Source organism: Agrobacterium sp. A3-95, assembly GCF_053521785.1.
Map to the genome: position 1 here is coordinate 507089 of NZ_JBNWDR010000002.1, position 114932 is coordinate 622020.

The window sequence follows — 114932 nt, forward strand, 5'->3', positions numbered from 1 at the left end:
ATCGTGCCCTTTCCATCTGCTGCAAGACGCGGTGCGATCGCCGCTGCAAGCCGGGTGACGGCAAGGATATTGAGATTGATCATCGTCGTGACATGGGCCGGGTCCAGTTCCGTGATAGCGCCGTCTCCGGCAATACCGGCATTGTTGACGAGACCGGTGATCCGCCGGTCCTCGCGCAGCCGTGCCTCTACCCTTTCGAGGTCTTCCGCCCGTGAAAGGTCTGCTGCCAGAACCTCGACAGCGATCTGGTGATCTTTCTCCAGCCGCTCGGCCAGCGCCTTCAGCTTTTCGGCGCGTCGCGCCACGAGGATAAGATCGTGGCCGCGTTTTGCCAGGCGCTCGGCATAAACAGCGCCAATGCCATCGGACGCGCCGGTGATGAGAAACGTATTCTGTGTCATGTCCCGTGTTTCCTTTGTCTGATGGTTTCAGGCGTTGATGAAAGCAAGAAGGTCGGCGTTGAACCGGTCCTGATGGGTCTGTGTCAGTCCATGGTCGGCGCCCTCATAGACCTTGAGGGTCGCATGTTTGACGATCTTGACCGTGGAGAGCGCCGAAGCGCCGATCGGCACGATCTGGTCGTCGTCGCCGTGCAGTACGAGCGTTGGCTTGTCGAAAGCCTTCAGGTCCTGATGGAAATCGCTTTCCGAAAAGGCGCGGATGCTGTCGAGCTGGCCCTTGAGGCCGCCCATCATGCCCTGCCGCCAGAACTCGTCGCGAATACCTTCAGAAATCACAGCACCTTCACGGTTATAGCCGTAGAAAGGAATGGTCAGATCCCTGAAGAACTGGCTGCGATTGTCGTAGGTACCCTTGCGGATGCCGTCGAAAACATCGATCGGCAGGCCGATGGCATTGCTTTCCGTCTTCAGCATCAGCGGCGGTACTGCGCCGATGAGGGCGATCCTGGCGACGCGGGCCGTACCATGGCGGCCGATATAGCGCGTTACCTCGCCGCCGCCGGTGGAATGGCCGACGAGAATGATGTCGTGAAGATCGAGCTGTTCGATCAGCTCGGCCAGATCGTCAGCATATTGATCCATGGTGTTGTTGTGCCAGACCTGGTCGGAGCGGCCGTGGCTGCGGCGATCATGGGCGATGGTGCGGAAACCGTTATTGGCAAAGAATACCATCTGCGCGTCCCATGCATCGGCACTGAGCGGCCAGCCGTGGGAAAAGATGATGGGCTGGCCGTCTTTCGAACCCCAGTCCTTGTAGAAGATGTGCGTTCCGTCTCTGGTGACTATCGTTGTCATGGCTCTCTCTCCTGTTGCGTGTGGTTTGCTTGCGTCCTGTGGGAATAGAGATACTCTGGAGACAGCCGGGGCTGGATTGGCGCTTCTGACAGAAAACGAGCCGAAACTGACAAAACGGGGATGTGGGGCATGGCGGGTGTTGCGGGAAGTGCGCTGGAAGTCGGTCTGGTTCTCTACCGGGACTGTCAGGTCGCCATGGTGCACGGCATCACCGATCTTTTTGCCATCGCGTCGGTCTTCTCAGAGGATCGTGGTGGGCCGAAACTGCGCGTCAGCCACTGGAGCATGGGTGAGGGCGGTGAGTTTTCCCGTTGTCATGACACCGAGCCGGGCAGGCCGGGGCATCCCGATATCTTCGTCGTACCCGGCCGGCTGACCGGGCCAGCCGAAATCGATGAGGCTGCGCCCTATGCCCGCTGGCTGCTGGACCGGCATGCACAGGGCGCGACGCTTGCCGCCAGTTGCGGCGGTTCCTTCATCGTCGCTGCGACAGGTCTTTTGGCCGGCCGCCCGGCCACTACCCACTGGCTGTTTGCGGAACGGTTTCGCGAGCGCTTTCCCGATATCCGCCTGGAGATAGACAAGATCGTCATCGAAGACGGCGATATCATCACGGCGGGTGGGCTGATGGCATGGACCGATCTTGGTCTGCGCATTGTTGACCGGCTGCTTGGGCCTTCGGTGATGATCGAGACCGGTAAATTCCTGCTGATCGACCCCTCCGGTCGGGAGCAGCGACATTACAGCAGTTTTGCGCCGCGGCTGACGCATGGCGACGAGCCGATCCTGAAGGTGCAGCACTGGCTGCAGGCGCGCGCCGGGCGGGCGACCAGTGTCTCCGATATGGCCGCACATGCCGGGCTGGAGGAGCGAACCTTCCTTCGCCGCTTCAAGGCCGCCACCGGTATGAAGCCTATCGAATATGTCCAGCATCTTCGTGTCGGCAAGGCGCGGGAACTGCTGGAATTCACCCGTCGTTCGGTGGACCAGATCGCCTGGTCGGTGGGATACGAGGATGCCGCTGCCTTCCGTCGTGTATTTCACCGTATTCTCGGCCTCTCGCCGGGCGAGTACAGAAACCGCTTTTCCAGCGGTTCGGCCATGGTGGCCGCCTGAGGGCAAATCCCGCTGTTGCGACATTGCCGCTTCGCAACGAGTTTGGTGCGAGAAGCGCGGCCCTTGCAATGTGGCGGGTGTTTGCTAACATGCCAGACAAGTTTAAAACAGGTGGGCCGGAATGGACGTTGAGAGCAGCACGAAGCCGGGAATATCGCTCGCGGCGAAAATCAGCTCCGCATTGCGGCGGGATTTGTCTGAAGGCGTGTTCCGTCCCGGCGACCGTCTCCCGAGTGAGAGCGCGCTGACACGCGAATATTCCGTCAGCCGCACCGTGGTGCGGGAGGCCATCGCCATTCTGCGCGCGGATGGTCTCGTTGAGGCCCGCAAGGGAGCAGGCGTTTTTGCCATTGAGGTGAAACCGGCCAAGGAAGTGCCTTTCAATGATCTCGCCGTGGGGCGGATCTCCTCGGTTATCGAACTACTGGAATTGCGCACCGTCTTCGAGGTCGAATCCGCAGGGCTTGCGGCATCGCGCCGATCCGCCGTGCAGGTGGAGTCGATTGTCGATGCGCATCGGCGCGTTGGCGACTGTCTCGCCGCCGGGTTGCCGACGCGGGATGCCGATTTCGAGTTCCATCTGGCCATTGCACAGGCGACGCAGAACAGGCGATTCCCCGAGTTTCTTCAACTCATCCGCTCCGGCATCATCCCGCGTGGCGAATTACAGGGGGCGGCGCCCGGTTCCCGTCCGAAGGACTACAATCTTCATCTCCAGGAGGAGCATGCGAAGATCGTTGACGCCATCATCGAAGGCGATGCCGATGCTGCCCGCCAATATATGGCGGCGCATCTGCGCGGTAGTCTTGAGCGCTACAAGGTGCTTTTGCGCTCCCGTACAGCCGCCGAATAACTCGGAAATTTCAGCTTTCTCAGCAGGTTAAGCGCTCGCCCGTCGGTAGAAGGCAAGAGAGGCGGCAAGCGTCAAAAGCGCGCCGCCGCAAATGCGGTCGAGCCATAACGCCCCTGACTTCCGCAACAGTCTGACGGCCTGCGAGCCCAGCAGGGCATATCCGAACATGACGATGAAATCGATGCCGGCAAAAACCAGCGCAAGCACCGCATATTGCTGGATCTGCGGTGCTGCCGGATCGATGAATTGCGGCAGGAAAGCCGAAAAGAACAGATATCCCTTTGGGTTGGTCACGGCCACAAGGAAGCTTTTGAGGAAAATCGAGCGGCCGGAAGTGGCCCCGGAAGTATCTGCCGATTGAAGAGCGCCATCGAGCGAGCCTCTCGAGCGCAAAAGCATGACGCCCAGGAAGGCAAGATAACAAACGCCGACCCATTTGACGACGCCGAACCAGAACTCCGAGGCGGCGAGCAATGCTCCCAATCCCAGTGCAACCGCGCCGATCAGGACGAAATCTGACAGCACCGCACCAGCCATGCCGGTCAAGGCACGGCGGACCCCGAAACGCGAGCCATTCGCAAGCGCCAGCAAAACCGTCGGGCCAGGTGTGGCAATACCGATAAAGGCAACTATCGCAAATGCCAGAAGTGTCATTTCCGCCATCTCTTCCTCCCCCTTGAAGCAGGAGATATGCCAGTGCCAGACCGGCATCTCCACAGGCAGTTCGAAGCGAAGAATACAGGCTTTTGTCATCGCGGCAATATGTGTGATTCCTTTCTCCGGCAAAGCAAAGAACCGCTGGATTTCGGATGAAATCTCGGTCTTGAAAGGCGGCGTTGTTGCCTGCTTCAATCATTTTCCAAGCCTGCCGCAGGACCAATTTTATCGGCATATGCTTGACAGCTCTCCACACCTGTGACAACTTGCGAATAGTTGTCAGACAGGATTGCGCCTTTGTTATTTTGTGCAATCGACTTCTGGCAAGGGAGGAACCATGCCAAAAAGACGCCTTTCGCTGTATGGCCTGTCCGGCCAGATCGGAAGTATTGCGGTCACGCTGCTCGGATTGCTGCTGCTGACCTTTTTCATCGGCCGCCTGATGCCCGCTGATCCGGTGCGGGCCATCGTCGGCGAGGACGCGACCCGCGAAACCTATGAGCAGGTTTACCATGCGCTCGGTTTCGACCGTCCGCTCTGGCAACAATTCATCTATTATCTCGGCGATGTGTTCACAGGCGATTTCGGAACCTCGATCCGCACGGGCCAGCCCGTCATCCAGGATATCATACGCGTCATGCCGGCGACGATGGAGCTCGCGACCTTCGCGATCCTGATCGGTGCCGGCCTCGGGATTCCCATGGGGGTTTATGCCGCCGTCAAGAAAGACCGCTGGCAGGACCATTTGGTGCGGGTGCTCAGCCTGTTCGGCCATTCCATGCCGATTTTCTGGACCGGTATGATTGCGCTGATCGTTTTTTACGCTCATCTCGGGCTTGTCGGCGGCGGTGGCCGCATGGACCAGTTCTATATCGGTCTCGTGGAGGAACGAACGGGCTTCCTGCTCATCGACAGCCTGCTGGCGGGCGATATGGAAGTCTTCTGGTCGGCCATTAATCACCTCATCCTGCCCGCCGCTCTGCTTGGTTATTCATCGTCGGCCTATATCACCCGTATGACGCGCAGCTTCATGCTCGACCAGCTGGGGCAGGAATATGTGACGACCGCGCGCGTCAAAGGCCTGTCGCAACGCCAGACGGTGTGGCTGCATGCCTTCGGCAATATTCGTGTGCAGCTCGTCACCATCATAGCCCTTGCTTACGGCTCACTGCTGGAAGGCGCTGTCCTTATCGAGACCGTCTTCGCCTGGCCGGGCTTCGGCCAATATCTCACCAGCAATCTTATCATCGGCGACATGAATGCCGTGATGACCTGCGTGCTTATCGTCGGCGTCATCTTCATCGGGCTCAATCTCCTGTCCGACATTCTGTACCGCTTTTTCGATCCGAGGACCCGCTGATGACGGCTCGTGCAGAAACTTCCTTGCGTCTTCCCGTGCCTTTGAACGCGCTGAAGAACATCATTGTCTTCCTGCTGAAAAGTCCGACATCGGCCTTCGGCCTGGTGATATTGCTGCTTCTCGTCATCGCGGCGATTTTCGCGCCCTGGCTTGCGACGCATGATCCTTACGTGCAGGATCTCGCCAAGACGCTGCAGCCGCCCGGTAACGGCCATTTCTTCGGCACGGACGAGCTTGGACGCGATATTTACAGTCGCCTTCTGTGGGGCGCGCGCATCACGCTGACCATCATCTCGCTGGTGTCGATCATCGTCGGTCCGGTCGGTCTGCTGGTCGGCACGGCCTCCGGTTATCTCGGCGGCAAGTTCGATACGGTGATGATGCGCATCACGGATATTTTCCTGTCGTTCCCGAGCCTCATCCTGTCGCTCGCCTTCGTGGCCGCGCTCGGACCCAGCCTCAACAATGCGATCATCGCGATCGCGCTCACCTCATGGCCGCCGATCGCGCGGCTCGCACGCGCCGAAGCGATGACATTCCGCAAGGCGGACTACATTGCCGCCGCAAGGCTTCAGGGTGCCTCGCCGCTGCGTATCATCATAAAATCGATCATGCCAATGTGCCTGCCTTCGGTCCTGATCCGTCTGACGCTGAATATGGCGACCGTCATTCTGACCGCCGCAGGCCTCGGCTTCCTAGGCCTTGGCGCGCAGCCGCCCCTGCCGGAATGGGGCGCGATGATCGCGACCGGACGCCGTTACATGCTCGACAGCTGGTGGCTCGTCACTTTCCCCGGCGTTGCGATCCTTTCCGTCAGCCTTGCCTTCAACCTTCTGGGTGACGGCCTGCGGGATGCGCTCGATCCGAAGCAGATGAACCGGAAATAGGGCCATGGAAAAACCAATCCTCGACGTCGAAAATCTTCGCATCCGTTATGGCGGTTCGCCCACCGAGGCCGTGCGCGGCATCTCCTTCACCCTTGGCCGGGAGCGTCTCGGCATTGTCGGCGAAAGCGGCTCGGGCAAGTCCACCGTCGGCCGGGCTTTGCTGCGCCTCCTGCCATCGGCGACGATAACGGCCGACAAGCTTGATTTTGATGGCGTCGATCTTCTGTCGCTCAGTGAGAAGGAGATGCTGAAGGTTCGCGGACGGCGCATGTCGATGATCCTTCAGGATCCAAAATTCTCTCTCAATCCCATCCGCCGTGTCGGCGATCAGGTGACGGAGACCTATCTGCGCCATTTCAAGGCGTCGAAATCGGAAGCCCGGGAAAAGGCGCTCGCCATGCTCGATGCGGTGAAAATCCGCGACGCCGTGCGCGTCTACGAGCAATATCCGCACGAAATTTCCGGTGGCATGGGCCAGCGCGTCATGATTGCGATGATGCTGCTTGCCGATCCTGATCTGGTCATTGCCGACGAGCCGACCTCCGCGCTGGATGTGACGGTGCGGCTGCAGGTTCTGAATATTCTCGATGGCCTCGTTCGGGATAGAGGCATCGGTCTCATCATGATCAGCCACGACCTCAATCTCGTGCGCAATTTCTGCGACCGGGTACTCATCATGTATGCCGGCCGGGTGGTGGAAACGCTTGCCGCGCGCGACCTCGATCAAGCGCAGCACCCCTACACGCGCGGCCTGCTCGCGGCGCAGCCGCGGATTGGCGGCACGCGTGCGCCACTTGCGGTGCTGGATCGCCGCCCCGAATGGCTGGAGGAGAAAGTATAATGGCCGTTTCCGTTGAAACCCGCGATCTCTCCATCACCTTCGGCAGCGGCCACACGGCGCTGAAAGTGCTGCCTTCGGTGTCCTTTCGCGTCGAGCCGGGCGAGTGTTTCGGTCTGGTCGGTGAAAGCGGTTCGGGCAAATCAACAGTGTTGCGCTGCGTGTCGATGCTGAATGATTTCTGGAGCGGCGAAATCCTCATCAATGGAAAGTCGGTTCGCGACATGCCGCTGATCGAGCGATGCCGCACGTTGCAGATGGTGTTTCAGGATCCCTATGGTTCGCTGCATCCGCGCCAGTCGGTGCGCACCGTTCTCGGAGAATCGCTTGCCATCCATAAACTGGGCGATCGTGAAGAGCGCATGCGCAAGGTAATTACGGATGTCGGTCTGCCCGTGTCGTTCCTGGACCGCTTCCCGCATCAGCTTTCCGGCGGCCAGCGGCAGCGCGTGGCGATTGCGCGTGCGCTGATCCTTGAACCGTCGCTGCTCCTGCTCGACGAGCCGACCTCGGCGCTCGATGTTTCGGTGCAGGCCGAAATCCTCAACCTGTTGCAGCGCCTGCGCGAAGAGCGCGGCTTCACCTATATCATGGTGACGCACGATCTCGCCGTGGTCGACCACATGTGCGATCGCTTCGCCGTGATGCTGCGCGGCGAAATCACCGAAATCCTGCCGCGTGAGGCCATCGCCGGCAATGGTGCGACCCATCCCTATGCGCGCGAACTGATCGGCGCCTCGCTGGAATATGAAGGCGCATGACACCTCCCAAAGCGTGATCGTCCTCCTCCGGGGCATCACGAATAATAAAATCCTCCTTCCTCGCCCGGCCTCCAGTGCCGGGCAATTTTTTTGGATGGCTACGGCGGGAGGGCGGGCCGCCAACTGCGCTTAGGCTGCTCACACAAGACCCCGGATCTCTTCCGGCGTGACAGAGTGCGGAGGCTTCGCTTGCGCCTAACACATTGGGTGAATGGAGCTTCATTACAGCAAAAAGGCGCGGGGTTAGCCGCGCCTTTTCCTACTCGCAGATATGGCAGCCGATCACCGCTCCTTGCTCACCTCTTCAAAGCGCGAGAGCCATGGGCTGACGATCATACCCTTGATGTCGCTGCGGAAAGCGGCGGTGTCGACGACTTCGGAGAATGGCTGAATGGACATGACGATCTCGTCCATATAGGCCTGAAGGTCCTCGTAGAGCTTCGTCTGTTTCGCCACGTCGCGCTCGACAAGGGCTTCCTCGATCATCCTGTTCAGCTTTTCATCGAAGAAGCTCGTGCGCCAGCTCTGATAGTTGGTGAGCTTGGCGTCGTCCGCATTGTTCGGATTATAGGCGATGGAGCGCAGGTTGTTGTCCGGATGCGGCTGCTGACCGCCGCCGCCGCGGCCGAGAAGCAGTTCGAAGTTGCGCTCGCGCATGGCGCCGTAAATCTGGTCGCCGGAACCGCTGATCAGTTCGGCCTGGATGCCGGCCTGGGCCAGTGTGTTCTGGATTGCCGTTGCCGCTTTCATGAAGGGGTCTTCCGAGAGCACGCGCAACGTCGTCTTGAAACCGTTTGGATAACCGGCTTCAGCCAGAAGCGCCTTGGCTTTTGCGATATCGAGCTTGTAGCCCTGATCCGGCAGCGCGCCCATCACACCGGTGCTGAGAGAGCGCTGATGCAGCTTGCCGTAATAGGGCATGACCGCCTTGTCGAGGCCGTCGTAGTCGATCAGGTAACGCAGGGCTTCGCGCACTTTCTTGTTCGCAAAGCGCTCGTCTTTCATCGAAACGCTGAGGTAATAAAAACCGGAGCCGGGTGTGGATTCGATGGCGATGGTCTTGTCGGCTTCGAGCGACTTCAGGTCCGGCGCCTGCAGGGAATAGGCGACATCGATATCGCCCTTTTCCAGCATCAGCCGCTGCGATTGCGATTCCGGCAGATGGCGCATCAGGACGCGCTTCATCTTGGCTTTTTCACCCCAGTAATCGTCGTTGCGGGTGAGGATGATATATTCGTTGGATTTCCACTGGGTCAGCTTGAACGGGCCGGAGCCCGCCGAATTGAGCGTCAGCCACGCGCCACCAAGATCGCCGTCCTTTTCGTTGGCAAGCGCCGTCTGGCTGTCGATGATCGAGCCGGGCCCATTCTGTGCAAGAATCATCAGCAGCAGGTTGGGATCATCAGGCTTCGGAATATTAAGCACGAAGGTCTGATCGTTTTCGGCGACGAAAAGCTTGTCGGCATCCTCCAGCTTGAAACCGCGAGTTTTGAGGAAAGACGATTGCGCCAGATTGCGGGCGAGCAGACGTTTCAGGCTCCATGCCACGTCCTTTGCCGTCACGGCGTTGCCGGACGCGAACTTGGCGTCGGCCCGCAGGTGGAAGCGGATCGATTTCCGATCCTCGCCGATTTCCCAACGTTCGGCAAGGCGGGGCTGGACGCTGCGATCTTTGGGCGAAAGCACGACCAGCGTGTCGTAGATATTATTCAGAACCTGCACCGTCTCGCGGCCGGTAATGGCGGCTGGATCAAGGGTCAGGATATTGCTCATGGTCGTGGCGACGATGAGCTGGTCCTTCGGCGTTTCGGCAAAGACGCTGAGCGGCACGGCGCCGATCAGCAGTGCACCGAGGGCTGCGGTTGCAAGAAAATGTCTCATTTTTCCTCCCATACGGCCGGTTCATACGGCCTTCCACGTTTCGATCCGCGCGCCTGTTCCTCCACAGGCTTCGTGTGATCAGCCAAGAATGTCTCTGACCGGAGCGGCGAGCGCCCGGCCGATTGCGGCCGTTGCCGGCGCTTCCAGATGCACGCCATCCACTGGCGAGGCGCTGGCGACCGATCCGGCATCAAAGAAGTGATGCCCAAGTTCGGCGGCGAGTCTGCGATAGAGCGGCGCAAGCTGTAGTGATTGTCCGATATCGCGGCCGCCTGCGGGCTCTCCACCCGGGCCGGCGACGCAGGGCGGTGGCGCGACGATCAGAAGCTTAGGCACTGCATCTCGCGGCTTGTAGATGAAGGTCTCGACGATCTGCGCCAGCCGCCGCATGCCCGAAACGGCGGCTTCCGCGCGACCGCCATGCACCGGCTTGATGTCGTTGGTGCCGAGCATGACGATGACGAGATCAAGCGGCATGTGGCACGAAAGCGCGACTTCAAGCGCTCGCGCGCCATTGCGGCAGGCCGGGCCGGCATGGTCGTCATAACAGGTGGTGCGTCCGCCTAGCCCTTCGGCATGAACCTTCGCCATTCCGGAAAGCTCTGCCTCCAGCACCTCCGGCCAGCGATGCTCAGGTCGGTGGCGGAGACCCGTTGCCGGGTCTGCGCCCCAGGTGAGGCTGTCTCCAAAGGCGAGCACGGTTTTCATAGCCTTATCTCACCCGGTTGTTGTCGATGAAATCGAAATCGATATCCTCGCCAAGGCCCGGCCGGTCGGGAACGTGAACGAACCCATCGCGGTCCATCGGGTCGGACAAAGACTTCAGATAGTCGTGGCCGTCATCATATTCGAGGAAGGGATGCAGGAGGCCGCGCTCGTACCAGCGGCAATTCTTGGTGGCGGCGACCACATGCAGGTTCATGGCCGTATTGCCATGCACCTCGCATTCCATGCCGAAGGCTTCGGCCAGATGCATGGTCTTGAGCGCCGGCGTGATGCCGCCGACATCGTTGACGCCGGTGCGAAGAATATCGCAGGCGCCGGCCTTGATCCATTCTGCGCGGTGCCAGTGCTTGCCAGCTGCACTTTCCGGGCCGACGACGGGAATATCGAGATTGTCGGCGAGCCACTTGTAGGAGGAGAGCGACTGCTCATCCATCGGCTCTTCGATCCAGTCGAAGCCGAGCTTTTCAAGGCCACGTCCCAATGCCAGCGCATCGGTGCGGGAATACCAGTGAAAGGCGTCGATCATCAGGCGGATATCGGGCCCGACCGCTTCGCGCACGGCCGCGCAGGCCTTGAGGTCCATCTTCACATCCGGCGCCCAACTGACGGGCGGCATCCAGGTGTGAAGCTTGATGCCCTTGTACCCGCGCTTCACCAGCGTTTCGGCGAACCGGCCATAGTCTTCAGGCGTTGCTAGGCCGCCTTCCAGCTCGTCCCCACACATGATCGAGCCATAGGCGAGCACCTTGTCGCGATAACCACCAATCAACTTGTATACAGGTTGTCCGAGGCTGCGACCGGCAAGGTCCCAGAGCGCGCAGTCCACCACCGCCAGCGTGCGGTCCGTCAGCTGCGCCGCCGAGCCGCGTTGCCAGTGAGCAAGGTCCTGCCAAAGGCGTTCCCGGTCGCGATGATCCTCGCCGATCAGCACCTTCTTGACGAATTTCTCGATGACATGCGGGCGAACGATTTCCGGCGCTGTGAAGGAATGGCCTTCTTGCCCGTCTTCCGTGCGGATGGTCAGCATGGCCTGTTCAACCTGATGCGCCGGACCCGGATGTGCGTGACCGGCACTGTCCGAGTGCCGACGGGTCGTCGTGCGGAAAACACGGACCTCGACGTCGGTGATGATCATAATTCCTCCCTCATGCAAGTATCGCAGCGTTCGTGGTGGCTGCAATGTCATACATGTATGCATTATTTGTCAACATGTATGATAATCTGTATTACATGTTGGGGAGGAAAATCAAGGGCATTCGCGCGGCGCTCGATACGTCGGCGTATTTAAAAGGATGGAGAGGGGACAAAGCGACCGCTCCTTGAGGATTAATCTATAATTTTAGTAGACTACTGAATCGCGCAACGATCTTTCAAAAATCGCCGGGACTATAAAAGACCATGCCGCGCCAGCGATGCCGGTCATCGTGCATTCTGCTTGGGTATGCGCGGTACAGGATGATGGCCGCACCTGCGCTGTCTGAGCTTCATCATGCCTCAACAAACATTCCCGGATGCACACCATGCCTATTTCCCATATCTCGCATTTTGCTTTTCTGGTTCCCGGCAACTATCACGATGATGATCCTGCGCAGGGGCTGGAGGAAACTCTGCAGCTTTTCGAAGCCGGCGAGGCGCTTGGTTATGATAGCGCCTGGGTCCGCCAGCGCCATCTGGAACGCGGCGTGTCCTCGGCCGCCACCTTTCTCGCGGCGGCGTCGCAGCGCACCAAGCGGATTGGCCTCGGCACCGCCGTCATTCAACTGGGTTATGAAAACCCTTTCAGGCTGGCGGAAGATCTCGCCACCGTGGATGTGCTGTCACACGGACGGTTGAATGTCGGCGTCTCTGTCGGCGCGCCGCCCTTCGCCCATCTGATTTCGGATTATGTCGATACGGCGCCCGATGCGGATTACAGCCATGCCCGTGCCGAGAAGCTCGCCAGGGCCTTGAGATCAGAACCGCTGTCCAGCGAAACGGAGGCGGGCAATGCAGCGGGCGCGCAGGTACCTCGCCTTCGGCCCTTCGCCAAGGGGTTGACCGACCGGCTGTGGTATGGCGGCGGATCGCAGAATTCCGCTCGCTGGGCGGGGAAGGCGGGATTCAATCTGCTGACCGGCAATATCGTCAGCGGTGAAAATACCGATGATTTTCTGACGGCGCAGGCGGCCCTCGTTGCTCGGTTCCGGCAGGAATGGGCGCATGAGCGCCAGCCGCGCGTCGCCCTTGGCCGCGTGATTTTGCCGACGGACAGTGCCAGCCCTTCGACACGTCGCCGTTATGCGGAGTTTGCGGCCGAGCGCGACAAGCGCACGCATACGCCGCATGGTGCGCGCCGCACGCTTTTTCTGCCTGATATTGTCGGGACGACGGATGAAATTCTGGAGAAGCTGTCGCGCGATCCTGTTCTGCCGCATGTCTCGGAATTCCGTCTGGAACTGCCCTATGAATTCCAGCCGGAAGACTATCGCCAGATCGTGACCGATTTCGCGTCCGTCGTGCCGCAGCTTTCCGGCGGACGACCGGTTTTGAAAGTGGCAACAGCTCAATAACGCGTTCACAACGCCGCCATTCCTGCGCCGAGCGTGGGAATGGCGAACGAGGCGAACAGCGTCAGTCCGGTTGAGGCAGGCCGTATCTCTCGCGTATGGTCGTGCCTTCGTATTCGCGCGGATAAACGCCGCGGTCTTGCAGCACCGGCACGACTTGTTCGACGAATTCGGCGATATCGTCAGGGGCACGAGGCGGCTGCAATGTGTAGCCGTCAACCGTTCCGTCCTGCCAGAGATCGATGATACCGTCCGCCACCTCTTCCGCTGTGCCGAGCAGTAGCCGGTGATGCCCCTCCGAGCGCCGCACGGCCTCGCGGGCGGTGAGCTTTTCATGGGTCAGCAGTTCGGAAAGGCCAAGCCCCATGCCGACAGCCCATTGGCGGTTCTGGTCGGGAATGAAGCGCTCGCCATCCAGTTTCGCGTCGGGATCGAAATCGCGGGGATCGATACCGTTTTCCTTGGCGAAGCGTGCCAGAAGACCGTCTTCCGAGCCGGTTCCGCTGTAGAGTTCGTGTTTGCGCAACGCTTCCTCGCGCGTCTCGCCGAGAATGACGACGAGGCCAGGAACGATGCGGATGCCGGAGGGATCGCGGCCGAAAGACACTGCGCGGTCACGGACCTTTTTGCCAAAGGCCTGGCCGGCGGGACGGGACAATATGTTGCAATAGATAATCTCGCCATGACGTGCCGCCAGATCGATGCCGCCCTCGGAAGCGCCCGCCTGGGCGATGACGGGGTGCCCCTGCGGTCCACGAGGGACGTTGAGCGGGCCTTTGACATGAAAATATTGCCCCTCGTGATCGATGGTCTCGGCCGTCGCCGCATCCCAGAAGCGGTCTTCCGATATCTCGCCTTCGCGGCGCGGATCCCAGCTCGACCAGAGCTTTTTCGCGACATCGAGAAATTCCGTGGCCTTGGCATATCGCTCATTGCGCGGCGGCAGCGGGTCGTTGCCGAAATTGGCGGCGACGTTCGGATTGAAGGAGGAGACGATGTTGACGATCAACCGGCCGCCCGTGACGATATCGATGGATTGCGTTCGTCTCGCAAAATTATAGGGCGAGTTATAGGTGGAGGACACGGTCGCCACGAACCCGATGTCCGGCACCTGTGCGGCAAGCGATGTGGAAAGGATGAGCGGATCGATGGTGTGAAATGGCCGGCTTGTCGGGTCGGTCAGCAATGCCGGGTGATCCGAAAGGAAAACGGCGTCGAACCGGCCTTTGTGAGCCAGTTCCGTCAGTCGCCGGTAATAGCCGATATCGTTGATATCGTGCCGGTCTCCGCTCCTGTATTTCCAGGCATTGGCGAGGTATCCGGTGGTATTGATGCCGACATTGAGATTGAGCCGGCGTTTGTTCGTGCTCATGCTGCCACTTTTTCTTTCAGGTCTGTTGGATTGCCGGCTTGCGGTTCCGACACAATTGCGGGGAAGCGTAACAGCCGGGGTTCCGGTCGCGAGTTAAAAATCCTTGCTGTCAGGAGAAGAAAAACTTCCCAGCCATGGCCGACGCTCCCAAGGAGAGGCTCACATCGCGTGCCGCTCTCCGCCGAAGTATCGCTCGAGAATGACGCCGTTTCCGAAAGGATATTTTACCGAAAGCACGAAGCCATGCTGATATGGAAACGAATTTCCTCAATGGCCTCTCAAATAGTACACTTTATCTATAGAAAATATTTTATGGCGTGTAGCGTGTCGTAGAGATCGCAATTGAGAGGACGAACGCCATGGCTGATGCGGCCCTTCGCCAGATAACCCACCCTGAAACTGTCTGGTACACGCGCTGCCCGGCACCCACGCCGCTTTCCATCGCGGCGCAGCTTGGCTGGATCGAGGAGAGTTTCGCCGGCCACGGCATTACTGTTTCCTCCATTCGCGATGCGGCGGATCCGGCCATTCGCCAAAGCCATTTCGATCACCGTCTGGACTGGTCATTCCGTCAGGGCGGTAATATTCCGCCTATCTGGGCAAAATCCGGCGGACGCCAGACGCGTCTTGTCGGGTTGACCAGGACCGACGAGTTTCAGGCGGTCATAGCGCTGCCAGCCAGTGGTATAACAAAGGGCGGCGAGCTGAAGGGCCGGCGCATCGGGCTGCCGAAACGACCGAAAGAAACCATCGACTTCCAGCGCGCCACATCGCTCAAGGGCATCGTGTCGGCACTGACCGTCTCCGGCCTTTCCGTGGCGGAGGTCGAGCTGGTCGATCTCACCGCAACCGAGCCGGTGCTCGGACCGGCTGACGACAGGTTCCATGGCCTGCGCCGACGGCTGCCCTATGGGGAGGAGATCGCGGCATTGCATCGCGGAAAGATCGATGCGTTTTTTGTCAAAGGGGCGGAGGGCGTTACCGTCGCCAATCTCATTGGCGCGCACGTCGTCGTGTCGACCGGGTTTCACCCCGATCCGAAAATCCGCATCAATAACGGCACGCCACGTCCTTTGACTGTAGATGCCACCTTTGCCGATGAAAGGCCCGATCTCGTCGCCGACCTCGTGGCCACGGTACAGCGGGTTGCCGGCTGGGCGAACGCCAATCCGGCGGAAGCGGTGCGTTTCATCGCCCGCGAGATCGGTGTCAGCGAGGAAGCGGTTATCGCCGCCAACGGGGCGGATGTGTACCGTAACCTGAGGCTCGATCTCGATCCGGCGGAGCTGGATGCGCTCAGCCACTTCAAGGATTTCCTGCTGGAATGGAAATTCATCCCTGACGATTTCGATGTGAACGACTGGGCCGATCCGCGCGCCCTTTCTTTACTGCAACAGGCTGCGGCGAAGTGAGGGCGTCATGACAGCAACCATTCTTGTAACGGGTGCAACCGGCAAGCTCGGCCAACGCGTCGTCAGCCGCCTTTTGCAGAAAGAGGCGAAGGTTAGGGTGCTGACCCGCCGGGGTGAGGACGCGCTCAAGCTTTGGGGCGACAGGGTGGATATTTCGGAGGGGAATTTCTCCGATCCGGCCAGCCTGAAAGAGGCCTCACGCGCAACAGACACTGTGTTCCTGCTTTCCCCAATCGGTGAAACGCTGGCGGCGGACCAGAAAGCGGTCATCGATGCCGCTCTCTCCGCCAGCGTATCGCGGATCGTGAAAATATCCGGCTCCGACTGGACCATCGCCAATGCCGCACGCTCCATCTCGGGTGCCGCCCATGCCGAGGTCGAAAAACATCTAGCCGGGAGCGGCATTGCGCATACGGTGCTGCGGCCGAATGCCTGGATGCAGGTGGCACTGGAACCCGTCGTCGCAGCACTACGCCACGGGGAGGATGTGACCACCCGTTTCGGCGATGCGGCCGTTTCCTTCATTGATGCCGACGATATAGCCGATGTGGCGGTTCACGCCTTGACTGCGAGCACGTCTGTTTCCGGCGCCTTGGTGCTAACCGGCGGTGAAGCCTTGACGGCACTGGAAATCGCCCGCATCGCGGCCCGTATCCTGCATCGGCCCGTTGGGATATCGCATCATTCCGCTTCCGTTTTTCCGCCGCATATCGGAGCTTTCGAACAGACGGCGATTGGTGAATTCGGCCAACTTATCCGCGAGGGCCTCGCGGCCTCCGTCAACGACAACATCGAGCGGATTACCGGTCGTCAGCCCCGCAGCGTGGAGGCCTATTTGCGCGCCCGGCTGGCAGCGACCACCCCACAGGGTAATCATTCCGAGGGAGGAAAGACATGGCGCTGACTGTTTCACTGCCTGAAGGTCCCGAACTGAAAAGCCCCACTGATTTCGAAGACAGCCCGCTCAGCCGCGCGGTGAAGCAGCCACTGATGCTGGGGCTGTTCCTCAATCTGCAGGACATCAACTTCTCCAGCCTGCCAACCAGCAATAGCTGGACCTTCGATTATAACGCGGAGCTGGTGAAGCGCGCGGAGGAGCTTGGTTTCGAAATCGCGTTCAGCCGCACGCAATGGCTGCCCAAGGGCGGTTATGACGGCGAATCCTCGCTCGACAGTTTCATCGCACTCGGCGCCATGGCGGCGGTCACCAAGAGCATTCTTCTGATCTCCACCATCCATGTGCTTTACGGTCCCCTGCATCCACTTCATCTCGCAAAATATGGCGCAACGCTGGATCATATCGCCAGGGGACGATGGGGCATCAACATCGTCACCGGCCATCGCGCCATAGAGCATGAAATGTTCGGCTGGCAGCGGATCGACCATGACAAGCGCTACGACATGGCGGGCGAGTTGTTCGATGTGCTTCATCGCCTGTGGGGAGAAACCGAAAACTTCTCCTACGAGGGCAAGCTTAACCCCTGGGCCATCAACAACGGCTGGATAACGCCGAAGCCCGCCTTTGGCCGCCCGCCGCTGGTGACGGCGACCGGCTCGCCAGCCGGTATCGATTTCGCCGCCCGCCATTCCGATCTGGTTTTCGTTACCTCGCCCGGCGGCGCGCATATCGACAGCGCGCTGGAAACGCTTCCCGATCATATCGCCACCATCAAGAACCGCGCCAAGGCCTATGGCCGTCAGGTGAAGACGCTCATCAATCCGATCATCGTCAGCCGCGATACGGAGAGGCAAGCGATCGCCTATGCCGACGCCATCGAGGCGGGAAAACCGCAGCCCGGCACCCGTGCCTTTGCGACCAACAATTACGACAGCGACGCCCATGCCTGGCGGGGTCGCGGCGATGCGCGCCACAAGCAGGGGCGCAATCTCGGCGGCAATATCGAAATCATCGGCTCGCCGGAGCAGGTCGTCGAGCAGCTTATCGGCTTGAAAAAGGCTGGCATCGATGGCGTGCAGCTGAATTTCTACGATTTCCGCGAAGATCTCGAATATTTCGCTGAGCGAATTCTGCCCTTGATGAAGGAGGCTGGCCTGAGGCTCTGACGCCTCTCCCGCCTCAGATTTCCAGTTCTGAAGCTTAGCACTTCGCAATCACAGAGATTGCGAGAACGATCTTTTTTGCCCTGAGGAGATACCGTGAATATTGCCATCGATCCCGTCAAAACGCCCGCGCCGAAAGTCATAGACCGGATCGGGACCTATGTTCCCGAACTCGTCTCCATCCGCCACGATCTGCACCAGCATCCTGAAATCGGTTTCGAAGAGGTGCGCACCTCCGGCATCGTCGCCGAGAAGCTCACCTCCTGGGGCATCGAGGTGCATCGCGGTTATGGCAAGACCGGCGTGGTCGGCGTGCTGCGTGGCCGTCATGCTGGCAACCGTTCAATCGGGTTGAGGGCGGATATGGATGCCCTGCCGATGCCGGAAGAAACAGGGCTGCCTTATGCATCGGTCTATCCCGGTAAGTTCCACGGCTGCGGGCATGATGTTCACACCACCATATTGCTTGGCACCGCCCGTTATCTGGCGGAAACCCGTGATTTTGCCGGCACGGTGATTTTCATTTTCCAGCCCGCCGAAGAAGGACTGGGTGGCGCACGCGCCATGATCGCCGATGGGTTGTTCAAGGATTTCCCCGTCGATGAAATTTACGGGCTGCACAATTCCTCCCATGCAGCACCCAACCATCTGAAGGTTTCGCCCGGTACCATTCTGGCAGGTGCCGATTTCTTCGATATCCGGCTGAAGGGCAGGGGCGCGCATGCGGCTCACCCGGATGTCTCGCGTGATCCGGTGCCGGCGACGGGTGAACTCATCCAGGCCTTGCAGACCATCGTCAGCCGCAATGTGCCGCCGACCGATCCGGCCGTCTTGTCGATCACCCGCATTGAGGCGGGATCTGCCTATAACGTCATCCCCGAAACGGCCTCGATTGCAGGCACGGTGCGGGCCTTCTCCGACAGCGTGCGCGAGACCATAAGGGGCCGAATCCGCACGATTTCCGATCACATTGCCGCCGCTTATGGGCTCACCGCCGAGGTGGATATTCGCGACATATTCTCGGTTCTGACCAATGACGACGCGTCGGTGGAGATTGTGGCCGGGGTGGCGCGCGAAGTTCTCGGAGACGAGCGCGTTTCCACTGAGCCCAGCCGCTTCATGGGCAGCGAGGATTTCGCCGACCTCCTGAAACATGCGCCCGGTGCGTTTTTCACCCTCGGTCATTCCGGCACCGTGCCGGCCCATAATCCCGGTTTCATTGTCGATGATGCCATCCTGCCGGTCGGCGCCACCTTGTTTGCCCGACTGGTCGAAACCCGGCTGAAGCCTGCCTGAAATTTGAAAACAAGCCTGCAAGAGGAAACATCCATGGATATTACAAGACGTAAGACATTGCTTTTGAGTGCTGCGCTAGGTGCGGCCATGCTGCTGCCATCCCTGCCGGTGCTGGCGGCGGAAACGCCGAAAAAGGGCGGTATTGTTACCCTTGCGGGTCTCGGTGAGCCGACGACGCTTGTGCCGCTTTCCGATTCCAATACGCGCACGCGCGCGATTTCCACCAAGATCCTGGAAGGGTTGGTGCGCTTCGACAGCGAGTTCAAGCCGCATCCGGTTCTCGCCGAAAGCTGGGAAACCTCCGCCGACGGGCTGCGCTACACCTTCAAGCTGCGCAAGGGCGTCAAATGGCATGATGGCAAGGATTTCACCGCACAGGATGTGAAATTTTCCCTGCTTGCCTTCAAGAAGGTGGGCCCACGCGGCCGTATCACTTTCGCCAATGTTGCCGATATCGAAACGCCCGATCCGCTGACGGCGGTAGTGGTGCTTTCCAAACCTGCGCCTTATCTTCTGCGGGCGCTGACCGGTGGCGAAACGCCCATTTTGCCGGCCCATGCCTATGCTTCGGAAAACTACAATGAGAGCCCGAACGGCAACGCGCCCGTTGGCACTGGCCCCTTTGTGTTTGAGGAATGGAAACGCGGCAGCTATGTGAAGCTCAGGAAGAACCCGAACTACTGGCAGGCCGATCTTCCCTATCTCGATGGCTTCGTGGCGCGGTTCGTCGCTGACGCGGCCTCCACCACCATCTCGGTGGAAACGGGCGAGGCGGATTATACCGCCGATGTCTCCTACAGCGATCTGGAGCGTTTGCGGCAGAATCCCAAGCTTTCGGTGGAGGTATATACCGACTCCTATCTCAATAACGCCGCCATATTCGAGTTCAATCTGGAGAACCCGATCCTCGCGAAAAAGGAGGTGCGGCACGCGCTGGCACATGCCATCGACCGCAATTTCATCAACGACGCGATCTTTTTCGGCACGGCGAAACCCGCCGGTTCGAACATTCCAGCGGTATTCACCGCCTATAATGACGAGAAGCCCTTTACCTATCCCTTCGATCTGGCCAAAGCGAATGAGCTGCTGGACAAGGCGGGGTATCCGAGGGGTGCGGATGGCACGCGTTTTTCGCTGCGGCTGGCCTTCCTGCCCTCCGACGTCTTCCGCAAAACCTCCGAATATCTACGCTCGTCCTTCGGCAAGCTCGGCGTGAAGGTGGATATCGTCGAAGGCGATCTCGCGACCTTCATCAAACGCGTCTATACGGAGCGCGGTTTTGACCTGACGGTGAACGGCATCAGCCGGTTGTTTGATCCGACAGCGGGCGTGCAGCGGCTCTACTGGTCCGATGGCATCAAGAAACCCGCGCCATACGTCAATGCCGCCCACTACAACAATCCCAGGGTGGATGATCTTTTCCGCGCCGCTGCGATTGAAGTGGATGAAACGAAACGGGCGGGGCAGTTCCACGATATCCAGAAAATCACCGGTGACGAATTGCCGAATTTCTCTATCGTCGCCCTGCCGACCGTCATTCTGCGCAACACCAGCCTGCAGTCTCTCGTCACCACCATCGACATTGCCTATGGCGATCTGTCGACGGCCTGGAAGAACGAGTGAGCGTTTTGCATATGGCAATAAAAAACCCGGCAATTTTGCCGGGTTTTTTATTGCTGAAAACGGCCCTCCGGCCTTTTTTCCACTATCGCGGGATAACGGCGTTTTCGGGAAAAACGTTGCCTTTGGAACAGGCCGGCAGGAACGGTGATGCCAATTATCGGAACTCTAAAAAAATCAATTTCTTCAATAATTTAGGGCGAAGGAATTCTTCGTTTTGCGGGAAGAATAGCTTTCTGGACCTCTGATTTCTCTGCCTGCACTGTGTCCATGAAATCTCACCCGCACACGATGGATGCCATGGCCAAGGATACGCTTTTTTTGATCGCCCCCGGTTTTGAAGACCCCAAGCACCCCGGTGTCCGGTTCGTCTGCCCGCATTGTAACCAGATCGAAGGCCTGCTTGCCGCCTTTCCGGACCTTGCCGCCGGGATCGATATCCACCGGGTCGGTTTTCAGCGTCCGCGCGAAGCGGTCATCGCCGTCGTGGGTGAGGAAAACCAGTCGTTGCCGCTGTTCGTCTTTACCGGCGATGCACCAGCCGATGCGACGACCAAAGGCGACACGCACTTCATTCAGGACACGAAACGCATTTTGCAAATCCTCGCCGAGCGTCACGGGTTCCCGCAACTGCACTGAGATGCCGCACCCCGCACATCGGATTTTTATCGGAGACAGACATGACCTTTTCCAGACGCCAGTTTCATAAAATTGCACTCGCCGCCGGCGCTTTCGTGGCCCTTCCCGGCGGTTCTTTCGCCGCTGCCGAAGAGCCGGTTTCGGGCGGCACGCTCAAGATCGTCTATTTTCCCGAGCCGACCCAGCTTGTGGCGATCAATACCAGCGCGGGCGGTCCGCAGTTCATTGGCTCGAAGATTTACGACGGGCTTTTGACGTACGATTACGAACTTTCGCCCAAGCCGAGCCTTGCCAAAGAATGGAGCGTTTCCGCCGACGGGCTGGAATATGTCTTTCATCTGCAGCCGAATGCGAAGTTCCATGACGGCAAGCCGGTGACATCGGCAGATGTGGAGTTCTCGATCCTGCGGCTGAAGGAAGCCCATCCGCGCGGCCGGGCGACTTTCTCGCATGTTGAAAGCGTCGATACTTCCGATCCGCTGGTCGCAAAGGTGAAGCTTTCCAAGCCGGCGCCGGGATTGATAACCGCGCTCGCCTCGTCGGAATCGCCTGTTGTGCCAAAGCACATCTTCGAGACCTTCAAGCCTACCGATAATCCAAAACCCGCCCAGATCATCGGCAGCGGTCCCTTCGTCCTGAAGGAATGGGTGCCGGGCAGCCATATTCTTCTGGAAAAGAATGCCGACTACTGGGACGCGTCAGGTCCTTATCTCGACCGCGTCATCATTCGCCTCATCAACGATGCGGGCGCTCGCGCGGCGGCGCTGGAAACCGGAGAGGGCGACATTGGCCCGAACCCTGTGGCGCTTGCCGATCTGGAACGACTGAAATCCATCCCGACGCTGAAGGTGGATGACCGCATCTACGCCTATGCCGGCCAGCAGAACCAGCTCGTCATCAACCTTGAGAACGAATATCTCAAGGAATTGAAGGTGAGGCAGGCCATTGCCCACGCGATCGACGTTCCGGCGCTGATCGATACCGTGCTTTACGGTTACGCCGTGCCATCGCCCACGCCGATCAGCCCCGGCCTTGCGAAGTTCCACAATCCGGATATCGGTTTTGCCAAATTCGACGTCGCGCTGGCGGAAAAGCTGCTGGATGAGGCGGGCTTTCCGCGCAAGGATGGCGGCAAGCGCTTCAAGCTCAGGGTCACCACCAACCCGTTCAACCCGCAGACCTATTCGGATTTCATAGCGCAGGCGCTTTCCAAGATCGGCATTGAGGCGGATATCCAGAAATTCGATTTCGGCACCTATGTGAAGGTCGTTTATACCGATCGCGCCTGGGACCTTTCGGTCGAATCCCTCTCCAATACCTTCGATCCGACGGCCGGCGTGCAGCGTGTCTACTGGAGCAAGAACTTCAAGATCGGCCTGCCGTTCTCAAACGCCAGCCACTACGCCAATCCGGAAGTGGACCGGTTGCTGGAAGCGGCCGCGGTGGAGCCGGATATCGAAAAGCGCGCAGCCTTCTTCAAGGAGTTTCAGGCCGTCGTCGCCAAGGATCTTCCCGTCATCAATCTCGTTTCGCCAATCCAGCCGGTCGTCGGCAGCGTCCGCATCAAGGATTACGCGACAGGGGCGGAGGGGCTCAGCGGCAATCTCGCCAAAGCGTGGGTGACGAAGGAGGCGTAAGCGCATCCTCACCTCTCGTTTAAAGCCGCGTCAAAGTTAAAAAGGGTTCATCGCCATGAGCAGAAAATCCGAGAAGCTGGTCCTCAATGCGTTCATCTATCCGGGTGGGCACCATGAAGCAGCCTGGCGCCACCCCGAGTCGGAGCCACTGCGCGTCACGGATATAAGGCTCTACCAGGATATCGCCCGCAAGGCCGAGGCGGCAAAGCTGGATGCCATTTTCTTTGCCGATGCGCCGGTGCTGGACGCCAATATCCGCTATGCCGCCCGGCACCGGCTGGAACCGATCACCATGCTGGCGGCCTTGGCGGCCGTCACCGAAAAGATCGGCTTCATTGCGACGGCCTCCACCACCTATTACGAGCCTTACAATCTAGCGCGGCTGTTCGCCTCGGTCGATCATATCAGCGGCGGCCGGGTCGGCTGGAACATCGTGACGACCTCGGCCGATGCGGCGGCCGGAAACTTCAATCTCCAGCAGCATCCGCCGCATGCCGACCGTTACCGGCAGGCGACTGAGTTCGTCGATGTGGTGACGAAGCTCTGGGACAGCTGGGAAGACGATGCCATCGTCGCCGACAAGGAGAGCGGTCTTTTCGCCGATACCGACCGCATCCATCCTGCCAATCACGAGGGCGAGTTCTACCGGGTGCGGGGCGCGCTTAACCTGCCACGCTCGCCGCAGGGCAGGCCGGTCTATGTGCAGGCCGGCTCTTCGGAGGACGGCCGTGGCTTTGCTGCCCGTTATGCCGAGGCAATCTTTACCGCGCATCAAACTCTGGAGAGTGCGCGGTCTTTTTATTCCGACATCAAGAGGCGCGTGGCGGCCACGGGGCGCAATCCCGCCCATGTGAAAATCCTGCCGGGAATCAGCCCCTTCATCGCCTCCACCGAAGAGGAGGCGCGAAAGCTCGAGGCGAGTTTCAACGATCTCATCCAGCCGGCCTTTTCGCTTGGGCAGTTGCAGCGCATTACAGGCATTGATCTCTCATCGACCGATCTCGATCAGCCGTTGCCGAAGGAGGCGGTGGAAGCGACGCGCGCGCAGGCGGATAGCAGCCGGCATCAATTGGTTCTCGATGTCATCGACCGGGAAAATCCGACGATCCGGCAATTGTTGCACCGGCTTGCCGGCGGGCGCGGCCACAAGGTGATTTCGGGAACGCCGGAACAGGTGGCAAACTGGATAGAGACCTGGTTCCGTGAAGGTGCTGCCGACGGCTTCAACATCATGCCGCCATGGCTGAATGGCGGGTTCGATATTTTCGTCGACGAGGTCGTGCCGATCCTCAAACAGCGCGGGCTGTTCCGCGAGGACTACGAGGGCGACACGCTGCGTGATCATTACGGCCTGCCCCGGCCGGAAAACATCCATACGACCAGGGAGTTGCAAAGGGAACGCGCCTGATGTGGGACGGGCGTGTTCAGGCGGCGGCTTCGAGTGAGCGTGTATCCTCGCGCAACAAGGCGAGTAGAGATGCGATTTCCGGCAGCCGCCGCCTGTCAGGACTGCTCAGAAGATGATACCGGCTGGCGGTCGGCTGAGGTGCGCCGAAAGGTGCAATCAGACGGCCGGTTCGAAGCTCTTCGGAAATGAGCGAGTGGCGCGCAAGGCCGATGCCGTGGCTGGACAAGAGTGCCTCTATCAGCGCGGTCTGACGCGAAAAGCGCGGTCCTGCTGCGGAAAGCCGAAGCGGAATGCGGCAGGCGCGCAGCCAGTTTGCCCATTCGAAGGCAGCATCGGTGCCGTTGCCGCGCAACATCGCAAAAGAGATATCCCGAAGCCGCTCGGGTTCACCACCAAGCTGGTAGCGGGTGGCAAAATCCGGGGTGCAGACGGCACTGACGGTGTCGGCAAAAAGCGGTTCGTGAATGAAACCGGGGATTTGTCCGTGGGTGGCGACGATCGCGCAATCGGCATCGAAATGCGTGAGGTCGATGGCGTCGCCCTCGAGAGATTCAATCGAGATATCTACGTCTCCAAGGGCTGGAACGATGGTTCCCAACCGCGGCGCCAGCCATCGGGCCGCAAAACAGCCTTCCGCCAGAACCTTCACCTGCCGCCGGCCGCCGGAGGCCATGAGATCGGAAAGGCTGCCGATCATCGTCTCGAAAGCGTCCGCAAGGCCGGGGTAAAGCGTGCTGCCGGCCTCGGTCAGCACCAGCTCGCCGCGCTGGCGGCTGAAGAGTGTTTGCCCGAGATGGGTTTCCAGAATGCGCACCTGCTGGCCGATTGCGGCAGTCGAGACATGCAGTTCTTCCGCCGCCCGCGAGAAGCTGGCGTGACGAGCGGCCACGACAAATGCGCGCAGGGCCGTCAGCGGCGGCAGCCGGGAAAGCGTCGGCAACCGGAAAGCCGCTCTTGCGACCGAAGGAGGGATGAATTCCGTTCTCATGGCCGTTTTCCCTTTATCGCTAGAATATCCGGCCTTCCCTGAGGTGCGTCGTGGTGCCGTTGAGATAATAGTCGCCGATGACACGCGCCTTGTGGGCAAGCGGATTGTGGTTGTAGACTGTGCGGATGTTGCGCCAGTGGCGGTCGAAATTCCGCTCGCTGGACGTCGCCGATCCGCCGCCGAGTTCGTAAAGGTTGGTGGCGACCGTTAGTGAAAGCTGCGATGCGATGATCTGGGTACGGGCGGTGGCGAGAGAACCTTCCAGCAAAGCCGCTTCTATCGCCTCTTCGTCGCCGCTGGAAAAGGCGGCGGCGGTCCTGTCGAGCGTTCTTGCCGCCTCGCGGATCAGCGTCTTGACGGCGAAGGCACCGGCGCTGATCTCGCCGAGCATCTTCTGCACAAAGGGGTCCTGATTGGCGGTTTCGGCGCTGCTGTGGAGCGTGGTGCGCGCCTGGCGCAGAACATAGTCGATGCCATCGTTGAGTGCACCCTGAACGGCACCGGCGGCAGAGGCAGCGAGGTGCAATTGTCGCATGGCCGAGCTGTGGCGCCCGATCTGGCTGCCGAGCTTGCGGGTCGTCAGTTCATGCGGGAGCACCTCGACATTTTCAAGCAAAACGCCGCCGCTTGCCGTCATGCGCTGGCCCATGCTGTCCCAGTCGTCGAGGATGGTGATCCCGGGCCGATCAAGCGGAATGAGGACGCCGATCGGCTGTTCGTCGTCGCCGACAGCGCTAAAGGTGCCGAAATCTGCGAAGGCGGTGCCGGTCGCATACCATTTGCGGCCGTTCAGACGATAACGGTCGCCATCGGCGCTGAGGCGCGTGGTGATTTCGCCGGGACGTTTGGTGCCCTGTTCCGTGCTGGCGCCCGCAAAGAGCTTGCCGGTGAGGACATTTTCGAGGTGCCGCCGATCCTCAAGCTCGATCGGTGTGAGAGCGAGGTTTTCTGTGAAATTGAAATGGCTGCGGAGTGCGTGCGGAATATTGCTGTCGGCTTCCCCGAGGATCATCAGGACTTCTATATAGTCCGCAATCGAGCCTCCCGGCCCGCCTTTGGCCTCGGGGATGCGCAGCGTGCCGATCTTGGCTTCTTTGATCAGGCCGAAGATTTCGAAGGGAAGTTCCCGCTGACGCTCACGGCGAGCGGCATCCTTGGCGGCAACAGCCGCAATGTCCCTGGCGCGGGCCAGAATGTCGTCTCGGCTCGGCACGCTGGAATTATCAGTGGTTGCGGTCTGTATTTTAGGATTGGACATTGCGGACTTTCCCTGAGCGGATGTGATGACCTGCGGCACGGTCGCGCCGCAGGCATTTTCTTCTGGACGATCAGGCGACCGCGCGCGGCTTGACGACCGGGCGGGGAGCCGGTTCGATATTGCGCGGCACGCGGCCTTCGACGGGATGGCTCGGATCGTTGAATCCGGGTGTCGAGGGATGGCCTGTCGTCACAAGGCTGTCGACCAGCGCCTCGTCTTCCGCATCGATCTTCACATCGAGGGCGCGGACGTAACCGTCCCAATGGTCTTCAGTGCGAGGGCCGGTAATCGCGGCGGTGACGAACTTGTTGTTCAGCACCCAGGCCAGCGCAAAATCCGCTGCCGAAACACCCTTTGATGCGGCGTGCGCCGCAACCTTCTGGGCGATTTCGACCGACTCGGGGCGCCATTCGGTTTCCAGAACCCGCTTGTCGCCACGGCCGACACGGGTATCTGCGCCCGGCTGCTCACCCGGCTGATATTTGCCGGTCAGCACGCCACGTGCCAGCGGCGAATAGGAAACGACGCCCAGCCCGTAATTATGTGCCGCGGGCAGCTGCTCGGCTTCGGCTGTGCGGTTGACGATGTTGTAGAGCGGCTGGCTGGCGATAGGCCGGTCGATGCCGAGCTGATCGGCCAAATGCGAAATTTCGGCGATGCGCCAGCCCCGGAAGTTGGAAACGCCGAAATAGCGCAGCTTGCCCGCACGGATGAGATCGGCAATGGCGCGTACCGGTTCTTCCAGCGGCGCGTCGAAGACGGCGCGGTGGAAATAGAGGATATCGATGTAGTCGGTGTTGAGACGGCGAAGCGAATTCTCGACGGTCTCGATCACCCATTTGCGCGAATGGCCGCCAAGGTTCGGACCCTTGGTGTGGGAATTGACGAATTTCGTTGCCAGAACCCAGTGATCGCGACTGGTCTTGATACCGCGACCAACGACTTCTTCCGACTTGCCGTCGTGATAGACATCGGCAGTGTCGATGAAGTTGATGCCCTGCTCGCGTGCCTTGTCGATGATGCGGAAGGCCACGTCATCCGGCGTCGGGCCTCCGAACATCATCGTGCCGAGGCTCAGCGGTGAAACTTTCAGCGCGCTGCGTCCGAGATAGCGATAGTCGACCATTATGGTTGCTCCTTCAGTTTATTGGGCATGGTGGCAAGCCACGGCGTGGTTCTTGCCGAAAAGGGTGTAATCCGGCGCTTTTTCGCGACAGAGATCGGTGGCGAGCGGGCAGCGGGTGTGAAACCGGCAGCCGGATGGCGGGTTGTGGGGGCTCGGCAGGTCGCCGGAAATGGGCGCTGCCTGCTTGCGGCGCGCGGGATCGGGAACGGCTGCGAGAAGCGCACGGGTATAGGGGTGTTTCGGCGAGGCCCAAAGCTCCGCGGTCGGCGCGCTTTCCACGATCTTGCCGAGATACATGACGAGAACGCGATCGGAAAAATAGCGTACGACCGAAAGGTCGTGGGATACGAAGAGATAGGACAACGAAAGCCGTTTCTTCATCTCCACCAGAAGGTTGAGGATCTGCGCCTGTATGGAAAGATCGAGCGCCGAGACAGGCTCGTCGCAAACGACCAGTTCCGGCTCGAGAACGAGCGCCCGGGCAATGCCGATGCGCTGGCGCTGGCCGCCGGAAAACTCGTGCGGATAGCGGTCGAGTGCATCCGGTGGCAGACCCACCTGCGCGACGATCGCCTCGACGATCTCCCGCTGTTGCGCCCTGTCGCCAATGCCGTGCACCTTCAACGGCCCGGTAAGGATGGTTCGCACCGTCTGGCGCGGATTGAGCGACGCGAATGGGTCCTGAAAGATCATCTGGATGCGGCGGCGGATGCCGCGCAGCTGCGACGACGACATCGCCGTGACATCGGCGCCCTTGAAGGTGATCCTGCCGGAAGTGGGCTCCACCAGCCGCATCAGCGACTTGCCGAGCGAGGATTTGCCGCAGCCTGATTCACCCACCAGCGCCACGGTCTCGCCCGCCTCGATGTCGAGCGACACATCGTCGACGGCGCGGACTGTTCCGCGTCCTCCCGAATAGTGGGTGGAGAGACTATGCACTGACAAGAGCGTCATCGGATACCTCTTGGGATGTGGGGGATACGAAGGGGCAGGCGGCGTAGCGACCTTCCGAGATCAGCCTCAGCGGCGGTACGAACTGCCCGCAGAAACCGCGGGCGCTCGGACAGCGTGGCCGGAAGGCGCAGCCGCGCTCGCCCGTAGCGGAAACGATTGAACCCGGAATTTCGATGAGTGGCCCGTCGCGATAATGCTGGCCGTCTTCGGCGCGCGGAGAGGCAGCCAGCAGGCCGCGCGTATAGGGGTGGTAAGGATTGGAGAAAACCGGTTCAGGCAATCCTTCTTCCACCTTGCGGCCGGCATACATGACCATCACCCGGTCGGCCCATTGCGCCACAATGCCAAGATCGTGGGTGATGAGGATGACGGCCATGTTGAGATCGCGGCGCAGATTGTCGAGCAGCTGCAGGATCTGCGCCTGTATCGTCACGTCGAGCGCGGTCGTCGCCTCGTCGGCGATCAGCAGTTTGGGATTGCAGGCAACGCCGATGGCGATCATGACGCGCTGGCGCATGCCGCCGGAAAGCTGGTGCGGATAATCGTCCACGCGGCGCCGGGCGTCGGGAATATTGACGAGGTCCAGAAGCTCGATGGCGCGTTTGCGCGCCTGGTGCCTGTCGATCCTTTCATGGATGCGCAGCACCTCGACGATCTGTTCGCCCACCGTCAGGACCGGGTTCAGCGACGTCATCGGTTCCTGAAAGATCATGCCGATATCGCGGCCGCGAATGCCGCGCCACTGCCGCTCGGAAAGCGGCAGCAGATCGCGGCCTTCGAGCAGAACACTCCCGCCGGTTTTTGCATGCGACGGCAACAGGCCGATCAGGCCGAGCGCAGTCAGCGATTTTCCCGAGCCGCTTTCGCCGACGATTGCAAGCATTTCGCCGGACTCCACATCGAAGCTGACGCCCTTGACCGGTTGGGCTGAGCCGAAGCTGACGGAAAGATCGTGGACTTCGATAAGTTTGCTCATCGGCGTTCCTCCGAAAAACGGGGGTTGAGCGCATCGTTGAGACCGTCGCTGATGAGGTTCAGCGAAATGACGGTGAAGACGATGGCGAGGCCGGGAAGGGCGGTCAGATACCAGGCGGTGCGAATGACGTCGCGTCCCGACCCGATCATCGAACCCCAGGAAACACGGTTGGGGTCGCCAAGTCCCATGAAGGAAAGGGCTGCTTCCATGAGGATCGCACCCGCCACCATGACGGAGGAGGTGACGATGATCGGCGGCAGGGCGTTGGGCAGGATTTCCTGAAACACGATACGCGCGTGGCCATAACCGAGGCTTCTTGCGGCAAGCACATAGTCCTTCTCGCGGATGGCGCGGAATTCGGCGCGGGTCAGGCGCGCAACAAGCGGCCAGGTAATGATGCCGATTGCCGAGGTTACCGTGGTGACCGAAGGCTGGGCAATGGCGACGAGCACCACCAGCAGCACGAAGTTCGGCAATGTCTGGAAGATTTCGATGATCTTCACGAGAATATCGTCGATGACGCCACCGAAATAACCGGCGAAAGCACCGATTGTTATGCCGATCGTCAGCCCGATCAGGGTGGCGACGACACCGACGGTGAGCGAGATGCGTGCGCCATGCACGATGCCTGCCAGCACATCACGACCCATGGAATCGGTGCCGAGCGGATAGGCTGGGTTCTGGCCGGGCCAGAGGAAGGGGCGGGCAACCATTTCCAGCGGATCGCCCGGATAGATCAGTGGGGCCGTGACAGCAGCGATGAGGACGGTGGCAAGAAACAGCAGCCCAACGATGGCGTTGGGATTGGTCAGGAAAATCTTCAGTTCCCGCCGCAAGCCGCGCCGCGGCACGGAGACGGAGCGGGCTGAAAGCGCGTCCGGCGCATGGATATAGGGCCAGACCTTTTCTTCAGGTTTTTTAGGTTTGGGATTGCTCTCTTCGGCACTGAGTTCGGCCGCGTCGAGAACTGCTGATGTCTGGGAGGAATTCATCGGCTTTCTCCGATGCGGGGGTCGAGCCATGCCTGCAACAGGTCCACGGCGGCATTGACAATGATGACGACAAGGGAAGAGAGAAGCAGAATGCCGAGTAGCACGCTGAAATCGCGGGCCATGACGGCCTCGAAAGCAAGACGGCCAAGGCCTGGCCAGCTGAAGACGGTCTCGACCACGACCGCACCGCCCAGCAGGCCACCAATATGCATACCGGCCATGGTGGTGATCGGGATAAGTGCGTTGCGCAGAATATGGCGTGTGGTGAGCCGGAAGGGTGAAACGCCTTTTGCCCGTGCCGTGCGCACATAGTCCTGGGATTTGACTTCCAGCATCGCCGCGCGGGTGAGGCGGGCATAAATCGCCAGAAAATAAAGCGCCAGCGAAAGGGCGGGGAGAACGATATAGCGCAGCCTGTCCAGAAAAGCGTCGAGGCCGGTGAGGCTGCTGCCGATGGTGCTGTCGCCGCCAGACGGAAGCCAGCCGAGCTTGACCGAGAACGTGAGGATAAGCATCAGGCCGATCCAGAAGCCCGGCACGGAATAAAAGATTAGCGAGCCAATCGAAATGATCCGGTCCGGCAGCTTGCCGGAAAAGAGCGCCATGATGGAGCCGAGGAAAACGCCGACGAAAATCGCAATGCCAAGTGCTGCTCCCATCAGCGCCAGCGTGCCGGGCAATCGCTGGCCGATAAGATCGGCGACCGGCATGCCGTAGCGGGGTGAAAAGCCGAGGCTGAACTGGGCCAGATTGCCGAGATAGTTCATGAGCTGATGGACGACCGGCAGGTCGAGCCCGAAGCGTGAGCGAATTTCGGCCATGGTCTCGACGGTCGCCGAACCCGCTTCCGCGGCCAGCACGTCAGCCGCATCACCAGGCGCCAGCTGCAGCAGGAAGAAGTTCAGGATGACGATACCGAGAACCGTCGGGACGGCCTGAATGGCCACCCGCCTTGCCTGCGATAAAATCCGTTTCGAATTCGACATCGGCTCCAGTCCATTCGCTTGAAAACATGAAATCGGCCCGTAAAGGCGTTGGTATTAGTTGACTAATTTTATGGAATTTGTCAAAGAGTAATAGAATTATTTTCTGATATTTACGGAAAAATGCGCCATAAAGAAAAGATAATTCCTATTTATGAGAATGGTTGGTGCTTCATGCCAATCTCACTCTCGTCTGCGGAACAAACTTCTTCCCAAGCGCGGCCGTTCAGTTTTGCCGGTTTTTCGCCGGTTCAATTAAGGAGAGGTATCGCATGACTGTTTTCAACCAGACGACGCGCCGCGGATTTCTGCTGGCGTCGGTGGCTCTTGGCGTGGTGTCGTTGCCGGGGCTGAAGCTCAACGCGGCGGAGCCGGCAAGCGGTGGCACAGCCACCCTACTCATCTCATCGGAGCCGCCGGTTCTGACGACGATCGCGCACACGGCCTATAATTCCGTCTACATATCGCCCAAGGTCACTGAAGGGCTGCTGACCTATGATTTCGACCTCAATCCCAAGCCGCTCCTGGCCAAATCGTGGGATGTCAGCGGCGATGGCCTGCGTTACACCTTCAATCTGAGACCCGGTGTAAAATGGCATGACGGCAAGCCTTTCACATCTGCCGATGTGGCGTTCTCCATCAACACCATCAAGGAAGTGCATCCGCGCGGGCGCAATACCTTCCTGAACCTCACCAGTGTCGAGACCCCGGATGATCTGACGGCCGTGCTGGTTCTTTCCAAGCCTGCGCCGTATCTGATAACGGCGCTTGCCGCTGCTGAAACGCCTATCGTGCCCAAGCATCTTTATGAAGGTACGAAAGTTACCGAAAATCCCATCAATCTCGCGCCTGTTGGTACCGGCCCGTTCAAGTTCAAGGAATGGGTGCGCGGCAGCCATATCGTTTTTGAGCGCAATGCCGATTACTGGGATGCGCCGCGCCCCTATCTCGACAAGCTGATTGTTCGCTTCATTCCAGATGCGTCGGCCCGTGCCATCGCAATCGAAACCGGTGAGATCGATCTCGCTCCGAGCACCCCGGTCGCCTATAGCGATCTCGACCGCCTGAAGGAGCTACCGAGCCTCGGCTTCGAGACCAATGGCTATCAATATACCAATTCGATCAGCCGCGTTGAGTTCAACCTCGAAAAGGATGTGTTCAAGGACGTCCGCGTCCGCCGTGCCTTCGCGCATGTGATCGACCGCAAAGTCATCTTCAACACGGTCAATTATGGCTATGGCGCGACAATCACCGGCCCGATCAATCCGAAGCTGACGAAATGGTTTGTCGAGGATCTGAAGACCTATCCGATCGATCTGAAGGCGGCCGAAGCGCTGCTGGACGAGGCGGGATACAAGCGCGGCGCGGATGGCATCCGTTTCAAGCTCAATCTGGACTATGTGCCGAGCACCGAGGCCTATCCGCGTGGCGCGGACTATATTCGCCAGGCGCTGGCGAAGGTCGGTGTGGATGTGACGGTGCGGACGCAGGATTTCGCCACCTATACCAAGCGCATCTACACGGATCGCGATTTCGATTTTGCCTATGAGGGCATGAGCAATCTCTTCGACCCGACCGTCGGTGTGCAGCGGCTATACTGGTCGAAAAACTTCAAGAAGGGCGTGCCCTTCTCAAATGGCGCCGCCTACAGCAACCCCAAGGTGGATGCGCTGCTGGAAGCTGCCGCTGTCGAGATCGATCCGGACAAGCGCGTCGCGCAATGGAAGGAAATACAGCAGATCCTCGTCGATGACGTTCCTGCCATCGATATCGTTGCTGCACCTGAAATCACCATCTTCAACAAGCGCATTGCCGATCACACTATCGGTGCAGAAGGCGTCGCGGGCAGCCTGGCCTTCGCGCATATCGCGGCATCCTGATCGTCTCGCCAGCCCCTGCCCGCCGTTTGCGGCGGGCAGGGACATCTCCCTTTCGTCGACGGGCACCGCAGCATCGCTTTCTGGTGTCATCGTTTTCATCGAGGCCAAAGCCATGAGCACGACACTTTCTGAAATCTGGTACACACGTTGCCCGGTGCCCACGCCCGTGGGGCTTGCGGCGCAGCTCGGTTATCTCGCACAGACCTTCGAGGATGTCGGCATATCGCTGAAATCCATCATCGATTCGCCGGATCGCTCCGTCCGGCAGAGCCATTTCAACCACACGCTGGAATGGTCCTTCCGCCACGGCGGTAATGTGCCCCCTATCCGCGCCCGCTCGGAAGGGCGCAATACGCGTCTTATCGGCATTACCTGGACCGATGAGTTCCAGGCGATCATCACCCTTCCGGAAACCGGTATCCGCTCGCTTGCCGATCTCGTCGGCCGCCGTTTCGGTGTGCCGCGCAGACCTGATGGGATTGTCGATTTCATGCGAGCGACAGCATTGAAGGGCATCGTTTCGGCGCTTTCGCTGGAGGGGCTGAGGGTCGAGGATATCGAGCTGAAGGATATCGTGATCAAGGATTCCGTGCTGGCGACACAGGAGGGACCATCCCTTTTCGGCCTGAAGCGGCGACAATCCTTCGGTGAGGAGATCATCGCGCTGTTGCGGGGTGAGGTCGATGCGATTTTCGTCAAGGGTACTGCCGGTATCGCCGCCGCGAACCTGATCGGCGCCGTGCAGGTGGCGGAATTCGGTTTTCACCCCGACCCGAAGATACGTATCAACTCCGGCTCTCCCCGCGTGCTGACCGTCGACGGTCGGCTTGCCGATGAGCGCCCCGATCTGGTGGAGCGGCTGGTTGCCGCCATTGCCAAAGCCTCGCTCTGGGCAGAGCAGCATCCGGAAGAGACCCGCCGTTTTATCGCGCGCGAGGCGGGTGCGACCGAAGAGCAGGTTCTGGCCGCCAACGGCCCGGATGTCCACCGCCATCTAGGTCTTGGCCTTGATGCAGACCTCGTCGCCGCCGTCGGCCATTACAAGAATTTCCTGCATCAATGGGGTTTCCTTGAAAACGACTTCGATCTCGCTGCGTGGATCGATGACCGTTTTGTCACGGCCAGTGAAAGGGCGGTGGCATGAGCGGCGCTTTATCCGCCGTTCCGAGCTCGGAGCAGCACTTGAATCCCGTCGCCATCGCAACCGCGCTAGCCGAAGATTTCAGCCTGACTGCGGCGGAGTATGACAAAAGCGGCGAATTCGCTGCCGGTAATTTCGAGGCGCTTTTCAAGTCTGGCCTGCTTGGTCTCGTGACGGCTGAAAAGGACGGTGGCTGGGGGGAGGGCATGGAAACCGCGCATGCCGTCATCGCCGCCATTGCCAAGGGTGATCCGTCAACCGCCCTCATCCTTGCCATGCATTACAGCGTTCATGCTGCCATCCGGCGCGGCAGGTGGCCGGCAGATCTCGCGGCAAAAGTGCTGGCCGCCAATAACAGGGAGCGGGCGCTTCTGAACAATGCGCAGGCAGAGCCGGGGATCGGTTCCCCGGCCCATGGCGGACTGCCGGAAACGACGGCGCGGATCGAGGGCGATTTCTGGGTGGTCAATGGCCGCAAGAGCTTCGTCACCGGCCTGCCGGGTCTGAAATGGGCGATTGTACTTGCCGTCACGACGGAAGAGGCGCCGCGTCTGATCCAGCTTCTGGTCCCGCTCGATGCGCCGGGCATCGGCCGGGAAAAGGCATGGGAAGCGACAGGAATGTATGCCACCGCCAGCGACGATCTCCTGCTTGAGAATGTGAGGGTGCCGCTCGCCGATATCGTTGCCGAACAGCCGGCGGACGAGCCGTTGCGGCGGGATGAGGCGGACGGTTACAATTTCTTCGTGCTGCTGGCCTCCGTCTATCACGGTGTCGCGCTTTCGGCGCGTGACGCCCTCTTGCGCCATCTGACAGGCCATGTTCCGGCAAGCCTCGGCGCGCCGCTGTCATCCATTCCGCGCATTCAGGAAGGTGTGGGCGAGATCGAGGTACTTCTTGCGGCCAACAGGCGTCTGCTCCGCTCCGTCGCGCGTGATATCGATGCGGGTGAGAGGGTAGGCACGGATGCGCTCGCCGTTCGTCATGTGGTGATCGACAATGCGCTGGCAGTGACGGATCTGGCGCTGGAGCTTGGCGGCAATCGCGGCCTTCGCCGGGACTATAATCTCGAGCGGCATCACCGCGACGCCATAACGGCAAGGGCGCATGCGCCGCAAAGCCACATGATCCGAACTATCCTCGGCCGTCAGAGCATCAAGGCTGTTGGCGGCTGACCGTAGAAGACATGGGCGGCTTTGTTTGGCAGGCCGCCCATGTTGACGCCGCCCGCATCAGTCCCGGAGTAGCGGCAACAGCTTGTTGCCCTGCCGTTCAATTTCCTGAAGATAGGGCGTGTCGGAAAGCACGAAATGGGTGATGCCAAGCGCGCGGTATTTGCGCAGCGACGCGGCGACGTCTTCCGCCGAACCGACGAGCCATGTCGTTGCGGCACCGCCTCCGCCAAATTTGCCGGGTGCGGTATAAAGATTGTCGTCCAGCACATCGCTCTGCGTGTGCAGATCCAGCAGGCGGCGCTGGCCGACCGCGACACCTTGCAGATGATCGTTCCAGCGCACGCCATTGTTCGCAGCCATCTCCGCCACCTTTGCTTCCGCATCGCGCCAAGCCTCAGCCGCGGTTTCGCGCACTAGCGTGGTGATCCGCAGACCGAATTGCAGCGGCGGCAGGTCACGGCCGAGGGTCTCACTGAAATGTCTGAGACGTTCGATCCTTTCGCGCACGCCGGCGAGCGGTTCGCCCCAGAAGAGCTGGACATCGGCTTCAGTTGCGGCAACCTGTTCGGCGGCCTCGGACGCGCCGCCGAAATAAAGTTTGGGATGTGGCCGGCCGGCACTCTCGCTGATGCGCGGCGAGACGGTGGAGTTCTTGACCCGGAAATGGTCGCCATTGAAAGTGACGTTTTCCTCAGTCCAGAGCCGCCGCACCAGCCGCATGAACTCCTTCGTGCGCGCATAACGCTGCGCCTGATCGCCTTCTTCGTCGCCATAGGCCGCAAGCTCGTCCCGGCCGGAAACGACATTGATTCGTACCCGGCCACCAGAAAGCTGATCGAGCGTGGCGGCGGCCGATGCGAGATTGGCCGGCTTCCAGTAGCCGGGGCGGATGGCGATCAGTGGCTCGAAAGTGGTGGTACGCGCGGTAAGCGACGCCGCAACCGTAAAGGTATCCGGACGCCCCCAGCCGGTGCCGATCAACGCGCCCTTCCAGCCATGGTTTTCCAGCGCCCTGGCATGGGTAGTTAAAGTATCGAGGCTGTTGTGGTTTTCGCTGACGGCGTCGCCCCGATGTCCGGGTTTGACGTCATTGGGGATGTACCAGAGAAATTCGCTCGTGCTGCTCACATTATCCGCCTGAATTTTCGCTTTATGTCGCGGTGGAATGGCCCTGCCGAGGCTCGGCATTTGCCATTTTGGGGTTCGGGAGGTTGAGGTCTCCGACAGTGCGAGAATGACAAACCGGCGGCGGCACGGCCAAGCAGCGGCGTTTCTTTTGGAATGCGGCAGAGGAAAAGCTTTCCGCGCGGTTTGCTCGATTAGAACATATTTTCTATGGAAAATATTTTAGGCAATGATTCCACATGCGCAGTGCCAAGGCTGCTGCCGAGAACGTATTTTTTGCCGCAACGGAATTGTCTGGATCGATTTTTCTCGAGTTCGGAAAAGCTGAGCAAGGCAATAGTCGACTAAAATTGCGAAATTCACCATTCTTGGCACACCCCGCCCGCAAACCACGGAGTAGGCATGTGTACCACCTTGATTGTCCCCGGCCTCAACGGTTCGGATGAGGGGCATTGGCAGCGGCACTGGCTGCTGGAAGATTCGGAGGCGCAGCTGGTCGATCAGCAGAATTGGGAATGCCCGGTTCTTGAAGACTGGCTTGAGCGTCTGGAAGCGGCGCTCGCCGCAACCGAAAGCGCCTATATTGTCGCCCACAGCCTGGGTTGCCTGCTCGTCGCCAATATGGCGACACGACCCGTGGCCAGCAAAATCAGGGGTGCGCTTCTGGTAGCGCCCGCCCATCTCGACAGAGTGGAGGCAATGCATCCATGCATCGTCCGCTTCGGCGCATTTCCTCGGTCGCCGCTCACCTTCCCCAGTCTCGTCGTAGGTAGCATGAACGACCCCTATATGAATCCAGACGAGTTAGCCCGCACCGCTGCTGACTGGGGAAGCGATATCGTCAATCTCGGCTCCGTTGGACACATCAATATTGCCGCCGGTTTCGGCCGGTGGTCCGAGGGCTATGCTCTTTTCGCACGCCTGAAAGCAGCGTCCGAAATCAAGGCCAGCAGATCGAGGAAGCGCGGATCACCCGTTCTGCACGGTGCGCTGCTGCAGGGTGATGCCGGCGCTCTATAGTCTTTTCGTCCCAAGTCCGTGCTTTGAGCGGCCATCGTGTCGACGCCATTGCGATGACCCCTTTATTGGTGGTTCGAAACGGAATTTTTCCCGCTGCCGCAACCTTAGTCCACGTTTGCCGGCAATCCGCCAATTATAGAATAGTAATTTTATGGAAAATATTGACCAATCTGGGCGCTCGCCGGAGGATAGAGCGAATTGACCAAAGGAGGCGCACATGCCGCAGGGACTTCATGCGTTTACTGTCGATCTGTTCGGTCTGGCCAGGCGTAGGCCGCGAGGGGATGATCAGGGCAGGCTCCAGCCGCTGGATCATTCCGGTCGTATCAAGCGGGAAAAGAGCGATCTCGACCTTGAGCGGGAAGAGATTTACGAAATGAATTTTGCGATGCTCGGACTTTATCCGGTCCTCTGACACAGGGAGGCGAAAGGTTTGTTTTCGCTTCCCAGACCCATTTCCCAGCGGAGATAAACTCTCCTTGCGGCACGGAAATTGGAACAAAATTTCTTAAACGCGGCGGGGAATTGGCTACCCTTTTAGTACCCAGCCGAATTGCCCGATGGGCGGATTGCAAAGGACCTGTCGATGAGCACAGCTGACAAACCACTCGATTTTCTGTGGTTCATACCCACCTCAGGCGACGGCAGCTATCTTGGCTCCGACGATCTGTCACGACCCGCCGATCCCGGCTATTTTCGGGAAATAGCGCAGGCTGCGGATCGGCTCGGTTATTCCGGGGTGCTTATTCCCACCGGCGTCGCGTGCGAGGAATCCTTCATCCTCGCGGCCAATCTCGCCGCCTATACCGAGAAACTGAAATTCCTCGTCGCCATCCGTCCGGGCGTTGCCTCGCCGGCCTATTATGCGCGGCTGGCCTCCACGCTGGACCGTGTTTCCCATGGTCGGCTGCTTCTCAACATCGTCGTTGGCGGCAGCGCGCAGGAGCTGGCTGGTGATGGCATCTTCCTGCCGCACGACGAGCGTTACGACCACGCTGACGAGTTCTTCCAGGTGTTCAATTCGTTGATCGAAACTGGCAAGGGAGATCTCGATGGCAAATATATCAAGGCACAGGGTGCCAGGCTCGGCCTGCCACCGGTGCAGGAACCGCGTCCGCCGCTTTATTTCGGCGGCTCCTCCGATGCCGGGATCGAGTTCTCGGCCGGTATCACCGACAAATATCTGACCTGGGGTGAGCCGCCGGCACAGGTGGCGGAAAAAATCGCCAAGGTTCGCGCCGCCGCAGCGAAAAAGGGGCGAGAAGTGACATTCGGCATTCGCCTGCATTTCATCGTGCGCGAAACCGATGAGGAGGCCTGGGCCGATGCGGACAAACTGATTTCCAAGCTTTCCGACGAAACCATCGCTTCCGCTCAGGAGGCCTTCTTAAAGGCGTCGGATTCGGTCGGTCAGGCAAGGATGCGGGCGCTGCATAATGGCCGGCGTGACCAGCTTGAAGTCTCTCCGAACTTGTGGGCGGGAATCGGTCTTGTCCGCTCTGGCGCCGGCACCGCGCTGGTGGGTTCGCCGAAGACAGTTGCGGCGCGGCTGCGGGAGTATCAGGCGCTGGGCATCGATACCGTCATCGCATCGGGCTATCCGCATCTGGAGGAAGCCTACCGTCTATCCGAATTGCTGTTTCCGGAAATCGGGCTTGATGGGCCACGTAATCAGATCCGTTCGTCTTTCGGCACGAAACAGGTTTTCGGCGGCGGCGGCCACGGCGGTAACGTCAAGCTGGTATCCGGCTCGTGATCAATCGCCGGAAGGCAGGCGGCCCTGTCTTCCGGTTAGCCTTTCCCATGGGCGTCATTCGGCGGAGCGTTCACGGGAGAGCGGCATATAAAACATTATTTCCATAGAATATAAGTATTATGGAAAACGATGTCTATTTCACGCCCCGCCGCCGCTGCTAACTATTGAGCAACAAGCTGTTTTCAGGAGCGATCGATGACATTGCAATATGCGGCCAAGGATCAACAATTCATCAATCTCCGCGATCCCGTCTCTGGCAAGGCGCCGGATGCCGATAGCCTTAAGGCGGCGCTCAGGACGCTGGGCGGCGGTGTCAGCGTCATTACGGCGGGCGAGGGTGATGCGCGCACGGGTGCTACGGTAACATCCGCCACCGCCCTGTCGGTCGATCCTCCAAGAATTCTGGTTGCGCTCAACCGCTCCTCCTCCACATGGCCTGTGGTGCAGCGCTTCGGCCATCTGGCGGTGAATATTATCGGCCCGAACCATCAGTTCATCGCCAACCAGTTTGCCGGTGTTGGCGGTCTGAAAGGTGTGGACCGTTATCGCGGCGCGGAATGGACCCGTCTGGCGAGCGGTGCGCCCATCCTCGAGGACGCCGTTGCCGCGATCGATTGCACCATCGAGGAGGCGATCGAGCGCCACAGCCACGTCATCATCATCGGCAAGGTGGAGGCGATCCGCATCGGATCGGGTCACTCGCTGGTCTATCAAAACGGCCGTTATCATTCGCTGGACTGAGCTCCGGCCTGTCCGGCGCTTTCACTGGGTCATTCTTTGAGGGAGTTGAGCATGGGATCTGTCACGCCGCTCGGCGAAAGAATTCGTTTCGTGTCCCCGCGTCTCGGCGCGGATGGGGATGTACTGACCGTTGCCCGGACGATTGCCGAAAAATGCGCGGTGGAAAGTGCCGCACAAATCCACGCGCGGATTGCCCGTTCCGGCCTTCTCGCCCTCTCCGTTCCAAACGATCTGGGCGGGGCGGACATCACAAACGACGTTCTCTCGCAAGCTCTCTCGATTATTTCCGCGGCGGATGCGGAGGCGGCGCATGCGCTTGCCGAACACTTCACGGCGCTTGAATTCATCAGGAACGCCGGTAGCGAAGAGCAGCGCAAGACCCTCTTCGCCCGCCTCGATCTTGGCGAGACTTTTGCGCTTGCCTCATCTGACGCCGGCGTGGATCAGGCGGTTCTGTTGACTGGCGACGACTATGGCTTGCGGCTACCCGCTGACATTGTCCGATCTGTTACCTCAGATGCAGACTGGATCGTTGTCCCGGCAGTCAACGCGGCAGGGCAGGCCGTGCTTGTCGTTCTGCGCAATCGCCCGGATACATCATGGGACGGCCTGCTGCGCGCCGATCAGGTCGCGTTTCTTGCGCAGGGCGCTGGAAATCTGGCAGCCTCCGTCTTCACCCTTCTGAAGGCCGCCGTGGCTCTGGGTGAGAAACAGCGTGAGCTTTCAGCGTTGCTGATTGACAGATTGGCCGAGGAAGGTGATGCGCGCCCCCTTATCGGCGAAATATTTCTCGCAATCGAATTGCTGAAGGCACAGATTTCCCGCCTCGCTGCCAATATCGATGCGGCGCAGGTGGGGGCGGAAAGCGTGACCTTTCGCTCTGTCCGCAACAATGCCATCACGCTGGAAATTCTAATGGCCCGTCTCGGCCTTATCGATGGCGCAAGCGAATCCGGGCTGATTGCGACCCTGGGAGACGATCTGCGCCGGCAGTAAACGGCGCTTATTCGCCTGCCGGAATAAATTGCGCGTCTTGTCCGCCTTTTGCCACGAATTGTGCGAGCGTCATATTGTCCAGGATTGTTGCGATGGCGTCCCGCACGTCCGTCATCGAAACCCTGACCTGACAGGTCTCGGGATCGTCGCAGTCGTCGCAGGCTTCAAAAGCGGTGCGGCTGGCACAGCGTATGGGGGCCAAGGGCCCGTCCAGCGTTCGGATGACCTGCCCGATCATGATTTCCGATGGCATTTTCGACAGCGAATAACCGCCATTCGGTCCCTTCTTGGAACGCAGAATGCCGCTGTTGCGCAGTTCCAGAAGAATAGTATCCAGAAATTTTTTCGGAATATTGTTGCGGGTTGCAATCTCGGTCACAAAGGCGGTCTCGCCCTGGGGCAACCGCGCCAGATCGACAAGAGCCTTCAGTCCGTATTTGCCTTTTTTGGTCAACATCGCATGATCCGCAAAGAGGGCCAGCACCTTCTGAGTGCCGGGTTATGGTGTTCTCAACTTACTAAGTAGTTTTTACCGAATTCCCGCGCAAGTCCGTTTCGTCCCGGCTCGATGCACAAAGCGGCTTTACACCATCGTTTTTCGCCCTGTTTCCTCATCGTTTCGGATTGCTTTGCCAAAGACGCCTGCCGAAACCATAGCGGGAAACAATATTTTCTCTGATCGCGTCGCAACGTGGAACGAACGTCCTTTATTACTATATAAAATCAGTAGACAAAGTATGCATCAAAAGACGTGCGAGGTGATGATGTATACTCTCAGTTTGCTGGACAAGAGCCCTGTTCCAACGGGTGAGAACGCGGCAAGCGCGTTCCGCGACACGATCAATCTCGCCAAACGCGCCGAAGAACTGGGCTATCGCCGATTCTGGGTGGCAGAACATCACAATTCGCCGGAGCTTGCCGGTTCCGCGCCGGAAGCGCTGGTTGCATGGATTCTGGCGAAGACCTCTCGTATCCGCGTCGGCTCGGGCGGCGTGATGCTGCAGCATTACAGCCCCTACAAGGTCGCCGAGGTTTTCAACGTGTTGTCGTCGCTCGCCCCCGGTCGGGTCGATCTCGGCGTCGGCAAGACACCGGGCGGGCTGCCGCTTGCGACGTCTGCCCTACAGCAGGCCTATGATCCCGCCCGCAAGCCGGATTTCGAAACGGCTTTTGGTGAGCTTACCACATTTCTCTCCGGTGCCGCGCCGCAGGGGCATGCGCAGGCCGGGTTGCAGGCAACACCGGTGCCGCCGGTTGCGGTGGAACGGTTTCTGCTCGGTGCCAGCCCGGAAAGCGCAAGGCTTGCAGCTTCCAGAGGATGGAATTTCGTCTTTGCCGGCCACCTCAATGGTGATCCGGAGGTTCTTCGCAGCAGCCTGTCGGCTTTCCGTGAGGAGAGCGGCGGCAGGGCGCCGATCCTTGCCCTCTCCGTCTTTGCCGCCAGTGATCCCGACCACGCGGCGCGGCAGGTGGAAGGTCAGCGCATCTACCGGGTGTTCCTGAGCGACGGCAAGGCGTTCAACCTTGGCCGCCGTGAACAGGCGGAAGAATTTGCCCGCCAGTCCGGCGATACCGATTATCGCATCGAGGAGCGTAAGCCCAACGTCCTGCATGGCGGGCCGGACGATATTCACAAGGCGCTGCGCGCGCTTTCCGATGAGCACGGTATCGAGGAATTCATCGTGGAACCGCCGCATGTGGGGGCCGATCAGAGGCTCGCCTCGATCGAATTGCTGGCCACACACCGCCTTTCCAGGGCCGCGTGAACTTGTCCTCAGGAGGAAATGACATGACGAAAAAGACAATCCGTTTCGGCATCATGCTCCAGGGCCCCGGCGGGCACATGAACGCCTGGCGGCACCCGAAAAGCCCTGTTGATGCCAGCGTCAACTTCGATTTCTTCAGGAAGAACGCGCTGAAGGCAGAAGCCGCCGGCATCGCCTTCGCCTTCGTTGCCGACGGGCTTTACATCAACGACAAGTCCATCCCGCACTTCCTCAACCGGTTCGAGCCTTTGACCATCCTTTCGGCGCTCGCCTCCGTCACCTCGAAGATCGGTCTTGCCGGCACGGTTTCGACCTCCTACAGCGAGCCCTTCACCATCGCGCGCCAGTTCGCCTCGCTCGATCTTCTGAGCGGTGGCAGGGCCGGCTGGAATGCAGTGACGACGCCACTCGAAGGTACGGCGAAAAACTACAGCCGCAACCATCCCGAACATGCGCTGCGCTACGAGATCGCCGATGAATATCTGGAGGTGATCAAGGGCCTGTGGGACAGCTGGGACGACGATGCCTTCGTGCGTAACCGCGAGACAGGACAGTTCTTCGACAGGCAAAAACTCCACACGCTCGGCCACAAGGGTCGCTTCTTCCAGGTGGAAGGTCCGCTGAACATCCAGCGTTCGCCGCAGGGGCAGCCGGTGATTTTCCAGGCGGGGTCTTCGGATGCCGGTATCGGGCTTGCGGGTAAACATGCCGACGCCGTTTTTACTAATTCTGCATCGCTCGAGGAAAACCAGACATTCCTCAAGCGCGTGAAGCAGAGTGCTGTCGCGCAGGGCAGGTCCGCTGCCGACGTGAAGATTTTCCCTGGCATCGGGCCGATTGTGGGCGAGACGCAGGAGGAGGCGGAAGCGAAATACAACATCATCCGCAACCTCATCACCATCGAGGATGCGCTCGCCTATCTCGGCCGTTTCTTCGACCACCACGACTTCAGTGTCTATCCGCTGGATGAGCCTTTCCCCGAACTTGGCGAGATCGGCAAGAACAGCTTCCGTTCGACGACCGACCGCATCAAGCGCCGTGCGAAGGAAAAGAGCCAGACGTTGCGCGAAGCGGCGCTGGAGGCGGCGACCCCGCGCGAAGGTTTCATCGGAACTCCGGACAAGGTGGCGGACGAGATCATCCGCTGGGTGGAGCACGATGCGGCCGACGGTTTCATTCTGGGCTTCCCGGTGATTGCCGAAGGGCTGGATGATTTCATCCGCCTCGTCATACCGGTGCTGCAACGGCGCGGATATTTCGAACCGCATCTGGAAGGCAGAACGCTGCGTGAGCATCTCGGCCTGCCTTTCAAGGAGAGCATCTATTCCCACGCTGAAAGCGGTTCCAGCAAGGCGATCGCATAAAAGCGGGGTCGGGCGGCAGCCATTGCCGCCCGGAGAGAATTTCAAGGTGCTGTGCGGGTAAAGCGCAGCGCAGGAGACCAGAACCATGAATATCCGCATTGACGGCGCGCGTCCGCAGGACGACGCCGAACGGGGAATCCTTGCCTTCATCGAGGAAAGCATCGCCATCCGGCACGATCTTCACCGACATCCGGAGCTTTCGCTTGGGGAAAAGCGCACGGCGGCGCTCGTTGCCCGTTATCTCCTCTCCTTCGGATATGAGGTGACCGAGGGTGTCGGGGGCCATGGCGTCGTTGCCACCTTGAAACGTGGTCATGGTGACAAGCGTCTGGGTATCCGCGCCGATATCGACGCCCTGCCCATCGTCGAGGAAACCGGTCTCGCCTATGCCAGCCAGACACAGGGTGTGATGCATGCCTGCGGTCATGACGGTCACACGACTATCCTGCTCGCCGCTGCCCGTTATCTAGCTGAAACATCGAGTTTTTCCGGCACACTGACGCTGATTTTCCAGCCAGCCGAGGAAATCGGTGCGGGTGCTAGAGCGATGATAAAGGACAGGCTTTTCGAGCGGTTTCCCGTCGATGCCGTGTTCGGACTGCACAATTGGCCGGGTGTCGAAACCGGACAATTCGGCTTTGTCGAAGGGCCTGCCATGGCCTCCGTCGACAAGGCGAAGGTTCGGATCATCGGCAAGGGCGGGCACGGGGCGGCGCCGCATGAAACGGTTGATCCGGTTCTTGCCTCGGCAAGCTTCGTCACCGCCTTGCAGAGCATCGTATCGCGCAATATCGACCCGCGAGACATGGCGGTGCTGACGGTAGGCTCCATCCATGGCGGAACTGCTTCCAACGTCATTCCCGAGAGTGTCGAACTGCAGATTACCGCGCGGGCCTTTTCGCCCGCCGTGCGCGACAGACTGGAGGAGCGGCTTCCCGCCCTTGCCAAAGCACAGGCGGAAAGCTTCGGTGCAAGCGCCGATGTCACCTACTCCCGTGGCTTCCCGCCCGTCATCAATCACATCAGGCAGACAGCTTTTGCCCGCGACGTCGCCAAACGGCATTTTCCAGCCGAACAGGTTGCAGAAGGCTTTCAGCCGCGAACGGCGAGCGAGGATTTCGCCTTCATGCTTCTGGAGCGGCCGGGCTCCTATCTCTTCGTCGGCAATGGCGACAGCGCGCCACTGCACAGCCCTCACTACGATTTCAACGATGCGATCATTGCGCCTGCGGCACGCTTCTGGGTGCGCCTGGCGGAAGCATACCTCTCCTGATGCAACGAGTTTAGGACAACGAGATGAGCGACAGTTTTCTCTACACATCGGTCAAGGATCCGCTCGCAACCCCGCTTCTGGAGGAGTTGCTGTTCGAATATGACAGCCGCTACGGCACATATTTCAACGCGGAAGGCGCCAAGGCGGAACTTAACAAATATCCGCCGGAGGCTTTCAGCCCGCCGTCGGGCAATTTCCTGCTGCTCTTGCGTGGCGGCAAGGCGATCGCCGGCGGTGCCTTCATGCGCTACGACGAGGAAACCGCCGAGTTCAAGCGGGTCTGGACGCATTCGGCCCACCGCCGGCAGGGGCTTGCCAAAATAGTGCTTCAGGAGCTTGAGCGGCAGGCGATCCGGCAGGGTTACGCCCGTGTCTATCTGACCACGGGCTTCCGCCAGCCGGAAGCGGTCGGCCTATATCTCACCAACGGTTATCGCGCGTTGTTCGATACGTCGGCAGATCCTGAAACGATCAGGTCGCTGCCTTTCGAAAAATGGCTTGCCGATAGCGCCTCCGCCTCCGTTGCGGAAGGCGCGTCGATACCGGCGGCCCGGCCGCATTCTTCCCCGGCCCACCCGTGAAAGGCTTTTTCCGATGACGATAGCCTCTGATTTTCCGCATGCTGCATTGAGCGACCAGAAGGGTGAACCGATCAAGGGTGGGTATTCCCATTTCCGCATCGTGCCGGCCCGCTACCCCTTGCGGACGGTGGGAACAGTCTTCTCCGTACTCATCATTGCGGCCGTTCTGCATTCCGTTTTCGGCAATCCGCGCTGGGGCTGGGATGTCTTTGCGGAATGGTTTTTCGCTGAACCGGTGTTGGTCGGCTTAGGACGGACGCTGCTGCTGACCGCGCTCGGTGCGGTGCTCGGCTTCGCACTGGGAACGCTGCTGGCGCTTGCCCGCGTTTCACGCTCGCCGCTGCTGGTTGCCGTATCCTGGACCTATATCTGGATTTTTCGATCCATTCCGCTGATCGTGCTTTTGCTGATCCTCAACAACCTCGGTTATCTCTATGAGACCGTGACGATCGGTGTGCCCTATACCGGCATCAACTTCTTCAGCTGGAACACCACGCAGCTGATGACGCCGTTTGCGGCCGCCGTTCTGGGGCTGACGCTCAATCAGGCCGCCTTCGCATCCGAAATCGTCCGTGGCGGCATTCTCTCGGTTGATCAGGGGCAGCTTGAGGCTGCCGCAGCACTCGGCCTTCCCCGGCGGCGGCAGGCGTCCCGCATTGTTCTGCCGCAGGCGATGCGCTCCATCTTGCCCACCGCCTTCAACGACATCATTGGCCTCGCCAAGGGGACTTCGCAGGTCTATATCCTTGCCCTGCCGGAGCTGTTCTACACGATCCAGATCATCTATCGCCGCAATCTGGAAGTGATCCCGCTGCTGATGGTCGCGACCGTCTGGTATCTGGTGATACTGACGGCGCTTTCGATCGTGCAGCACCATATCGAGCGGCATTTTTCACGCGGTGCGCTGCGCAATCCGCCGCCGTCATTGTTCGCCACGATTTACCGCACCTTCCTGCCGCGCAAACCCTTGCCTGAAGCCGTGGAAACGGTGGCCACGACAGCCGTAAGGCCCGAGCGTTCGGTGCCTGCCCGTGCCGTGAGCTTTCAGCTCGGAAATCGTGGCGGGTCGGTCAATATTCATGGCGTTTCGAAATCCTTCGGGTCGCTGAAGGTGCTTGATGATATCAGCCTTTCCATTCCGGCAGGCAGTGTCACCACCATTCTCGGCCAATCCGGCTCCGGCAAGTCCACATTGCTGCGCTCCATCAACCATCTCGAGCGCGTCGATGAAGGATTTATCGCCATAGACGGTGAACTGGTCGGTTATCGTCAAAAGGGCGATACGCTTTATGAGCTGAAGGAACGGGAAATCCTCAAGCGCCGCGCCGAAGTGGGCATGGTGTTTCAGAGCTTCAACCTGTTCCCGCATCTGACCGCGCTTGAAAACATCATCGAAGCACCCATCGCCGTTCGTGGCATATCGAAAGAGCAGGCGCAGACCGAGGCGCGCGATCTTCTGGCTCGCGTCGGCCTTGCCGAAAAAGCTGGCGCTTATCCCCGTCAGCTCTCCGGCGGTCAGCAGCAACGCGTGGCGATCGCCCGGGCGCTGGCGTTGCGGCCGAAGGTGTTACTGTTCGATGAGCCGACATCCGCGCTCGATCCTGAACTCGTCAACGAAGTGCTTGATGTCATCAAGGAGCTTTCCCGCTCCGGCGTCACGCTCATCATCGTTACCCATGAAATCGGTTTTGCCCGTGAAGTCTCCGACAGGGTCGTCTTCATGGAACAGGGCCGCATCATCGAAACAGGCACGCCGGACCAGGTGTTCAACAGCCCTGAACATCCCCGCACCGCCGAATTCCTCGCAAAAGTTCTCTAATCAAAACAACAAAGGAAACACTCGCATGGCTTTTTCATCGAAATTATTGTCGTTCCTTGCAGGCGGTCTTTTCACCGCTACCACCGCGCTGATACCGGCTGCGCATGCGCAGGAAATCGACCTGTCGCCGGAGCAGAAGGGGCGAGTGCGCGCCGAGAAGGTGGAAGAAGCGATCAAGCTTCTGCCCGCTGGCCACAAGTTCGTCGCGGATGGAAAGTTGACGGTCGCGACCGTGCCTTTCCGGCTGCCGCTAGTCGATTATGCCAGCGATACGAAAACGCCTATTGGCGTGGAGCCGGATATCGCCCAGCTGGTTGCTGACAGTCTTGGCCTTGAACTTCAGCTAGTTCCCATCGCCTGGGCCGATTGGCCGCTGGGCCTCACCTCCGGCAAATATGATGCCGTCACCTCCAACATCACGGTGACGGAAGCCCGTAAGGAAAAATTCGACTTCTCCAGCTACCGCAATGACCTGCTCGGCTTTTACGTGGGCAGCAACAGCAAGGTGACGAGCATCAGTAAGCCCGAGGATGTTGCCGGGTTGAAGGTTATCGTCGGCGCTGCCACCAATCAGGAGCAGATCCTGCTGAAATGGATCAAGGACAACAAGGCCAAGGGTCTGGCCGACACCGATGTGCAATATTACGACGATCAGGCCGTGCTCGATGTCGCCCTGCAATCCGGCCGCGCGGACGCCTATCTCGGCCCCAACGCGACGTCAGCCTTCCAGGCAGCAAGCCAGAAGAAGACCAAGCTCGTTGGTACCTTCTCCGGCGGTTGGCCGGAAGCGGCGGAAATCGCCGTTGCCTCCAAAAAGGATGCCGGAATTGCCGCAGCCATCACGGCGGCACTGAACGCCCAGATCAAGAACGGCAACTACGGCAAGGTTCTCGCCCGCTGGAACCTCGGTTCTGAAGCCATCACCGAATCCCGCACCAATCCACCCGGTCTGCCCAAGAGCTGAGTGCTGGTTTGCTCCCAGAAAGCTGAGTTTCCACAAAGCTGAGTTGAAGGTGGGACATCACTCAGCCGGTAGCGCGGGCCTCCTCCCGTCCGCGCTACCTCCGTCCCGCAATTCATTTTATCGGGGAGCCAGAATGGCACTCACCTCTCGTCTTGCCACAGTCACGTTCGGCGTTTTTCTCTCTGTCGCCGCTTTCGGGTCGGCTTTCGCAACTGATGTCTTCGATCTTTCGCCAGACCAGCCTGGCCGGATCAGGGTAGAAAAAGACCCCGCAGCCATCGCCGCCATCCCGAAAGATTTCAAGTTCATCACCCCGGGCAAACTCACGGTCGCGGTTGCACCTGGCGGACCACCGCTCGCGACCTATGCGACGGACGCCAAGACCGTGGTGGGTGCCGATCCGGACTATGCGCTTGCGGTGGCTGATAGTCTCGGCCTTGAGCTTGAGCTGGTTGCTGTCGCCTGGGCCGACTGGCCGCTGGGGCTTGCCTCCGGCAAATACGATGCTGTCATTTCCAATGTCGGGGTGACCGAGCAGCGCAAGGAGAAGTTCGACTTCTCCACCTATCGTCAGGGCCTGCACGGCTTTTTCGTGAAGTCCGACAGCGGCATCACCGCCATAAATGAGCCGAAGGATGCGGCGGGCCTGAAGATCATCGTCGGCGCTGGCACCAATCAGGAGCGTATTCTGCTGAAATGGAATGACGAGAATGTAGCCGCCGGGTTAAAGCCGCTCGAGCTGCAATATTATGACGACGAGGCCACCCGGCTTGTCGCGCTTTCTGCCGGGCGGGCGGATGTGATCGTCCAGCCGCATGCGCAGCTGGTCTTCATCGCCGCGCGTGACAAGACCATCAAGCGTGTCGGAACACTCTCCGCCGGCTGGCCGGAACGTTCGGATGTCGCCATCACCACCCGCAAGGGTTCGGGACTGGCCGATGCGCTGACGCTCGCCACCAACGATCTGATCAAGAGCGGCGCTTACGCGAAGATACTGGAACGCTGGCAGCTTTCGGAAGAGGCCTTGCCGGAATCGAGAACCAACCCACCTGGCCTGCCGAAAAGCTGACCGGTCGAATAAATGCGGTGGACGGCAGCACCCGCAGGTCATGCCTGCGGGTGCTGTTTTGATACGTCTGTTGGCCTGCGTAGAACAATCAGAAATCCGCGACCTTTCCCCATGACGAGTCAAGGAAACGGCTGGGATGATACGGGGCGGGGTCAACGATCGGGGTTGAACCCGTCACGATATCGGCGATCAGGTGGCCAGCGCCGGGGCCGATGCCGAAACCGTGGCCGCTGAAACCGGCGGCGAGGATGAAGCCGGGCAATTCGCTGGTCTCGCCGATGGCGGGCACACCATCCGGCGTGCTGTCGATGAAGCCGGCCCAGGCAGCGGATATCTGGGTTTTGCGGAGTGCAGGCAGAAGTTCCAGCGCCCTTTTGTGGGTCTCACGGATGGCGGCGGCATTCGGTTTCGGATCGAGAATACGAACCCGTTCCATCGGCGTCGGCGCATCGAGCCGCCAGTGCTTCAGCGTTTCGTGCCCACCGCGAACCCCTTCCAATCCACCCGGTCGCAGGCTGCGCCAGCGCTTGAGGAACATCGGAACGAATTCGCGTGCAAACCGCATTTGCTGCGCGGTCGGGTCGATTCGACCGAGGCCGCTGATGGCGAGCGTGTAACCGCCGTTGCTCCGGCGTGTTACAGAAACGGCTTTTGTATGCAGCGCATCCGGCAGTCCTTCCGCACCTGCTGTGACGGACAGGATTGAGGAGCGGACAGCGGCTTGCGGAAAACGAATTCCGAGCTGGCGGCAGAAGGACGAGGCCCAGGCGCCGCCGGACATGATGGCGGTTTTGGTGCGGATCGTGCCTTTTTCGGTAACGACGGCGCTAACGCGACCACCTTCCGTCTCCAGACCGCGCGCGGCGCAATTCTGGTGCACCGTTCCGCCCAGTTTTATGAGGGCACGCGCGACGGCCGGGGCCGCCATCGAGGGATCGGCGGTGCCGTCCGTTGGCGAAAAGACGCCACCTTTCCAGCGTTTCCCAGTCGCGCGTCCGCGGTTGCTCGCCTCATCCGCGCTCAACATATGCGTCGTCACGCCTGCGGTGATGGCAAAGTCGCGCCAGCGCGCCCAGCCGGCAATTTCAGCTTCGTTGTCGCTCAGGTAGAACAATCCGCAGCGGCGAAAACCGGTGTCTTCGCCGCTTTCTGCGGCAAACCGTTCCCAGAGCGTCAGGCTCTGCGTTGAAATCGGCAATTCGCGGGCGTCTCGGTTCTGCTGCCGGCACCAACCCCAGTTGCGGCTGGATTGCTCCGCGCCAACAAGACCTTTTTCGACAAGAGCCACTTTCAGGCCACGCCGGGCGAGGTAATAGGCTGCGAACACGCCGACGATACCGCCGCCAATAATGACGGCGTCCGCCGATTTCGGCAGTTCCGGTGATGTCGTGATCTGTTGCAGCGGCGCAGGCATGGTGGGGCTCCTTGTATTCGTCTTAATTTACCTTGGTCGCCGGGTAAACGCTGCCAGACTGCGCCGATTGCCGGAATCTCCTGCTGTTCGTAGCCATGTCTGCAACTCTTTATGCTGGATGAAAAAAACATCCCCGCGTCGACAGGGCACGCTCATGTGATAAGATTTCCATGGCCGCGTCAGAATTTTATGCCGCGTGCACGAAAAAATATAAAAGGGGTTCCGCACGTGATGAAACTTGACCGGATCGACATCAAGATCCTTTACGAACTCCAGAAAAATGGTCGCATCACCAATGTCGAGCTGGCGGAGCTTGTCAATCTCTCGCCAAGCCCCTGCCTGATGCGCGTCAAGAAGCTTCAGGCCGAGGGCTATATCGAAGGTTATTCGGCACAGATCAACATCAACAAGCTCGGCCAGACGCTGACGGTATTCACCGAGATCACGCTCAAGAACCACCGCCAGATCGACTTCGCCCGTTTTCTCGGCGTTATCGAAAAGATCGATCAGGTCGTGGAATGCCACCTCGTTTCAGGCGGTTACGATTACCTCCTGAAATTCGTCACCTCCGGCATCGTCGAATATCAGTCGATCATGGAGCGGCTGACGGACATGGATGTCGGTATCGACAAATATTTCAGCTTCGTTGTGCTGAAATCTCCGATCATCAAATCGCATATGCCGCTGACCAGCCTGTTTCCGCTTTGAGGTGGAAGACGTCCCTTTGCAGGGGCGCCAGAGTATCGAGATACGTCGCTTCGTACTCAACGTCATCCTGGGGACGAGCCCGAGGATGACGAAAGTGATGTTGTCACCTCTTGGAAAACGCCCGCACCAACTCTGCATCCTGCTGAAGATTGTCGAGCCATTTCGGGTCGAGCTTCGGTACCGAGGAGAACAGGAGCTTCGAATAGGGATGGGTCGGCGACTTGATCGCTTCCGTTGCCAGATGCTCCACTTTCTGCCCGCCATACATCACGACGATTTCGTCGCAGATGGTTTCCACCACAGAGAGATCGTGGCTGATGAAGATGTAGGAGAGGTTCAGCTCTCGCTGGAGTTCGCCGAGCAGGTCGATGATCGCGGCTGCGACGACCGTATCAAGCGCCGACGTAATTTCATCGCAAATGATGAGCGATGGTTCTGCTGCGAGTGCGCGGGCGAAGTTGACGCGTTGCTTCTGTCCGCCCGACAGACCGGAAGGATGGCGGTGGCGAACCGAGCGCGGCAGCTTCACCATATCCAGCAACTGGTCGATCCGGGCGTCGCGCGCCTTGCCTCTCATGCCGTGATAAAAGGTCAGCGGCCGGCCAAGAATATCCTCGATGGATTTGGCCGGGTTGAGCGCCGTATCGGCATATTGGAAGACGATCTGCATGCGGCGCAACTGATTGCTGGTGCGTCGGCGGGCATCGGCATCCAGCTGCCGACCTTCGAAGATGACATGACCGCTGGCGGCGGGCAGAATGCCGGCAATGGCGCGCGCCAGCGTCGATTTTCCGCAACCGGATTCGCCGATGATGCCGAGATTGCGTCCGGGATAGACTGCAAGGCTGACGGAATCGACCGCACGCACCAGCGGCATATGGTCATCGCCTTTCGTTCCATATCCGGCGATCAGCTTCTCGATATCCAGCAGCGGCTTCGCGTCACTTTGTTTTAGCGGCGCTACGGTGCGTACCTTGTCGTTAAAAGCGGTGAGCAACTCCCGCGTATAAGGATGCTGGGCATTCTCGAGAATATCCGTGGTCGTGCCGGTTTCCTGTATCTCGCCGCCTTTCAGCACCACGATCCGGTCGGCAATCTGGGCGACGACGGCGAGATCGTGCGAAACATAAACGCCGCCGATACCGCCCTTGCGCATCGCTGATTTGAAGGCGCGGAGAACCTCGATCTGTGTCGTTACGTCGAGTGCCGTAGTCGGTTCGTCGAAAATGACCAGGTCCGGGTTGCCGATCAGCGCCATGGCTGCGGAGAGACGCTGAAGCTGGCCGCCGGAAACCTGGTGCGGATAACGGTCGCCGATGGTTTCGGGATTGGGCAGCGACAATGCCTTGAACAGTTCCACCGCTCTTTGGCGCGCCTCCTGCGGCGGCATCAGATCGTGGATGCGGGTGACCTCTATGACCTGGTCGATGATCTTTTGCGCCGGATTGAAGGCGGCTGCGGCGCTTTGAGGGACGTAGGAGATTTTCGTACCGCGGATCTTTGCCCGTTCCATTTCGGAAAGCTGTACCATGTCGCGGCCTGCCACCGTGACGCTGCCGCCGGAAATACGGCAGCCTGGGCGGGCATATCCCATCAATGTCAGTGCAATGGTGGTCTTGCCGGAGCCGCTTTCGCCGATCAATGCGACGATCTCGCCATCGGCGATATCGATGTCTACACCCCTGATGATTTGGATGCGGCGGCCGGAATCGGTGGTCGCCTCGACTTTAAGTCCACGGATTTCAACAAGATTTGTCATTATTCGCTCCTGTCGCGGATTTTCTGCGGCAGATTGTCGATCAGCAGATTGACGCTGATCGTCAGGCTGGCAATCGCCAACGACGGAAAGATCACGGCTGGCGCGGCAAAGGGCAGGCCGCCGATGTTTTCACGCACCAGCGCACCCCAGTCTGCATTCGGCGGCTGCAGGCCAAGACCGAGAAAGGAAAGGCCCGACAGAAGCAGCACGATGAACACAAAGCGCACGCCGAGATCGGCCAGCACGGGACGGATGATGTTGGGCAGGATTTCGGAGCTGATAAGGTGCAAGAGGCTCTCGCCGCGCACGCGGGCCACGGTGACGAAATCCATGGTGTTGACATTGACGGCGAGCGCCCGGGCAAAGCGATAGGCGCCGGGCGTATAGATAACCGACAGGGTGACGATCAGCACAGGAATGGAGGAGCCAACGGCAGCGACAACCACAAGTCCGAAAAGCTTGCTTGGAATGGAGTTCACCGCATCGAGAAAACGGCTGAGGGCCGCATCGAACCAGCCGCCGACCACGGCAGCGCTCATGCCGAGAACGACGCCCGACACGCAGGCGATCGTGACGGCCGCAAGTGAAATGCCGACCGTGAAACGCGCGCCCATGAGAATGCGGGAAAACACGTCGCGGCCGAGATAGTCGGAGCCGAGCCAGAGATCGGAGGTCATCGGACCGAAATAATCCAGATCGACGATTTCACCGACGGGATGCGGGATGAGATAGGGCGCAAAGATCGCAACCATGGCCCAGAGAAAAATGACGAGAAAGCCGAAAACGCCGACGACATTGATTTTGTAACCCAAGCGCGAGGTCCCCGAAGTTGTTTTGATATTGTCGGTCATCAGCGCAGCCTCGGATTGGACATGATGGCGATGATATCGGCGGTTGTGATGAGGAGGAGATAACCGACGCAGAAAATCATTGCGCAGCTCTGGATCAGCGGCAGATCACGGGTCGCGACGCCATCAACCATCAGCTTGGCGATGCCTGGATAATTGAAGATAGTCTCGACGATGATGACGCCGCCGACGAGATAGGAGAGCGAAAGGGCCACCGCATTGACGATGGGGCCAAGCGCATTGGGAAGTGCGTGGCGCAGGACGATGCGCATGCGCGGTGCGCCCTTCAGGAGCGCCATTTCCACATAGGGCGTATCGAGCGTCTCGATGACGGCGGCGCGGCTCATGCGGATCATCTGTGCCGACACGACGAAGGTGAGCGTGATGACCGGCATGGCGTAAACCCGCAGCACATCGAACACGGTATGCACCTCGCTGACCAGCGACAGGGCTGGCAGCCACTTCAGATATACGGCGAACAGCAGAACCGCGAGCGTCGCGATCATGAATTCCGGCACCGAAATGACACCGATGGTCAGGATGGTGACGGCGCGATCATAAAGCGTTCCACGCAGCATGGCGGAGCTGATGCCGAGCGTCAGGGCCAGCGGCACGGCGATAACAGTGGTGATGCCGGCAAGCTTCATGGAGTTGACGAAACGTGGGCCTATGAGGTCGGCGATCGCCATATTGTTGGCGTAGGACGTGCCGAGTTCGCCGTGCAGCAGGCCAAAAAGCCAGCGGACAAAACGCAGAAGGGCCGGGTCGTCGAGATGCATGGCGGTGCGCAGACCAGCCACGGCCTCCGGCGTTGCCGACTGGCCAAGAAGGATCGTTGCCGTGTCGCCGGGCAGCAGGCTGGTGGCGGAAAAGACGATAAACGATACGATAAGCAGCGTCGTCAGCATGACGACCAGCCGCCTGGCGATAAGGGAGAGTATCCGGCTGTTCATTTACATGCTCCTGCGACCTGCCTGGATCATGATGATTTCAGGCCCGATCGACCTGACATCATCATGATCCAAATTATATGGCTGGAGCGAGATATCAGGCGAAAACCGCTTGTTTTTCAAAGTGTCGCTCCAGCTGTGGAGGCTTCCCCCACCGGCGGAAAGGTTGCCGGGCGCATCGGCGCCCGGCCCCTCGGTCTATCAGGCTTCGAGCCAGACGTATTCAGCAAACGCGTAACCCATCATGCCGCCGAGCGGATTGGCTTCCAGACCCTTCAGCTTGGAGGTGATGGCGTCGACATTGGTGATATAGGCGGGAATGATGGTGCCGGCTTCGTCGGCGATCATCTTTTCCATTTCGAAGTAGATCTGCTTGCGCTTGTCCATGTCCAGCATGCCGCGTGCTTCGAGCATCATCTTGTCGAATTTCGGCGACTTGTACTGGCTTTCGTTCCACGGCGCGTCGGAGGCGTAAAGCAGCGAGAACAGAATATCCGGGGTCGGGCGCGGGTTGATATTGCCGAAGTGAATAGGCGCCTTGAGCCAGTAATTGCTCCAGTAACCGTCCGAGGGAACGCGCTGCACATCCAGCTTTACACCGATTTCTGCGGCCGACGCCTGGATGATCATCGCCATGTCCACGGCAGAGTTTGCAGCATCCGAGGTGATGACGGGGATAGACTGACCGATAAGACCCGCTTTTTCAAAGTGGAACTTCGCCTTATCAGGATCGAAGGCCTTCGGCTTGAGGTCCGGATTGTGGTAGGGACTCATGGGCGGCACGGGCTGGTCGTTACCGACTTCACCGAGGCCACGCAAAGCCGCCTTGACGATCTGCTCGCGGTTGACGATCGACTTCATGCCGGCGATGAAATCGGCATTGTTGCCGGGCGTCTGGTCCAGCCGCATATTGAGGTTGGTGTAGTTGCCGGACGTTCCCTTTGACAGAACGATGCCTTCCTGCTTGTCGAGCAGGCGCAGCGAACGCGGATTGATAGCCGCTGCGAGGTGGATATCGCCCGAAATGAGGGCGTTAACGCGGGCATTGTCTTCGGCAATCGCGAAAAATTCGAAGCTATCGACGTGCGGACCACCCTGTTTCCAGTAATTGGTGTTTTTCGACATGATCGAGCGGACGCCGGGTTCGAATTTCTCCAGCTTGAAGGCACCGGTGCCGTTCCCCTTGGAGAAATCGGTCGCGCCATCGGCAACTATCATGAAGTGATGCAATGCCAGGATGGCCGGCAGGTCTGCATTCGCGTTTGCCAGCGTGATCTCGACGGTGCTCTTGTCGATCGCCTTGAAGCCGGTCATCTGGGCGGCGATCTTGGCGACCTTCGAACCGACGGCCGGGTCAAGGTGACGCTTCAGCGAATAGACCACGTCATCGGCGGTCAGTGCCTTGCCGTCATGGAAGGTGACGCCGGAACGCAGCTTCACGGTCCAGGTCTTGGCGTCCTTCGTTTCGATGGATTCGGCCAGTTCCATCTGGGGCGTGCCGGAAACATCGAGGAAGCTCAGCCGGTTATAGAGCGCGCAGCAACGAACGTAATCCGTCGAGAGCGAGGCTTTTGCGGGATCGAGCGTGTCGGCCGTGGAAGAGGACCAGCCGGCCGCCTTCAGCGTGCCGCCGGAAACGGGAGTGGCCGCCAGCGCCTGCGAGGCGCGGCCGAGAATGGCCGAACCGGCGGAAAGTGCTACGCCGCCGGCCAGCATCATGTGAAGCAGCTCTCGCCGCGTCGCGCCGCGACGGATAGCCTGTTCAACGGCGGCATCGTCAGAGCGGGTCCAATTTGTAATCCTGTCACTCATGGTCTTCCCCTTTTGTATGATTTGTTGAAATGGCATCTGCAGTAATTTTCGGCATCCACGCCCCAGTGCGCGTCATGCCACAGGCGGTTCAGCGGCCGGAGTGTCTCGTGGCCTCGGCAAGGCCGGCCATCGAGGTGAAGTGGTAGTCCGGTTCGGTAAAGTTCTCCGGCTCGATGGTGCCGCCATATCCCTTCTGGGCGTGGCGGCGCTCTATCCAGCAATTGGTCATCCCGAGTTTCCGTGAAATGCCGATATCGTGGTACTGGCTCTGCGCAACGTGCAGAATGTCGTCCTTCGATGCGCCTTCGCTTTCAACGAAGGCGAAAACCTTCTCGAAGAATGCGGGATCCGGCTTCTCCGTGCCGGTATCATCCGCTGTGAAAGCGGCGTAAAAGGGACTACCGAGTTCCTTCGAGAAATACTCGAAGGCCCAGCGCTGGGCGTTGGTCATGGCAATGAGACGATGCGTCTTTGCAAGCTCGGCCATCGCGGCGCGACTGTCTTCAAAGCCTTTCCAGTTTTTTGCCGCGTCGCGCAGGCGCTCACCCAGAGCGCGCTCCGCCGGCAAACCGAGTTCCGGAGCGATGATCAGGTAGACGCGGACGAGATCGTCCGGAAACAGATCTGTGGCGTCGGAGTAACGCGCCGCGCGGTAAAGGCTAAGCGCCTTTTCACCGTCGACCTCAACGCCGTTTTCAGCGCCGATCTGGATCAGGGTCGATTTCAAGCCACCTTCGAAATCGATGAGAGTTCCCACCACGTCGAAGCTCATATATTTGAAGTCGCTCAGTTTCTTGGGCAATGTCGGTCTCCGCTTTGCCGCGCAGAGCCATTGGGAAGGCTGCGGCATTTTATTCTGTTCCCGGACGGGATCCTTGCCCCGTTCCCATTCTCGCTAACGCCCTTTTTTATGGCGTTTAGTGCTTTTTCTGTTGATAGTTTGGCAGTTCCAGCGCGCCGGATTCTCCGAAAAGGATCGGGTCTTCGGCAGAATATTGCGAATATGTGCGGCGTTGCGACATTTCGAGAAGGTGCCGCAACGCCATCCACTGTTCGCCTCAGGCCATGGCGGCCCGCACTGCCGGGTCCTCGAGCGTCTGGTCGAGGGTTTTCCGCGTCCGCTCAATAATGGCGTCGATCTCGTCATCGGTGCAACACAGCGGCGGCGCGTAGCCGAGGATGCCGTTGGCGAAGGCGCGCACGATGAGGCCGTTTTCCCAGGCGCGGTCAAAAACCTTGCGTGCAGGGGCCGCCGCAGCCGGCAGCGGGGTTTTCTTCTCTTTGTCGGTCACGAGTTCGATAGCGGCGAGCATGCCCCGGCCGCGCACATCGCCGACCAGCGGATGGCTTCTCAATCCTTCCAGCCCGGCCATCAGCCGCTGACCGGCGCGCCGGCCGTTTTCCAGCAGCCCGCCCTCGTAAAGTTTCAGCACTTCGAGACCAACGGCGGCACTGACGGGATGGGCGGAATAGGTATAACCGTGCCCGACCGCGGCATCGCCGGCGAAGTCGGCTATTGTATCATAAACATGGTCGGCCATGAAGACGGCGCCCATCGGCACATAGCCCGAAGTCAGACCCTTGGCGGCCGTGATGAAGTCCGGCACGATATCTTCGTCGGCACAGGCAAACAGTGGTCCCGTGCGGCCGAAGCCGGTGATCACTTCGTCGGCAACGAAGAGAATGCCGTAGGAACGGCAGAGTTCTCGCATGGCCTTGATCCAGCCAGGCGGCGGCACCAGAACGCCACCGGAGCCCTGAATGGGCTCTGCATAAAAGGCGGCGACCCGCTCCGGGCCGATAGCCTCGATCTTGTCCTTCAGGATTTGCAGGGAAGAGGCGATGATGGCGGCGGGGTCGCTGCCGACCGGATTGCGATAGGCATAGTGAGACGGAATTTTGTGCTGCCAGTCGTGAGGCACGCCAAAACCTGCATGGAAGGCAGGCAGCGCAGTCAGGCCTGAACCGGCGGTGGTGGAGCCGTGATAACCCTGTTCGATGGAAATGAACTGGTCGCGCTGCGGCTGGCCTTTGGCGTGCCAGTAATAGCGGATGAAGCGGATGGTGCTGTCCACCGCGTCGGATCCGCCAAGCGTGAAATAGACGTGGTTGAGATCGCCGGGCGCGCGGTCGGCGAGTTCGGAGGCCAGGCGGATGGCGGGTTCGCTGCCAATGTCGAAATAGGCAGTGGCATAGGGCAGTTCACGCATCTGCTTTGCCGCCGCTTCCACGATGCTGTCATGGCCATAGCCTGCATTGACGCACCAGAGGCCGGCAAAACCGTCGATCAGCTGGTGGCCGGTCATGTCGGTAATCGTGGCACCCTTTGCCGATTTCAGCACGCGAACGCCAAGCTTTTCATGGCCGCGGAAGGAAGAGACAGGGTGCACCAGATGGGCGCGGTCGAGCTCGATCAGTGAATTGCTTAACATGGGTCTCTCCGGATTCAGCCCAGCGCCTGGCTGGTCAACGCGAATGTTTTCAGTTTTTTGTCGGCAGAGGTTTCCGCCTTCGGCCGGCGCATGGCGATGCCGCCACCGACATGGGCAAGACCGTATTCGGCAAGCCAGGGACCAAGTCCCGTCTCGGTGGTGGTGTCTACGCGCAGGAATGCGCCGGGGCGCTCGGAAACCACGAAGGCAATCAAATCCTTTGCGATTTCAGCAGTTTCCGCCACAATCGGGCCGATGACTTCACCACGGCCAAAGGCGCGAAGGCCTGCAAAGCCCATGATGGCGCCATGCTGTTGAACCACCGCAAACCGTGCCCTATCCGCAAGCTCGGTAAAGAGTGCCGTACGATCCGCACCGAATGCCTGCGCGTCGAGTGCGGCTAGCTCGGCCGGTACAATCGTTTCTGCCCATGCCACATTGGCGGGCTTATCGGCGGCCGTAGGAATTCCCTGGTGCTGACGCACCTCGCCGCATGCGACGAACCCCATCTTCTGATAGAGGGGGAGGCCTTCAGCGGTGGCGGTCAGACGGCACTCGCGATTTTCCGCAGCATCGACGACCGCCTGCATCAGCTTGCGTCCGAGACCACGGCCGCGCATGGCCTCGTCCACGATCACCATGTTGACGGTGGCGCAGGTGTCTCCGAGAAGCGTGGCCATTGCGGTTCCGACGACGCGACCGTTTTCGATAGCGACGAAACCCTTGCTCAGTGAAAGGACGAGCGCCCAGTCTTCCCGGCGGTGTGGCCAACCGGCCTGGCGGGAAAGCTCGACGGCGGCGTCGAGGTGTTGCGGCTCAAATTTCTGGATATCGATGAGGCTGGCTTGCATGGCCCAACTCCGTTTTATTCTTCATGTTCATTGATAGACCGACGGCAAAAGAACATTGTCCCGACGAATGGCAAGGTTCGATATGTTTCACTGTTGCTTTTACCCGCCGCCGCATCTTATGCCGCACATCATCTGCTTCCATCCGCAGAACGGGGGTGGGCGGCGGCTTCCGGTTTTGTCGCACGCAACTCTCTGCCAAACTGGCGGCTGCATACGCAACAATCTGCTTTCGCGAATGGCAATTGCAGTGCGTCGACCGGGCAAAGGCCTCTATGATCTTGTTATTGCAGCCACCACCCATCCCCAAGCAAGGACGACGACGACATGACCATCTTCCGCCCGAAATACATCACTTTCGATTGCCACGGTACGCTGATTCATTTCCAGATGGCAGAAGCTGCCCGCGATCTCTATGGTGATCGTCTGGGCGAGGCCGAGATGCAGCAATTCATCAAGGACTTCTCTGCCTATCGCCTGGACGAGGTCATGCATGACTGGAAGCCTTACGCCGAAGTCGTCCATAACGCCCTGTCGCGCACCTGCAAGCGCAACGGTGTGGCCTTCAAGGACGAAGATGCGGTAATGGTGTATGAGCGCGTTCCGACATGGGGTCCGCATGCGGACGTTCCGGCCGGTCTGGCGAAGGTTGCCAAGGAAATTCCGCTGGTCATTCTGTCTAACGCCATGAATTCGCAGATCATGTCGAATGTGGAAAAGCTTGGCGCGCCGTTCCATGCTGTCTATACTGCCGAACAGGCGCAGGCCTACAAGCCGCATTTCAAGGCTTTCGAATATTTGTTCGACATGCTCGGCTGCGGCCCGGAAGATATTCTGCACGTCTCGTCCTCCTTCCGCTACGACCTGATGTCCGCGCACGATCTCGGCATCAAGAACAAGGTCTGGGTCAACCGCGGTCACGAACCGGCAAACCCCTATTACGGTTATACGGAGATCTCCGATATTTCCGGTCTTGCGGGCGTCGTTGGACTGTAAGGAAGGACCGGATCATGAAGCTCGTCTCCTATTGGCACGACACGGCGCCCCTGTTTGCGGGGGCGGCGCAAGGTCCTGTCGAGGGCCATTACGATGTGGCCGTCATTGGTGGCGGCTTCACGGGTCTGGGTGCTGCGCGCCAGCTGGCAAAAGCGGGCGCGCGCGTGGTTGTTCTTGAAGGACAGCGCGTCGGCTGGGGTGCTTCCGGGCGCAATGGCGGCCACCTCAACAACGGGCTGGCCCACTCCTACCTCTCCGCCAAGGCGGAACTCGGTAAGGAGCGCGCCATCGCGCTCTACAAGGCGCTGGATGCCTCGATCGACACGCTGGAAAGCCTGATCGCCGAGGAAGGGATCGATTGTAATTTCCGCCGCGCCGGCAAGCTGAAAATGGCTTCGAAACCGCAGCATTTCGAAAGTCTGGCGAAGAATTTCGAGGCTGTTCATGCCGAGGTGGATCCCGATACGGCTCTTCTGTCGGTTGACGATCTCAAGGCGGAAATCGGCTCTCCCTTTTATGGCGCCATGCTGTCCAAGAAGAGCGCCATGATGCATATGGGCCGCTATGTGGCCGGCCTTGCGCAGGCCGCCAGCCGCCATGGCGCGGTCATCTTCGAAAATGCGGCGGTGACGAAACATACTCAGAACGACAAGACACACACGCTGGAAACGGCGCGCGGCAAGGTCACTGCCGATAATGTTCTGGTGGCAACGGGCGCCTACACGCCCTCCGGCTTCGGCTATTTCCGCCGCCGCATCATCGCAGTCGGCAGTTTCATCATCGCCACGCGGCCGTTGACGGATGCCGAGATCAAGGCGTCCGTCCCGGGTAACCGCACCTACGTCAACACCATGAATATCGGCAATTATTTCCGCCTCGCACCGGACAACCGGTTGATCTTCGGCGGCCGCGCGCGCTTTTCCACGACATCGGACCAGCGTTCGGATGCCAAAAGTGGCGCGATCCTGATGGATAGCCTGCACCGCATATTCCCGCAGCTTGCGCATGTGCCGATCGATTATTGCTGGGGCGGACTGGTTGATATGACCAAGGACCGTTATCCCCGCGCCGGTTTCCATGATGGCGTCTGGTACGCCATGGGCTATTCCGGCCACGGCGCCCAGCTTTCCACCCATCTGGGCATGATCATGGCTGACGCCATTCTGGGCCGCCCGGACAACAACCCGCTGAAGGGGATGGACTGGCCGGCGGTGCCTGGCCATTTCGGCAAGCCCTGGTTTCTTCCCTTGGTGGGGCTTTATTACAAGATGCTGGATAAGATTCAGTAGCGCGTTAGTTCATTTCTTCATCATGCCGGACTTGATCTGGCATCCAGCCACTGCGCTCCTGCACGGTGAATAGTCTTTTACGATCAATGACGTGATCGCGCTGGACCCGGATCTATTCGGAGGTCGCGACACGTGAATGCCGTGGCTTTGCCAAACCAATTCATGCCTCCGGATTTTTCTTCCACCCCTGGGAATGCTGCTTTTCAATTTCGCACCAAAAAAGAAGGGCCGCAGAGCGGCCCTTTAGGCGGGGAGAAAGAAACAGTCTTCAGGCAAGTCCACCGATGTGGAACGTCTTCATTTCCAGATATTCCTCGATGCCGACCTGTGCGCCTTCGCGGCCGAGGCCGGATTGCTTGACGCCGCCGAAGGGGGCGACTTCGGTGGAGATCGCGCCGGTATTGAGGCCGACCATGCCGAACTCCAGCGCCTCGCCCACGCGCCAGGCGCGTTTGAGGCTTTCAGTATAGAAGTAGGCGGCAAGGCCGAATGGCGTGCCGTTGGCGATCGCAATCGCCTCCTCTTCCGTCTCGAAGCGGAAGAGCGGGGCGACTGGCCCGAAGGTCTCTTCGCTCGCCAGCCGCATGGCGGTTGTTGCGCCCGTCAGCACCACCGGTGCGGTATATTGCGAACCTTCAGGCAGATCATGAGGCTTGGTAATGATCTCGGCGCCCTTGGAAACGGCGTCATCGATATGCGCGCGGATTTTGGCGATTGCCGGCTCATTGATCATCGGACCGATGGAAACACCCAGTTCCGTTCCGGGTCCGACACGCATGGCATCGACGCGATCAGCCAGTTTTTTCGCAAATGCATCGTAAACGCTCGCCTGAACGAGAATGCGGTTGGCGCAGACGCAGGTCTGACCGCCATTGCGGAATTTCGAAACGAGCGCGCCTTCGATGGCGAGATCGAGATCTGCATCGTCGAATACGATGAAAGGGGCATTGCCGCCGAGTTCCAGCGACAGTCGTTTTACACTGTCGGCCGCACCGCGCATCAACAGCGAACCGACACGGGTAGAGCCTGTGAAGGAAATTTTCCGCACCGTCTCATTGGCCATGATCTCGTTGCCGATCTCCGTCGGCATGCCGGTGACGATGTTGATGACGCCAGCCGGAATGCCTGCACGTTCGGCGAGAACGCCGAGCGCTAGGGCCGAATAGGGCGTGAATTCCGAGGGCTTGATGACCACGGTGCAGCCAGCCGCCAATGCAGGTGCGACCTTGCGGGTGATCATGGCGTTCGGGAAATTCCACGGTGTGATGATGCCGCAGACACCGACCGGCTCCTTCAGCACCACGATACGGCGATCCGGCGTCGGAGAGGGAATGGTGCCGCCGCTGATGCGTCGGCCTTCTTCCGCAAACCACTTGACGAAGGATGCTCCGTAACGGATTTCGCCCTTGGCCTCTTCAAGTGGCTTGCCCTGTTCGATGGTCAACATCAGGCCGAGATCGTCGATGTGTTCGATCATCAACGCGAACCATTTTTCCAGAAGCGCCGCGCGCTCCGCGTGCGTTTTCTTCTTCCACGGCCCGAAGGCAGCGTTGGCGGCTTCGATGGCCGCGCGGGTTTCCACGCTGCCCATATCCGGCACGGTGCCGATCACCGCCTGCGTCGCCGGGTCGATCACGTCGACCGTCTTGCCTGATGCGGCCGCTTTCCATTCCCCGCCGATCAAACCCATCTGGCGAAAGAGTTCCTTGTCCTTCAAGCCCTGCATTATCTGTCTCCGAAATCAGTCGAGAGCCGCGAGAACTGCGGCAGTTATTACGTCTGTCTTGTCCTTGCCCGGCACGGTGCCAATGCCCTGGCCGGTCGCCTTTTCCAGCGCCGCCATGACCCGCCTGGCCGTATCCGCCTCACCCAGATGCTCCAGCATCATGGCGCCGGACCAGATGGCGGCGATGGGGTTGGCAATGCCAAGATGGGCGATGTCAGGGGCCGAACCGTGCACCGGCTCGAACATGGAGGGTGCCGTGCGGTTGGGATTGATATTGGCGGAGGCGGCAAAACCCAGGCCGCCCTGAATGGCTGCGCCGAGATCGGTCAGAATATCGCCGAAGAGGTTTGAGGCGACCACGACATCAAGGCTTTCCGGCGCCATCACCATGCGCGCCGCCATGGCGTCGATATGATAACTGGAAACTTCAACATCCGGATATTCGGCGGCGAGCTTTTGCGTCACCTCGTCCCAGAACACCATCGAATATTTCTGGGCGTTGGATTTGGTGACGGAAGCCAACTTGCCGCGACGCTTTTGCGCCTGCTCGAAGCCGAAGCGCAGGATGCGTTCCACCCCCTTGCGGGTGAAGATGGAGGTTTCGACAGCGACCTCGTCTTCGGTGCCCTGATGCACGCGTCCGCCGGCACCGGAATATTCACCTTCGGTATTTTCGCGGATGCAGAGAATGTCGAATCCATCCGCTTTCAACGGTCCCTGCACGCCGGGCAGAAGCCGGTGCGGGCGGATATTGGCGTATTGCACAAATGCCTTGCGGATCGGCAGAAGCAGGCCGTGCAACGATACCGAATCCGGCACCTCCGCTGGCCAGCCGACCGCGCCCAGCAGAATGGCGTCGAAGCCGCGCAGGGTCTCGATGCCATCCTTCGGCATCATCGCGCCGGTCTCCTTGTAGAAGGCGCAGGACCAGGGGAATTCGGTGCCTTCAAGCGCAAAACCGGAGCTTTTTGCTGCGGTGTTGAGAACCTGCCAGGCGGCATCAGTCACGCTTTTGCCGATGCCGTCTCCGGGAATGAGTGCGATGCGATGCGTTTTCAAGATGTTTCCCCTGTTACAGTCCGATCAGGACGCTTTTGCTCTTGCGGTTGGCGAGATAGGCCTCCCGTCCGAGATCCTTGCCGATGCCGGAGCGTTTGTAACCGCCGGTCGGCAGGATATGGTCGCGGGAGCGGCCATAACGGTTGACCCAGATCGTTCCAGCCTGGATGGCGCGAGACAGGCGCATGACGCGCGAGATATCGCGGCTGAAAAGACCCGCGGCAAGACCGTAGGTAGGATGATCGGCGAGCGCCAGCGCCTCTTCTTCCGTCTTGAAGGTTTGCAGGGTCAGCACTGGCCCGAATATCTCTTCTGTGACAGCAGGGGAGGTCTGGTCGACATTTGCGATCAAGGTCGGCTGGTAGAAATAACCCGGACCGTCCATGATCGCGCCGCCCGTCAGGCATTCGCCGCCATGGGCGACAGCCGCCTGCACGATGCCGTCAATGCGCTGGCGCTGCACTTCGGAGATGATCGGCGAATACTGTGTTGCTTCGTCCCAGGTCGGGCCGGGCTTCACCGTCTTCATGCGGGCGACGATTGCGGCGGAAAGCGCCTCTGCGACACTCTCTTCAACGATGATGCGCGAGCCGGCAACGCAGGCCTGCCCGGCATTGGACAGAATGTTGCCGGCGATCGCGGCGGCGGCTTTTTCGATATCGGCATCTGCAAAAACCAGCTGCGGACTTTTGCCGCCCAGTTCCAGCGTCATGGGCTTGACGCCGGTACGCGCGATATTTGCCATGATGGCCGAACCTGCTGCCGTCGATCCGGTGAAGCTGACCTTGGAAATTTCGGGATGGCCGGTGATGGCATTGCCTGTCACTGGCCCGTCACCCAGCACGATGTTGATAAGCCCGGCGGGCAGCCCTGCCTTGATGGCGAGTTGCGCCATGAAAATGCTGGAGAAGGGCGTCATCTCCGATGGTTTCAGCACCACGGCATTGCCGGCTGCGAGTGCCGGGCCAAGCTTCCAGCCCGCCATGGACACCGGAAAATTCCAGGGCGTAATGGCGCCCACGACGCCATAGGGCTCGGTCATGATCATGCCGACGCTTGTATCGTCGGTCGGCACGAGATCACCGGCCTCCTTGTCTGCAAATTCGGCAAAGAAGCGGATCTGTTCGGCAGTGACGGCGATATCGCCGGCAATCAGGTGGCCCACGGGCCGGGTTGAGGAGAGCGCCTCGATTTTCGCCAGCGTCTCGGCTTCCTGCTCGATCAGGTCTGCCCAGCGTTGCAGCACCCTGGTGCGCTCACGCGGGCGCACGCCGCCCCAGTTACTGCTCTTCAGTGCGGCTTTGGCGGTTTGCACCGCCTCATCGACAAGTGCCGCATCCGCCTTCGGGCAACCGGCATATTCGATGCCGTCCGAAGGACGATGCATGTCGATGCCGTTTTTAGCCGGGATCAGCCGGTCGCCGATGAAATGGCCGATCGGCAAGGACAGGCTGTCTGGATCGAAGCTGAGCGTCATGGATGATCCTCTGTGGATATGCGCCAAAGCTACTCCCTGATGGCAAGCAGCATCGACCGACTGCGGCGGGGGCGGTGAACGAAAATCCTGTTTTGCTGGTGGCCCACAGCGCAATCTTCGGCGGGCAGGAAGACCGCGCCGAAAACCTTGCGGCGGGTCCGATCGAGGGCCGTAAATCCGGTCGAAAGGCATCCGGGCAGGATACCCATGTAAACCATGGCTGGCATCCGCCTGCGGATTGCCAGCCATCGCTGTTCTCAAAAATGCCTCTCCATCAGCCGGGATGCCAGGCATGCTGTTCGGCAAATCATCCGTTCACGGTCACATAGATCTTGCGCACGGTTTCGATTGTCTTCCAGACGCCAACGAAACCGGGCTTCATGACGAAGCTGTCGCCCGCCGTGTAACGCAGCGGCGCGCCGCCCTCCGGTGTGATCTCGATGACGCCTTCGAGAATGTGGCAGAACTCGAATGTCTCGCCCTTGATCGAGCGGCTTTCGCCGGGGGTCGCTTCCCAGATGCCGGTATGCACGGTGCCATCACGGGCTTCATCTAGCGGCCAGGTTTTGAACGACGGGTCGCCGGCGATGAGGCGTTCGGGCAGGGCCTTGGAGGCTTTCGGTTCAAAGGCGGGATTGGTGTCGATGGTCTTGAGGAGAGACATGGGTGTCCTTTCTTGGAACGGTAGGATCAATATCCGCGGCTACGGTCAACGAGGCCGAGCGGTTCGAGACCGGATTCGTATCGTTTGATATTTTCGACGACGGTGCGGGCAGCGGAATGGGGCTGGGTGACGCTGGCAATATGCGGCGTCAGAAGAATTTTCGGATGGGTCCAGAAGCGGTGGTCTTTGGGCAGGGGCTCCGGATCGGTAACGTCAATCACCGCACCTGAAAGCCTGTCGCTGTTGAGTGCATCGAGCAAAGCGTCATGATCGAGCTGTTTGCCGCGCCCGGCGTGAACCAGAGCAGCCCCTTCGGGAAGCATCCCCAGAAGCTCGGAGTTCAGAAGCCCCGTGGTCTCTTCGGTGAGAGGCAGCAGGCAGACGAGAATATCGCTGGTGGAGAGAATGGATTTGAGGCCGTCGTCGCCATGATGGCAGGTGACGCCATCGATCTGACGCTGTGAGCGGCTCCAGCCGGAAAGCGGAAAGCCGAAAGGTTTCAGCCGCTCCAGCGCAGCAACGCCCAGCATGCCGAGGCCGAGAACGCCCACCCGGCACTCTTCCGCCTGACGCTGGGGCAGGGCATTCCACAGTTGCTGGCGCTGCTGGTTTAAATAGACCGGCAGGTTGCGGTGGAGGGAAAGTACGCCGAGGCAGATATATTCCTGCATCATGCGGATGATGCCCTCATCCACCATGCGTACGACCTTTACCGTCTCAGGGATCGCCTCGATGTGAAACTGGTCGACACCCGCGCCAATCGAAAACAGGACTTCGAGATTGCGATACCGGGCAATGTCCTGTGGTACCGTCCAGGTGATGAGGTAACGGACTGCATCGGGATTGACGGTTGATGCATCCATCGAAAACGGCAGATCAGGCAGTTCTGCAGCTAGAGCCTGCCGGAAAATCTCGCCGCGCTTGGCGTCGGAATTGAAGAGAAACGTCATCTGAAATCTATGCTTCCCGAAGGTTCAAGCCGCACAGCGGCTTGCGAGTGTTTCCAGCATCGACTGGCAGGCCGAAAGTTCGCCCGTCGTTATGAACTCGTCCGGCTTGTGGGCGCGGCCGATATCTCCTGGTCCGCAGATGATGGCGTCGATGCCTGCCGCCTGGAACAGCCCCGCCTCCGTGCCGTAGCTGACGGCGGCGAGACAGGGGGTGCCGGTCAATTCCTCCAGAAGCAGAACAAGCGGAGCATTGGCTGCAAGCGAAAGCGCCGGATAATCGCTCATAGGCGTCCATTCGATATCGACACCCTTTGCTGCAAGAGCCTCGACGCTTGCGCGAACCGGCCCGAGCAGTTCAAGCGGCGATATGCCGGAAATCGCCCGTGCTTCCAGCTCGATGGCCGAGAAATCGGGGATGATGTTGATCGCCTGGCCGCCCTTCATCGTGCCGATCTGCAGCGAGGAATAGGGTGGCTCGAAAGTCGCTTCAAAGGGGCCTTTCGTCAGCTCATATGCCGTCTCCACGGCCTTTGCCATGATGCCGGTCATCAGGTGAATGGCATTCACCCCCTGATCAGGGCGGGACGAATGGCCGGAACGGCCACGGATGGTAATGCGAGCTGCTGCTTTGCCCTTGTGTGCACGAACCGCCCGCATATTGCTCGGTTCGCCGATAATTGCGCCCGCCGGTGCGGCGCACAGTTCAGGCAATCTGGCGAGAAGATGCGGAACGCCACGGCAACCCGCCTCCTCGTCATAGGAAAAGGCGATATGCACGGGACGTTTCAGCGCCATGTGCGAAAATGCAGGCGCTGCGGCGAGAACCGTGGCCAGAAAACCCTTCATGTCGGTGGTTCCGCGCCCGTAGAGACGATCATTTTCCGCCCGCAGTGTAAAGGGATCGGAAGACCATTCCGGCTCGCTGGCGGGTACGACATCCATATGGCCGGACAAAACATAGCCGGCGCGATCGGCCGGGCCGAAGGTGGCGAAGAGATTGGCGCGGTCGCCCTCCGGTCCCGCAAGCAGCGATACTTTCGCGCCGTGGCTTTCAAGATAATCGGCGATCCAGCCGGCAATATCGCCATTGGCGGTTCCAACGACCGACGGGAAACCGACGAGACGCTCAAGGATTTCGATTGCGTTCAATGGTCGTCTCCGCTGACCGGATTGTCATCCCGAAAGCTTAGAATGGACTGCGACGTTTATCTGCTGAAATGCGAATGATTTCGGTAGATTGTTGTGACCTTCCAGTGCTTTCAGAAAATTCGTGCTGGCGTAACCGGCTACCGTCGGATGTCGTGGGCTAGGCCGGGACCGAATGAAGGTTGTGAGCCGTAGGGGATGAGGGCCGTTGGTTATGGACCTGCTCAAAGTCGATAGTTTCGAGCTGCGGACCGTGGATATCGCGGACGTGGATGCCGATCATCTGCATGCACTCTCCATGGCCGTCGGATGGCGATATCACGCGAATGAATGGTGTTTTCTGCGGCAATGCGGCGTGGGTCTCGCCGCGCTCGATGAGATCGACCGTGTTGTCGCAACCGCGATGCTCTTTCCCTATGATCAGGGGTTTGCGACGCTTGGCATGGTCATTGTTTCGCCCCGTTTGCAGGGGCATGGCGTAGCACCATGGCTTGTGCAGAAACTTGTCGCAAAATTCCCCACTGTCTCCCTGCGGTTGAACGCGACGGGAGCGTCGCGGCGGTTGTTTTCAAGGTTGGGTTTTGCCGGTGATACGGAAAAAGTATATCTGTTCCGGGGAAGGGCGAATTGCCTTTTCGAGATACCGCCGCCCGGCAGAAAACAACGAATAGAGCCGTTATCCGCAGGTCATCTGACTGATGTGGTGGAACTAGACCGGGCGGCTTTTGGCGTTTCGCGCCGGAACGTTTTGCAGCGACTTTTGACGCAGAATGCGGGTTACGGTGTGTTTGAGGCGGACCGTCTTACCGCTTTTGCGCTGCGCCGTGCGGCAGGGCGGGGCCACATTATCGGTCCGGTCGTTGCGGGTGCGGACATGGATGCGATTGCGCTTGTAAGGCGGCATTTTACCGATCTGGACGATGAGCTGGTGCGTCTCGACACCATCAGCGACAATAGTCTCTTTATTGATTTTATTGCGCAATCCGGGCTGGTGGTGATTGAAACCCTTACCACCATGTCCAAAGACGCGCCGCAACCGGCGCCTTCCGGCGCTACAAAAATTTTCGCGTTGGCGGGTCCGTCTTTGTGCTGAGCAGCAGCACTATCGCAATTGACGCCCCGGCGCTTGCCCCTTATGTCAGAAAGCGACGGTTCCTGAAGCCGAAGGGCAAAGGGATTAATAGGGAACATGGTGCGGGTGATTTCTATCGCCCAATGCCGTGGCTGCCCCCGCAACTGTAAGCGGATTGCCGCTCATCCTCGTGACGCCTGAAAAGCGTCATGCCACTGCACCCTTCAAGGTGCGGGAAGGCAGATGAACGGCGCATATTCGCGAGCCAGGAGACCTGCCGTCATAATATTGACCATCGTTACGGGCGGGGATGCCCGGAAGAGGAGCTGATTATGACCTTTCCGTCCGCGGAAACGTATTTAGAGTCCCGTTCTCCATCTCCACACTTGTTGTCGCTCTGTCACTACGCGTTTTGACGCGCGGCCTGCGGATCACGCCACTTTATTTAGACTGGAGAACATATGTTTCATTTCAAACGCCTGCCGGTTTCCGCCGGTCTTCTGGCTGTCGCACTAGCGGCCTTGCCCGCCGGTGCCGCTCAGGCTGCCGAAACCACCTATCCGCTGACGATCAATAGCTGCGGCCACGAAATCACCTTCAAGCAGGCGCCCGCCCGCACAGTATCGGTCGGCCAGAGCACGACCGAGGTTCTCTATCTGCTCGGCGTGGCCGACCAGGTGGTAGGCACGGCGCTGTGGATCGGCCCGGTTCTGAAGGGTTACGAAGACGCCAATGCCAAGGTGGAGCGGCTTGCCGACAATGATCCGAGCTTCGAGGCGGTGGTTGGCAAGAGGCCGGACCTCGTGACGACGCAGTTCCAGTGGCAGATCGGTCCCGAAGGCGTTGTCGGAACACCGGAGCAATTCGCCGAACTCGGTATTCCCGTTTATACCTCCCCTGCCGATTGCATGGGCAAGGACAATTCCGGCGGCGGCGACGGCGTGCGCAAGTCCGTTTTCACCATGGACCTGATCTACCAGGAGGTCCGCGACCTTGCGAAAATTTTCAACGTGCAGGATCGCGGCGAGGAAGTCGTTGCCGACCTGAAAAAGCGTGAGGAAGCCGCCCGCGCCAAGATCGCTTCGGCGAATGGCAAGATTTCAGCAGTCTTCTGGTTCTCCAGCGCCGAGCTGGATATCGATCCTTACGTGGCGGGCCGCAATGGTGCGCCGGGTTACATCATGTCCGCGCTCGGGCTGAAGAACGTTATCGAAAGCGATGAGGAATGGCCGACTGTTGGCTGGGAAACCATCGCCAAGGCAAATCCGTCCGTGATCGTTGCCGGCAAGATGGACCGCCGGCGTTTCCCCGCCGATGACGTCGCCGTCAAGCTCAAGTTCCTTGCTACCGATCCGGTTGCCAGCATCATGCCCGCCGTCAAGGCGGCCCATGTCTTCGAAATGGACGCGCAGGCGATGAACCCGACCATCCGCACGATCGAAGGCATTGAAACGCTGGCCGAGGCGATTTCCACAGCCGGTCTCGCCAAGTGAACGGTCTTTCCGTCAATCTTGGCAGGGCGGGTCTGGCTTTTGCCGCACTCGCCCTGCTGCTCGTCGCGCTGATGGCCGGTGCGGCCATCGGCGAGACTGCCATTCCGTTCGACGTGGTGGCAAAGACCATTGCCAATCGTGTCTTCCATGCGGGTTATCCGCTGGAGCCGCTAGATGAGGGCATCGTCTGGAGTTACCGCCTCAGCCGCGCCGTTGTTGCCGCGTGCTGTGGCGCCTCGCTGGCGCTGGCCGGTGCGGTGCTTCAATCACTTCTGCGCAACCCGCTCGCCGATCCCTATATCCTCGGCATTTCCGCAGGCGCCTCAACCGGGGCCGTGGCCGTGGCGCTTCTGGGCTTAGGGGCGGGGTTCCTGACGATGCCGGCCGGCGCCCTGATCGGAGCTTTTGTGGCTTTTTCGCTTGTCAGCCTTCTGGCGGTGCGGGCAGGGCACGGCAACAGCGCCATCATCCTGGCGGGGGTCGCCGGTTCGCAACTGTTCAACGCCATGACGTCGTTCATCGTCACCAAATCCGCCAATGCCGAACAGGCGCGCGGCATCATGTTCTGGCTGCTGGGCAATCTTTCGGGCGTGCGCTGGCCGGATGTCTGGCTGGCTTTGCCGGTCAGTATTGCGGGTCTTGGGGTGTGCCTCTGGTACGCACGCGCGCTTGATGCTTTCGCTTTCGGCGGTCAGGCAGCAGCTTCGCTCGGTATTCCAGTGCGCCGGGTATATGCGGTGCTGATCTCGGTTTCGGCGGTCACGACGGCAGTCATGGTGTCGCTGGTCGGTTCTATCGGCTTCGTCGGTCTCGTCATCCCGCATGCGGCGCGCATCTTCGTTGGCGTTCGCCACGGCATGTTGCTGCCGGTGACGGCGCTGACCGGTGCAATTTTCATGATCATCGCAGATATTCTCTCGCGCACCGTCATTCCGGGGCAGGTGCTGCCGATCGGCGTGATCACTGCGCTGGTCGGCGCGCCCGCCTTCGCCTTTATTCTCGGGCAGAAGAGAGGCCGGTCATGAAATTATCCGCCCACGATCTGCATTTCCATGCCGGCAATCTCGACATCGTGCGCGGTGTTTCGCTGGAGGTCGCCACGGGCGAGTTTCTGGGTATCATCGGGCCGAACGGTTCGGGCAAAAGCACGTTGCTTTCCATGCTGGCCGGCATTCGCATGCCGCGTCGGGGTCATGTCATGCTTGGTGAGGAACGGCTTGCCACATTCGGGCGGCGCGAACTTGCCCGCAGGCTGGCCTTTGTGGAGCAGCAGGCCGAAACCACCGAGCGCATCAGCGCGCGACAGGCCGTGGAACTGGGGCGCACGCCCTATCTCGGCCCGCTTTCCGCATGGTCGCCAAAGGACGATGCCATCGTCGATGCAGCGCTCGGAAATGTCGATATGGCGGACAAGGCCGAGCGAAACTGGCATCACCTTTCCGGCGGCGAACGCCAGCGCCTGCACATTGCCCGCGCATTGGCGCAGGAGCCGCATATTCTGCTGCTGGACGAGCCGACCAACCATCTCGATATCGGCCACCAGATCGGCCTGCTCGATCTGGTGCGCAGGCAGGGACTGACGGTTGTGGCGGCGCTGCATGATCTCAATCACGCCGCCATGTTCTGCGACCGCGTCGCCATCATGCATCGCGGTGAAATGATCGCTGTCGGCCCACCGCGCGAGGTCCTCACCTCTGCGACCATCGCCGATGTGTTCGGGGTGCAATCCGTCGTCACCACGGATGAAAGCGGATTTTCACATATTCGTTTTCTGCCGGCCCACGGTGCGGCCGATCACGCAAGGAAAGCAACGGCACGATGATGAAATTGAAAAGACTTGTAAATCTCCGCTTTGGCGCGCGACAGCTTTGCGTTTCCGCGGGACTTGCCATGGTTGTGGCCACAGGGTTTTCCATTCAAGCCGGAGCCGAGACCTTCGAGGTGAAGATGCTGAACCGTGGCGAAAAGGGCTCCATGGTGTTCGAGCCCGATTTTCTGGAGATCGCTCCCGGCGACCGCGTGCGCTTCGTGCCGAGCCACAAGAGCCATAATGCCGCGACGATCGATGGTATGGTTCCCGAAGATATTGAAGGTTTCAAAAGCCGGATCAACGACGAATTCGAGACCGGTTTCGAAAAGCCAGGTTTTTACGGCATCAAATGCTCGCCGCATTACGGCATGGGCATGGTCATGCTGATCAAGGTGGGGGACGCGGTTTTGCCGCAGAGCTACAGGACGGTAGAGGTCCCAGGCCGGGCGAAGCCGCGCTTTGAGGAGCTATTCGAGCGGGCGGAAAAATGAGGTCACCGCATCGCGTTTTCATGCGTCATGCACGACTAGATCCGGCATCCAGCCACGGCGCGTCTGCACCGTGAGAAACTATTATTAAGCGATCAAGGACTTGGTCGCACTGGACCCCGGATCACATCCGGGGTGACGGAGAGCTGGGCGGCAGCTTGGTGGCTTTGGTCGCCCTATCCCTTGCCGGACGTGTGCGGCTTCACGGCGCATATTGCATAACGGTGCTGCAATCCCCGCAAAATGCCTTTCAGCAGACTGAAATTTTTCGCCTGGGCACGATGAATGGCCTGAAGTTCCTGATCGATGGCAACGGGCTCGAAGCCGGTTTCACGCAACAGCGCCGCGACGTCACCAGCTCTTGCACCCTTTGAAAAATAGACTCGCGATAGAATGCTGTTGAAGGTGTTTTCCGGATCCGCCGGCTTGTGCGGCTGGTCCGGCTTCACAAGGCCGATGCTTTCCAGACCCGCCGCCAGCTTCTTGACCAGTCTTTCGCGCCAGCCGGTGTTGACGAAATCGCCATCGACGATCAGCAGGCGTCCGCCGGGTTTCAAGACACGGAACCATTCGGCAAAGCTCGCCTTCGGGTCAACCAGCGTCCAGACCAGATGGCGGGTGATGATGACGTCGGCGCTTTCGTCCGGCTCCATCGTGTTTTCGGCGTCGCCGACAAAAAAGCGGATATTGCGCCCGCGGGTTTTCGCCTTCGCCCTTGCAAGCTCCAGCATGGTTTCCGACCAATCCATGCCGGTGACCTGAAAACCGAGATCGTCCATCAGGTGCGAGATAACGCCGGTGCCGCTGGCCAGATCCAGCGCCTTGCGGCCTTCTCCCTGGCCCAGATGCTTCAAAACCAGCGCGTGCCAGGCCTTGCGCTCTTCTTCGGAGAAAATCTCATGACCCGGGGAAAGGTCGAAAGTCGCGGCGCGGCCGGACCAATAGGTTTTGATTTCGTCTCTCAGACTGTCGTTTTTGCCATAGTGGATAGTATCGATCATCGGTCTTCAGCTCACATACCGGTCAGTTAAGAATGGCTCTAAAACATAAAACTTGACTAGTATAGTCAGAAAATAATACAGCCGCGCCAGTCAACACTGGAGAGCAATATCCGATGCGCATCTCAGCCAAATCCGCGGCACTTGCCCTTGGCCTTCTCGTATCCGCAGCGTGGCCTGCATTGGCCGAAAAGGTCACCGTCAAGGATGTGACCGGCCGCGACGTGGAAGTCAATGTGCCCGTTTCGCATGTGATCCTCGGCGAAGGCCGTCAGATCTATTTCCTGGCGGCGCTCGACAAGGAAAACCCTTTCCAGCACGTTGTCGGCTGGCGCGACGACCTGGCGAAAGCCGACCCGGAAACCTATGCGGCCTATCTCGCCAAGTACCCTGATATTGCCAAGCTGCCGACCTTTGGCGGCATGAAAGACGGCACCTTCGACATCGAGCAAGCCATTTCGCTGAAGCCAGACGTGATCCTGATGAACATCGACGCGAAGACCGCGACGCAGGAGGCCGGTTACATCGAGAAGCTCGAAAAGGTCGGCATCCCGCTCGTTTACGTCGACTTCCGCGAAAAGCCGATGGAAAACACCGAGCCGAGCATGCGTCTGATGGGCCAGCTGACCGGCAAGGAAAAGATCGCCGAGGACTTCATCAAGTTCCGCGCCGACTCCATCGCCAAGGTCACCGATACGCTCGAAAAGGCCAATCCGAAGAAGCCCGTCGTGTTCGTCGAACGCGCCGGCGGTTATTCCGACGATTGCTGCATGTCCTTCGGCAACGAGAATTTCGGCAAGATGGTCGAACTCGCCGGCGGCATCAACATGGCCAAGGACATCATTCCCGGCACGTTCGGCAACGTCAATCCGGAACAGATCATCGCCTCCAATCCGGAACAGATCATCATCACGGGTGGCAACTGGAACGGTTATGTTCCCGGCGGCAACTGGGTCGGTGTCGGTTATGGCGCGGATATGAAGGAAGCCCACCGCAAGCTTGAAAACCTGACCAAGCGCCCGGCTTTCACCGGGGTACAGGCGGTCAAGAACGGCAATGTCCACGCTATCTGGCACCAGTTCTACAACAACCCGTATCAGTTCGTGGCCATTCAGGAAATCGCCAAGTGGCTGCACCCGGACCTCTTTAAGGATCTCGACCCCGAGGCGACCTTCAAGGAGCTGCATGCCCGCTTCCTGCCTCTCGACTACAAGCCCGGTTACTTTGTGTCGCTGAAGGACACGAAATAAGACAGGGACGGTGAAGGGGAGCGCCGTCCGATCGATGGATGAAGCCGCAGCCATGCGGCTTCATCATTTTCTTTTGGAAATAAGAGGATTTCTCATGCGGCTTAACGCTCTCAGGCATCTTGCGGTGCTGGCTTTGTCTTTTCTCGCTTTGCCGGCTTATGCCGGAGAAATCACCGATGTCACCGGACGCAAGGTCGAGCTGGACCTGCCGGTCAAACGTGTCATCGTCGGTGAGGCGCGCCAGATCCACGTCATCGCGGCGCTCAAGGGCGACCAGACCTTCGACACCATTGTCGGCTGGCGTGACGATCTCCTCAAGAAGGACCCTGACAGCTACGCCGCCTATGTCGAGCGCTTTCCGCAGATCGAAAAACTGCCGCGCTTCGGTTATGTGCCGCAGGGCGATTTCAGTCTGGAAACGGCCATTACCCTTTCGCCTGACGTGATCACCCTCAATCTGGAAGCGGAAAAATCCGCCAAGGAAAGTGGTTTCGAAGAGAAGGCCGCCGCCGCCGGAATCAAGATCGTCTATCTCGATTTTCGTATCGATCCCGAAAAGAACAGCGAAGCCTCGATTGAAATTCTCGGGAAAATGTTTGGCGCGCAAGAGCGTGCAAAGGAATTCATCGCCTATCGCCGTGCAGAAATCGCCCGCGTGACCGACCGGCTAGCCAGCGTCAAGGACCTGAAGCGTCCCGGCGTCTTCATCGAGCGCGCGCCCGGCATTTCCGGTGAGGACAATTGCTGCCGCACCTTCGGCCCGGTCAATTTCGGCGCGATGGTCGATCTCGCTGGCGGCCATAATATTGCCGACGGCATCATCAAGACGACGTTCGGCGATCTCAATCCCGAGCAGCTCGTCGTTGCCGATCCGGATCATGTCATCGTAACCGGCTCAAACTGGGCAGCTGAATCCGATATCAACCAGTTCGTTCCCGTTGGACGCGGAGCCGACATGGCTCTTTCCCGGAAAAGACTGGCAAACCTGATGAAGCGCACGCCGTTTCCGGAACTGAAGGCTGTCAAACAAGGTAATGTCCATGCCGTCTGGCACCAGTTCTACGGCGCGCCCTACGAGTTCTTTCCGATTCAGCAATTCGCCAAATGGTTCCATCCCGAGCTCTTCGCCGATCTCAATCCCGAGAAGAATTTTGAGGAATTTCACCGGAAATTCCTGCCCGTCACCTACAAGCCGGGCTACTTCGCATCCCTCGAAAAAGGTTCGAATGAATGAGTTCGTTGAATGAAATCGCCGTTGGCGTGAGTGGGCGCGATCAATATCGCGCCCTTGCCGCACGAAGGATCGTTATTCTCTTCGGGCTTTTCATCGCCCTTTGTTTCAGTATGGCTGCCGACATGGCACTTGGTCCGGCGCGCTACACGATATCAGAAGTTCTGGCGACGATTGCCGATCCGGCTGCTGCTGCAAACCAGCTTCGGGTGGTGATATGGGATATCCGCATGCCGATTGCGCTGATGGCGGTCACCGTCGGCGCGTCGCTTTCGGTTGCGGGCGCACAGATGCAGACCATCCTGTCCAATCCTCTCGCCAGTCCGTTTACGCTCGGCATTTCGGCCGCTGCCAGTTTCGGCGCCGCGCTGGCCCTTGTTGGCGGCGTTGCGATCTTTCCCGGTGCCGTCCAGTACATGGTGCCGATCAACGCCTTCATCATGGCGATGATTGCCGCCCTGTTCATTCATTTTGCCTCGACGATGCGCGGCGTAACCGTGGAGACTATCGTCCTTCTCGGCATCGCGCTGGTGTTCACCTTCAATGCCGCATTGTCGCTGCTTGAATATCTGGCTTCCGAACAGGCGCTCGCCGCCGTCGTTTTCTGGACCATGGGCAGCCTTACCAAGGCCACGTGGGAAAAGGTCTATATCACCGGTGGTATTCTTCTCGTTACGGTGCCGATGTTCATGCGCAACGCATGGGCGCTGACGGCGCTTCGGCTGGGTGACGACAAGGCAGCCAGCATGGGCATCAATGTGCGTCGGCTGCGGCTGCAGACCATGCTGACGGTCAGCCTTCTGGCCGCGATTCCGGTTTCTTTCGTTGGTACCATCGGTTTCGTCGGGCTTGTCGGCCCGCACATAGCCCGCATGGTGGTGGGCGAAGATCAGCGGTTCTTCCTGCCGGGCTCGGTGATCTGCGGGGCGCTGCTGCTGTCGGCGACCTCTGTTATCAGCAAAATCCTCATTCCCGGCGCAATTCTGCCAATCGGCGTCATCACGGCGCTGGTTGGCGTACCGTTCTTTTTCGCGCTCATTTTCGGCAACAGGAGACGCGCATGGTAGCGCTCGCATTGAAGGATGTCGGCGCTGCCTACGGCCGCACGACTGTTCTCTCCAAGGTCGGCATCGATACGCTGGAAAGCGGCAGTGTCACGGCGGTTATTGGCCCGAACGCTGCCGGCAAGTCCACGCTTTTCAAGCGCATCGCCAGCCTGATCTCCGGTCCCGGGCTTGTCGAGTTGTCAGATACGGCACGCGGCAACCGGGCCATCTGCTACATGCCGCAGGACACCGGCGCCAACGCCGTGCTGACGGTTTACGAATCCGTGCTTCTGTCCGCCAAGCAGGGCGGCGGGTGGCGTGTTCACGACGATGAGCTGTTTGAGATCGACGCCATTCTCAAGGCGCTGAAAATCCACGATCTCGCCTTCCGGGGGCTCGGCGAATTGTCTGGCGGTCAGCGGCAGCTTGTGTCCCTGGCGCAGGCGCTGGCCCGCAAGCCGGAGGTACTGTTGATGGACGAGCCGACATCTGCTCTCGACCTCCACCGGCAGGTCGAGGTTCTGGGGTTTGTGACCGACCTTGCCCAGAAGACTGGCATGATCGTGCTGATCGCCCTGCACGACCTCAATCATGCGCTTCGTTATTGCGAGAATACGATGGTGATCGCGCGCGGCGAAATGGTGGTGAGCGGCAGCACCGAGACGGTGATAACTCCGGCCATGCTGCGCGATATCTACCGCATCGATGCGCGTATCGAACCCTGTTCGCAGGGCAGGCCGATGGTTATAGTCGACGGCGCTATCTGACGCTATCACAGGGCCCGGCCGCGCCTGCCGCCGGGTCTGCGAGTCTCTGGCTGTTGCAGGACCCGCGACCGCACAAATTCTTGATAATAATAGTCATGAAATAGCTGTTCGGTCGAGAGTTTGGGTGCTAGAGGTTTAGACGGGAAAACTGCTTTGTCGTTTGGGGGCTTGCAGTTTCGTTTATCCTTGAAATTTCTCTCGGTTGAGACATGGGCATACGGGAAGATGACAAGCGTTATAACGCTTACGTCGCGCACAGGGTTGACCTGATCAAATACGCCACGCTTATTTTAGGGTCGCGGGCGGACGCGGAGGACGTGGTTCAGGAGGCATTCCTGAAATTCGTTCCCGAAGGTTCCGGCAATCCCTCCAACCTCAAATCCTATCTTTTCCGCATCGTCCGCAACCTCGCCCTCGATAATCGCCGCCGCAACCGGCAGGACCTGCGGGAGCGTCCCGACGATACCCCGTTCTGGGGCATACCGCAGGGTCACGGCACACCAGAAGAGCACGCCCTGTTCTGCGACGAGGTCCGACAGATGCAGATTATTTTGGCCTCTCTGCCGGTCCAGGCGCGTGTGGCATTGGAAATGCATAGATTTGGCGGTTACAATATGGAAGAGATCGCCCGTCACCTCGGCGTATCCGTGGCTAGCGCCCACCGTCTGATTAAGAGTAGTATTGCCGCCATTACCAAAGAAATGCAGTAAAATAGCCTTTATTGTTTCATCTTGTGAAAAAAAGTTCTCCCTCAAACGTCTTTATAGCAACACGGAAGACGAGGCATCTCCTCCGCCCAGTCAAAGGAACTGACCGGCTCAATGACAATTGATCCCGATAAAAAAATAACATTGCCGACCGGGAAGGCGGAGGAGGCTGCCGACTGGCTGATACGCCTGCAGACGGGTTCGGCGGAACCGAGGCTGAAGGCGGAATTTGATCAATGGTTGGCTGCTTCGCCGGCAAATCGTCTGGCCTGGGAGCGGACATGCAAGACTTGGCGCAATCTCGGTCTGGTCGAGCCGGGTTTAAAAAGCCTCTGGGAAGACGCGCCGCACCTGCCTGACGTTGCCGGAAAACAGGCATCGCGACGGCGCTGGTCCTTGCGGCATTATGCCGGCATGGCGGTGGCAGCAGTGTCTCTCTGTCTTGCGGTACTGTTCGTTCCCACGCTTTTCGTCCATATCAAGGCCGAATATCAGACCAGTACCGCAGAGAGCCGCACCATAACCCTTGAAGACGGCAGCAGGGTGCAGCTTGCCGCGGCAAGTGCGCTTACCACTGATTTTGCCAATGGCCGCCGTAATGTGAAGGTGCTGAAGGGCGAAGCTTTTTTTGATGTCGTGCCGGATAGCGACCGTCCCTTTGTCGTGGAGGCGAAAAACCTGACCGTCCAAGTGCTCGGCACGGCTTTCGATGTCGACATGACGGATGGCGTGACGCAAGTCGCTCTTGCGCATGGTTCCGTGGAAGCTTCCTTCCGCAACGCGCCACCAACGCGGCTGGTGCCGGGTGAGATGCTGGTTGTCGACGCCTCCGGTACAATCCGGAAAGAGACCGTTCCCGTCGAGGATATTGGTGGCTGGCGCAACGGCGAGCTTTACGTTGTGGATGCGACGATCGGTTCTGTCGTCGAGCAAATCCAGCGGTATCATCCCGCATGGCTGACGATGGCGGACAAGACGCTTGCAGAGCAGCGTGTGACTGGCTTCTACAATCTTCGCGATCCGGACCGTGCGCTGGAAGCATTGGTGGAACCCTATAAGGGCAAGGTTCATGCAATTGCCAATACTGCCCGCATCATCACCCGTTTCTGAAGCGCCATAAAACAAAAAATCGTATTTATTTTCAGTCGTTTATAAAAAATTCTCCGAAACCCTGAAAAAAACCGCCGAGGCAATCGTCTTTTTGTTGAGTAATCCGGTCAAGATATAGCCGGAGCGAAGACAGGAAGACAAAAGCAGTATGCGCCTCCAGATACGTATGAACGGTTCAGGGAAAAACGCGGCAAAGCCGGCACGTATGACCGTGCTTTTGGCGACAACGGCGGTGGTCGTTTCAATGTCGGTACCGGCTTTTGCGCAGAGCGGACCGAATGCCGCCAATGGTCAGCGCTCCGGTGGCGAGCAGGGTGCAACGCGGCCTTTTAATATTCCCGCCCAGCCGCTGTCCTCCGTTGTCGGCGTTTTCGGGCGGCAATCCGGTCTGCAGGTTACGCTTGCCACGCCGTCCGCCGGCAATGTGCGCACCAATGCCGTTACCGGCAGTTTTACGGTGCGGGATGCGCTGTCCCGGCTTCTGGCCGGCACGGGCGTGAATTTCCGGTTTACCGGAAGTGGCAGAACCGTCGTCATCGGCTCGGGCCAGGCCGCTGCCGATCTTTCCGAGGCGGAAGGCACCACCGTTCTGGAAGAAATTACAGTGACCGGAAAAACCGGACGCAATTCCATTGCCGGCACCGGTTATCAGGGAACGCCCGACTGGGTTTATGAAACACCCGCCAGTGTCAGCGTCGTCAGCCGCGAGGCGATCCAGTCCGCCGGCGTGCGTAACACGCGCGATGTCTTCAACCGCGTCTCCGGCGTCTACGCCGGTGAGGGCAACGGCAGCTTCCCGACCGTTTCGCCCAATATACGTGGCTTGCAGGAAAGCGGCCGCGTGGTCGTCTCCATCGATGGTGCGCGGCAGAATGCGCAGCGTGGCGCAGCTTTCGGCGGGGCCACGAGTTACACCGCGAGCGCCGGGCAGGGTTACGTCGATGTTGCCTTTATCCGTGCTGTCGAGATCGAGAAAATAACCAATGCGAGGTCGGGTAACGCGGGTTCGCTTGGCGGGAAGGTCGAGTTCCGTACCGTCAGCGCCGCCGATCTGATCCCCGAGGGTGCGAACAAGGGGGCGGAGGTGAATGTCTCCCGTGGCACAAATGGTTACGATTTTCAGGGTTCGGTTCTGGCCGCAGTTCGTGAGCCGAATGGCCCTCTCTCCTTTGTTGCCGGTTACAGCCGCACGATCATGGATGAATACAAGATCGGAACAAGAGGCGAGGCACGAAGCACCGCTTTGACGATGAAGGACCTGCTCGGCAGGGACGGTTGGTCGACCTTTTTCAAGGGCGAAGGTGACTTCGGGGATGTGCAGACTTCGTTGTCATGGATGCATCAGCAGAATGATTTTGTTCAGGGTGCGTCCACCGTGGTCGACAGGGAAAGTGTACGCAACGACAGCGTCGTCGCGAAGCTGGACTGGGACCCCGAAAGCGAACTCATCGATTTCAAATCTTCGTTGTGGCTGAACGACAATATGACGCACGAACTGCGTGCAGAGCGTATTGGGTATGCCGCTGAGACGAATCTTGACATGGGCTTACGCAGTTTTGGCGTCAGTGTCGAAAACACCAGTCGCTTCGATACAAAAGCGGGTGCGTTAAGTTTGAATTATGGTGGGGAAGCATTTCGGGATATTGCATCGTCGATTGCCACCAGTTCCGCAATTAGCGAGAACCCCTCGTTCGCGAGTAGCTATACGGCTTTCAGTCCTGCCGGACGGCGTGATGTTGCCAGTCTGTTTGTAAATGGCGAATTAGAGCCCGCCGATTGGATCAAGCTGAGTGGCGGCGTGCGTTATGACTGGTCACGTCTGAAGGGATTGGCGACTTACTACAATCAGGTAACGGTTGCGACGGGTTCAAACCGTGTTGTAGGCGCGATAGACAATTATCTCACCTATGTATCGCAATACTCGCGGCCGACTTACGATCGTGTCTACGCGATCTGCACTACGGGTGTATTTGGTGGTCGCACTTTCACTGCGACACAGAGGACAGGTTCCTGCAACACTCTGAACAACGTCTGGCCTGCAACCAGGGGTGAAATCATCAACGGCCAATGGCGGGATGCTGGAACTACGTATTTTGATACGACTTATTCGACGGAGTATCCCTCTTACGACGTGGAAATAGACCGTACCTACAGTGCCTGGCTGCCGTCCGCTACGATAGAACTGAAACCCGTTGACTGGTTCCGGCCTTATGCGAGCTATTCCCAGAGCCTGCGACCGCCGACAATTCTCGAGGCTTTTTTTGCCGGCGCACGCCCTGGAGATTCGGCCGGCTACGAATACGCCCCGAACCAGTCCCTGCGCGCGGAAAAAGCGACGACCTACGAAATCGGCGCGAATATGAGCTTTGACGGCGTGCTGCTGGACAACGATTCCGTCCGCATCAAAATGGCCGCCTTTCGCCGTGAGGTTAAGGATTATATCGCTCTCGGTTATCTCGTTACGGATCAGGTGGCGGATCGGACCTATACCAGCTTCGTCAATCTCGACGGCACGACCTATATGCGCGGCCTTGAATTCGAGGGCAATTACGATGCGCGAAGCTTCTGGCTTGGTGGCTCAGCGACGCTGCTGAAGACCGACTGGCCGGACAACACGCAGGTATTTTCCAACGGCACCACCACGACAAGCGGCGAGATTGTCGCATGGCCGGGCGATGTTGCGCCCAAGGTGAAGCTGACGCTCGATGGCGGCATGCGTTTCTTCGACGAAAAATTCTCTCTGGGTGCGCGGCTCAACCATGTCACGCCGACACAATCGCGGACGCTCGATACGGAGGGTAATCTGCGGGAGGTAACCGATCCCTACACGACGGTGGACCTATACGGCTGATATGCCTTCAACGAAAAGGCGACGCTTCGTTTCGCGGTCAACAACCTGACTGACCGCAAATACATCCCGGCAGCCAGTGCCTATACCGCACCGGGCCGCACTTTTGTCGCGACGATGAACGTGAAGTTTTGATGCGCGGAAGAAATTCTCCGGGCTGGGGTTGCAGCCCGTCCCGGAGATGAAACGCCTTCGTCACATGACAAAGGTATCCCTATTGGCCAGCAAAGGAGTACACCTATGGCTACCACAATTCAACTGACGCAGTCTTCCTCCGACTTGATCGGTTACCTCAACGGTTGGACGAGCGGTTTCGGTTCGACCTATGGTGCGTTCTACGACGCTCAGACCAGCTCTCTCGCCACCACCACTATCGATCCGAACACGACCTATGAGGCGTGGGGCGATGGCAGCAACGGTGGCAAGGGCATTGTCATGAGCGGTGCCCTGCAATACTCCCAGGGCAACCTGACAGGTTCGGTCGACAGCATCGTTCTCGGCACCGGCTACAGCCAGTCCACCAGCGGCATCGCCGTCAGCCAGCAGGAACTGCTGATCGATCCCGACGGCTCCTACTCGCTCGCAGGCGCGCGCGATCTTCTCGATCTCGCCGTTTACCAGCTTGCCCGTTTTGGCTCGCTGGCTGGCTTCTATGACTACTTCGCGGCTACCGGCACTGTGATCGAAGACACTGCTTCCTCCAACACCCTTACGGGTTTTGCTGGTAATGATACGTTCGTTTTCTCTGGCGGCAGTGATGTTGTACAGGCTGGCCCGACCGGAACATACGGTTATCAGGACGGCACCGACAAACTGGATATTTCCGCTTGGGGCGCCGGAAGCATCGATGACGTCATTGTGGGCAGCAATGCAAACGGAGACGCAGTTATTGAAAACATCTTTGGCGGCGACAGCATCACTCTCGTTGGTGTAGATTCCAGCGTACTTGACGCATCGGACTTCATTTTCGCCAGCGCATCGGCGCTTGCCGCTTAAAGGAAAATCAGGCTGTGGGCTTTCAAAACCACCAGCAGACACCGCCGCAGTCCCTCACTGCGGCGGTTGTTTCGCCCCTTAAAAGTACGCTTTTCGGTGTGGCGCTCGTCAGCGGTGTGGTCAACATCCTGGCGCTGACGTCGCCCCTGTTCATGCTTCAGGTTTACGACCGGGTGCTGGCCAGCGGCAGTCTGCCAACACTGGTCGGGATCGCCATTCTTGCGCTCGGCCTCTATGGCTTCCAGTGCCTGCTCGACATCATCCGCGCCCGGGTCCTGATCCGTATCGGCGAGGACTTAGACATGCGCTATTCCGGCAAGGTGCATGATGCGGTGGTGCGCCTGCCGCTCGTCAACCGTATGCCGGGGGACGGCCTGCAGCCGCTGCGCGATCTCGACAACGTGCGCGGTTTTCTGTCCGGCACGGGGCCCACCGCCTTTTTCGATCTGCCTTGGATGCCGCTCTACCTTGGCATATGTTTTCTGTTCCATTTCTGGATCGGCGTGACGGCTCTTGCCGGTGCCGTTCTGCTTATATCCCTCACCATCTTAACCAATATGTTCTCGCAGAAGCCGATCCGCGACACCATGGTTGAAAACATGGCGCGCAACCGGCAGCTGGAAGCCTCGCGCCGCAACGCCGAAGTCGTGCAGGCCATGGGGCTCGGCGGCCGGCTTGGCAAACGCTGGCAAATCTCCAACGAGGCTTACCTCGCCGCCAACCGCAAGGCGGGCGATGTGGCCGGCGGCCTCGGCAATATCGCAAAATCCCTGCGGATCGTGCTGCAATCGGCCATTTTGGCGGTCGGCGCATGGCTGGTCATTCAGCAGGAGGCCTCAGGCGGCGTGATGATCGCCAGTTCGATCATGATGGGTCGGGCTTTGGCGCCCGTCGATCTTGCCATATCCAACTGGAAGTCCTTTGTTGCCGCCCGCCAGAGCTGGGCGCGGCTAAGGGAGCTTTTTGCGCAGATGCCGGTAACGGCGACCGCAATGGCACTGCCGAAGCCTGAGAGAGAATTGAAAGTCGAAAACGTCACCATCATTCCGCCGGGAGAGAGAAAACCGACCGTCGCGGGCCTTGGTTTCGTCATGACCGCCGGGAATGCGCTCGGTGTCATCGGCCCGTCCGGCTCGGGAAAATCCACCCTCTCGCGCATTCTCACCGGAGCCTGGATGCCCGCCGCCGGCAAGGTGCGGCTTGATGGTGCGAGCTTCGATCAATGGGATCGCGAAGCCCTCGGCCGCCATATCGGTTATCTGCCGCAGGGCGTGGAGCTTTTCGACGGCACGATCGGCGAAAACATTTCCCGTTTCGAGGACAATCCCGATCCCGACGCAATCATTGCCGCTGCGAAAGCCGCCGGTGCGCACGAACTGATCCTGCGCTTCGAAAAGGGTTATGACAGCGATATAGGTGAGGCCGGTTCGGCGCTTTCGGCAGGACAACGCCAGCGTATCGGTCTCGCGCGTGCGCTTTATGGCGATCCCTTCATCGTCGTGCTGGACGAGCCGAATGCCAATCTCGATGCGGAGGGCGAAGCCGCCGTCGTCAGGGCGATCGCGTCGGTCAAGGCGCGCAACGGTATCGCCATCGTCGTCGCGCATCGGCCCAGCGCGATCGGTGCCGTCGATTTCATTCTGATGATGGAGGAGGGGCGGATGAAGGCCTTCGGTCCGCGCGACGAGGTTCTCTCGAAAGTGCTGCGCACTCCGAATGCTCAAGCGGCGAAAGGTTTCACCGCATCCGCGCACACGGTGTCACCATTGCGTGTCGTCGCGAATACCCAGCCTAAGACGGTGGCGCTGCAAGAGAGTGGCGAAGAGAACAGGCAGGAAGGAGATACGGATGTCAAAAATTGACCAGCGCACGCAGGTGTCCCGCTCCATCCGCAAACATCTTCTTGCCGGTCTTGCCGCAAGCGCCGCACTGCTGGCCGGCGTCGGCGGATGGGCAGCGACGACAAATCTTGCTGGCGCGGTCGTCGCGTCCGGTCATCTTGTGGTCGATTCCTATACCAAGAAGGTACAGCACCCCAAGGGTGGCGTCGTCGGTGAAATTCTGGTGAGCGAAGGTGGCAGAGTAAAGGCCGGCGACGTCGTCATGCGTCTCGACGCCACCCAGACCCGCGCTAATCTCGCCATAGTGACCAAGCGGCTGGATGAGCTGAGCGCGCGCATGGCAAGGCTGGAGGCCGAACGGGACGATCTGCCGGAACTCGTTTTTCCACAGGCTCTGGTGGCGCGCAAGGACGATCCCGATGTCGCTTCCGCCATGCGCAGCGAAACCAGGCTGTTCGAATTCCGCAAATCCTATCGTGAGGGGCGCAAAGCGCAGCTTGTGGAGCGTATCACCCAGTTCGAACATGAAATCGAAGGGTTGAGGGCACAGGAAGTCGCCTACGACAACGGGCTTGCGGTTTTGCAGGCTGAGATAACCTCGCAAAAATCCTTACGGGAGCAGGGCATCGTGTCCGTGCAGCGGCTGAACAGCCTGCAGACCCAGGCCGCGACATTTGGCGGTGAGCGTGGCGAAAAAATCGCCTATCAGGCGCAGACGGCGGGCAGGATCACCGAAACGAAACTGCAGATCCTGCAGATCGATCAGGAACTGCGCACCGAAGTGGGCCGGGAACTGCGCGAGATACAGGCGCAGACGGGTGAATATGTCGAGCGGAAGGTCGCTGCGGAGGACGAGTTGAAGCGCATCGATATCATCGCGCCGCAATCCGGCATGGTGCATGAAATGGCGGTGCATACCGTGGGTGGCGTGGTGACGCCGGCCGACCCGATCATGCTCATCGTGCCTGATGGGGACGAACTGGCACTCGAGGTGCAGATCTTGCCGAAGGATATAGACCAGTTGCAGGTAGGGCACAAAGCGATGCTGCGGATGACCGCGTTCAACCAGCGCGTCACGCCGGAACTGGAAGGCCATGTCAGTCGCATCGCCGCCGATATCACCACCGATCAGAGGACCGGCCTCTCCTATTATCTGGCGCGGATTTCCATACCGGTTGCCGAGCGGGAAAAGCTGAACAATGCGCCGCTGATGCCGGGCATGCCTGCCGAGGCGTTCATCCAGACCAGCGAGCGCACAGCGCTGTCCTATATCGCCAAGCCGCTGACGGACCAGATCAACCGCGCCTTCCGGGAAGAGTAGCGGGCTTTTCTGATCGGCAGTCACGACTTGAGATCAAAGCCAGCCCAGCGCTTTCGCTGCTCGGATCGCTTCCGCGCGGCGTTTGCAATCCAGCTTGCGGAACAGGTTTCCGAGATGGAATTTTACCGTCACTTCCGAGATGTTGAGGGTCTGCGCGATCTTCTTGTTAGACATGCCGCTGGCCAGCAATTGCAGCATCTGTGCTTCCCGCTGTGAAAGCCCGCCATGCAGGGCGCGTGCCTGCGGCGAGTTGACCGAGGCGGCGAAAATCGACAGCGCGTTCCGGACATCGGAAGAGGTTTCGATGAAACCGCGGATACGGCGATTGTTCAGAAGCGGCGACAGGAATATGCGCTCCTCCGACAGGACGCCGTTGCAGCCAAGGCGCGTCGCCGATTCAAGTGCGTTGAGGATATGGGCGCGGGCGCCGGCACTGTCACGACGCTGGTGTGCGGCATAGCTCTGCCATATTCTGAGCGCGACCTTTTCGCGGTTGGTGACCTTGGGGTTGGCGATCATTGCATCCATCTGCCGGGCGAGATAGGCGCGCGGCGTGAAAAGATGTACCGCGTCGCGGAGCCAGGCCATCACATAGGCGATTTCGTCGCGCCGCGTGAGCCGGGCAAGGTCCTCATTCGCGCTCTCCACCCAGTTGCGACCCATCGGCATGCGAATTGCCGATAGCGTCGCTGCCGCATCCGCCCAGCGGTTGGCGTTCTGGTAAGCGATTGCCGTTCTGATCTCCATCATCGCATGGAATTGCAGCCCTTCCGAAAGGTGAATCCACAGGCCGTCGAGGAAGCCCGGACGAACGGTCATCGGAAAATGATCGATCAGCACCTGCGAGGCATAATGCAGGGCAAACTGCATCAGGCTCGGCCATATCTCGGCGGCGGCGAAGTGGTCGAATTCATGCTCGACGAAGTGCAACAGGTCGCGCGGTTTTCCCGCCTCATAGGCAAGGCAGGCTTCCGCCAGCCGCAGCATTCGGAACTCCTGCGCGGCGTCGTGTGGCACCTGTTCCAACCTCGTGCGCGCATCCTGTGCCGCGCGACGGGCCAAGAGCACATCACCGCTCATCAGTCGCAGGACGATCTGGTGCAGATGGATGAAGAATTCGAGCAGCGGCTGCCCGCCCATCTTGCGCAGATAGATAAGCGCGCGGGCGGCAGCGGCCTCGGCCTCGCGAAAATTACGGCGGCGGATTTCGAATTCCAGCAGCGCATTGTAATAGGCGGCCCATTTGCCGTGATCGTCCATGGGGTAATCGGCCATGAATTCCCCGAGGCGCGTTATCACAGCGTCATTGGGGGTCAGGTCCTCGGCAATCATCAGGTTCAGCCGGAAGGTGCGGGCGGCAAAGGAAAAACGCGAACCGCGGGCAAGCACCTTGAGTGGATCGAGATAATCCGAACCCAGGCTCTTGCCAAGCAGATGGCGCACGCGTTGCAATTCGCCCTGTTTCAGCAATGCGCGGGTGACGGCGAAGAGGACTGTTTCATTCGCCGCGATCATGTCCTGCGAAAACCGCATGATGATCTCGCGAAACCTGTCGACGCTGCTTCGGTAGATCAGTTCGCGCCCATGGGCGCGTTCTAGGATTTGCGCAGCGTGGGTCTCATAACCGCGGTCAAGCAACATGGCCATTGCCGCAAGCGCCCGCCCTTCCTTCTCGAATGCGGAAGCGACCTCTACCACTGCCCTGCCAGCCTGTAATGTGGCGAGACGTTCTCCCGCTGCCACGGTCAGAAGCCTTATCAGTGTGTCGTGTTTTTCCGGGTTTGCGATCAGGAAGGGCGGCAGAAGTTCTGCCCATTCAGCGTCGGGTTCTGCCGAGGGATTTTCCAGCCAGAGCGAAAGCGCGACCGTCTGGGCCGGTGACAGATGCGGCAGATAATTTTCCCGCAGATAGTCGACGCATAGTTTTTCGTCGGCGAGGCGAGCGAGAGACAGAAAGGCCGGCCACCCCGCATAATCATCGAGCGCCAGACGCTTCTGTTCTGTTGGAAGGCCCGCGGTCTCATCTTGGCCAAAGGCCAGTTCATTTGCTCCGATCGTCAGCGAACCACGATGCAATATTTGCCGCGCCAGCCCGCTGATACGTTGATCCGGACGGCAGGCGATGACCACGAAACGCACGGTTTCCAGAATAGGGGCGGGCATGCGGACCGCGCGTGCGAAGACCGGCACATCCCATAGCAGACAGCCTTTTGCCGCCTCATCACTTCTGGGCTGGTGCGTCCGGCATACCTCGGTCCCCAGCTCTTGTGCCAGCAAGTCCATAAGAACGCTTTTCCCGGCGCCCGCCGGCGCGCGCAGAAAGATCACGCCTGCGGTTTCGCTGGCGATACGGCGGCAGAGTGTGGTGCGCGGCAGAAGCGTCATTCAGACAGGGATAGGAGATCTGAATTCAAAAACCTATACTCATTTATCAAAAAACTATACCTTTCTGCGATTGTTCAAAAGGACATGTGGTGAAAACTTGTGCTCAGGAAACTGATGCACAAGGAACGGTCCACCGATGCAGCAACATCCGCTGGTCGCGATTTTGAACAGGCTCGGCGCTTTCGTACTGGTCATGATCGCCCTGTCCATCATGATTTTTGCTCTAGCCCGTGTGGTGCCGGGTGATCCCGCCCGCATGGCGCTCGGGCCTGCGGCAACACAGGAACAAGTTGATGCGCTGCGCGGCGAGATGGGTCTCGATAAGCCGCTCGCCGCCCAATACCTCGACTATATCGGCAACGCCCTGCACGGTGACCTGGGCTTCTCGCTGGTTTCCCAGCGCCCCGTCACCACCGATCTGGCCCAGACCGTTCCTGCGACCGTCGAACTGGTTCTGGTCTCAGTCATCTTCATGTTTGCCGTCGCCATCCCGCTCGGCGTCATCACGGCGCATTACCGCGACCGTCCGCTCGACCATATCGGCCGTATCCTCTCGCTCACCGGCGTGACGATCCCGAGCTTTTTGTTTGCCATCACGCTGCAATTGCTGGCCGCTCGCTTTCTCTCCGGCTGGCCGATCATCGGTAGGATCGATCACTCACTTGGCTGGCAGGGTGGCCTGACGGGCTTCATCCTGATCGACGGTACGCTTGCCGGACGGTTCGATGTAGTGCTGGATGCGCTGAAGCACCTTGCGCTGCCGGCCTTTGCGCTCTCCATGGCCGGTATCGGCCAGATCACCCGCATCACGCGTTCCTCGATGATCGAGAACCAGCGCAAGGATCACGTGCTCACCCTGCAAAGCTTCGGCGTGCCGGAGCGGGTCATCATCTTCCGTTATCTGCTGAAGCTTTCCTCCATCGCGCCGCTGACGATCATGGGGCTCGAATTCGCCTCGCTGATCGGCAATGCCTTCGTGATCGAAATGGTCTTCGCCTGGGGCGGATTCGCATCCTACGGGCTGAACGCCATCCTTCAGAAAGACCTCAATGCCGTGACTGCCGTGGTGCTGGTGGCCGGCCTGTTCTTCATCGTTGCGAACCTGATCGTTGATGTCCTGATCTCGATCATCGACCCGCGCCTGCGCCGCAAGGAGGCTCGCTGATGGCTGATATGAAAATGCTCGAACCCACCGATCGGGGCTTAAGCGCCGGTTACATGATGTGGTACCGCTTCAGCCGCAATCCGGCAGCGGTCATCGGTTCGCTGATCCTGTTGTCGGTGCTGGTTCTGGCGATCTTTGCGCCCTGGCTTACACCCTATCCCAAACATATCGGCGCGGTCGTCGATTTCCGTGCCCGCCACATGCCGCCGGATCTGGAGCACTGGTTCGGAACCGACAAGGCCGGACGCGACATCTTTTCCCGTACTGTCTTCGGGCTCAGGGTCTCGCTTCTTCTCGTCATCGGCGTGCTCGGCATCTCGGTCCCGGTCGGCACCGTGCTTGGCCTGGTCGCCGGTTATTGCGGCGGCTGGACCGAGAAAATCATCAGCGGCCTGACGAATGTGATGCTGGCCATGCCGCCCCTCGTCATGGCGCTGGCGGTCTCCAACCTGCTGGAACCCACCTTGATGAACGCCATGATCGCGATCACGCTTCTATGGTGGACCTGGCATGCGCGGCTGATCTATTCGGTGTCGAAATCCATCGCATCCGAGGACTACATCGAAGCGGCACTTCTTGCAGGTGCGGGTCCGCTGCACATTCTCTTTCGCGAAATTCTGCCCAATTGCGTCTCGGTCATATCAGTCAAGACGACGCTGGATGCGGCATTCGTCATCCTCTTTGGCGCGACGCTGAGTTTCCTCGGTTTCGGCGTCAAGCCGCCAACCCCCGATCTCGGCTCGATGGTTGCCGATGGGCGCCAGTTCATGCCGGATTTCTGGTGGGAGGTCCTCTGCCCCGGCGCGGCCGTGCTTTACGTGACGCTGGGTTTCAATCTGCTGGGCGACGGCCTGCGTGACATGTTCGACGTGGAAAGCTAAAGCCATGACTGAACCGCTTCTCAAAGTCGAAAACCTCAACGTCACCTTCACCAACTACGGTCGCACGCGCCAAGTGCTGCGCGATGTCGCCTTCACAGTCTCAGCCGGCGAGCGGGTGGCGCTGATCGGCGAAACCGGATCGGGTAAATCGGTCACCGCCAAGGCGATCATCGGCACTTTGCCGAAGAATGCCACTATTGCCTCCGGCGCCATTGTCATCGACGGGCGGGATGTGCTCGCCATGCCGAGAAGGGAACGCGAGGCGCTTAAGGGAACGGCGTTTTCGCTGATCATGCAGGACCCACTGTCTTCCTTCAATCCGGTCTTCAAGATCGGCACGCATCTCGATGATGTCATGCGCTTTGCCGACAAGCGCAACGGCATCAACTCGTCCAAGGCAGAGCGCCGCACCCGTATCGCAGCGGTTCTGCGCCGCGTGCAGCTTGGCGATACCGAGCGGGTCATGAATGCCTATCCGTCCGAGCTTTCGGGCGGCATGCGCCAGCGCGTGTTGATCGGGCTTGCGCTGCTGCATCAGCCGAAGCTCCTCATCGCGGATGAGCCCGGCACCGCGCTCGACGTCACCACGCAGGACGAAATTCTCAATCTCATCAACCAGCTGGTTGCCGAAGAAAATATGGCGCTGCTGATGATCACCCATAATCTCGGTGTCGTACGTAAGGTGGCGGATCGGGTCGTGGTTATGCACCATGGCGACATCGTCGAGACCGGTCCCTGCACGCAAATCCTGCACGCTCCCGCGGCGGACTACACGCGTTCGCTGCTGGATGCGGTGCCGCCGCTCTACGGTCCGCGTGTCGCCGATCTGGCGCAGAGCACACGCTCGCCGATCGTTACCATCGAGGGCCTGAACAAGATTTACGGCAGACGCAACGGTTACCACGCCGTGCGCGACGTGAACCTGACGCTGAAGGACGGCGAAATTTTCGGTCTTGCGGGCGAGTCCGGTTCTGGAAAAACCTCGGTCGCCCGGATGATCATGGGACTTTCGCACCCGACCTCCGGCAATCTTGTCATCGACGCCCCGTCTCCCGGGCGTGGCAAGCGGCTGACGCAGATCGTCTATCAAAATCCGGGCACTTCCCTAAATCCGAAGCGCACGGTCAGGCAGACGCTTACCCTACCGCTGAAATCCATCGGTATGGACGCTGAGGCGCGCGAACGCCGGATGCAGGAACTGATGGGGCTGGTGCGATTGCCACAATCCTATCTCGGTAAATATCCGCATGAACTCTCCGGCGGACAGAAGCAGCGTGTCGCCATTGCCCGTGCACTCGCGGCTGAACCGAAGATCCTCATCCTCGACGAGCCGACGGCGGCGCTTGATGTCTCCGTGCAGAAGACCGTTATCGACCTTCTGCTGCAGCTGCGGGAAGAGCTTGGCCTGACCTATCTAATGATCTCGCACGACCTCTCGCTGATGCGCAATTTCTGTTCGCGCATCGCCATCATGCTGCGTGGCGAGATCGTCGAGGAAGGGGTGACGTCTGCGGTTTTCGCCGAGCCGAAGCATCCCTACACCCGCGCCCTTATCGCGGCGATCCCCGTCGTCACCGACGAGGAAGAGCGCCTGAAACCCACCGTGACAGAGGAAGAGCGTATGCGCTTCCTCGTAAAAACGACCGATTGATAAAAGAGGAGCCTGACGTGTATCGCGTTGGAATTGACGTCGGCGGCACAAATACCGATGCCGTTGTGTTACAGGAAAAGACTGTTCTGGCGGGGGTGAAAGCCTCCACCACCGAAGATGTGACGTCCGGTGTCATCGAAGCCCTTGAAAAGGTGATCGAGGCGTCGGGCATCGACAGGGCACACATCGGTGCCGTGATGATCGGCACCACGCATTTCACCAATGCGGTGATCGAGCGGCGGCATATGGACGAGGTCGCCGCCATCCGGATCGGCCTGCCGTCCGGCGCCGGCCTGCCGCCGATGGTCGACTGGCCGGATGACCTCCGGGAAATCGTTGGTAACCACGGTTATCAGGTCCGCGGCGGATATGAATTCGACGGTCGCGAAATCTCAGCGCTCGATGAGGACGAGATTGTCCGCATCGCCGCCGATATCCGCGCAAAGGGCCTGAAGGCCGCGGCCGTCACCTGCGTCTTCAGCGGCATCAATGATGCGATGGAAGTGCGGGCGAAGGATATCCTGCAGGAGCGCTGCCCCGGCCTGCCGGTGGTTATGTCCAAGGACATCGGACGGCATGGTCTGCTCGCCCGCGAAAGTGCTGCGATCATGAATGCCAGCCTTCTTTCGCTTGCGGACCGCACCGTTGCCGCTTTCGGCGAGGCGCTGAAGGCAGCGGGCATAACCTGCCCGTTCTACATCACCCAGAACGACGGCACGCTGATGGCGGCGGATGTGGTGCGCGGCTTCCCTGTGCTCACCTTCGCCTCCGGCCCGACGAATTCCATGCGCGGCGCTGCTTTCCTCACCGGCCTCAAAGATGCCGTGGTCGTGGATGTCGGCGGCACCACCTCCGATGTCGGCTCGCTGTCGCACGGCTTTCCGCGCCAGGCGTCCACGACGGTGGATATTGGTGGCGTGCGCACCAATTTCCGCATGCCGGATGTGTTCTCGATCGGTCTCGGTGGCGGCTCGCTGGTGGTCAATGGCGAACATGGCCTCACCGTTGGCCCGAAATCAGTCGGTTACCGCGTCCGCCGTGAGGCGCTCTGCTTCGGCGGCACGACCCTGACTGCAACCGATATCGCTGTCGCCTCCGGCAAGGCGGACGTGGGCGAGAAGGCTCTGGTTTCCACTCTGGACAAGCGGCTGGTGGATGCCGCAGTCAAAAAGATCAACGACATGCTCGAGTCCTGTGTGGAGCGCAGCCGCATCTCGTCATCACCGGTGCCAGTGATAGCCGTTGGTGGCGGCTCCATTCTCATGCCTGACCGTATCGGCGATCTGGACGTCATCCGCCCCGAGAATTTCGCGGTGGCGAATGCCGTGGGTGCAGCGATCGCGCAGATCAGCGGCGAGACGGACCGCGTCTTCTCGCTGATCGAGGGGCGCACACGTGAAAGCGCGCTTGCGGAGGCGGAGGCCGAGGCACGCGAAAAGGCGATTGCGGCTGGCGCACTGGCCGAAACGCTGGAAGTCATCGAGCGCGAGGATATGCCGCTTGCCTATCTGCCCGGCAATGCCACCCGCATTCATGTGAAAGTCGTTGGAGAAATGGGAGCCAATCATGGCTGAGACGCGCAAGCTGAAATATGACGAAGCGGCATTGCGTACGCTGACGAGGGAAGATCTCGACGCGCTGGAAATCGGTGCGGGCATTCTCGGCACTGGCGGCGGCGGCAATCCCTATCTGGGCAAGCTGCTTGCACTCGAGGCCATGAAGGCCGGTTACGAGATGAAGATACTTGCGACAGACGCCATCGAGCCGGACGCGCTTTGCATGTCCATCGGCGGCATTGGCGCCCCCGTTGTCGGCGTGGAGCGCATTCGCGAGGGCCGTGAGGGGCTGCGTTGCCTGCGCGCTATGGAAGAGCTGATCCGCACGCCGGTAGACGCCATCGTCTGCGAGGAAATCGGCGGCTCGAACTCCATGAACCCGCTGGTGACGGCGGCGCTTGGTGGCCTGCCGATCCTCGATTGCGACGGCATGGGCCGGGCTTTCCCCGAGATGCAGATGACGACCTTCTCCATCTATGGCCACAGTTCGACGCCATCGGTGATGTGCGACCTGCACGGCAATGCCGTGATCTTCAGCCACGCTGTTTCCGAAGTCTGGCACGAGCGCATGGCCCGCGCCTGCGTCGTTTCTCAGGGCGGCGGCGCAATGCTGGCGACCGCGCCGATGCAGGCCCACTACGTGCACCAGTATGGTATTCCGAAAACCTACACCAAGGCGATCGCGCTCGGCGAGGCGGTGATCCGTGCCCGCAAGCAGCAGGAAGACCCGATTGCGGCTGTCTGCGCGCTTGAAGGCGGACGGCGCATCTTCAACGGCAAGATCACCGATCTGAAACGCCATCTGCGCGGCGGTTTTGCCGTGGGCGATGTCGAGCTTTCCGGCTTCGACGATTGCTCGGGTCAGACGGCGAGCGTGGCGATCCAGAACGAATTCCTGCTGTTCCGCCGTGACGGCAAGGTGGAAGTGACCGTCCCTGATCTGATCGTCTTGCTCGATGTCGATACCGGTTACCCGATCACCACCGAAGTCCTGCGTTACGGCCAGCGCGTGGCCGTGGTCGCGATCCCCTGCCACGATCTGCTGCGCAGCGCCCGCGCGCTCGAAGTCGTTGGACCGGCGGCTTTCGGTTACCCGGACATTCCTTTCTCACCGCTGCCCGTCCCGGTCGGCAAGGCTGCCTAACCATAAGCGGGGCAAATGACCCGCAATAAAGAGGAGAACGATAATGAAAATGCCAGGACTTCCTTCCCGCCTTGCCGTGCTTGCGCTCGGCACGGCAATCGCGTTGCCGCTTGTTTCTTCCGCTGCTTTTGCGGAGGACAAGGTTTCGGTCGCGGTCAACACCATGCAGATATTCAGCTCGCTCGACCCGGCGAAAGTGACTGACTATACCGGCTACATGGCCATCGTGAACATGTATGACGGCCTGACCACGGTGAACGCCAAGGGCGAAATCGTGCCGCATCTGGCAAAGTCCTGGGATATTTCTGAAGACGGCCTGACCTATACCTTCCATCTGCGCGACGATGCGAAGTTCCAAGATGGCACGGCGGTCAAGGCTGCCGATCTCGTCTGGTCGGTGCAGCGCCTGCTCGGCATCAACAAGGGGCCGTCGAACCTCATCGTCGGCGTGCTGAAGCCCGAAAACGTCAGCGCGCCTGATGATGCGACGCTCGTCATGAAGATCGAGCGTCAGTTTTCGCCCTTCATGGCCTCCACGCCGCTGATGATGGCGTTGAACAAGACGTTGATCGAAGCCAATGCCAAGCCCGAAGACAAGTGGGGCGAGTCCTATGTGGGCGAACATTCCGCCGGTTCCGGCCCATACAAGCTCGTCAGCTACAACCGTTCTGCCGATATGGTCATTGCCCGCAATGCGGACTATTTCCTTGGCTGGACCAAGGGCAAGCCGATCGACGAAGTACGCTTCGTCCAGACGAGCGACGACGCTACCGTCAAGGCGCTGGCTGAAAAGGGCGAACTTGGCCTTTCCTCGCACGGCCTTGGCAACGACACCTATGAATCCATCGGCCGGATGAAGGGTTACAAGCTGATCCAGACCCGCACCGCCGGCGGTTTCGTCATCAAGCTCAACACCAAGGTTTACCCGACCGACGACGTTCACGTTCGTCGCGCCATTGCCTATGCGACGGATTACAAGACGATCCAGGAAGTGATCTATCCCGGTTTCGACATGCAGGGGCCGCTATCCGACGCTTTCAAGGACGCGCATAACGGCGATATTCAGCCCGGCGTCTACGATCTGGAAAAGGCGAAGGAAGAACTGGCGAAGTCGAAATATGCCGGCCAGAAAATCACGCTGGTCAACAGCTATGTCGCTTCGCTGGCCTTCGAGGCGGAAGTGGCGCTGCTTTTGCAATCCAGCCTCGAGCAAATCGGTATTACGCTCGATATCAAGCCAGAGCCGTGGAACCGTATCGTTGAGCTTTCCTCCAAGCCTGAAACGACGCCTGCGTCGACGCAGGTGAATATCTCGCCGACCTATCCGTCTCCGGATGCGATGTTCTACAACCAGTATCACTCCAAGGCATCAGGCACATGGATGTCGATGGAATGGCTGCAGAACGCGGAAATCGACGGATTGATCGACAAGGTCCGTGCCACGACCGATACCAGCGAACAGAACGCAACCTACAAGGAACTGCAGACCAAGATCGCCGATCTTCAACCGGATGTCTGGGCGGTTGCGCCGAACCGCCGTTATGCGGCGAACAAGTGCCTTCAGGGTTACGAGTTCATTCCCATGCAGAGCTGGGACCTGAACTTCTCCAACTTCCATTGGGACTGCAAGGCGGAGTGATCTCCGTCCCATGAAAAGCGGTCCCGCCGCAGGGCGGGGCCGATGAGACTTGGAACGATAAAGGGAAGGAGCATCGCTTGCGCCGGAAAGGCTGCGGCATGCCCGAGGATGACGCATGATCCAGGAATTTTCCGAAGACGATATCGAACCTCTTGCCACCGGCGCCTGGATTCTGGGAACGGGCGGTGGAGGCAATCCCTATATCTCGACGCTCAATCTGCGCCGTCTTTATGCCGAAGGCAGACGGGTGAAGGTCATGGACCCCATGGCGCTTGCTGATGACGACATGGTTGCGGTCGTCTCCAAGATGGGTGCACCGCTTGTTGGTCAGGAACGGCTGGGAGACCCCGTTCATCTTGCCCGCGCGGTCGAGGTCATGGAGGATTATCTCGGCAAGCCTTTCCGGGCGATCATGAGCGTGGAAATCGGCGGTTCGAATGCGTTATCGTCCTTTCTCGCCGCCGCCATGCTCGACCGGCCCGTCGTCAATGCCGATGCCATGGGACGTGCTTATCCCGAAGCGCAGATGACCTCATTCGCCATCGGCAATCTGCCGATGTTTCCATTGTCGCTCGTCGATGTGCGAGACAATGAGGTGATCGTGACGCGCGCTGCATCGTGGAAATGGATGGAGCGCATCTCGCGCAAGGTCTGCACCGAAGTTGGTTCCACCGCCGCCACCTGCAAGGCGCCGCGCACCGGCAAGGAAGTGAAGGAATGGGGCATTCATTACACCGTCACAAAGGCGACCGAACTCGGGCGCGCGGTGATGGAGGCGCGTGCACGCCATGATGACCCGGTTCAGGCGGTTCTCAACCATGAGGGTGGCAAACAGCTGTTCCGCGGCAAGGTGGTGGATGTCGCCCGCGAGACCACCGGTGGCTTTCTGCGCGGCAGTACGACCATTGAAGGCATCGACGCCGATCGCGGCTCACGCATGGAACTTGCCTTCCAGAACGAGTGGGCGGTCGCCTTCCGCGACGGCCAGCCGGTCGCCATGACGCCCGATCTGATCTGCCTTCTCGACACTGTTTCGGGCAGCGCCATCGGCACGGAATCGGTGCGCTATGGCCAGCGTGTCACGGTTATCGCCCTGCCGGCGCCGGAACTCTTGACGACGCCTGCCGGCATTGCTGCCGTTGGCCCGCGTGCCTTCGGTTATGACATTGATTTCAGATCGGTATTCCCATGAAACGCATCGGTATTGACGTTGGCGGCACCAATACGGATGCCGTTCTGATCGATGGAGACGCCATCGTTGCCTCGATCAAGGTTCCGACCACGCAGGATGTCCTGTCCGGCGTGAAGGCGGCCCTCGCTCACGTGTCTGGCCATATAGGCGCGGCAGATCGCCCGATCGATGCGGTCATGATCGGCACCACCCATTTCACCAATGCTGTCGTGGAGCGCGCCCGGCTGGAGCGAGTTGCGGCCATCCGCATAGCGCTGCCGACCGGTTCTTCACTGCCGCCCATGTGCGACTGGCCGAAGGATCTCTACGAGGCCGTCGATCCGCTGATCTTCATGGTTCATGGTGGCCATGAATACGATGGCAGTCCGCTGGTGCCGGTGATCCCGGATGAAATCCGTGAAGCGGCGATGAAAATCCGCGATGCAGGCATTACCTCGATAGCCATTTCGGCAACCTTTTCGCCGCTGACCACGGAGTGCGAGGTGAGGGCGGCGGAGATTGTCCGTTCGGTGATCCCCGATGCACGCATCACGCTTTCCCACACGCTGGGCCGTATCGGGCTTCTGGAGCGCGAAAACGTTGCACTTCTGAATGCCGCCTTGCAGACCCTTGGCAGGACCACGGTACAGGCATTTTCGGATGCGCTGCGCGAAGCAGGTGTGAAGGCGCCGTTCTATCTTACACAGAATGACGGCACCGTGGCGCTTGCGGATGTAGCTGCCGCAAACCCCGTGCACAGCTTCGCTTCTGGCCCGACCAATTCGATGCGTGGTGCCGCTTTTCTCACCGGGCTTTCCGATGCCATGGTGGTGGATGTAGGCGGCACCACCTCCGATATTGGTTGCCTTGTCGGTGGTTTTCCGCGTGAGGCAAATAATATTGTCCATATTGGCGGGGTCCGCACCCTGTTCCGCATGCCCGATCTTCTACCTGTAGCACTGGGCGGCGGCACCATTGTCGACCCGCAGACAGGCAAGATCGGCCCGCGCTCGGTTGGGTATCGCATCCTGACCGAAGCCCGCGTTTTCGGCGGCGAGACACTGACGGCATCGGATATCGCCGTTGCGGCAGGCCTGATCGAGATGGGTGACAGGGATCGTGTGAAGGGCCTCGATCCGGCATTCGTGCAGGCGACGCTCGGCCGTATCCGCGACATGGTGGCCGACAGTTTCGACCAGATGAAGACATCAGCCGAAGACGTGCCGCTGGTTGCGGTCGGCGGCGGCGCATTCCTGATACCGGAGCAGGTGCCGGGCGCATCCGAGGTGCTGCGTGTGGAAAATGCGGGCGTTGCCAATGCGCTCGGCGCAGCGATGGCGCAGGTGTCCGGTGAGGTGGATCAGGTCTTTTCCGGGCTGAGCCGCGACGAGGCCCTTGCGAAAGCCGAGACCGAAGCGCAGAACGCAGCGGTCGCTTCAGGAGCGGAGCGCGCGAGCCTCAAGACGCTTGAGGTGGAGGATATTCCCATCGCCTATTTGCCAGGCGGCGCTCGCAGGGTCCGCGTGCGTGTTATCGGCGATATAGCCTTTCATTGATGGTAAGAGGCCCTGCCTGCGGCGGGGCAACAGTGGAGTGAGGATATGACGAAGATCGCACTGGCCATTCACGGTGGTTGCGGGGTTATGCCGGAAGACAGCATGACTCCGGAGGAATGGGAAGCGGCGCGCCACGATCTGGCGGCGGCACTGCGCGCCGGTTATGGTGTGCTCAAGGCTGGCGGAACTGCGCTGGAAGCGGTTGAGGCGGCAGTCGTCGTTATGGAGGACAGCCCGCATTTCAACGCAGGCCATGGGGCGGCGCTCAACGAGAATGGCATTCACGAACTCGACGCGTCGATCATGGATGGCAAGACCCTTGCGGCAGGCGCAATCAGCGCCTCCCGCGCCATCCGCAACCCGGTGAAGGCGGCCCGGGTGCTAATGGAGGATGAACGCGCAGTCTATCTCACCGGTGAAGCGGCTGACCGGTTTGCGCAGGAGAAGGGGCTTGCCACGGAGCCTCAATCCTATTTCACCACTCAAAAGCGTGTCGAGGCGCTGGCGGCCATGAAGGCTCATGCCACCGCAGGTACGGAAGCGACGGAAAACGAAAAACACGGAACCGTCGGTGCCGTGGCACTCGATGCTGCTGGGCATCTCGCAGCCGCGACATCCACCGGCGGCTACACCAACAAGCCTGACGGCCGGGTGGGTGACAGCCCTGTGATTGGGGCGGGCACCTATGCACGCGACGGCGCCTGCGCCGTTTCCGGCACCGGCAAGGGTGAATTTTTCATCCGTTACGTCGTCGGCCATGAGATCGCGTCCCGTGTCGCCTATCTCGGGCAGGATCTGGAAACCGCCGCCGGCAACCTCGTCCACAAGGATCTGGCGCCCTACGATATCGGTGCGGGTCTTGTCGCCATCGATGCCGAAGGTGGCATTGCCGCACCCTATAATACGCCCGGCATGTTCCGGGGCTGGGTGACTCCATCAGGAGAGGCCCGTGTTGCCACCCACGACAGGGTCTATGACGTGGAATTGTGACCGGGGACCGACCGGGCCGAATGACAATGCTAAAAAAACCGGTGACATGAAGGCCTATCGGCGGCAAAAGGTCTGAACCGAAACCGGCTCGTCTTTTCATCCCATGGTGCTGGCCTCATGAATATCAAGCAGCTCGAAGTCCTTCGCACGCTTCTTTCCACCGGCTCGACCATTGCCACCGCCAAGGCCATGGGGCTAAGCCAGTCCGGTATCAGCCGGCTTTTGGCTCAGCTCGAGGCGGACCTGTCGCTGACGCTGTTTGCCCGTGACAAGGGGCGGCTGATCCCGACGCCGGAGGCAGCGCTTCTCGCGCGTGACGCGGAAAATGTGCTGCTTGCTGTCGATCGCATGTCCGGCCACGCCGAAGATCTGCGCAATGGTGCTGCCGGTCCGGAAATCGTCCGCATCGGCCTGCCGAGCAGCATGTGGGAGAACTTCGCGCCCGCCATGCTGATAGACTATGTCAGGGATTTCCCCGGCGTGCGCATCGAGACTTTCTTTGAAACGACCACCGCCATCAACAGGCTGGTTGGCGAGCGGGTGATCGACCTCGGTTTCCTGCGCATGGAAGGTGAGATTGGACCGGGCATTGATGTCGAGCGTGTCGCCACCGGCAAAAGCGTCTGCGTGGTCCGTCAGGATCACCCTTTAGCCGAGCTTACCGAGATAACAGTTAAGGACCTGCGCAACATTCCGCTCATTCTGATCGGCCGGCAGCGGCCGAACCGAATGGCGCTCGAGCAGGTCTTCAAGAAAGCGGGCGTCAAGCCCATGGTGAAGATCGAGACCCACACCAACAGTTCCGCATGTGCCTATGTCGCGCATGGTCTGGGCGTTACGATCATCAGCAGTTTTTATGCTAACCTCTACAGGCACCTTCCCGTCGTGGCGCTGCCCTTCATTCCGCAATCAACCCAGGAGTTCGGTCTTGCCCGGGCCTCGGGCGCACCGCTGTCCATCGCGGCGCAGGCACTCAGCGACGCCTTGAAGCAACAAATCCAGCTTTCGCAAAAAATCGACTGAAAACAGGGTTTTTCACGAGAAATCTCATTGTCCCTGTCAGGATGAAACGTGCCACCATTCTGCATAGGCATATGACGTTTATGCATAATATTGCGCGTTATTTATCAATCCGTCATAGTCATTCGCAACGAAACCGATAGAGGCGGGAGCACGTTCCCGGCCATCAATCGTGGGGAACCGATGATAAGATTCATACTGAGCCGTCTTTTGATGGCGCTGCCAACGATCGCCTTTGTGTCGATCACGGTCTTTGCGCTCATCCGCTTCATTCCGGGTGATCCGGCCGCCCTGATGCTGGGCGACATGGCGCAACCGGAACAGATCGAGGCGATGAGAACAGAGCTTGGTCTCGACAAGTCCATGCCGCAACAGTTCGTCATCTGGGCGGGCAATGTGGTGCAGGGCGATTTCGGCCGGTCCATCGTCAACGACGAGGCAGTATTGCCGCTGGTCGTGTCGCGGTTCCTCGTCAGTGCTGAGATCGTCGTCGTCGCCGTTCTGCTGGCCAGCCTGATTGCGGTTCCGGCAGGTGTGATCGCCGCCTGGAAACAGAACAGCCTGACCGATCTTGCACTGGTTGGAACGGCAACCCTGCTTTTGTCCATACCGACATTCTGGCTCGGGCTTCTGCTTCTGCTGTTCTTCGGTCTAAAGCTCGGCTGGCTGCCGGTGCTGGGATACGTGTCGATCAGCGACAATCTCGTTGGCGGCATGCTCTATCTTGTCCTGCCTGTCATGACGCTGGTGATCCACGAGATGGGTGTCTTGATCCGCATGGCCCGCGCCTCAACGCTTGAAGTGCTGCGGCTGGATTACATTACCCATGCCCGCGCCAAGGGACTTTCGGAGAGTGCCGTCCTCTGGCGGCACGCCTTCAAGAATGCCTTTGGTCCGACATGGACAATGATCGGCCTCATCCTCGGCAATCTTCTCGGCGGCATCGCCGTCATCGAGACGGTCTTTACCATTCCGGGGCTCGGGCGGCTGATGGTCGACAGTATCTTTGCGCGTGACTACCCCGTCATACAGGGCTGCCTGCTGTTCGTTTCCCTGTCCTACGTGCTGGTCAATCTCTTCGTCGACCTTCTTTATCCTCTCTTCGATCCGCGTGTGGTTGCCGAATGAAAAAGTTCACACTCAACGGGCTTATCGGCGGCGTTCTCATCGGCCTCCTGCTCATCACCGCCATTACCGGCCTGTTCTGGACGCCCTATGATCCGATGAAGCTCGGTTTTGCCTCGCGGCTGGCCGCGCCCGGTCCCAGCCATCTTCTTGGCACCGACGAATTCGGGCGCGATGTTCTCAGCCGCCTGATGGTCGGCGCGCGTGCCAGCGTCTGGATCGGCTTCCTGACGGTCAGCTTCGCTACGATCTGCGGCACTCTGATCGGTCTTGTCAGTGGTTATGCGCGCGGCTGGGTTGATGGCGTCATCATGGCCATCAACAATGCGCTTCTCGCTTTTCCCGGCATTCTCCTGGCGCTTGGCCTTCTCGCGGTCTTTGGTGCCAACCAGTACGGCATCATCTTTGCGCTCGGCATCGCCTACACGCCATCAATGGCCCGCGTGGTGCGTGGCGCCGTATTGTCGCTGCGTGAGCGCGAGTTCATCGAGGCGTCGCTGGTGATGGGCAATGGCGAGATTTACACCATGTTCCGCCACATCCTGCCCAATTGCATCGCGCCGATCACGGTGCTTGCCACATCCATGTTCGGCTGGGCAATCCTCTCGGAAAGCGCACTGTCCTTCCTCGGCCTTGGCGTGCCGCCGCCGGCCCCCACCTGGGGCAACATGCTGGCCGCTGGCCGGCCCTTCATCCAGCAGGCCGTCTGGCTCGGGCTTTTCCCCGGTCTCTGCATCGCGCTGACACTGCTCGGCATCAATCTTCTGGGCGATGCCCTTCGCGACAGGCTTGACCCGCGCATGAGAGGTCTCAAATGACGGACAATACTCTTCTTACCGTGCGCGGCCTTTCGCTGGAGGTCGCGGGAAGCGGCCACCGGGTAGTCAAGGATGTTTCCTTCGATATTGCGCCTGGCGAAATCTTCGGCATCGTCGGCGAAAGCGGATCGGGAAAGACGCTGGCCACCCGCGCGCTCATCTCGCTTCTGCCCCCGGCAATTGCCGTCACCGGCGGATCGGTCATCTACAAGGGAAGGGACGTGATGTCCCTGCCGGCAAGGGAACTTCGCCGCCTGCGCGGCGCGGAAATCGGCGTCGTTTTCCAGGAGCCGATGACCTCTCTCAATCCGTCGATGACGATTGGCTGGCAGCTGGAAGAAGGCCTGATCCTTCACACCAAGTTATCGCCGGAAGAGCGCCGCGAGAAAATTCTCGAGATGCTGAGACGGGTTGGTATCCGCGATCCCGAAGGGGCGCTTGCTGCCTATCCGCATGAGTTTTCCGGTGGCATGCGCCAGCGCATCATGCTGGCCTCGGTCATGCTCCTGAAACCGGCGCTGCTGATCGCCGACGAGCCGACGACGGCGCTCGATGCCGTCATCCAGCGCGACGTCATGGAGCTGATGGTCGAACTGACACGGGCGGAGGGAACAGCCGTCCTTCTCATCAGCCATGACCTGCCGATGGTGGCCCGCTATACGAGCCGTATCGTGGTTATGGGGAAGGGCGCGATTGTCGAACAGGGTCGCACCGAAGACCTGCTCGATGCGCCGCAGCATCCCTATACGAAAAAGCTGCTTTCCTCTTTGCCCTTCCGGGGCGAGCCGCGTGTCGTCGACACCAGCAAGGCGCCGATGATTTCAGCCCGAAACATTGTTGTCGATTATGCCGGACGCAAGTCACTGCTGAAGAAAGCCAAGCCGAAGCGGGCGCTGCATGGGGTCAGCATCGATATTCACGAGGGTGAAGTCGTGGCACTGGTCGGTGGCTCCGGCTCCGGCAAGACCACGCTTGGCCGCACCATTGCCGGTCTCGTGAAGGAAAGCGAAGGGCAGATCCAGTTTCAGGGGCGGGAACGCAACGAGGACTGGAACGACTATCGCCTGAATTGCCAGATGGTGTTTCAGGATCCCTATTCCTCGCTCGATCCGCGAATGACCATTCAGGCGCTGGTGGAGGAGGCGTTGCGTCTCGTCCCCGGTCTCGATCAGGCCGCCAAGCGCAAGCGGGCGCTGGAAACGCTGGAAGAGGTGGGGCTTGGCGCAGACTATGCCAGCCGTTATCCGCACGAGCTTTCCGGCGGCCAACGCCAGCGCGTGGCGATTGCCCGTGCCATTGCCCGCCGTCCGCGGTTCCTGATCGCCGACGAACCGGTTTCCGCCCTTGACGTGACGGTGCGGGCGCAGGTGCTCGATCTCTTTTCCGATCTGCAGAAACGTTACGGCTTTTCCTGCCTGTTCATCAGCCACGATCTCGGCGTGGTCGAACAGGTGGCCGACCGTGTCGTCGTCATGCAGGACGGCCGTATCATCGAAGAGGGCGACCGCGACACGATTTTCGACAGCCCGAGAGAGGCCTACACACGCCGGCTCCTCTCGGCCATTCCCGCCCTCGACCAGAATGAAAAGGGCGGTGTGACACTCAAATGGCGTCTGGAAGAAGAAGTTTAACAGGAACATGACAATGACTGTGGCTGCCCAACTGAATGCTATCTGTGATGCACAGCCTTTTGTGACGCGCTTCATGGTGCGCAATCTCCTGTCCGGCGAAGAGATCGGACGGGGAGAAAACGAGGAGACCCCATCGGGCAGCACCCGCAAGACGTCGATCATGATGGCCGTGCTCAAGGCTGCCAGCGAAGGGCGGCTCGATCTCGACCAGCCGGTCACCTACGAGAAGAGGCTGGCGGAAGAGGTGGCCAGCGGCATGTTCCGCTATCTGACGCCGGGCATCGTCATTTCCCTGCGCGATGCGCTCGCCGGCATGATGGTGCTGAGCGACAATGTCTGCACCAAGATGGTGCTGGAGCGGCTGACGCTTGAGGAAGTGGACAGCTATTGCAAGACGCTCGGTATGGCCAATACCCACCACCGTTTCCTCATTCCGCCGTTGGCGCTGGCGGCCGATCATCCGCTGAAGACCGTCACCACCACCTCGGCGGCGGACCAGGTGCTACTGCTTCAGACCATTCTCGATGCTCAGTCCTCGCCAGAGGCGCAGGCAAAGCTCGGCTGCAGCCCGCAATTGTGCGGCTGGGCAATGCAGACGCTGAAAAACCAGATATTGCGCTACGGAATCCGCTCCCGCCTGCCGTTCGAGGCTTTGGTGGCGAGCAAGAGCGGACGCGGCAAGCGCGGGCGTATGGACGCCGGCATCGTCTACAGAAACGGCGCGCCGTCTTTCATCATCACCGCCTATACCGATGAAGTGCCGCAGGTGATGCCTGACGGCACGCCGGGATACACCATCGCACTCGAAACGATCGGCCGGCTGGCGCAGGCCTGCTGGGACGGCTTTCAACAATGATAATCAACGACAACAAAGAGGGTAGAACAGTGAACAAACTTCTTCTCGCAGGCGCGGCCCTGCTCGTAACCGCCAATATCGCGGCGGCTCGCGACATCACCATCGCGCAGAGCTCCGATCTGCGCAGCAGCAATCCCGGCGTCAATCGTGACGGCAATACGGACGGGGTGATCCTGCACATCGTCGAAGGCCTCGTCGGTTACAACAATGGCGGCGAAGTAAAGCCGCTGCTTGCCGAGAGCTTCGAGGTTTCGCCAGATGGCCTCACCTATACGTTCAAGCTGCGCGCGGATGTAAAATTCCATAACGGCAAGCCGCTCACCGCAGAAGATGTCGTCTGGAACTGGACGCGCTATCTGAAGCCCGAAACCAAATGGGCCTGCCTGAATGATTTCGTGGAAGGCGGTGCCGCGCATGTCACCGGCGTCAAGGCCACGGACGCCTCCACGGTTCAGATCACGCTTGAAAAGCCGTCAGCCGTTTTCCTCGGCCTGATGTCGCGGCCCGAATGCGGTTATACCGGCATGATCTCGCCGGAATCTGTTGCCGCTGACGGCAGCTTCGTCAAGCCCATCGGCACCGGTCCGTTCCAGTGGAACGAATGGAAGAAGGGTGAATATATCCGCCTCGCCAAATTCGCGGATTATGTTTCGCCTGTAAATGACGGCAAGCCGGATGGCATGGTCGGCTCCAAGCGGCCGCTGGCCGACGGCATCAAGTTCATGGTTATTCCGGACGCCTCGACCGTGAAGGCGGGCCTCGAATCCGGCGTGCTCGACACCGCCGAGATTTCTCCCGATCTCATTCCGGAGTTCAAGACGAATGAGAAGATGCAGCTCATTGTTGCCCGCAACAACGGCAAGAACCTTTTCTATATTCAGACCCGCGACAAGGTGCTGAGCAATCCCGGCGTGCGCCGCGCCATGGCGATGGCGCTTGATCTCGATGAACTGGTCGCCGCCGCATCGAACGGTACGGGCGAAGCCAACGGCTCGATGGTTTCGCAGGACTCGGTCTATTTCGATGAAACCCAGAAGAAGCGTCCGGCCTATGACATCGAGGCAGCCAAGAAGGAACTGCCGGCAGCCGGTTACAAGGGCGAGCCGATCTCTATCATCGCCAACAAGCGCGGCAATGTGCCGAGTTTTCCGGCAGCCGTCATGGCGCAGGCCATGATGCAGCAGGCGGGTCTGAACGTACAGATCGAGGTGCTGGACTATGCCACGCAGGTGGATCGTCGCCGTTCCGGCAATTATCAGGTGATCTCGCAGTCTGTCGCGCCGCGTCTCGATCCGGCCCTGATGTATGCATTCTACGTCGGTAACAAGGACAAGAACGCCTCCCTGATGTGGGATGATCCGAAGGCGATCGAGCTGATGAAGGCTGCCTATGTCGAGGCCGACCAGGCGAAGCGCCAGAAGATTTTCGACGAGTTCCACGAACTGATGCTGAAGGAAATGCCCGGCATCTTCCTTTACGACATGGTCGATGTCTGGGGCGCGACCAAGAAGCTCAAGGGTCAGCCGGTCTGGCAGTCGAACGCCCGCCTCTGGGAAGTCTCGGTCGACAACTGATCCAATATTGCCCGCGCCGGAAGCAAAGCCCGGCGCGGGCATTTTCCATCATGACCGTAATGATTTGGCGGCCCCCCGCCGAAGCGTTTGCGTGCGCCCTTAAAGGGCAGGAATGCGAGGACAAGCCATGAACCGTGAAGCCGTGATGTCGATTGCCGCCGAAATCGAGTCAATGAAGCCACATTTCACCACTTTGAGCGACAGCATCTGGGATTTTGCCGAACTCAAATTCGAGGAGAAGCAATCCGCCGGGGTTCTGGCGAACGCGCTTGAGGAAAACGGCTTTGTGGTCCGCCGCGGTGTAGCTGGCATGGACACGGCCTTCATCGGTGAATTCGGCCACGGCAAGCCGGTTATTGCTTTCCTAGGCGAATTTGACGCGCTTGCCGGCATGAGCCAGATGGCCGGCGTGGCTGAGGCAAAACCGCTTGAACCCGACGCCACCGGCCATGGCTGCGGCCACAATCTGCTCGGCGTCGGCTCGCTGATGGCCGCCATCGCACTTGCCCGGCATATGAAAGCCAACAACCTGCCCGGCACGGTGCGTTATTATGGCTGCCCCGGCGAAGAGGGCGGTTCCGGCAAGACTTTCATGGTGCGCGCCGGTCTGTTTGACGATGTCGATGCGGCTTTGACATGGCATCCCGCGCCCTTCAACGGCGTACGCTCCACCAACAATCTCGCGGTGCTGGAATATTTTTACCGTTTCAAGGGCGTTGCTTCCCATGCCTCCAACGCCGCCCATCTTGGTCGCTCGGCGCTAGATGCTGTCGAATTGATGAATGTTGGCGTCAATTTCCTGCGCGAACACATGCCGCAGGACTGCCGGGTGCATTATGCGATCACCGATGCCGGCGGCAAAGCGGCAAATGTGGTGCAGGCAAAGGCCGAAGTGCTCTATCTGATCCGCGCACCTGAAATGCGCCAGGCGCTCGATCTGGCAGCCCGTGTGGACAAGGTCGCGCGTGGTGCGGCCATGATGACCGAAACAGAGGTGGAGATCGTCTTCGATACCGCCTCCACCAATCTCCTGCCCAACATCACGCTCGAAACGGCGATGCATGAAAACATGGTGGCGCTTGGACCCATAGCCTTCGACGAGGCCGATCAGGCCTTCGCCAAGGTCATTCAGGACACATTCACGGAAGAGGCGATCAAAAGCAGCATCCGGCTCTACCAGATCAAGGGCGACGTCTTTTCCAACGGGAAGATCGACGGGTCGACGCCGCTGCATCTCGGCCTGCGCGATTTCGAGGGGCAGTCGCATTTTCGTGCCGGATCGACCGATGTCGGTGATGTCAGCTGGGTAACGCCAACAGCGCAATGCTGGACGCCCGCATGGGCAATCGGGACCAATCCGCATACATGGCAGGTGGTGGCGCAGGGCAAAAGCCCTGCCGCCCACAAAGCCATGGCACACGCCGCCAAGACGCTCGCATCGACAGGTCTTTCGCTGATGACCTCGCCCGAGCTGCTTGAAAGTGTCAAAAAAGAATGGCTGGAGAAAACCGAGGGCAGTGATTATGTCTGCCCCATTCCGGCGGATGTGATGCCCGGTTTTCACGATTAAGACGTGGCGCGTTTTTCGCGCCCGTCCCACTCTTCCATTTGTCCGTGATGTTTTATCGCAGGCAGCCCAGCGACTTCCGCGAAAGTGCTCAGCAAGCGCATGAGCCCCCTCCGCCCACGCCAGGGCGAAGGGGGCTATCCCCGTTTTCTCTGAAAACTCCTGGTCATCACCGCCTTGTGTGCCGTCTCGCTCCACGACCACGAAGAAAGCATTGACGTTCGAACCAAAAATGGAATAAATATATCGAACAACAGAAATTCGGTTTCATTATTCCGTTTTCTGGATGTGAGGAGTTAGCGGCGGGCTTTCGGGTCCGTTTCCGGCTGGGAGAGGTGGCGCTGGACACCGAGGAGGAGAAAACAATGAAAAAGCTTATTATCAGTGCGGCTATGTCTGTGCTTTTGGGCACGGCGGCACATGCCGAGACCGTCGGTGTTTCGATGGCCCTGTTCGACGACAACTTCCTGACCGTGCTGCGCAACGGCATGCAGGATTATTCCAAGGAGCTGAAGGGCGTCACCCTGCAAGTTGAGGACGCGCAGAACGACGTTGCCAAGCAGCAGAGCCAGATCCAGAATTTCATCGCCTCCAAGGTCGATGCGATCATCGTCAATCCGGTTGATACGGATGCGACGGCGGCCATGTCGAAACTTGCTGCTGAAGCCAAGATTCCGCTGGTTTACGTCAACCGCCAGCCGGTAAACGTGGATTCCCTGCCAGACGGCCAGGCCTTCGTGGCATCGGAAGAAACCGTGGCCGGCACGCTTGAAACCAAGGAAGTCTGCCGCCTTCTCGGTGGCAAGGGCAAGGCCGTGATCATGATGGGCGAGTTGTCCAATCAGGGCGCGCGCATGCGCACGCAGGCCGTTCACGATGTTCTGAAAACCGATGAATGCAAGGGCATTTCCGTGGTTGAAGAGCAGACGGCCAATTGGCAGCGCACGCAGGGTTCCGACCTCGTCACCAACTGGCTGTCCGGCGGTATCGAGTTCAATGCTGTCATCGCCAATAACGATGAAATGGCGATCGGCGCTATCCAGGCTCTGAAGGCCGCGGGCAAGGACATGAAGGAATATGTCGTTGCCGGTGTGGACGCCACGCAGGACGCTCTTGCCGCCATGCAGGCAGGCGATCTCGACGTGACGGTCTTCCAGGATGCGGCTGGCCAGGGCAAGGGTGCTCTCGATGCCGCACTGAAGCTCGTCAAGGGCGACAAGGTTGACAAGAAGGTCTACATTCCCTTCCAGCTCGTTACCCCGGAAAACGTCAAGGACTACGTAGCCAAGAACTGACGACCCTTTACCGGCATTTGCGACCGTTTCAAGCAATATCGGAAGCAAATGCCGGTTCTGGACGGCAGTCGGCGTCTCAGACGCCGAGTTGAACCAGGCTAGAATAGTATTTCAGTGAATTCAAAGTGTTACAGCGCTTATGTGTGTCTTGATCGGCACGGCGCTGTAAGCCTCCCCGGAGGATGGGCGCCTTTTGGCGAAACCTCTTCCCCGGTCATTTTTGTCTATCGTGGAGGATAAGATGGTCGTCAGCCCATCGACAATGGCCGCCGTGCGCGCCAGCGGCGCCGTGCCCAATGCAGAATATCTTCTCGCAGCGGACGGCATACGCAAGGAATTTCCAGGCGTTGTCGCGCTGGATGACGTTTCGTTCCACCTCAAGCGCGGCACCGTGCATGCGCTGATGGGTGAGAATGGCGCCGGTAAATCGACGCTGATGAAGATTCTGGCAGGTATCTACCAGCCGGATGTCGGAGAAATTCGCCTGAAGGGCGCTGCGATACGCCTCGATTCACCGCTTGATGCGCTCGAAAACGGCATTGCGATGATCCATCAGGAACTCAACCTGATGGCCTATATGACGGTAGCGGAAAATATATGGATTCGCCGTGAGCCGAAAAACCGACTGGGCTTTATCGACCATGGCGAAATGTATCGCCGCACCCAGACATTGCTCGAAAGGCTCGGTATCGATCTCGATCCGGAAATGCGTGTCGGCGAACTATCGGTCGCAAGCCGGCAGATGGTCGAAATCGCCAAGGCGGTTTCCTACGACTCCGACGTTCTCATCATGGACGAACCGACGTCAGCGTTGACTGAGCGCGAGGTGGAACATCTGTTCCGCATCATCCGCGACCTCAGGAGCCGCGGTATCGGCATCGTCTACATCACTCACAAGATGAATGAGCTTTTCGAGATCGCCGATGAGTTTTCCGTCTTTCGCGACGGCAAATATATCGGCACCCACGCGTCCACCGATGTGACGCGAGACGACATCATCCGCATGATGGTGGGGCGCGAAATTACCCAGATGTTCCCGAAGGAAGAGGTTCCGATCGGCGATGTGGTGCTGTCGGTCAAGAATCTGACGCTGAACGGCGTCTTCCATGACGTGTCATTTGATGTTCGCGCCGGGGAAATTCTAGGTGTCGCCGGCCTTGTCGGTTCTGGCCGCTCGAACGTGGCGGAAACGGTGTTCGGCGTTACGCCGGCGTCTTCGGGCACTGTGGAAATCAACGGCAAGCCTGTGTCGATCGCAAGTCCGACAGAGGCGATCCGTCACCGCATGGCGTTCCTGACGGAAGACCGCAAGGATACCGGCTGCCTGCTGATCCTCAATATTCTTGAGAACATGCAGATCGCGGTTCTTCAGGACAAATATGTCGCCAACGGCTTCGTGCAGGAAAAGACGCTTTCGGAAGCCTGCGACGACATGTGCCGCAAGCTCCGGGTCAAGACGCCCAATCTTTACGAGCGCATCGAAAACCTGTCGGGCGGTAATCAGCAGAAGGTGCTGATCGGGCGCTGGATGCTGACACAGCCACGCATCCTCATTCTGGATGAGCCGACGCGCGGGATC

100 protein-coding genes and 1 riboswitch (2 of these 101 running past the window's edge) are annotated in these 114932 nt (G+C 59.6%); of the genes, 67 read left to right on the top strand and 33 right to left on the bottom strand.

Features of this window, described 5'->3' with window-relative positions:
* Together ACQZ5Y_RS07935 and ACQZ5Y_RS07940 are read right to left on the bottom strand one after the other, a co-directional pair.
* Nucleotides 1-401, bottom strand: partial view of an SDR family NAD(P)-dependent oxidoreductase gene (locus tag ACQZ5Y_RS07935; RefSeq protein WP_174050593.1) — the 5' portion only. It extends 391 nt beyond the left edge of the window; only the first 401 of its 792 coding nucleotides appear in the window; its start codon is at nt 399-401; the stop codon falls past the left edge of the window.
* 27 nt (nt 402-428) lie between these two features.
* Complete coding sequence (locus ACQZ5Y_RS07940; protein ID WP_013761690.1) at nt 429-1256, bottom strand: alpha/beta fold hydrolase; 828 nt, start codon at nt 1254-1256, stop codon at nt 429-431.
* 129 nt (nt 1257-1385) lie between these two features.
* On the opposite strand from ACQZ5Y_RS07940, the gene ACQZ5Y_RS07945 reads away from it, so the two are divergent.
* Together ACQZ5Y_RS07945 and ACQZ5Y_RS07950 are read left to right on the top strand one after the other, a co-directional pair.
* On the top strand, nt 1386-2372 hold the full coding sequence (locus ACQZ5Y_RS07945) for a GlxA family transcriptional regulator (protein WP_111795554.1): 987 nt from the start codon (nt 1386-1388) through the stop codon (nt 2370-2372).
* 121 nt (nt 2373-2493) lie between these two features.
* Entirely contained in the window at nt 2494-3225 is a 732-nt protein-coding gene (locus ACQZ5Y_RS07950; RefSeq protein ID WP_003511162.1) for a FadR/GntR family transcriptional regulator, read from the top strand.
* Nucleotides 3226-3252: 27 nt separating this feature from the next.
* Here ACQZ5Y_RS07950 and ACQZ5Y_RS07955 read toward each other — a convergent pair whose 3' ends face one another.
* On the bottom strand, nt 3253-3888 hold the full coding sequence (locus ACQZ5Y_RS07955; RefSeq protein WP_065662615.1) for a LysE family translocator: 636 nt from the start codon (nt 3886-3888) through the stop codon (nt 3253-3255).
* Between the two features lie 331 nt (nt 3889-4219).
* Here ACQZ5Y_RS07955 and ACQZ5Y_RS07960 point away from each other — a divergent pair, with 331 nt between their 5' ends.
* Genes ACQZ5Y_RS07960 through ACQZ5Y_RS07975 form a run of 4 tightly spaced genes read left to right on the top strand, consistent with a single transcriptional unit; the run spans nt 4220 to nt 7728 of the window.
* Nucleotides 4220-5242 carry an ABC transporter permease gene (locus ACQZ5Y_RS07960; RefSeq protein WP_003500347.1) on the top strand — a complete coding sequence of 341 codons (1023 nt, stop codon included), beginning with the start codon at nt 4220-4222 and terminating at the stop codon, nt 5240-5242.
* Nucleotides 5242-6129 (top strand): ABC transporter permease, encoded by an 888-nt coding sequence (locus tag ACQZ5Y_RS07965; RefSeq protein ID WP_003511156.1) that lies wholly within the window; start codon nt 5242-5244, stop codon nt 6127-6129. The genes ACQZ5Y_RS07960 and ACQZ5Y_RS07965 overlap by 1 nt, the downstream gene beginning before the upstream one ends.
* 4 nt (nt 6130-6133) lie before the next feature.
* The gene (locus ACQZ5Y_RS07970) at nt 6134-6970 is read left to right on the top strand and encodes an ABC transporter ATP-binding protein (protein WP_003511154.1); all 837 of its coding nucleotides are present in this window, start codon (nt 6134-6136) and stop codon (nt 6968-6970) included.
* A complete protein-coding gene (locus tag ACQZ5Y_RS07975) occupies nt 6970-7728 on the top strand; it encodes an ABC transporter ATP-binding protein (RefSeq protein WP_003511153.1) in 759 nt (252 codons plus the stop codon). The genes ACQZ5Y_RS07970 and ACQZ5Y_RS07975 overlap by 1 nt, the downstream gene beginning before the upstream one ends.
* Before the next feature lie 282 nt (nt 7729-8010).
* Here the strand turns inward: ACQZ5Y_RS07975 and ACQZ5Y_RS07980 are convergent, their stop codons facing one another.
* From ACQZ5Y_RS07980 to ACQZ5Y_RS07990, 3 genes are all read right to left on the bottom strand, one after another.
* Entirely contained in the window at nt 8011-9609 is a 1599-nt protein-coding gene (locus ACQZ5Y_RS07980; protein WP_174060013.1) for an ABC transporter substrate-binding protein, read from the bottom strand.
* Nucleotides 9610-9687: 78 nt separating this feature from the next.
* Nucleotides 9688-10317 carry an SGNH/GDSL hydrolase family protein gene (locus tag ACQZ5Y_RS07985; RefSeq protein ID WP_174060012.1) on the bottom strand — a complete coding sequence of 210 codons (630 nt, stop codon included), beginning with the start codon at nt 10315-10317 and terminating at the stop codon, nt 9688-9690.
* A gap of 4 nt (nt 10318-10321) precedes the next feature.
* Nucleotides 10322-11470 carry a mandelate racemase family protein gene (locus ACQZ5Y_RS07990; protein ID WP_080801404.1) on the bottom strand — a complete coding sequence of 383 codons (1149 nt, stop codon included), beginning with the start codon at nt 11468-11470 and terminating at the stop codon, nt 10322-10324.
* A 385-nt stretch (nt 11471-11855) separates the two neighbouring features.
* On the opposite strand from ACQZ5Y_RS07990, the gene ACQZ5Y_RS07995 reads away from it, so the two are divergent.
* Nucleotides 11856-12884: an LLM class flavin-dependent oxidoreductase gene (locus tag ACQZ5Y_RS07995; RefSeq protein ID WP_080802036.1), complete on the top strand. Its 1029-nt coding sequence runs from the start codon at nt 11856-11858 to the stop codon at nt 12882-12884.
* A gap of 61 nt (nt 12885-12945) precedes the next feature.
* Here the strand turns inward: ACQZ5Y_RS07995 and ACQZ5Y_RS08000 are convergent, their stop codons facing one another.
* Entirely contained in the window at nt 12946-14253 is a 1308-nt protein-coding gene (locus tag ACQZ5Y_RS08000) for an NtaA/DmoA family FMN-dependent monooxygenase (protein ID WP_080801401.1), read from the bottom strand.
* A gap of 359 nt (nt 14254-14612) precedes the next feature.
* On the opposite strand from ACQZ5Y_RS08000, the gene ACQZ5Y_RS08005 reads away from it, so the two are divergent.
* The 9 genes from ACQZ5Y_RS08005 (at nt 14613) to ACQZ5Y_RS08045 (ending at nt 24326) form a co-directional block, all read left to right on the top strand.
* Nucleotides 14613-15665, top strand: a complete 1053-nt coding sequence (locus tag ACQZ5Y_RS08005) for an ABC transporter substrate-binding protein (protein ID WP_174060011.1) — start codon at nt 14613-14615, stop codon at nt 15663-15665.
* A gap of 7 nt (nt 15666-15672) precedes the next feature.
* Nucleotides 15673-16569: an NmrA family NAD(P)-binding protein gene (locus tag ACQZ5Y_RS08010; RefSeq protein WP_174060010.1), complete on the top strand. Its 897-nt coding sequence runs from the start codon at nt 15673-15675 to the stop codon at nt 16567-16569.
* Nucleotides 16560-17729 carry an LLM class flavin-dependent oxidoreductase gene (locus ACQZ5Y_RS08015; RefSeq protein ID WP_174060009.1) on the top strand — a complete coding sequence of 390 codons (1170 nt, stop codon included), beginning with the start codon at nt 16560-16562 and terminating at the stop codon, nt 17727-17729. The genes ACQZ5Y_RS08010 and ACQZ5Y_RS08015 overlap by 10 nt, the downstream gene beginning before the upstream one ends.
* Nucleotides 17730-17822: 93 nt before the next feature.
* Nucleotides 17823-19022: an amidohydrolase gene (locus ACQZ5Y_RS08020; protein ID WP_174060008.1), complete on the top strand. Its 1200-nt coding sequence runs from the start codon at nt 17823-17825 to the stop codon at nt 19020-19022.
* 33 nt (nt 19023-19055) lie between these two features.
* On the top strand, nt 19056-20645 hold the full coding sequence (locus ACQZ5Y_RS08025; protein ID WP_162803592.1) for an ABC transporter substrate-binding protein: 1590 nt from the start codon (nt 19056-19058) through the stop codon (nt 20643-20645).
* On the top strand, nt 20642-20890 hold the full coding sequence (locus ACQZ5Y_RS08030) for a hypothetical protein (protein WP_162723732.1): 249 nt from the start codon (nt 20642-20644) through the stop codon (nt 20888-20890). Before ACQZ5Y_RS08025 ends, ACQZ5Y_RS08030 begins: the two co-directional genes overlap by 4 nt.
* 52 nt (nt 20891-20942) lie before the next feature.
* A complete protein-coding gene (locus ACQZ5Y_RS08035) occupies nt 20943-21281 on the top strand; it encodes a DUF3088 domain-containing protein (RefSeq protein WP_026330699.1) in 339 nt (112 codons plus the stop codon).
* A 41-nt stretch (nt 21282-21322) separates the two neighbouring features.
* Nucleotides 21323-22918, top strand: coding sequence for an ABC transporter substrate-binding protein (locus ACQZ5Y_RS08040; RefSeq protein WP_111788629.1), 1596 nt, complete (start codon nt 21323-21325; stop codon nt 22916-22918).
* Nucleotides 22919-22973: 55 nt separating this feature from the next.
* On the top strand, nt 22974-24326 hold the full coding sequence (locus tag ACQZ5Y_RS08045; protein WP_174060007.1) for an LLM class flavin-dependent oxidoreductase: 1353 nt from the start codon (nt 22974-22976) through the stop codon (nt 24324-24326).
* Between the two features lie 16 nt (nt 24327-24342).
* Here ACQZ5Y_RS08045 and ACQZ5Y_RS08050 read toward each other — a convergent pair whose 3' ends face one another.
* The 7 genes from ACQZ5Y_RS08050 to ACQZ5Y_RS08080 all read right to left on the bottom strand — a co-directional run bounded on the left by ACQZ5Y_RS08050 (nt 24343) and on the right by ACQZ5Y_RS08080 (nt 31606).
* Nucleotides 24343-25314 carry a LysR substrate-binding domain-containing protein gene (locus ACQZ5Y_RS08050; protein ID WP_174060006.1) on the bottom strand — a complete coding sequence of 324 codons (972 nt, stop codon included), beginning with the start codon at nt 25312-25314 and terminating at the stop codon, nt 24343-24345.
* Nucleotides 25315-25333: 19 nt separating this feature from the next.
* On the bottom strand, nt 25334-26572 hold the full coding sequence (locus ACQZ5Y_RS08055) for an acyl-CoA dehydrogenase family protein (RefSeq protein WP_174060005.1): 1239 nt from the start codon (nt 26570-26572) through the stop codon (nt 25334-25336).
* Between the two features lie 70 nt (nt 26573-26642).
* On the bottom strand, nt 26643-27698 hold the full coding sequence (locus tag ACQZ5Y_RS08060; protein ID WP_111801097.1) for an aldo/keto reductase: 1056 nt from the start codon (nt 27696-27698) through the stop codon (nt 26643-26645).
* Nucleotides 27699-27716: 18 nt separating this feature from the next.
* A complete protein-coding gene (locus ACQZ5Y_RS08065) occupies nt 27717-28652 on the bottom strand; it encodes an ABC transporter ATP-binding protein (protein ID WP_003511116.1) in 936 nt (311 codons plus the stop codon).
* On the bottom strand, nt 28630-29628 hold the full coding sequence (locus ACQZ5Y_RS08070) for an ABC transporter ATP-binding protein (RefSeq protein ID WP_174060004.1): 999 nt from the start codon (nt 29626-29628) through the stop codon (nt 28630-28632). The genes ACQZ5Y_RS08065 and ACQZ5Y_RS08070 overlap by 23 nt, the downstream gene beginning before the upstream one ends.
* Entirely contained in the window at nt 29625-30620 is a 996-nt protein-coding gene (locus tag ACQZ5Y_RS08075; protein WP_003511114.1) for an ABC transporter permease, read from the bottom strand. Before ACQZ5Y_RS08075 ends, ACQZ5Y_RS08070 begins: the two co-directional genes overlap by 4 nt.
* The gene (locus ACQZ5Y_RS08080; protein ID WP_026330697.1) at nt 30617-31606 is read right to left on the bottom strand and encodes an ABC transporter permease; all 990 of its coding nucleotides are present in this window, start codon (nt 31604-31606) and stop codon (nt 30617-30619) included. The genes ACQZ5Y_RS08075 and ACQZ5Y_RS08080 overlap by 4 nt, the downstream gene beginning before the upstream one ends.
* 269 nt (nt 31607-31875) lie before the next feature.
* On the opposite strand from ACQZ5Y_RS08080, the gene ACQZ5Y_RS08085 reads away from it, so the two are divergent.
* From ACQZ5Y_RS08085 to ACQZ5Y_RS08095, 3 genes are all read left to right on the top strand, one after another.
* Complete coding sequence (locus ACQZ5Y_RS08085) at nt 31876-33483, top strand: ABC transporter substrate-binding protein (RefSeq protein ID WP_065659599.1); 1608 nt, start codon at nt 31876-31878, stop codon at nt 33481-33483.
* A gap of 112 nt (nt 33484-33595) precedes the next feature.
* Nucleotides 33596-34627, top strand: coding sequence for an ABC transporter substrate-binding protein (locus ACQZ5Y_RS08090; protein WP_111788665.1), 1032 nt, complete (start codon nt 33596-33598; stop codon nt 34625-34627).
* Complete coding sequence (locus ACQZ5Y_RS08095) at nt 34624-35799, top strand: acyl-CoA dehydrogenase family protein (RefSeq protein ID WP_111788623.1); 1176 nt, start codon at nt 34624-34626, stop codon at nt 35797-35799. The genes ACQZ5Y_RS08090 and ACQZ5Y_RS08095 overlap by 4 nt, the downstream gene beginning before the upstream one ends.
* A gap of 57 nt (nt 35800-35856) precedes the next feature.
* Here ACQZ5Y_RS08095 and ACQZ5Y_RS08100 read toward each other — a convergent pair whose 3' ends face one another.
* Entirely contained in the window at nt 35857-36927 is a 1071-nt protein-coding gene (locus ACQZ5Y_RS08100) for an LLM class flavin-dependent oxidoreductase (RefSeq protein WP_174060003.1), read from the bottom strand.
* A gap of 399 nt (nt 36928-37326) precedes the next feature.
* Here ACQZ5Y_RS08100 and ACQZ5Y_RS08105 point away from each other — a divergent pair, with 399 nt between their 5' ends.
* The 5 genes from ACQZ5Y_RS08105 (at nt 37327) to ACQZ5Y_RS08125 (ending at nt 41437) form a co-directional block, all read left to right on the top strand.
* On the top strand, nt 37327-37944 hold the full coding sequence (locus tag ACQZ5Y_RS08105; RefSeq protein WP_003511103.1) for an alpha/beta hydrolase: 618 nt from the start codon (nt 37327-37329) through the stop codon (nt 37942-37944).
* A 217-nt stretch (nt 37945-38161) separates the two neighbouring features.
* A complete protein-coding gene (locus tag ACQZ5Y_RS08110) occupies nt 38162-38359 on the top strand; it encodes a hypothetical protein (RefSeq protein WP_003511101.1) in 198 nt (65 codons plus the stop codon).
* A gap of 171 nt (nt 38360-38530) precedes the next feature.
* Nucleotides 38531-39700 (top strand): FMNH2-dependent alkanesulfonate monooxygenase, encoded by a 1170-nt coding sequence (gene ssuD / locus ACQZ5Y_RS08115; protein ID WP_003511099.1) that lies wholly within the window; start codon nt 38531-38533, stop codon nt 39698-39700.
* Between the two features lie 195 nt (nt 39701-39895).
* Nucleotides 39896-40441: a flavin reductase family protein gene (locus ACQZ5Y_RS08120; RefSeq protein WP_003511097.1), complete on the top strand. Its 546-nt coding sequence runs from the start codon at nt 39896-39898 to the stop codon at nt 40439-40441.
* 51 nt (nt 40442-40492) lie between these two features.
* Nucleotides 40493-41437 carry an acyl-CoA dehydrogenase family protein gene (locus tag ACQZ5Y_RS08125; RefSeq protein ID WP_174060002.1) on the top strand — a complete coding sequence of 315 codons (945 nt, stop codon included), beginning with the start codon at nt 40493-40495 and terminating at the stop codon, nt 41435-41437.
* A gap of 7 nt (nt 41438-41444) precedes the next feature.
* Here the strand turns inward: ACQZ5Y_RS08125 and ACQZ5Y_RS08130 are convergent, their stop codons facing one another.
* Entirely contained in the window at nt 41445-41894 is a 450-nt protein-coding gene (locus tag ACQZ5Y_RS08130; RefSeq protein ID WP_003511094.1) for an RrF2 family transcriptional regulator, read from the bottom strand.
* Between the two features lie 304 nt (nt 41895-42198).
* Here ACQZ5Y_RS08130 and ACQZ5Y_RS08135 point away from each other — a divergent pair, with 304 nt between their 5' ends.
* The 7 genes from ACQZ5Y_RS08135 to ACQZ5Y_RS08165 all read left to right on the top strand — a co-directional run bounded on the left by ACQZ5Y_RS08135 (nt 42199) and on the right by ACQZ5Y_RS08165 (nt 50273).
* A complete protein-coding gene (locus tag ACQZ5Y_RS08135) occupies nt 42199-43203 on the top strand; it encodes an LLM class flavin-dependent oxidoreductase (protein WP_035251488.1) in 1005 nt (334 codons plus the stop codon).
* A 23-nt stretch (nt 43204-43226) separates the two neighbouring features.
* Nucleotides 43227-44567, top strand: a complete 1341-nt coding sequence (locus ACQZ5Y_RS08140; RefSeq protein WP_112674695.1) for an LLM class flavin-dependent oxidoreductase — start codon at nt 43227-43229, stop codon at nt 44565-44567.
* Between the two features lie 85 nt (nt 44568-44652).
* The gene (locus ACQZ5Y_RS08145; protein ID WP_174050569.1) at nt 44653-45840 is read left to right on the top strand and encodes a M20 aminoacylase family protein; all 1188 of its coding nucleotides are present in this window, start codon (nt 44653-44655) and stop codon (nt 45838-45840) included.
* A 23-nt stretch (nt 45841-45863) separates the two neighbouring features.
* A complete protein-coding gene (locus ACQZ5Y_RS08150; protein ID WP_003511088.1) occupies nt 45864-46421 on the top strand; it encodes a GNAT family N-acetyltransferase in 558 nt (185 codons plus the stop codon).
* 13 nt (nt 46422-46434) lie between these two features.
* Entirely contained in the window at nt 46435-48240 is a 1806-nt protein-coding gene (locus tag ACQZ5Y_RS08155) for an amino acid ABC transporter permease/ATP-binding protein (RefSeq protein ID WP_174060001.1), read from the top strand.
* A gap of 25 nt (nt 48241-48265) precedes the next feature.
* Nucleotides 48266-49204, top strand: coding sequence for an ABC transporter substrate-binding protein (locus tag ACQZ5Y_RS08160; RefSeq protein ID WP_013761658.1), 939 nt, complete (start codon nt 48266-48268; stop codon nt 49202-49204).
* Nucleotides 49205-49337: 133 nt separating this feature from the next.
* Nucleotides 49338-50273, top strand: a complete 936-nt coding sequence (locus tag ACQZ5Y_RS08165) for an ABC transporter substrate-binding protein (RefSeq protein WP_003511082.1) — start codon at nt 49338-49340, stop codon at nt 50271-50273.
* Between the two features lie 88 nt (nt 50274-50361).
* Here the strand turns inward: ACQZ5Y_RS08165 and ACQZ5Y_RS08170 are convergent, their stop codons facing one another.
* Nucleotides 50362-51687, bottom strand: a complete 1326-nt coding sequence (locus tag ACQZ5Y_RS08170; protein WP_025595541.1) for an NAD(P)/FAD-dependent oxidoreductase — start codon at nt 51685-51687, stop codon at nt 50362-50364.
* 231 nt (nt 51688-51918) lie between these two features.
* Here ACQZ5Y_RS08170 and ACQZ5Y_RS08175 point away from each other — a divergent pair, with 231 nt between their 5' ends.
* Entirely contained in the window at nt 51919-52395 is a 477-nt protein-coding gene (locus ACQZ5Y_RS08175; RefSeq protein ID WP_013761655.1) for an Lrp/AsnC family transcriptional regulator, read from the top strand.
* A gap of 103 nt (nt 52396-52498) precedes the next feature.
* On the opposite strand, the gene ACQZ5Y_RS08180 is transcribed toward ACQZ5Y_RS08175, so the two are convergent.
* From ACQZ5Y_RS08180 to ACQZ5Y_RS08210, 7 genes are all read right to left on the bottom strand, one after another.
* A complete protein-coding gene (locus ACQZ5Y_RS08180) occupies nt 52499-54154 on the bottom strand; it encodes an ABC transporter ATP-binding protein (RefSeq protein WP_174050564.1) in 1656 nt (551 codons plus the stop codon).
* The gene (locus tag ACQZ5Y_RS08185; protein WP_013761653.1) at nt 54154-55005 is read right to left on the bottom strand and encodes an ABC transporter permease; all 852 of its coding nucleotides are present in this window, start codon (nt 55003-55005) and stop codon (nt 54154-54156) included. Before ACQZ5Y_RS08185 ends, ACQZ5Y_RS08180 begins: the two co-directional genes overlap by 1 nt.
* Nucleotides 55005-55955, bottom strand: coding sequence for an ABC transporter permease (locus ACQZ5Y_RS08190; protein WP_003511075.1), 951 nt, complete (start codon nt 55953-55955; stop codon nt 55005-55007). Before ACQZ5Y_RS08190 ends, ACQZ5Y_RS08185 begins: the two co-directional genes overlap by 1 nt.
* A gap of 198 nt (nt 55956-56153) precedes the next feature.
* Entirely contained in the window at nt 56154-57764 is a 1611-nt protein-coding gene (locus ACQZ5Y_RS08195; protein WP_013761652.1) for an ABC transporter substrate-binding protein, read from the bottom strand.
* Nucleotides 57765-57852: 88 nt separating this feature from the next.
* The gene (locus ACQZ5Y_RS08200; RefSeq protein WP_019564741.1) at nt 57853-58566 is read right to left on the bottom strand and encodes an HAD-IA family hydrolase; all 714 of its coding nucleotides are present in this window, start codon (nt 58564-58566) and stop codon (nt 57853-57855) included.
* 256 nt (nt 58567-58822) lie between these two features.
* Entirely contained in the window at nt 58823-60196 is a 1374-nt protein-coding gene (locus ACQZ5Y_RS08205) for an aspartate aminotransferase family protein (RefSeq protein ID WP_174050560.1), read from the bottom strand.
* Nucleotides 60197-60210: 14 nt separating this feature from the next.
* Entirely contained in the window at nt 60211-61047 is an 837-nt protein-coding gene (locus ACQZ5Y_RS08210; protein ID WP_174060000.1) for a GNAT family N-acetyltransferase, read from the bottom strand.
* A 324-nt stretch (nt 61048-61371) separates the two neighbouring features.
* On the opposite strand from ACQZ5Y_RS08210, the gene ACQZ5Y_RS08215 reads away from it, so the two are divergent.
* Nucleotides 61372-62040 carry a haloacid dehalogenase type II gene (locus ACQZ5Y_RS08215; protein WP_174003467.1) on the top strand — a complete coding sequence of 223 codons (669 nt, stop codon included), beginning with the start codon at nt 61372-61374 and terminating at the stop codon, nt 62038-62040.
* A gap of 14 nt (nt 62041-62054) precedes the next feature.
* Nucleotides 62055-63329, top strand: coding sequence for an NAD(P)/FAD-dependent oxidoreductase (locus tag ACQZ5Y_RS08220; protein WP_111801110.1), 1275 nt, complete (start codon nt 62055-62057; stop codon nt 63327-63329).
* 268 nt (nt 63330-63597) lie between these two features.
* On the opposite strand, the gene ACQZ5Y_RS08225 is transcribed toward ACQZ5Y_RS08220, so the two are convergent.
* From ACQZ5Y_RS08225 to argE, 7 genes are all read right to left on the bottom strand, one after another.
* A complete protein-coding gene (locus ACQZ5Y_RS08225) occupies nt 63598-65055 on the bottom strand; it encodes an NAD-dependent succinate-semialdehyde dehydrogenase (RefSeq protein ID WP_174059999.1) in 1458 nt (485 codons plus the stop codon).
* 15 nt (nt 65056-65070) lie between these two features.
* Nucleotides 65071-66114 (bottom strand): tartrate dehydrogenase, encoded by a 1044-nt coding sequence (locus tag ACQZ5Y_RS08230; RefSeq protein ID WP_065687789.1) that lies wholly within the window; start codon nt 66112-66114, stop codon nt 65071-65073.
* 13 nt (nt 66115-66127) lie between these two features.
* Complete coding sequence (locus tag ACQZ5Y_RS08235) at nt 66128-67591, bottom strand: aldehyde dehydrogenase family protein (RefSeq protein ID WP_174050556.1); 1464 nt, start codon at nt 67589-67591, stop codon at nt 66128-66130.
* Between the two features lie 29 nt (nt 67592-67620).
* Nucleotides 67621-67809, bottom strand: coding sequence for a hypothetical protein (locus tag ACQZ5Y_RS08240; RefSeq protein WP_236762994.1), 189 nt, complete (start codon nt 67807-67809; stop codon nt 67621-67623).
* Between the two features lie 89 nt (nt 67810-67898).
* Nucleotides 67899-68255: a cupin domain-containing protein gene (locus tag ACQZ5Y_RS08245; RefSeq protein ID WP_013761644.1), complete on the bottom strand. Its 357-nt coding sequence runs from the start codon at nt 68253-68255 to the stop codon at nt 67899-67901.
* Nucleotides 68256-68281: 26 nt separating this feature from the next.
* Nucleotides 68282-69205 carry a 2-hydroxyacid dehydrogenase gene (locus tag ACQZ5Y_RS08250; RefSeq protein WP_174050554.1) on the bottom strand — a complete coding sequence of 308 codons (924 nt, stop codon included), beginning with the start codon at nt 69203-69205 and terminating at the stop codon, nt 68282-68284.
* A 24-nt stretch (nt 69206-69229) separates the two neighbouring features.
* A complete protein-coding gene (argE, locus tag ACQZ5Y_RS08255) occupies nt 69230-70354 on the bottom strand; it encodes an acetylornithine deacetylase (protein WP_174059998.1) in 1125 nt (374 codons plus the stop codon).
* A gap of 211 nt (nt 70355-70565) precedes the next feature.
* On the opposite strand from argE, the gene ACQZ5Y_RS08260 reads away from it, so the two are divergent.
* From ACQZ5Y_RS08260 to ACQZ5Y_RS08280, 5 genes are all read left to right on the top strand, one after another.
* Nucleotides 70566-71444, top strand: a complete 879-nt coding sequence (locus tag ACQZ5Y_RS08260; protein WP_174059997.1) for a GNAT family N-acetyltransferase — start codon at nt 70566-70568, stop codon at nt 71442-71444.
* A gap of 39 nt (nt 71445-71483) precedes the next feature.
* A riboswitch (cobalamin riboswitch) is annotated at nt 71484-71719 on the top strand.
* A gap of 165 nt (nt 71720-71884) precedes the next feature.
* Nucleotides 71885-72916 (top strand): ABC transporter substrate-binding protein, encoded by a 1032-nt coding sequence (locus ACQZ5Y_RS08265; protein ID WP_112682503.1) that lies wholly within the window; start codon nt 71885-71887, stop codon nt 72914-72916.
* Complete coding sequence (locus ACQZ5Y_RS08270; protein WP_174059996.1) at nt 72913-73941, top strand: iron chelate uptake ABC transporter family permease subunit; 1029 nt, start codon at nt 72913-72915, stop codon at nt 73939-73941. The genes ACQZ5Y_RS08265 and ACQZ5Y_RS08270 overlap by 4 nt, the downstream gene beginning before the upstream one ends.
* Complete coding sequence (locus tag ACQZ5Y_RS08275) at nt 73938-74738, top strand: ABC transporter ATP-binding protein (RefSeq protein ID WP_065659581.1); 801 nt, start codon at nt 73938-73940, stop codon at nt 74736-74738. The genes ACQZ5Y_RS08270 and ACQZ5Y_RS08275 overlap by 4 nt, the downstream gene beginning before the upstream one ends.
* On the top strand, nt 74735-75217 hold the full coding sequence (locus ACQZ5Y_RS08280; RefSeq protein ID WP_174050548.1) for a pseudoazurin: 483 nt from the start codon (nt 74735-74737) through the stop codon (nt 75215-75217). The genes ACQZ5Y_RS08275 and ACQZ5Y_RS08280 overlap by 4 nt, the downstream gene beginning before the upstream one ends.
* 173 nt (nt 75218-75390) lie before the next feature.
* Here the strand turns inward: ACQZ5Y_RS08280 and ACQZ5Y_RS08285 are convergent, their stop codons facing one another.
* Entirely contained in the window at nt 75391-76215 is an 825-nt protein-coding gene (locus ACQZ5Y_RS08285) for a class I SAM-dependent methyltransferase (protein WP_174050546.1), read from the bottom strand.
* A 113-nt stretch (nt 76216-76328) separates the two neighbouring features.
* Here ACQZ5Y_RS08285 and ACQZ5Y_RS08290 point away from each other — a divergent pair, with 113 nt between their 5' ends.
* The 10 genes from ACQZ5Y_RS08290 (at nt 76329) to ACQZ5Y_RS08335 (ending at nt 89329) form a co-directional block, all read left to right on the top strand.
* The gene (locus tag ACQZ5Y_RS08290; protein ID WP_003511043.1) at nt 76329-77462 is read left to right on the top strand and encodes an ABC transporter substrate-binding protein; all 1134 of its coding nucleotides are present in this window, start codon (nt 76329-76331) and stop codon (nt 77460-77462) included.
* Between the two features lie 94 nt (nt 77463-77556).
* On the top strand, nt 77557-78696 hold the full coding sequence (locus ACQZ5Y_RS08295) for an ABC transporter substrate-binding protein (RefSeq protein ID WP_065704520.1): 1140 nt from the start codon (nt 77557-77559) through the stop codon (nt 78694-78696).
* Nucleotides 78693-79760, top strand: coding sequence for a FecCD family ABC transporter permease (locus ACQZ5Y_RS08300; RefSeq protein WP_019564724.1), 1068 nt, complete (start codon nt 78693-78695; stop codon nt 79758-79760). The genes ACQZ5Y_RS08295 and ACQZ5Y_RS08300 overlap by 4 nt, the downstream gene beginning before the upstream one ends.
* A complete protein-coding gene (locus ACQZ5Y_RS08305; RefSeq protein WP_003511038.1) occupies nt 79754-80506 on the top strand; it encodes an ABC transporter ATP-binding protein in 753 nt (250 codons plus the stop codon). The genes ACQZ5Y_RS08300 and ACQZ5Y_RS08305 overlap by 7 nt, the downstream gene beginning before the upstream one ends.
* Nucleotides 80507-80715: 209 nt before the next feature.
* The gene (locus ACQZ5Y_RS08310) at nt 80716-81216 is read left to right on the top strand and encodes an RNA polymerase sigma factor (protein ID WP_013761633.1); all 501 of its coding nucleotides are present in this window, start codon (nt 80716-80718) and stop codon (nt 81214-81216) included.
* Between the two features lie 111 nt (nt 81217-81327).
* On the top strand, nt 81328-82323 hold the full coding sequence (locus tag ACQZ5Y_RS08315) for a FecR family protein (protein ID WP_065704222.1): 996 nt from the start codon (nt 81328-81330) through the stop codon (nt 82321-82323).
* 148 nt (nt 82324-82471) lie between these two features.
* Nucleotides 82472-85174: a TonB-dependent receptor gene (locus ACQZ5Y_RS08320; RefSeq protein ID WP_419462475.1), complete on the top strand. Its 2703-nt coding sequence runs from the start codon at nt 82472-82474 to the stop codon at nt 85172-85174.
* Between the two features lie 237 nt (nt 85175-85411).
* Entirely contained in the window at nt 85412-86167 is a 756-nt protein-coding gene (locus tag ACQZ5Y_RS08325; RefSeq protein ID WP_013761630.1) for a calcium-binding protein, read from the top strand.
* A gap of 14 nt (nt 86168-86181) precedes the next feature.
* Nucleotides 86182-88029, top strand: a complete 1848-nt coding sequence (locus ACQZ5Y_RS08330; RefSeq protein ID WP_174050543.1) for a type I secretion system permease/ATPase — start codon at nt 86182-86184, stop codon at nt 88027-88029.
* On the top strand, nt 88016-89329 hold the full coding sequence (locus tag ACQZ5Y_RS08335) for an HlyD family type I secretion periplasmic adaptor subunit (RefSeq protein ID WP_174050541.1): 1314 nt from the start codon (nt 88016-88018) through the stop codon (nt 89327-89329). The genes ACQZ5Y_RS08330 and ACQZ5Y_RS08335 overlap by 14 nt, the downstream gene beginning before the upstream one ends.
* 33 nt (nt 89330-89362) lie before the next feature.
* On the opposite strand, the gene ACQZ5Y_RS08340 is transcribed toward ACQZ5Y_RS08335, so the two are convergent.
* On the bottom strand, nt 89363-91714 hold the full coding sequence (locus tag ACQZ5Y_RS08340; protein WP_013761627.1) for a helix-turn-helix transcriptional regulator: 2352 nt from the start codon (nt 91712-91714) through the stop codon (nt 89363-89365).
* 136 nt (nt 91715-91850) lie between these two features.
* Between ACQZ5Y_RS08340 and ACQZ5Y_RS08345 the strand changes: the two genes are divergently transcribed.
* The 18 genes from ACQZ5Y_RS08345 to ACQZ5Y_RS08430 all read left to right on the top strand — a co-directional run.
* The gene (locus ACQZ5Y_RS08345) at nt 91851-92879 is read left to right on the top strand and encodes an ABC transporter permease (protein WP_113472727.1); all 1029 of its coding nucleotides are present in this window, start codon (nt 91851-91853) and stop codon (nt 92877-92879) included.
* On the top strand, nt 92879-93760 hold the full coding sequence (locus ACQZ5Y_RS08350) for an ABC transporter permease (RefSeq protein ID WP_174050539.1): 882 nt from the start codon (nt 92879-92881) through the stop codon (nt 93758-93760). Before ACQZ5Y_RS08345 ends, ACQZ5Y_RS08350 begins: the two co-directional genes overlap by 1 nt.
* 4 nt (nt 93761-93764) lie before the next feature.
* A complete protein-coding gene (locus ACQZ5Y_RS08355; RefSeq protein ID WP_174050538.1) occupies nt 93765-95411 on the top strand; it encodes an ATP-binding cassette domain-containing protein in 1647 nt (548 codons plus the stop codon).
* 17 nt (nt 95412-95428) lie between these two features.
* The gene (locus ACQZ5Y_RS08360; protein WP_025595602.1) at nt 95429-96985 is read left to right on the top strand and encodes a hydantoinase/oxoprolinase N-terminal domain-containing protein; all 1557 of its coding nucleotides are present in this window, start codon (nt 95429-95431) and stop codon (nt 96983-96985) included.
* Entirely contained in the window at nt 96978-98111 is a 1134-nt protein-coding gene (locus tag ACQZ5Y_RS08365; protein ID WP_013761623.1) for a DUF917 domain-containing protein, read from the top strand. The genes ACQZ5Y_RS08360 and ACQZ5Y_RS08365 overlap by 8 nt, the downstream gene beginning before the upstream one ends.
* 43 nt (nt 98112-98154) lie before the next feature.
* Nucleotides 98155-99750 carry an ABC transporter substrate-binding protein gene (locus tag ACQZ5Y_RS08370; protein ID WP_174050536.1) on the top strand — a complete coding sequence of 532 codons (1596 nt, stop codon included), beginning with the start codon at nt 98155-98157 and terminating at the stop codon, nt 99748-99750.
* Between the two features lie 115 nt (nt 99751-99865).
* The gene (locus ACQZ5Y_RS08375; protein WP_003506758.1) at nt 99866-100942 is read left to right on the top strand and encodes a DUF917 domain-containing protein; all 1077 of its coding nucleotides are present in this window, start codon (nt 99866-99868) and stop codon (nt 100940-100942) included.
* On the top strand, nt 100939-102477 hold the full coding sequence (locus ACQZ5Y_RS08380) for a hydantoinase/oxoprolinase N-terminal domain-containing protein (RefSeq protein WP_174059995.1): 1539 nt from the start codon (nt 100939-100941) through the stop codon (nt 102475-102477). Before ACQZ5Y_RS08375 ends, ACQZ5Y_RS08380 begins: the two co-directional genes overlap by 4 nt.
* Nucleotides 102478-102522: 45 nt before the next feature.
* Nucleotides 102523-103467, top strand: coding sequence for an isoaspartyl peptidase/L-asparaginase family protein (locus ACQZ5Y_RS08385; RefSeq protein ID WP_019564709.1), 945 nt, complete (start codon nt 102523-102525; stop codon nt 103465-103467).
* Between the two features lie 117 nt (nt 103468-103584).
* Entirely contained in the window at nt 103585-104490 is a 906-nt protein-coding gene (locus ACQZ5Y_RS08390) for a LysR family transcriptional regulator (protein ID WP_003511007.1), read from the top strand.
* Nucleotides 104491-104670: 180 nt separating this feature from the next.
* Complete coding sequence (locus ACQZ5Y_RS08395; RefSeq protein WP_003511005.1) at nt 104671-105615, top strand: ABC transporter permease; 945 nt, start codon at nt 104671-104673, stop codon at nt 105613-105615.
* Nucleotides 105612-106430 (top strand): ABC transporter permease, encoded by an 819-nt coding sequence (locus tag ACQZ5Y_RS08400; protein ID WP_003511004.1) that lies wholly within the window; start codon nt 105612-105614, stop codon nt 106428-106430. The genes ACQZ5Y_RS08395 and ACQZ5Y_RS08400 overlap by 4 nt, the downstream gene beginning before the upstream one ends.
* On the top strand, nt 106427-108061 hold the full coding sequence (locus tag ACQZ5Y_RS08405; RefSeq protein WP_174050532.1) for an ABC transporter ATP-binding protein: 1635 nt from the start codon (nt 106427-106429) through the stop codon (nt 108059-108061). The genes ACQZ5Y_RS08400 and ACQZ5Y_RS08405 overlap by 4 nt, the downstream gene beginning before the upstream one ends.
* A 13-nt stretch (nt 108062-108074) precedes the next feature.
* Nucleotides 108075-108917, top strand: a complete 843-nt coding sequence (locus ACQZ5Y_RS08410) for a serine hydrolase (protein WP_162690575.1) — start codon at nt 108075-108077, stop codon at nt 108915-108917.
* A 29-nt stretch (nt 108918-108946) separates the two neighbouring features.
* Complete coding sequence (locus ACQZ5Y_RS08415; protein WP_174050530.1) at nt 108947-110491, top strand: ABC transporter substrate-binding protein; 1545 nt, start codon at nt 108947-108949, stop codon at nt 110489-110491.
* Between the two features lie 127 nt (nt 110492-110618).
* Entirely contained in the window at nt 110619-112061 is a 1443-nt protein-coding gene (locus ACQZ5Y_RS08420) for a M20 family metallopeptidase (RefSeq protein WP_111800244.1), read from the top strand.
* A 362-nt stretch (nt 112062-112423) separates the two neighbouring features.
* The gene (locus ACQZ5Y_RS08425; protein ID WP_003510994.1) at nt 112424-113353 is read left to right on the top strand and encodes a sugar ABC transporter substrate-binding protein; all 930 of its coding nucleotides are present in this window, start codon (nt 112424-112426) and stop codon (nt 113351-113353) included.
* Between the two features lie 241 nt (nt 113354-113594).
* Nucleotides 113595-114932 carry the 5' portion of a sugar ABC transporter ATP-binding protein gene (locus ACQZ5Y_RS08430; protein ID WP_174050528.1) on the top strand. It continues 204 nt past the right edge of the window, so 1338 of the gene's 1542 nt are visible here — the first part of the coding sequence; the start codon lies at nt 113595-113597; its stop codon lies beyond the right edge, outside the window.

Bases quoted from the DNA above. Each gene is read 5' to 3' on its own strand.
- ACQZ5Y_RS07940 (WP_013761690.1), bottom strand. From the start codon at position 1,256: ATGACAACGATAGTCACCAGAGACGGAACGCACATCTTCTACAAGGAC.
- ACQZ5Y_RS07945 (WP_111795554.1), top strand. From the start codon at position 1,386: ATGGCGGGTGTTGCGGGAAGTGCGCTGGAAGTCGGTCTGGTTCTCTAC.
- ACQZ5Y_RS07950 (WP_003511162.1), top strand. From the start codon at position 2,494: ATGGACGTTGAGAGCAGCACGAAGCCGGGAATATCGCTCGCGGCGAAA.
- ACQZ5Y_RS07955 (WP_065662615.1), bottom strand. From the start codon at position 3,888: ATGGCGGAAATGACACTTCTGGCATTTGCGATAGTTGCCTTTATCGGT.
- ACQZ5Y_RS07960 (WP_003500347.1), top strand. From the start codon at position 4,220: ATGCCAAAAAGACGCCTTTCGCTGTATGGCCTGTCCGGCCAGATCGGA.
- ACQZ5Y_RS07965 (WP_003511156.1), top strand. From the start codon at position 5,242: ATGACGGCTCGTGCAGAAACTTCCTTGCGTCTTCCCGTGCCTTTGAAC.
- ACQZ5Y_RS07970 (WP_003511154.1), top strand. From the start codon at position 6,134: ATGGAAAAACCAATCCTCGACGTCGAAAATCTTCGCATCCGTTATGGC.
- ACQZ5Y_RS07975 (WP_003511153.1), top strand. From the start codon at position 6,970: ATGGCCGTTTCCGTTGAAACCCGCGATCTCTCCATCACCTTCGGCAGC.
- ACQZ5Y_RS07980 (WP_174060013.1), bottom strand. From the start codon at position 9,609: ATGAGACATTTTCTTGCAACCGCAGCCCTCGGTGCACTGCTGATCGGC.
- ACQZ5Y_RS07985 (WP_174060012.1), bottom strand. From the start codon at position 10,317: ATGAAAACCGTGCTCGCCTTTGGAGACAGCCTCACCTGGGGCGCAGAC.
- ACQZ5Y_RS07990 (WP_080801404.1), bottom strand. From the start codon at position 11,470: ATGATCATCACCGACGTCGAGGTCCGTGTTTTCCGCACGACGACCCGT.
- ACQZ5Y_RS07995 (WP_080802036.1), top strand. From the start codon at position 11,856: ATGCCTATTTCCCATATCTCGCATTTTGCTTTTCTGGTTCCCGGCAAC.
- ACQZ5Y_RS08000 (WP_080801401.1), bottom strand. From the start codon at position 14,253: ATGAGCACGAACAAACGCCGGCTCAATCTCAATGTCGGCATCAATACC.
- ACQZ5Y_RS08005 (WP_174060011.1), top strand. From the start codon at position 14,613: ATGGCTGATGCGGCCCTTCGCCAGATAACCCACCCTGAAACTGTCTGG.
- ACQZ5Y_RS08010 (WP_174060010.1), top strand. From the start codon at position 15,673: ATGACAGCAACCATTCTTGTAACGGGTGCAACCGGCAAGCTCGGCCAA.
- ACQZ5Y_RS08015 (WP_174060009.1), top strand. From the start codon at position 16,560: ATGGCGCTGACTGTTTCACTGCCTGAAGGTCCCGAACTGAAAAGCCCC.
- ACQZ5Y_RS08025 (WP_162803592.1), top strand. From the start codon at position 19,056: ATGGATATTACAAGACGTAAGACATTGCTTTTGAGTGCTGCGCTAGGT.
- ACQZ5Y_RS08035 (WP_026330699.1), top strand. From the start codon at position 20,943: ATGGCCAAGGATACGCTTTTTTTGATCGCCCCCGGTTTTGAAGACCCC.
- ACQZ5Y_RS08040 (WP_111788629.1), top strand. From the start codon at position 21,323: ATGACCTTTTCCAGACGCCAGTTTCATAAAATTGCACTCGCCGCCGGC.
- ACQZ5Y_RS08045 (WP_174060007.1), top strand. From the start codon at position 22,974: ATGAGCAGAAAATCCGAGAAGCTGGTCCTCAATGCGTTCATCTATCCG.
- ACQZ5Y_RS08050 (WP_174060006.1), bottom strand. From the start codon at position 25,314: ATGAGAACGGAATTCATCCCTCCTTCGGTCGCAAGAGCGGCTTTCCGG.
- ACQZ5Y_RS08055 (WP_174060005.1), bottom strand. From the start codon at position 26,572: ATGTCCAATCCTAAAATACAGACCGCAACCACTGATAATTCCAGCGTG.
- ACQZ5Y_RS08060 (WP_111801097.1), bottom strand. From the start codon at position 27,698: ATGGTCGACTATCGCTATCTCGGACGCAGCGCGCTGAAAGTTTCACCG.
- ACQZ5Y_RS08065 (WP_003511116.1), bottom strand. From the start codon at position 28,652: ATGACGCTCTTGTCAGTGCATAGTCTCTCCACCCACTATTCGGGAGGA.
- ACQZ5Y_RS08070 (WP_174060004.1), bottom strand. From the start codon at position 29,628: ATGAGCAAACTTATCGAAGTCCACGATCTTTCCGTCAGCTTCGGCTCA.
- ACQZ5Y_RS08075 (WP_003511114.1), bottom strand. From the start codon at position 30,620: ATGAATTCCTCCCAGACATCAGCAGTTCTCGACGCGGCCGAACTCAGT.
- ACQZ5Y_RS08080 (WP_026330697.1), bottom strand. From the start codon at position 31,606: ATGTCGAATTCGAAACGGATTTTATCGCAGGCAAGGCGGGTGGCCATT.
- ACQZ5Y_RS08085 (WP_065659599.1), top strand. From the start codon at position 31,876: ATGACTGTTTTCAACCAGACGACGCGCCGCGGATTTCTGCTGGCGTCG.
- ACQZ5Y_RS08090 (WP_111788665.1), top strand. From the start codon at position 33,596: ATGAGCACGACACTTTCTGAAATCTGGTACACACGTTGCCCGGTGCCC.
- ACQZ5Y_RS08095 (WP_111788623.1), top strand. From the start codon at position 34,624: ATGAGCGGCGCTTTATCCGCCGTTCCGAGCTCGGAGCAGCACTTGAAT.
- ACQZ5Y_RS08105 (WP_003511103.1), top strand. From the start codon at position 37,327: ATGTGTACCACCTTGATTGTCCCCGGCCTCAACGGTTCGGATGAGGGG.
- ACQZ5Y_RS08110 (WP_003511101.1), top strand. From the start codon at position 38,162: ATGCCGCAGGGACTTCATGCGTTTACTGTCGATCTGTTCGGTCTGGCC.
- ssuD (WP_003511099.1), top strand. From the start codon at position 38,531: ATGAGCACAGCTGACAAACCACTCGATTTTCTGTGGTTCATACCCACC.
- ACQZ5Y_RS08120 (WP_003511097.1), top strand. From the start codon at position 39,896: ATGACATTGCAATATGCGGCCAAGGATCAACAATTCATCAATCTCCGC.
- ACQZ5Y_RS08125 (WP_174060002.1), top strand. From the start codon at position 40,493: ATGGGATCTGTCACGCCGCTCGGCGAAAGAATTCGTTTCGTGTCCCCG.
- ACQZ5Y_RS08130 (WP_003511094.1), bottom strand. From the start codon at position 41,894: ATGTTGACCAAAAAAGGCAAATACGGACTGAAGGCTCTTGTCGATCTG.
- ACQZ5Y_RS08135 (WP_035251488.1), top strand. From the start codon at position 42,199: ATGATGTATACTCTCAGTTTGCTGGACAAGAGCCCTGTTCCAACGGGT.
- ACQZ5Y_RS08140 (WP_112674695.1), top strand. From the start codon at position 43,227: ATGACGAAAAAGACAATCCGTTTCGGCATCATGCTCCAGGGCCCCGGC.
- ACQZ5Y_RS08145 (WP_174050569.1), top strand. From the start codon at position 44,653: ATGAATATCCGCATTGACGGCGCGCGTCCGCAGGACGACGCCGAACGG.
- ACQZ5Y_RS08150 (WP_003511088.1), top strand. From the start codon at position 45,864: ATGAGCGACAGTTTTCTCTACACATCGGTCAAGGATCCGCTCGCAACC.
- ACQZ5Y_RS08155 (WP_174060001.1), top strand. From the start codon at position 46,435: ATGACGATAGCCTCTGATTTTCCGCATGCTGCATTGAGCGACCAGAAG.
- ACQZ5Y_RS08160 (WP_013761658.1), top strand. From the start codon at position 48,266: ATGGCTTTTTCATCGAAATTATTGTCGTTCCTTGCAGGCGGTCTTTTC.
- ACQZ5Y_RS08165 (WP_003511082.1), top strand. From the start codon at position 49,338: ATGGCACTCACCTCTCGTCTTGCCACAGTCACGTTCGGCGTTTTTCTC.
- ACQZ5Y_RS08170 (WP_025595541.1), bottom strand. From the start codon at position 51,687: ATGCCTGCGCCGCTGCAACAGATCACGACATCACCGGAACTGCCGAAA.
- ACQZ5Y_RS08175 (WP_013761655.1), top strand. From the start codon at position 51,919: ATGAAACTTGACCGGATCGACATCAAGATCCTTTACGAACTCCAGAAA.
- ACQZ5Y_RS08180 (WP_174050564.1), bottom strand. From the start codon at position 54,154: ATGACAAATCTTGTTGAAATCCGTGGACTTAAAGTCGAGGCGACCACC.
- ACQZ5Y_RS08185 (WP_013761653.1), bottom strand. From the start codon at position 55,005: ATGACCGACAATATCAAAACAACTTCGGGGACCTCGCGCTTGGGTTAC.
- ACQZ5Y_RS08190 (WP_003511075.1), bottom strand. From the start codon at position 55,955: ATGAACAGCCGGATACTCTCCCTTATCGCCAGGCGGCTGGTCGTCATG.
- ACQZ5Y_RS08195 (WP_013761652.1), bottom strand. From the start codon at position 57,764: ATGAGTGACAGGATTACAAATTGGACCCGCTCTGACGATGCCGCCGTT.
- ACQZ5Y_RS08205 (WP_174050560.1), bottom strand. From the start codon at position 60,196: ATGTTAAGCAATTCACTGATCGAGCTCGACCGCGCCCATCTGGTGCAC.
- ACQZ5Y_RS08210 (WP_174060000.1), bottom strand. From the start codon at position 61,047: ATGCAAGCCAGCCTCATCGATATCCAGAAATTTGAGCCGCAACACCTC.
- ACQZ5Y_RS08215 (WP_174003467.1), top strand. From the start codon at position 61,372: ATGACCATCTTCCGCCCGAAATACATCACTTTCGATTGCCACGGTACG.
- ACQZ5Y_RS08220 (WP_111801110.1), top strand. From the start codon at position 62,055: ATGAAGCTCGTCTCCTATTGGCACGACACGGCGCCCCTGTTTGCGGGG.
- ACQZ5Y_RS08225 (WP_174059999.1), bottom strand. From the start codon at position 65,055: ATGCAGGGCTTGAAGGACAAGGAACTCTTTCGCCAGATGGGTTTGATC.
- ACQZ5Y_RS08235 (WP_174050556.1), bottom strand. From the start codon at position 67,591: ATGACGCTCAGCTTCGATCCAGACAGCCTGTCCTTGCCGATCGGCCAT.
- ACQZ5Y_RS08240 (WP_236762994.1), bottom strand. From the start codon at position 67,809: ATGGTTTACATGGGTATCCTGCCCGGATGCCTTTCGACCGGATTTACG.
- ACQZ5Y_RS08245 (WP_013761644.1), bottom strand. From the start codon at position 68,255: ATGTCTCTCCTCAAGACCATCGACACCAATCCCGCCTTTGAACCGAAA.
- ACQZ5Y_RS08250 (WP_174050554.1), bottom strand. From the start codon at position 69,205: ATGACGTTTCTCTTCAATTCCGACGCCAAGCGCGGCGAGATTTTCCGG.
- ACQZ5Y_RS08260 (WP_174059997.1), top strand. From the start codon at position 70,566: ATGGACCTGCTCAAAGTCGATAGTTTCGAGCTGCGGACCGTGGATATC.
- ACQZ5Y_RS08265 (WP_112682503.1), top strand. From the start codon at position 71,885: ATGTTTCATTTCAAACGCCTGCCGGTTTCCGCCGGTCTTCTGGCTGTC.
- ACQZ5Y_RS08275 (WP_065659581.1), top strand. From the start codon at position 73,938: ATGAAATTATCCGCCCACGATCTGCATTTCCATGCCGGCAATCTCGAC.
- ACQZ5Y_RS08280 (WP_174050548.1), top strand. From the start codon at position 74,735: ATGATGAAATTGAAAAGACTTGTAAATCTCCGCTTTGGCGCGCGACAG.
- ACQZ5Y_RS08285 (WP_174050546.1), bottom strand. From the start codon at position 76,215: ATGATCGATACTATCCACTATGGCAAAAACGACAGTCTGAGAGACGAA.
- ACQZ5Y_RS08290 (WP_003511043.1), top strand. From the start codon at position 76,329: ATGCGCATCTCAGCCAAATCCGCGGCACTTGCCCTTGGCCTTCTCGTA.
- ACQZ5Y_RS08295 (WP_065704520.1), top strand. From the start codon at position 77,557: ATGCGGCTTAACGCTCTCAGGCATCTTGCGGTGCTGGCTTTGTCTTTT.
- ACQZ5Y_RS08300 (WP_019564724.1), top strand. From the start codon at position 78,693: ATGAGTTCGTTGAATGAAATCGCCGTTGGCGTGAGTGGGCGCGATCAA.
- ACQZ5Y_RS08305 (WP_003511038.1), top strand. From the start codon at position 79,754: ATGGTAGCGCTCGCATTGAAGGATGTCGGCGCTGCCTACGGCCGCACG.
- ACQZ5Y_RS08310 (WP_013761633.1), top strand. From the start codon at position 80,716: ATGGGCATACGGGAAGATGACAAGCGTTATAACGCTTACGTCGCGCAC.
- ACQZ5Y_RS08315 (WP_065704222.1), top strand. From the start codon at position 81,328: ATGACAATTGATCCCGATAAAAAAATAACATTGCCGACCGGGAAGGCG.
- ACQZ5Y_RS08320 (WP_419462475.1), top strand. From the start codon at position 82,472: ATGCGCCTCCAGATACGTATGAACGGTTCAGGGAAAAACGCGGCAAAG.
- ACQZ5Y_RS08325 (WP_013761630.1), top strand. From the start codon at position 85,412: ATGGCTACCACAATTCAACTGACGCAGTCTTCCTCCGACTTGATCGGT.
- ACQZ5Y_RS08335 (WP_174050541.1), top strand. From the start codon at position 88,016: ATGTCAAAAATTGACCAGCGCACGCAGGTGTCCCGCTCCATCCGCAAA.
- ACQZ5Y_RS08340 (WP_013761627.1), bottom strand. From the start codon at position 91,714: ATGACGCTTCTGCCGCGCACCACACTCTGCCGCCGTATCGCCAGCGAA.
- ACQZ5Y_RS08345 (WP_113472727.1), top strand. From the start codon at position 91,851: ATGCAGCAACATCCGCTGGTCGCGATTTTGAACAGGCTCGGCGCTTTC.
- ACQZ5Y_RS08350 (WP_174050539.1), top strand. From the start codon at position 92,879: ATGGCTGATATGAAAATGCTCGAACCCACCGATCGGGGCTTAAGCGCC.
- ACQZ5Y_RS08355 (WP_174050538.1), top strand. From the start codon at position 93,765: ATGACTGAACCGCTTCTCAAAGTCGAAAACCTCAACGTCACCTTCACC.
- ACQZ5Y_RS08365 (WP_013761623.1), top strand. From the start codon at position 96,978: ATGGCTGAGACGCGCAAGCTGAAATATGACGAAGCGGCATTGCGTACG.
- ACQZ5Y_RS08370 (WP_174050536.1), top strand. From the start codon at position 98,155: ATGAAAATGCCAGGACTTCCTTCCCGCCTTGCCGTGCTTGCGCTCGGC.
- ACQZ5Y_RS08375 (WP_003506758.1), top strand. From the start codon at position 99,866: ATGATCCAGGAATTTTCCGAAGACGATATCGAACCTCTTGCCACCGGC.
- ACQZ5Y_RS08380 (WP_174059995.1), top strand. From the start codon at position 100,939: ATGAAACGCATCGGTATTGACGTTGGCGGCACCAATACGGATGCCGTT.
- ACQZ5Y_RS08385 (WP_019564709.1), top strand. From the start codon at position 102,523: ATGACGAAGATCGCACTGGCCATTCACGGTGGTTGCGGGGTTATGCCG.
- ACQZ5Y_RS08390 (WP_003511007.1), top strand. From the start codon at position 103,585: ATGAATATCAAGCAGCTCGAAGTCCTTCGCACGCTTCTTTCCACCGGC.
- ACQZ5Y_RS08395 (WP_003511005.1), top strand. From the start codon at position 104,671: ATGATAAGATTCATACTGAGCCGTCTTTTGATGGCGCTGCCAACGATC.
- ACQZ5Y_RS08400 (WP_003511004.1), top strand. From the start codon at position 105,612: ATGAAAAAGTTCACACTCAACGGGCTTATCGGCGGCGTTCTCATCGGC.
- ACQZ5Y_RS08405 (WP_174050532.1), top strand. From the start codon at position 106,427: ATGACGGACAATACTCTTCTTACCGTGCGCGGCCTTTCGCTGGAGGTC.
- ACQZ5Y_RS08410 (WP_162690575.1), top strand. From the start codon at position 108,075: ATGACTGTGGCTGCCCAACTGAATGCTATCTGTGATGCACAGCCTTTT.
- ACQZ5Y_RS08420 (WP_111800244.1), top strand. From the start codon at position 110,619: ATGAACCGTGAAGCCGTGATGTCGATTGCCGCCGAAATCGAGTCAATG.
- ACQZ5Y_RS08425 (WP_003510994.1), top strand. From the start codon at position 112,424: ATGAAAAAGCTTATTATCAGTGCGGCTATGTCTGTGCTTTTGGGCACG.